Genomic DNA, 110,453 nt, shown 5'->3' with positions numbered 1-110,453 from the left:
CCTGGTGAAATTAGCGCTGTGGAACCACCCGATCCCATCCCGAACTCGGAAGTGAAACGCAGCTGCGCCGATGGTAGTGTGGCTCAAGCCATGCGAGAGTAGGTCATCGCCAGGGTTTACACCCAAAACCCCGCTGCTCACGCAGCGGGGTTTTTCTTTGTGCGCAGTAAATGCGGGTCGTGCCGGCCGCTGGCCGGCAACCCGATGGCATTACATGGCCCGGTAGATCCACGCCATGCGTGGAGGCCCACTGCGAGGAAGCATGGCGCCAACCAAGGTTGGCCGCTACCAATCGATTGCCGGCCAGCGGCCGGCACTACCGGCAGATCCACACCAATCGTGGATCTGCCGCCGACGGTACGCAAAAGAAAAGCGGCGCCCCGTGGGGCGCCGCTCTGCTCTCAACGATGTTCAGTCGAGCATGGCCCGTCTTTACTTTGCCGGTGCCTTGTCCTTCATCATCGCGTCGCGGGCTGCCTTGAACGGGTTGCCTTCGTACCAGTTCGGCCAACGATCGGCACCGGCCAGTTCCTTGCCGACGCCGTACATCAGCTGCAGGTCCTCGACAGTCCCGTCCAGCTTCCAGGTGGACGCGTCGAACTCGTCCTTCGGACCGTGGTAGCGGTTGGCGCCGTAGTCCGCTGCGGCCTTGCGGCCGGCGTCCACGCCACCCTCGCGCAGATCCTCGCCACCATCGGCGTACAGGGCCGGCACGCCGGCCTTGGCGAAGTTGAAGTGATCCGAGCGGAAGTAGAAGCCGCTCTGCACCGAGGTCTCACCATGCAGCGTGCGGTCCTGGGCTGCAGCCAGCGGCTTGAGGATGTCCTCCAGTTCCGAGCTGCCGAAGCCGGTGACGGTCACGTCCTTGGCACGGCCGGCCACCGACATCGCGTCGATGTTGATCACACCGGCGATCTTGTCCAGCGGGAAGGTCGGGTGGGAGACGTAGTACTTCGAACCCAGCAGGCCGGACTCTTCCAGGGTCACCGCCAGGAACACCACCGAGCGCTCCGGCTTCGGATCCTGGTGGGCCATGGCTTCGGCCACCTCAAGGATGCCGGCCACGCCGGTCGCGTTGTCGACCGCACCGTTGTAGATGTTGTCGCCGGTTTCACCCTCGTGCTTGCCCAGATGGTCCCAGTGCGCCATGTACAGCACGGCCTCGTCGGCACGCTTGCTGCCCGGCAGCACGCCCACCACGTTGCGCGACTGCTTCTGCGCGATCTGGCTCTTCAGGTCGACCGCGGCGGTGGCTTTCAGCGGCACCGGCTTGAAGCCGCGCTTGCTCGCATCCTTGTAAGCCTGCGCGAGGTCCAGGCCGGCACCGGCAAACAGCGCCTTGGCGGCGTCGGCGCTCAGCCAGCCCTGCACCGGAATGCGGGCTTCCGGGTCATCCTTGGCCGGCAGGTCGTACTGCGGGCCGGCCCAGGAGTTCTTCACTACGTCCCAGCCATAGGAGGCACCGGCGGTGTCGTGCACGATCAGCGCCGCGGCGGCGCCCTTGCGCGCGGCCTCTTCGAACTTGTAGGTCCAGCGGCCGTAGTAGGTCATGCGCTTGCCGTCGAACAGCTTCGCGTCGTCAACATGGAAGCCCGGATCGTTGACGAACATCACGACCGTCTTGCCCTTCCAGTCCTGGCCGGCATAGTCGTTCCACTTCTGCTCCGGCGCATCAACGCCGTAGCCGACGAACACCAGGTCGCTGGCATCGACTTTCACCTCAGCCTGGCCGGTACGGGTGCCGACCACCATGTCGGTACCGAACTTCAGCTCGGTGGTCTTGCCACCCTGGGTGATCTTCAGCACGGTCGATGCGTCGGCCGTGGTCTCGGTCATCGGCACGTCCTGGAACCAGCTGTCACCGTTGCCCGGCTGCAGGCCGATGCGCTGCATCTGGTCGCGGATGTAGTTGACCGTCAGTTCCTCGCCCTTGCTGCCCGGCGCGCGGCCTTCGAATTCATCCGAGGCCAGGGTCTTGACCATCTCGGCGAAGTCGCCGGCGTTGATCTCCGGGGAGAACTGATGAGCCGCCGGCTTCGCGGCAGCGGTGTCGGTGGCTGACGCCGGTGCGGTGGCCGGCGTGTCTTCGCCTTTGCAGGCACTGAGCGCGGCCGCGGCGGCCAGGCACAGGAGGAGTTTGCGGGGCATCGTCGATTCCTGGAAAACAAAGGGCGGCCGCACGTCGTGCACAGCCGGTATCAGCGAGTATCACCGAACCAAGCGGTCCGGTGCGCTCAGTCCGCCGGGGCGGTTTCGGTGTCGAACGGGATCGGTTCGGCGCCGGTGACCGGACCGATGCGCGCGGTGCGATGCACGTAAAGCACCACCTCGCGTTCGAACTGCAGGGGGCCGTTGACTACGGCATTCGGGCCGACGATCACGCGCGGCTTGCGGCTGGCGGTGAGCGAGACGCTGAAGTTCGGCTTGCGCACGTGCACACCGCCGTTGACCTGGGAACCGATGCCGACGGTGATATCGCCGTTGACGGTCTCCACGTCCTTGCCGACCCGGCTTTCGACCAGGCCGATGCCACCGTTCACGGTTTCGACGCCGCCTTCGATCTGGCTGCCGCGATCGGTGAAGATGCTGCCGTTGACGGTGCTGACGCTGCCGTGTGCAATCACCTCGCGGCCCAGGCGTACGCCGCCGTTGACCGTTTCAATATTGCCGGTACGTGCACGGTCGGCCACCTTGACCCCGCCGTTGACGGTGTCGATGCTGCCGGTCTCGACGCCTTCACCAACCCGGATACCGCCGTTGACGGTATCCAGCTTGCCGTAGCGCTGGCCAGGCTCGGCGCTGATGCTGCCGTTGACCTTGCTGATGTTGTCCTGGGCACCGGCGGGGCCGGCAACGAGCAGGACGCCCAACAACAGCGGAATGGAAAGAGTTTTCATGGGACCTCGATGGATGTGCGGCTGGCAGGCCGCGTGCGGAGATGTCACCATTCCCCGGTACCCCCTGCAACTGCCTGAAGTCACTGGAAAGCCCTTGCGCGACAACGCCTTCCCATCACGCCGACATCACATCGCCGCCATCCGCGGCGGGCGCTGCCTGCTGTTGGGGCTGGCCATCGCCTTGGCGCTGCCATTGCCGGGCGCCGCTCAGACCACCCGCGAGACCGAGCGCAAGCTGCAGAAGCTGCGTAGCGAGTTGAAGGGCGTGGCGCAGGAGCGCAGGCAGATCGAGGGCCAGCGGGGCCAGGCCTCGCAGCAGCTGCGTGAGGCGGACGAGAAGGTGGCCCGCACCGGCCGTGCGCTTGCGCAGACTGAAACTGCGCTGCGCGAGCAGGGAAGGGCCCTGGCCGAGGCCGAACAACGCCGCAGCACGCTGCAGGCCAACCTCGCCCAGCAGCATCGCGAGCTGGCCGGCCTGCTGCGTGCGGCCTACCAGCTGGGCAACCATGCACCTCTGAAGCTGCTGCTGTCGCAGGATACGGTGGCCGATGCCAATCGTGCCCTGGCCTACCACCGCTACCTGCAACGCGAGCGGGCACAGCGCATCACCACGCTGACAGCCGACCTGAAAGAGCTGGAAGTGCTGCAGGCGCAGATCGCCGAGCGCAAGCAGAAGCTGCAGGGTGCGCAGCAGGACCAGAAGCAGCAGGCTGCGGCGCTGGAAGCCGACCGTCGCGATCGCGCCAGGACCGTCGCCTCGCTGGATGAGCGTTTCAAGGACCAGCGCGAGAAGGAACAGGCGCTGGGCCAGGACGCCAAGGCACTGGAAACGCTGCTGGCCAACCTGCGTGCCGCTGCGGCACGGGCCGAAGCCGAGCGCCGCGCCGCGGCGCGGCGAGCAGCCGCTGAAAAGGCCGCCGCCGAGCGTGCCGCACGCCAGGCTGCCGCGCAGGGCCGCCCGCCACCGCCGCCCACCAAGGTCCCGCCTGCCGTGGCCTCTGCGCCGGCGCCGAAGGTGGGTGGCCTGGGCTGGCCGTTGTCGGGCAACCTGTTGGCCCGCTACGGCGGAAAGCTGCCCGACGGCCGCACCAGCAGTGGTGTGTTGATCGGCGCGCCCGCCGGCAGCACCGTCACCGCCGTGGCCGACGGCACCGTGGTGTTCTCCGACTGGATGACCGGCTACGGCATGATCCTGATCGTCGATCACGGCAACGGCTACATGAGCCTGTACGCGCACAACGACACCCTGCTGAAGGATGCCGGCGCACGGGTCAGCCGCGGCGATGCGGTGGCCAAGGTCGGCAATTCCGGTGGCCAGGGCGTGACCGCGCTGTACTTCGAACTGCGCCGGGGCGGGCAGCCGGTCAACCCGGACAGCTGGCTGCAGCGGCGCTGAATCCGGCGCTGTCGCGTGGCGGACGGATTCAACGGGAATTTAGCTGTGCTTCGCGCATAATCGACGCATGTGCCTTGGGCACGATGCCAACGTCGACAGGAGTGATCCATGCGCGCAGCCCGTACCGCCACCCTCTTGCTGGCCCTGTTGCCGGCGCTGTCCTGGGCGCAGCAGACCGCGCCCGCCCCGAGCAAGGAAACCAGCGGGCAGGCAGCGAACAGCGAGGAGGCGGTGACCTCGAAGGTGCCGCTGGAGGACATCCGCCGCTTCGTCGCCGTGTACAACGCGGTGCGCGCGGCCTATGTCGACCCGGTCGATGACAAGAAGCTGATGCAGTCGGCGGTGCGCGGCCTGCTGCTCGACCTCGACCCGCACAGCACGTACTTCAACAAGGAAGACGCGCAGGCCTTCGACGAGCAGGCCAACGGCGCCTATGAGGGCATCGGCGTGGAGTTGCAGCAGCAGCCCGACAACGCCAGCATGAAGGTCATCTCGCCGATCGACGACACGCCGGCGGCCAAGGCCGGCATCCTCGCCGGTGACCTGATCATCGCCATCGACGGCAAGCCGATCAGCGCCATTGATGCGAGCGAACCGTTGCGTGGCCCGGCCGGCAGCAAGGTGGTGCTGACCATCGTGCGCGCGGGCAAGCCGAAGCCGTTCGACGTCAGCCTCACCCGCCAGACCATCCGCGTGACCAGCGTGCGCAGCCGCCTGCTGGAGCCGGGCTATGGCTACATCCGCCTGAGCACCTTCCAGGCCGACACCGGGTCGGACTTCCAGAAGCACCTGCAGCAGCTGCAGAAGCAGTCCGGTGGCCAGCTCAAGGGCCTGGTGCTGGATCTGCGCAGCAACCCGGGTGGGCTGCTGACTGCCGCGGTGCAGGTGGCCGACGACCTGCTCGACAAGGGCAACATCGTCAGCACCCGCGGCCGCATCAGCATCAGCGATGCCCGGTTCGATGCGACGCCGGGCGACCTGCTGAAGGGCGCACCGGTGGTGGTGCTGGTCGATGCGGGTTCGGCCAGCGCCTCGGAAGTGCTGGCTGGGGCGCTGCGCGACAACAAGCGCGCGCGCGTGGTCGGCAGCCGCACCTTCGGCAAAGGCTCGGTGCAGACCGTGTTGCCGCTGGACAACGGTGACTCGGTGAAGCTGACCACCGCGCGTTATTACACGCCCAGCGGCAAGTCGATCCAGGCCACTGGCATCGTGCCGGAGGTCGAACTGAAGCCTGCGGCGCGCCCGGAAGACGAGGCACTGCCGGCCAGCCTGAGCGATTACAGCGAAGCGACCCTGCCGGGCCATCTGCGTGGCGACGACGAAGGCACCGAGGGCTACCACGCCGGTGCGGTGCTGCCGGGCGATGGCCCGATCAATGACGCGCTGGCCGAGCTGAAGAACCCGGGTTCGGTGGCTGCACGCTTGAAGGCCGAAGCGGCGAAGGCGGATGCGGCCAAGGCCGCGAAGGCCGCTGCGGCGAAGCCGGAAGCGAAGGTCGAACCTAAGCCGGAAGCAAAGCCGGAAGCAAAGCCCGCACCGGCCCCAGCGAAGCCGTGAGGTAGCGCCGGGCCATGCCCGGCGTCGGCTCAAGGGCGGAAGAAGAAACCAAATGCCGGCCAGCGGCCGGCACTACCAGGGGTCAGAAGCCGTGGCGCTTGCGCAGCCGGCGGGCGATCGCCGCGCGCACGTAGACCCCGTACACCAGGCCGAACACGAAGCCGCCGATGTGGGCCCACCAGGCCACCATGCCGAAGCTCGGGCCGATATGGGCGAACACCACCTGCAGCGCTGCCCATACGCCGATCAGCAGGTAGGCCGGGGCACGCACGAATTCCAGGAACAGGCCAAGCGGGATCACCACGCCCAGCCGCGCCCCCGGGAACAGGGCCAGGTAGGCACCGATCAGTGCCGAGACCGCGCCACTGGCACCGATGATGATCTGGTCCGGGCTGCCCATGGTGTAGATGGCCACCAGGTTGGACACCGCGCCGCCGACCAGGAACAGCAGCAGCAGGCGCCACGGGCCCAGCACCCGCTCGGCGGGCAGGCCGAAGATCAGCAGGAACACCAAGTTGCCCAGCAAGTGCGACCAATCGGCGTGCAGGAACAGGGCGGTGAACAGGCGCAGCACGCTGCCGTCCTGCAGCGTCGCCCACCAGTCCAGCGGGTGGGTCAGGCCGGTAGACAGGGCGCCCCAGTCCAGCCAGAGGCTGCCGCGGGCATCGTCCGGGCGCGAGATCGACCACAGGAACGCCAGCCATAGTGCCGCAAACAGCACGGGCGTGGCCCAGCGCAGGGCCGCCTTCTTGCGGGACGGGAGGGAGACGAACATGGCACTAGCCTAGCGTGCGGGCGCTTGCGACGGGGATTGTCCTGTTCAGCTTTTGAGACGGAAAAACCGCCTGCGTCGTTATTGTTTCATTAACGGCTCTGGGTAATACTCGCATACGGCGTCGTATGTCGGGAGGGGAATCCGGCGCGCTTCGACGGGCCTCTGGGCCTGCCGGGCGCAGGCGCACTCAGAGCACCATCACCGCTTACCGGAGAGAGAGAACTACGATGCAAACCGCTTCCACCATTGCCCGACTGACCCTGCTGGCCGTCGGCGTTGCCGGTGCGCTGGCCGCCGCCGATGCCAATGCTGCCGCCTTCCAGCTGAAGGAAAACAGCGCCAAGGGCCTGGGCCGCGCGTTCGCCGGCTCCACCTCGACCGAAGGTGACGCCTCGGTCATCGCCACCAACCCGGCCTCCATGCGCCTGCTCGACGGCACCCTGATCCAGGGCGACGTCAGCGCCATCAGCTTCGGCGCCAAGTTCCGTGGCCAGGGCCAGTACGGCAACGGCGCTCCGATTTCCGGTGGCAACGGCGGCGACGCCGGCATGATCGCCCCGGTTCCGGCCGCCTACTTCCATCTGCCGTTCGGCGAGAAGGAGAACATGCACTTCGGCGCCTCGCTGACCGTGCCGTTCGGCTTCAAGACCGAATACGACCGCGACTGGGTCGGCCGCTACAACGGCGTCAAGACCGAGCTGCAGGCGATCGACCTGGGCGTGGCGTTCTCCTACGACGTCAACCCGTACCTGTCGTTCGGTGCGTCGGTGTTCGCCGAGCGCCTGAACGTCGACCTGACCAGTGCCGTCGACACCGGCACCGCGATCAACGCCAGCGCCCAGCAGAAGGCTGCCGCTGCCGTGCTGGCCGCCGGTGGCACCCCGGCTCAGGCCCTTGCTGCCTCGAAACAGGCCGCTGCGGCCTTGGCCCAGCAGGGCTTCGCCCCGGGCACCGCCGATGGCTTCCTGCGCATCAAGGGTGACGAAGTGTCGATGGGTTACACCCTGGGCATGACCGTCAGCCCGGTGGAAGGCACCAACATCGCCTTCAGCTACCGCTCGCAGGTCAAGCACAAGATCAACGACGGCAAGGCCGACTTCACCATTCCGGGCAATGCTGAGACCTTCCTGCGCTCCGCCGCTCCGGGCACCTTCATCGACAGCAAGGGGCGCGCCTCGATCACCCTGCCGGCCAGCGCCACCGTGGGCTTCACCCACCGCGTGAACGACCAGTGGAAGGTCATGGCCGAAGTGACGCGCACCGCGTGGAGCAAGTTCGACCAGGTGGTCGTTGACTATGACTCCAACCAGCCGGACAGCGTGCTGCCGTTCCACTACCGCGACACCACCTTCGCGTCGATCGGTACCGAGTACCGCATGAACGAGAAGCTGACCCTGCGCGGCGGTCTCGCCTACGACCAGACCCCGACCACCGACGCCCACCGCGACGTGCGCGTGCCGGACACCACCCGCAAGTGGCTGTCGCTGGGCCTGACCTACGCGGCTTCGGACAAGATGGAATACAGCGTGGGCTACACCCACCTGTTCACCAAGGATCCGAACATCACCTCGACCTCGCCGACCGGCAACACCGTGACCGGCAAGTACAAGGTCAGCGGCGACGTGCTGGCGGCTTCGATGCAGTACAAGTTCTGATCCAGGCGATTGCCTGACGCAGGACGAAGGAGGCCCCGCGCAAGCGGGGCTTTCTTTTTGTGGGGCGGCTCGGGGCATCCACGCATGGCGTGGATCCACTGGATTGTCCACGCAGCGCACGGATCCACGACAATAACGCCATGAACCTGTCCGACCCGAACTTCCAGCTGGAGCTGGCCGCCAACATCGCCGTCGCCGGCTCGATCCTGCTGGCCGGCCGCAACAACGTGCACACCTGGTGGCTGGGCATCGTCGGCTGCGCATTGTTTGCTGCGGTGTTCGAACGATCGCACCTGTATGCGGACATGGTGCTGCAGTTCTTCTTCATCGCCATCAGCGTGCTGGGCTGGTGGCAGTGGCTGCGTGGTGACCATGGCGCGCCGTTGCCGATCACTTCATTGCGGCCGCGCGCCTGGGCCTGGCTGGCGCCGCTGGCAGTGGTGGCCACCTTCGGCTACGGCTGGATGCTGACCCGCCTGACCAATGCCTACGCGCCGTACATCGATTCGGCGGTGCTGGTATTGAGCGTGATCGCGCAGATCCTGATGATGCGCCGCAAGCTGGAATCGTGGTGGGTGTGGCTGCTGGTGAACACCGTGGCGGTGCCGCTGTACTACAGCCGTGGCCTGCACCTGACCTCGATCCTGTACGTGGGCTTCTGGATCAATGCGCTGGTGGCCTTGCGCCATTGGCGGCACCTGATGCGTGACGAGGCCAAGACGGCCGATGCTGCTGCCTGAGCGCGTTGCACGCGGCCTGGTGGTGGGCAAGTTCTGCCCGCTGCACCTCGGCCACGAACGCCTGATCGAGTTCGCCGCCACGCGCTGCCGGCAGCTGCTGGTGATTGGCTGGTCGCAGCCGGGTTTCCCAGGCTACAGCGCCGAGCGTCGCGAGCGCTGGCTGCGAGCGCGCTTCCCGCAGGCGACGGTGGCGGTGCTGGATGACGCGCGGCTGGCAGCATGGTGCGCCCAGCACGGTTTGCCCGTGCGCACGCTGCCGCAGGACAGCGACAACGAGCACGTGCAGCGCGAGTTCACCGCCTGGCTGTGCCTGAGCCTGTTCGGCGGGCCGGTGCAGGCGGTCTACACCGGCGAGGACTACGGCGACGGCTTCGCGCAGGCGCTGGCCACGCACTTCGGCGCGCCGGTACGCCATGAGCGGCTCGAACGCGCACTGGACGTCGGGCAGGCGTGTGGCACCCAGCTGCGCGCCGATCCGCATGCGCACCGTCATGGCCTCGCACCGCAGGTCTATGCCGGCTATGTGCAGCGCGTGGCGTTCATTGGTGGCGAGTCCAGCGGAAAGACCACGCTGGCGCGCGTGATGGCCGAGCGACTGCAGACCGCCTGGGTGCCGGAGTATGGCCGCACGCTATGGGAGCAGCAAGGCGGAGAGCTGACGCCAGATGATCTGCTTCGCATCGCAATGGCACAGCCGCAGCACGAAGACGAGACCGCACGGCATGCGCATCGCTGGCTGTTCTGCGATACCACGCCGCTGGTGACGCTGGGCTACAGCGGCTGGATGTCTGGTACGGCGCCGGAGGCACTGCGGCAGGCTGCATTGCGACCGTATGACCTGCTGTTCCTGTGTGCGCCGGATATCCCGTTCGACCAGGACGGCACGCGGGTGGGCGAAGCCTTCCGGGCGAAGCAGCATGCGTGGTACGTGCGCGAGCTGGAGGCGCGGGGAGTCGACTACGTGCTGCTGGAGGGGGGGCTGGAAGCGCGCATCGCGCGCGTGCACGGCGAGCTGGCGAAGCGGGCGGACAATCGGTTCAGTGTGGCCCAGCCTCTGTAGAGCGAGCCCACGCTCGGCTGTGCGAGGAAAACCGAGCGTGGGCCCGGCTCTACAGGAAGCAAGGCATAAAAAACCCCGCTTTCGCGGGGTTTTTCGTTCACTGCATCAACCGGGCGATCAGTCGCCCAGGGTCAGCAGCGAGGCGTTGCCGCCGGCGGCGGTGGTGTTCACCGTCACCGTCTTTTCGGTGGCGAAGCGCAGCAGGTAGTGCGGGCCGCCGGCCTTCGGGCCGGTGCCGGACAGGCCCTGGCCGCCGAACGGCTGCACGCCGACCACCGCACCGATCTGGTTGCGGTTGACGTAGACGTTGCCGACATGGACGCCGTTGCTGATGCGGTCGACAGTCTCGTCGATGCGCGAATGCACGCCCAGGGTCAGGCCGTAGCCGGTGGCGTTGATCTGGTCGATCACCGCGTCGAGCTGGTCGCCCTTCCAGCGGATCACGTGCAGCACCGGGCCGAACACTTCCTTCTGCAGCTGGCCCAGGTCCTTCAGTTCGTACGCGCGCGGTGCGAAGAAGGTGCCGTTGGCGGCTTCGGCGGACAGCTCGGCGGCGGCGATCAGGCGCGCTTCGCGGTCCATGCGCTCAGCGTGGTCCTGCAGGATCTTCAGCGCATCTGCGTCGATCACCGGGCCGACGTCGGTGGACAGCAGGCCGGGGTTGCCGACCTTCAGTTCCTTCATCGCACCGGCCAGCATGGTCATCACCTTGTCGGCGATGTCGTCCTGCACGAACAGCACGCGCGCAGCCGAGCAACGCTGGCCGGCGGAGGTGAAGGCCGAACCGATCGCGTCCTTGACCAGCTGTTCCGGCAGTGCCGAGGAGTCGGCGATGAAGGCGTTCTGGCCACCGGTCTCGGCGATCAGCACACCGATGGCGGCGTCACGCGCCGCCATCGCGCGGTTGATCGCACGGGCGGTGTCGGTGGAGCCGGTGAAGGCCACGCCGGCCACGCGCGGGTCGGCGGTCAGCGCGGCACCGACGGTAGCACCGTCGCCCGGCAGGAACTGCACCACCTCGGCCGGCACGCCGGCGTCGTGCAGCAGCTTCACCGCGTAGTAGCCGATCAGGTTGGTCTGCTCGGCCGGCTTGGCGATGACGCTGTTGCCGGCGGCCAGGGCGGCAGCGACCTGGCCCAGGAAGATCGCCAGCGGGAAGTTCCACGGGCTGATGCAGACGAACACGCCGCGGCCGTGCAACTGCAGCTCGTTGGACTCACCGGTCGGGCTCGGCAGCTTCTCGGCGTGGCTGAACTGCTCGCGCGCCTGCTTGGCGTAGTAGCGCAGGAAGTCCACCGCTTCGCGCACTTCGGCGATGCTGTCGGGCAGGCTCTTGCCGGCTTCCTTCACGCACAGCGCCATGAATTCCGGCATGCGTGCTTCCAGCTGGTCGGCGGCGTGCTCGAGGATGGCGGCGCGGCTGGCGGCCGGGGTGCGGTTCCAGGCCGGCTGCGCGGCTACGGCATTCGCCAGGGCCTTCTGCACGGTGGCGGCGTCTGCGGCCAGCCACTGGCCAACCACTTCACGGGTGTCGGCCGGGTTGGTTACCGGCAGCGCGGCGCCGGCCGGGTTGGCGCCCGGCACCAGCGGCGCAGCCTGCCAGGGCTTCACAGCCGCGTTGATCTGCTCGGCCAGGGCGCGCAGTTCGTTGTCGTTGGCGAGGTTGGCGCCCATGGAGTTCTTCCTGTCGTGGTTCTGGCTGCGCAGCAGGTCAACCGGCAGCGGGATCTTGGGATGCGGAATCGAAGCGAACGAGGCGACCATCTCGACCGGATCGCGGATCAGGTCGGCGATCGGCACGCGCTCGTCGGTGATGCGGTTGACGAAACTGGAGTTGGCGCCGTTTTCCAGCAGGCGACGCACCAGGTACGGCAGCAGGTCTTCATGCGAACCGACCGGTGCATACACGCGGCAGGGCAGGCCCAGGCGGTCAGCCGGCACCACCTCGGCGTACAGGTCGTCGCCCATGCCGTGCAGCTTCTGGTGCTCGTACACGCCGCCGTTGGCGATGCTGCGCACGGCCGCGATGGTGTGCGCGTTGTGCGTGGCGAACATCGGGTAGATCGCGTCGGCATGGGTGAACAGCCGCTTGGCGCAGGCCAGGTAGGACACGTCGGTGTTCTGCTTGCGGGTGAACACCGGGTAGCCCGGGTAGCCTTCGATCTGCGCGCGCTTGATCTCGGCGTCCCAGTACGCGCCCTTGACCAGGCGCACCTGCAGGCGGCGACCGGCGCGGCGCGCCATGTCGGCCAGGTGGTCGATCGTGTACGGGGTGCGCTTCTGGTAGGCCTGCACGACCACGCCGAAGCCATCCCAGCCAGCCAGCGAGGCGTCGGAGAACACCTGCTCGATGATGTCCAGCGACAGTTCCAGGCGGTCGGACTCTTCGGCGTCGACGGTGCAGCCGATGCCATAGCTCTTGGCCAGCTGCGCCAGTTCCAGCACGCCCGGCACCAGGTCCTTCAGCACGCGCTCGCGCTTGGCGTGCTCATAGCGCGGGTACAGCGCCGACAGCTTGATCGAGATGCCCGGGGCATTGTTGACGTCGCCATCCGGACGGCCGCCGCGTGCCTTGTGATCGCCGCCGATGGCGTGGATCGCACGACGGTAGTCTTCCAGATAGCGCAGCGCGTCCTTCATGGTCAGCGCACCTTCGCCGAGCATGTCGAAGGAGTAGCGGTAGCTGGCGTTGTCGCCCTTGTGCGAGCGCGCCAGCGCTTCGCTGATGGTGCGGCCCATGACGAATTGGTGGCCCATGATCTTCATCGCCTGGCGCACGGCCAGGCGCACCACCGGCTCACCGACGCGGCCGACCAGGCGCTTGAACGCGCTGGGCGCATCGGCGCGGGTGGCGTCGTTCATCTGCACCAGCTTGCCGGTCAGCATCAGGCCCCAGGTGGAGGCATTGACCAGCACCGAGTCGCTGCCGCCCAGGTGCTTTTCCCAGTCGGCATCGGCCAGCTTGTCGCGGATCAGCTTGTCGGCGGTGTCCTGGTCCGGAATACGCAGCAGTGCCTCGGCCACGCACATCAGCAGCACGCCTTCCTCGCTGCCCAGGTCGTACTGGCGCATGAAGGCTTCGATGGCGCCCTGGTCCTTGGCGCGCACGCGCACGCGGCCGACCAGGTCGGCGGCCAGTGCCTGCACCCGGGCCTGCTCGTCGGCGGGCAGGCGGGCCTGCGCCAGCAGCTCGCGCACGTGGGTGGCCTCGTCCTTCAACCAGGCGTCGGTGATGGCCTGGCGGAACGGGTTGGGGGGCGCCGGCAGTTCCGGCGACAGCAACGCGCCGGGACGCAGGGCGTCGGGGGCTGCAGGGGAGGAGGAAGGTGCGTTCATGCCGGTCCGGCCAGTGGAAAACTTGGCGATTTTAATCATTTTTGCGGGTTGCGGAAGTGCCCTGCAGCCGCCTTCGTGAAGCGCTGATAGCCAATAGCTGCGGTGGATTCAGCGTGTTCAGCAAGTGTGGATGAGTTTGTGCCGAATTCGTCATTCGTACCGCCGACCTCATGCTGTGTTGCAGCATCGGAAAATGTGTGAATGCACCCTTGCTACCGGCGAGAGGGCGGGGCTACCATCGAGGCGTTTCCCGCGGCAGGAACGCGGTTGCGACATGATCGAGGTGCTTCCAGCTCCGGATGGGTCAGGTACGCAGCTGCGGCTGCGTCCCCCACGGGCGCTCGATGCCCGGCAGTTCGTCCTGTTGTTCACCGTGTTGTCGGGTGCGATGTGGCTGGTGTCCGCCCTCGGGTGGTTGGCCGGCAATGCATTCGCCCCCCTGTTCGCGCTGCTGTACAGCCTGGTGCTGGCGGCCGCGCTGCGTGCCTTGTGGCGCAGCGGTGAACGGCAGGAGGAGATCCGGGTAGTGCCGGCGTACGTGGAGGTCATCCCCGTACCCGGTGGATCGCCGGTGTTCCGGGCCCATCCCCACTGGGTGCGCCTGCTCACCGACGATGAGAGGGTCCGGCTGGCATCCAGCGGCCGGCAGGTGGAGGTGGGGAGTTTCCTCGCACCGGCCGAACGTCAGACGCTCGCAGAGACACTTGAAAGCTTGCTCGCCGCCAGCGATGGCGGCAACCGACGACGCTAAGGGTCTAGGCAATGAAGCAAAGCAGCAGGTGGGGCACGAAGTGCGTGAACGCGGTCGCCGCGATGCTGGCGACCGGGGGACTGATGCCGGCGTTGGCCTGGGCCCAGGCGGCCGATCCGAAGCCGTGGCAGCTGAACATGGGCAAGGGGGTGACCCAGACCTCGCGCCTGGCCTGGGAATCGAACAACCTGTCGTTGATCATCTGCACGGTGATCGGCGTCATCGTGTTCGGGGCGATGGCCTACGCCATGTTCAAGTTCCGCAAATCCAAGGGCGCGGTCGCGGCCACCTTCAGCCACAACACCAAGGCCGAGATCATCTGGACAGTGATCCCGGTGATCATCCTGATCGTGATGGCATGGCCGGCCACGGCCAACCTGATCAAGATGTACGACACCCGCGATGCCGAGATGACGGTGAAGGTCACCGGCTACCAGTGGATGTGGAAGTACGAATACCTCGGCGAGAACGTCACCTTCACCAGCCGCCTGGACCGCGAGTCCGACCGGGTGCGGCAGAGCGGCATCGTGCCGACCCGCGAAAGCCATCCGCACTACCTGCTGGATGTCGACAACCGCCTGGTGCTGCCGGTCGATACCAAGGTGCGTTTCGTCATCACCTCCGACGACGTGATCCACGCCTGGTGGGTGCCGGCGCTGGGCTGGAAGCAGGACGCCATCCCTGGCTTCATCAACGAAGCCTGGACCCGCATCGAGCAGCCGGGTGTCTACCGCGGCCAGTGCGCCGAGCTGTGTGGCAAGGACCACGGCTTCATGCCGATCGTGGTCGAGGCGGTGTCCAAGGAAGAGTTCAAGCAGTGGCTGGCGCAGCGCAAGCCCGCGCCGCCGGCTGAGCCTGCGACGCCTGCGGCACCTGCCGAACCGACTGCACCGACGGGCGAGGCACCGGCTGCGCCTGCTGCTGCAGAAGCGGGCAGCGCGCCTGCCACCGCGGCCAGCGGAGCGTGATGTAAAGCCCGCAGCCGTTCGCGGCCGCGGTGACAACCGATTCTGAGAGGTGTTTTGCAATGGCGCACTCGGCAGTTGGGCACGACGATCATCATCACCACCAGAGCTTCTTCGAACGTTGGTTCTTCTCGACCAACCACAAGGACATCGGCACGCTGTACCTCGGTTTCAGCTTCATCATGTTCATCATCGGCGCGGCGATGAGCGTGGTGATCCGCGCCGAGCTGGCGCAGCCGGGCCTGCAGTTCGTCAAGCCCGAGTTCTTCAACCAGATGACCACCGTACATGCGCTGGTGATGATCTTCGGCGGGGTGATGCCGGCCTTCGTCGGACTGGCCAACTGGATGATCCCGCTGCAGATCGGCGCGCCGGACATGGCGCTGCCACGCATGAACAACTGGTCGTTCTGGTTGCTGCCGGTGGCTTTCAGCCTGCTGCTGCTGACCCTGTTCCTGCCCGGCGGTGCACCGGCCGGTGGCTGGACGCTGTACCCGCCGCTGTCGCTGCAGGGCGGCTACAACGTTGCCTTCAGCGTGTTCGCCATCCACGTGGCCGGCATCAGTTCGATCATGGGCGCGATCAACATCATCGCCACCGTGCTCAACATGCGTGCGCCGGGCATCGACCTGCTGAAAATGCCGATCTTCTGCTGGGCCTGGCTGATCACCGCCTTCCTGCTGATCGCGGTGATGCCGGTGCTGGCCGGCGCGGTGACCATGCTGCTGACCGACAAGTTCTTCGGCACCAGCTTCTTCAATGCCGCCGGTGGCGGTGACCCGGTGATGTACCAGCACATCTTCTGGTTCTTCGGCCATCCCGAGGTCTACATCATGATCCTGCCCGCCTTCGGCGTGGTCAGCGAGATCATCCCGACCTTCAGCCGCAAGCCGCTGTTCGGCTACCAGGCGATGGTGTACGCCACCGCCGCGATCGCGTTCCTGTCGTTCATCGTCTGGGCCCACCACATGTTCACCGTGGGCATGCCGCTGGGCGGCGAGATCTACTTCATGTTCGCCACCATGCTGATCTCGATCCCGACCGGGGTGAAGGTGTTCAACTGGGTCAGCACCATGTGGCGTGGCTCGCTGACGTTCGAGGCACCGATGCTGTGGTCGGTGGCCTTCGTCATCCTGTTCACCATCGGTGGCTTCTCCGGCCTGATGCTGGCGATCGTCGCCGCCGACTTCCAGTACCACGACACCTACTTCGTGGTCGCGCACTTCCACTACGTGCTGGTGACCGGTGCGGTGTTCGCGCTGATCGCCGCGGTGTACTACTGGTGGCCGAAGTGGACCGGGCGGATGTACAGCGAGAAGTGGGCCAAGGTGCACTTCTGGTGGTCGATCGTATTCGTCAACCTGTTGTTCTTCCCGCAGCATTTCCTCGGCCTGGCCGGCATGCCGCGTCGCATTCCCGACTACAGCGTGGCCTTCGCCGACTGGAACCTGATCAGCTCGATCGGTGCGTTCGGCATGTTCGTCACCCCGTTCATGATGGCCGCGATCCTGCTGTCGTCCCTGCGCAACGGCGAGAAGGCCGAGGCCCGTTCCTGGGAAGGCGCGCGCGGCCTGGAGTGGACGCTGCCGTCGCCAGCACCGGCACATACCTTCACCACGCCGCCGACCATCCGTCCGGGAGATCTGGCGCATGACGACATCACGCATTGAGGTGAGGCATGCATAACGAGAGCCCGCTGCCGATCGGTAGAGTCGACTGTCAGTCGACTCGCGAAGTGCAGCCGACTAACAGTCGGCTCTACCAAAGCCAAAGCCAAAGCCAAAGCCAGACCGAAGCCCAACGCCACGGCATCGAACAGCAACGCCAGCGCGCCAGGCGCACGGCGATGTGGGTCGGCGCCATCGCCGTGCTGGTCTACGTCGGCTTCATCCTCAGCGGGGTGATCGGCCGATGAGCGAGGCGCCAGCCAGCACACCGTCACGCAGTGCGGGGCTGCCGCGCCTGATCGGTGTGGCGGTGGCGGTGTTCCTGCTCACGTTCTCGCTGGTGCCGCTGTACCGCATCGCCTGCGAGAAGGTGTTCGGTGTACGCCTGGAACGCGGCCCGGGCAGCGAGGCCAGCACCGGCGCCGCCACCGGCAAGCGCACCGTGCGCGTGGAGTTCGATGGCGGCGTCAATTCGCGCCTGCCCTGGTCGTTCCATCCCGAGCAGTTGACCATGGACGTGGTGCCCGGCGAACTCAACGAAGCGCTGTACTTCGCGCGCAACGACAGCCAGCAGGCGGTGGTCGGCAGTGCGGTGCCTTCCGTGGCGCCGGCGCGTGCCTCGGGCTTCTTCAGCAAGACCGAATGTTTCTGTTTCACCGCGCAGACGCTGCAGGCTGGCGAGAAGCGCGACATGCCGGTGCGTTTCATCGTCGATCCGGACCTGCCGCCGGAGATCAAGACGATCACCTTGTCCTACACCTTCTATCGCAACGACGCGCTGTCCGATCGGCTGGCCCCGGCCGCCACTTCGGAAGGCGCGCACGCCGCACCCTGACCCGGATACCGACATGGCCCAGACACCGACCGACGCCAACGTGTACTTCGTCCCGGCCCAGAGCAAATGGCCGTTCGTGGGTTCCATCGCGATGATGGTGACCATGGTGGGCGTGGCCAGCTGGCTCAACGATGCCAGCTGGGGACGCTGGACCTTCTACATTGGCATCGCGATGCTGGTGCTGACGTTGTTCTGGTGGTTCAGCGACGTGGTGCGCGAGTCGCAGGCGGGCAACTACAACCACCAGGTCGATGGCTCGTTCCGGATGGGAATGATCTGGTTCATCTTCTCCGAAGTGATGTTCTTCGGCGCCTTCTTTGGCGCGCTGTTCTACACCCGCAACCTGGGCCTGTCGTGGCTGAGCGGCGAAGGCCGCGGGGTGATGACCAACGAGCTGCTCTGGCAGGGTTATTCCGCCGGCTGGCCGACCAACGGGCCGGCGGCGATCGGTGGCGCGTTCCAGACCATCCCGGCCTGGGGCCTGTCGCTGATCAATACGCTGATCCTGCTCACCTCCGGCGTGACCTTGACCATTGCCCACCACGCGCTGAAGGCCGGCAACCGTCGCCAGCTGCTGATCTGGCTGGGCCTGACCGTGGTGCTTGGCCTGGGCTTCCTGACCCTGCAGGCGGAGGAGTACATCCACGCCTACAAGGAACTGAACCTGACGCTCGGCTCGGGCATCTACGGTTCAACGTTCTTCATGCTGACCGGCTTCCACGGCGCGCACGTGCTGCTGGGCACGATCATGCTGATCGTGATGTGGCTGCGTTCGGCCAAGGGACACTTCACCCGCGACAACCATTTCGGTTTTGAAGCGGCCGCGTGGTACTGGCACTTCGTCGACGTGGTGTGGCTGATGCTCTTCATGTTCGTCTACGTGCTTTGACCGCGCACGCATCGGTGGCCTCAGCCGCCGATGCCGTGCGGTTTGATCCAGCCCATGTAGATGCTCACGATCACCAGCAGGATCAACGCAACCGACACCGCGATGCGGCGCGTCAGTGCGTTGACCGTGCGCTTGGTCTGGCCGCGGTCGACCAGCAGGTAATACAGGCCGGCGCCCAGATTCCAGACGATGACGATCAGAAACGCGATTACCAGCAGGGTCTTCAGCGAATCACTCATGCGCGGCTCGAGGGCAGGGTGGATGCGCCTATCTGACCGCGTTTGCGCGGACTTGTCATGATGCGCCAGCACACGCGCGTGATCGGATGGCTGCTGGCGGTGCTGGCAATGGTTGGTTTCACCGCATTGGGGCTGTGGCAGCTGCAGCGCATGCATGCCAAGCAGGCAATGTTGGATGCACAAGGTCCAGCTGTGGCACAGGCGCTGCCACTGGCGCAGGCTCTGGTTGCACCTGGCGCCTTGCACGGCGTGGCCGACCACGGTCGCTTCCTGCCCGGCGTGGTGCTGCTGGACAACCAGACCCGGCACGGCCGCGCGGGCGTGAAGATCTATCGCCCGTTCCGCAGTGACGAGGGCAGCGTGCTGCTGGTCGATCTGGGCTGGCGCGCGCTGCCGCCCGATCGCAGGCTGCCGGATGTGCCGTCGCCGCCTTCGCCGGTGGCGGTGCGTGGCCTGCTGGCGCCGCCGCCGTCGGCGGGGCTGGCCCTGGGCCCGGCGTTCTCCGCTACCGATGAGGCCGGGCGTTGGCTGGCCAGCCGCTTGCCCGCCGAGGGCCTGGCGGCGGCGCTTGGCCTGCCGGCATTGCCTGATCGCGTCCTGCGGCTGGACCCGGCGCTGCCCTTCGGCGACGAACGCGACCTGGACCTGCTGCCGAACACGCTGCCGCCGCAACGCCACCTGGGCTACGCCGTGCAGTGGTTCGGCCTGGCCCTGACCGTGCTGGTGGTCGCGCTGGTACTGGAGTGGCGCAGGCGACGTGCTGCCCGGTAGTGCCGGCCGCTGGCCGGCAACCCCCGCATTCCTGGATGCCGGCCGGCGGCCGGCGCTACCGCGGCGTCACACCCGCATCCCTCACCCAACCATGAGAAAATGCCCCGCATGAACACTGCTACGTCCCCGCAGGCGCGCGGCTCCGGCCGCCGGACCCTGGTGCTGCTGTTTGCCGTGTTCTTCGGGGCGATGGCGCTGGCCGCCGTGCTGCGCTTCTCTGGCTGGCAGCCCGCCGGGCACCGCAATGCCGGCCAGCTGCTGAAGCCGCCTGTGGACCTGCGCCAGCAGGCGCCGACCCTGGCCAACGGCCAGCCGTACCCGTGGAACCCCGAAGCCCGTACCTGGCGCCTGCTGGTGGCGCCTGCCGGTGCCTGCGACGTCCAGTGCGTCACTTTGTCGCAGGGACTGGGCAAGGTGTGGCAGCTGTTCGGCCATAACGCCGATAATGTCGAAATCCTGTGGCTGGGAACGCCACCGGCGTCGATCGCCTCGCTGCCCGCGCTGCGGCCGCTGGCTCCGTCGCCAGCACTGCGCGCGGCCCTGCCCGGCGTCGACGATCCGGCTGGCCTGCCGGTCTACGTGATCGATCCGAACGGCTTCGTGATCATGCGTCATGCCCCGGGCACCGACCTCGGTGGCCTGCGCAAGGACATGGCCACGTTGCTGAAACTGAAGTGAGTCCCGTTTGATGAGCCTTTCCGCGCGTCCGGCGCTGCACCGCAATTTCCACCGCCTGGCGTGGTTCGCCATGATCATGACCGCGAGCACGATCATGTTCGGCGCCTTCGTGCGCCTGTCCGATGCCGGCCTGAGCTGCCCGGACTGGCCGACCTGCTATGGCCAGGCCACCTGGCCGCAGCACGTGGAAGAGACCATCGGCCACCCGGCGGCGGAGATCCGCCCGCTGGAGACCCACAAGGCCTGGCGTGAACAGGTGCACCGCTTCCTGGCCGGCGCACTGGGCATCGAGATCCTGACCCTGGCGCTGCTGGCCACGCGCAAGCGGCGATTCGGAAGCACGGCGGTGGTGACCGCCTGCGTGCTGGTGGCCGCCGGCATACCGCTGTACATGATGGGCTGGCATGGCACCGCCAGTACCTTGGCTCTGATCGGCGAGGCGATCCTGCTGATCGCCGCGCTGCGCTGGAGCAACATCGACCTGGCGCGCGCTGCACTGCTGACCCTGGCCGTGGTGATCTTCCAGGCCCTGCTGGGCATGTGGACGGTGACCCTGCTGCTCAAGCCCATCGTGGTGATGGGGCACCTGCTGGGCGGCATGCTGATGTTCGCGCTGCTGGTCTGGATGGCCTGGCGCGCCACGCACATGCCGATCACCCTGGCCGAAGCACCGAAGCTGAAGTGGGTGCTGCGCATCGGCGTGGCGGTGCTGGTCACCCAGATCGCATTGGGCGGCTGGGTCAGTGCCAACTACGCGGCGCTGGCCTGCGGCGGCGGCAGCGCCTCGCTGGACAACTTCCCGCGCTGTGCCAACCAGTGGTGGCCGCAGCACAACTTCGTCGAAGGCTTCACCCTGTGGCGCGGCATCGGCGTGGATTACGAAGGCGGCGTGCTGGATGGCGCCTCGCGTATCGCCATCCAGATGGCGCACCGGCTGTTCGCGGTGGTGGTGGCCGTCTACCTGCTGTGGCTGGGCGTGCGCCTGTTCCGCCTGCCGAGCATGCGTGGCTGGGCCAGCGCGCTGATCGCGCTGCTGGTGCTGCAGGTCACCCTCGGCATCCTCAACGTGAAGCTGGCGCTGCCGCTGGAAGTGGCGGTGGCCCACAACGGCGTGGCCGTTGCCCTGTTGTTCGTGCTGGTCAGCCTGCTGGCCCGCCTGCGCGCCCCGGACTGATTCCATGTTTTCCAATTACCGCCAGTACTGGGACCTGACCAAGCCCAAGGTCGTTGCCCTGATCGTCTTCACCGCCCTGGTCGGCATGGTCCTGGCCATTCCGGGCGTGCCGAGCTGGGAGCAGGTGCGCGCCGGCGTGCTCGGTTTCCTCGGCATCTGGCTGGCGGCCTCGGCCGCGGCAGCCATCAACCAGCTGCTGGACGCACACATCGATGCGCAGATGGCGCGCACCTCGTGGCGTCCGCTGGTGGTGGGCAAGGTCAAGCCGTGGCAGGTGCTGGTGTTTGCCGGTGTGCTGATCGTGCTGTCGATGACCATCCTGGTGCTGTGGGTGAACCTGATCACCGCCGTGCTGACCTTCGCCTCGCTGATCGGCTACGCGGTGATCTACACCGTGTACCTCAAGCGTGCGACCTCGCAGAACATCGTCATCGGTGGCCTGGCCGGCGCGATGCCGCCGATGCTGGGCTGGGCGGCGGTGACCGGCATGCAGGGCTCGTCGGACTGGGCGTACTCGTCGCTGCTGGTGCTGATCATCTTCATCTGGACCCCGCCGCACTTCTGGGCGCTGGCGATCTTCCGCCGCGAGGATTACGCCAAGGCAGAGATCCCGATGCTGCCGGTGACCCACGGCGTGGTGCATACCCGCAAGCAGATCATGGTGTATTCGGTGGTGCTGGCGCTGGTCTGCCTGCTGCCGTACCTGGTGGGCATGAGCGGTGCGTTCTACCTGGGCGGCGCGATCGTGCTCAACGCGGTGTTCCTCTGGTATGCCTGGCGCATGCTCAACCCGCCGGACGAATTGTTCTCGATGAAGATGTTCTATTACTCCATCGTGTACCTGATGGCGCTGTTCGCCTTCCTGCTGGTGGACCACTGGATCCTGCCCTGGTTGTGAGGGGCTGCCCTTTTGTAGAGTCGAGCCACGCTCGACTCAGGCCCGGTCTGATGGCGGGAGCATCCACGCACGGCGTGGATCTACTTGAACCGCGGTTGCTGCGTCGCCATTGCTGTTCCTGACCGCAAAGGAAAGGAAGGCGCAGGGATGCATTCGATCTTCCGTTGGACCACCGCGCTGCTGCTGGCGCTGGGTGTGGCCCTCACCGCGCATGCCGATGACACCGCCGCGCAGATCCGCCAGCATGCCGGTGAGCACCGCCTGCTGGTACTGGGCGAATTCCATGGCACCCGCGAGACCCCGTTGCTGGTACGCCAGCTGGTGGACGACTACAGCCGCAACGGCCCGGTCCTGCTGGCGCTGGAACTGCCACGCGCCGAGAACCCTGTGCTGCGCGACTATCTGGAATCCGATGGCGGGGTCAGGGCGCGCCGGCACCTGCACGGCCGCGCGTTCTGGACCGTGCGCGATGACCAGCATGATGGTCGCCGCAGCCGCGACATGCTGGCGATGATCGAAGGCCTGCGTGTGCTGAAGACGCAGGGGCGCGTGATCGAAGTGGTTGGCTATGACGTCAATGCCAGCAGTGGCGGCAACCAGGCGCGCGATGACTTCATGGCAGCCGAATTGCGACGGCTCTATCGAGGGTTGCCAGACAATGCACGCATGCTGGTGCTGACTGGCAATGTCCACGCCATGCTGCGGCGGCCGGAAGGTATGCCGCCGGAAATGCAGAGGCAGCCGATGGCCTCCCAGCTGCGGGACCTGGATATCTACAGCGTGCGGTTGGGTGCGCTGCGTGGCCAGGCGTGGGCGTGCGCGGACCGTTGCATGGCGCGGCCACTTCCAGAGCAGGTGGCCCCGCGGCTGCGGGGCGATACCCATGCGGAACGGGCGTACGACCTGTGGGTGTGGATGCCGGAGCTGAGCGTCGGCACGCTCGTGGATCCGTAGCGTCAGGCAACCCATCCACGCATGGCGTGGATCTACTGGTGGTTCACGCCATCCGTGGTTTGGAGTAGACCCACGCCATGCGTGGATGGTCTACCCGGAACAACCCGCGCGCCCTGTCAGGGCGTGCGCCGCGCATAGCGCTGCGCGATCACGCCGCAGACGATCAATTGGATCTGGTGGTAGATCATCACCGGCAGCACGATCGCGCCCAGGCTGCCGCCGGCGAACAGCACCTTGGCGATCGGCACGCCGGTGGCCAGGCTCTTCTTCGAGCCGCAGAACACGATGGCGATCTCGTCCTCGCGGTTGAAGCGCAGCCGGCGGGCGATGAAGGTGATCAGCGGCATGGCGATGCCGAGCAGCACGGCAGCCACCACGGCCACGGCCAGCAACGAGAGCAGCGGTGTCTTGCTCCACAACCCTTCGGTCACCGCTTCGCCGAACGCCGAATACACCACCAGCAGGATCGTGCCCTGGTCGGTGTAGCGCAGCAGCGCGCGCTGCTTCTCCACCCAGCCGGCAATCCACGGCCGCAGCAGGTGGCCGGCCACGAACGGCACCAGCAGCTGCAGCATGATGCCGCCGATCGCGTGCAGTGGGTCATGCACGCCGCCGGAGGTGCCGGCCAGCGCGGTCAGCAGCAGTGGGGTCAGGAACACGCCGAGGATGCTCGACAGCGAGGCGCTGCACACCGCTGCCGGCACGTTGCCGCGGGCCATCGAGGTGAACGCGATGGACGACTGCACGGTGGACGGCAGGGTGCACAGGAACAGCACGCCCAGGTACAGCTCCGGAGTCAGCAGCCAGCCCGACAGTGGCTTGAACATCAGCCCCAGCAGCGGGAACAGGAGGAAGGTGCAGGCCAGGATGGTCAGGTGCAGCCGCCAGTGCAGCATGCCGCCGATGATCGACTCGCGCGGCAGGCGCGCGCCATGCAGGAAGAACAGCGCGGCGATGGCGACGGTGGTGACATCGTCGAGCACGATGGCGGCGGCGCCCTTCATCGGCAGCAGCGAGGCCAGGCCGACGGTGCACAGCAGGGCGAGGGTGAAGTTGTCCGGTCGCAGGCGCGACCACCAGCGGGTCATGGTGGGCAGAGTCCTTGGTGCGGAGGGTGGTTCAGGGCGAGGTGACCGGTGTGGCCAGGCGCTGGCGGGTGGCGGCTTCCAGCGACTTCAGGCCGGCGCGCTGGCCGAGCTGAAGCGCCTGCTCCGGGCTGGCATGCTCATAGCGGGCATTGACCAGGCCGAGCACGGCACCGGCGCGGTTGCCGGAGGCGCAGTGCAGCAGCACCGGCCCCTGGCTCTGCTGCAGGGCCTGGTGCACGGCGCGCACATTGGCCGCGTCCAGGCCCTCGGCGCCGGCCACCGGAATGCGCACATAGCGCAGGCCCAGCGATTCGGCCGCGTGGATTTCATCGAAGCCCCGGTCCTCGCCAGGCTGGCGCAGGTCGATCACCGTGCGCACGCCCTGCGCGGCCAGGGCCTGCAGCTGTGCGGCGCTGGGCTGGCCGCCGGCATACAGGCCAGAGCGGACTTCGTTGAGGGGCGTGTCTTCGGCCAGGGCCGTCAGTGACAGGCAGAGTGACAACAACAGCAGGCAGGTCAGGCGCAGCAGCATGGTCCTCTCTCCGTGAAACGTTCTGCTGCTACAGGCGCAGCCCGGCGCGGGCCTTCAGCAGCTCGCGCAGTTCGTATTTGTCAGTATCGTCCAGACCCTGCTGGCGCTGCTTTGCCAACAACTCCTCCAGACGTTGCACCAGCAGCTGTTTCTCCAGCTGGGCCACTGCGTCGTGCAGTTCCTGGGTCCAGCTGGCTTCGGTGCCGGGCAGCGTCTGTGCGGCCAATGTATGCAGCGAGGCCTGTTCCTCGCGGCCGTCGAAGTGTTCCAGCAGGGCGCCGGTGCTGATGTCCGGGCGCTGTTCGACCAGCCCCAGCAGCTCCAGAAGCAGTTCCACACCGGGCAGGCGCAGGCCCTGGAAGTGATGCTTGCCGCCCAGGGTCAGCGCCAGCGAGGGTTGCTGCAGCAGCACGGCGATCGCGCCGCGCACCAGGCTGCGCCTGGCCACCGGCTGGATCGTGCGCGAAGGCTGGCGTTGCGGCATCGGCGTGCGTGCAGCCTGGGCGTTGCCGCCGAGCCCGGTCAGCTGCGCCAGCTGCTGCTTCATCAGGTCGCCGAAGGCACCGTCGGGAATCTGCGCCAGCATCGGCTTTGCGCGCTCGGCCAGGCGTGCCTTGCCATCGAGCGTGCCCAGGTTGATCTCGCGGGTCAGTTCGTCGAAGAAGAACTGCGACAGCGGCGTGGCCTGCTTCAGGCGCTCGTTGAAGGCCTCGGCGCCTTCCTTGCGCACGATGGTGTCCGGGTCCTCGCCATCGGGCAGGAACAGGAAGAAGGCCTGGCGGCCATCCTTCATGCGCGGCAGCACCGACTCCAGCGCCTTCCAGCCGGCGCGGCGGCCGGCGGCGTCGCCGTCGAAGCAGAAGAACACGTCCGGCGCGTTGCGGAACAGCAGCTCGGCATGGTCCGGCGTGGTTGCGGTACCCAGTGTTGCCACCGCCTGGGTGACACCGAACTGGAACAGCGAGACCACGTCCATGTAGCCCTCGACCACGATCAACCGCTCGATCTTCTGGTTGGCCTGGCGCACCTGCCACAGGCCGTACAGTTCGCGGCCCTTGTGGAACAGCGCGGTTTCGGGCGAGTTGAGGTACTTGGGGCCGTCGTCCTTCTCGAACACGCGGCCGCCGAAGGCGATCACCCGGCCGCGACGATCGAAGATCGGGAACATCACCCGGTCGCGGAACTTGTCGTAGACATGGCCGCGATCGTTCTTGGAGAACAGGCCGGCGCGGTCGAGCAGCTTCATGCGCCGCTCGTCCTTGCCCAGTGCATCGCGCAGGCCGCTGTACCCATCCGGCGCATAGCCGATCTGGAAGCGCGCGCGGTTCTCTTCGTCCACGCCACGCCCATCAAGGTAACTGCGTGCCTTGTCGCTGCCTTCCAGGTTCTTCTGGAAGAACCGGGCAGCGGCATCCAGTGCCGAATACAGCTCGCGGCTGTCGTCCTGCTGCTGGGGGCTGCGCGGGTTCTCGTTGCGCGGTACTTCCATGCCCGCGCGCTTGGCCAGCTCATCCACCGCGTCGAGGAACTCGAGGCGGTCGTAGTTCATCAGGAAGCTGATCGCGGTGCCGTGCGCGCCGCAGCCGAAGCAGTGATAGAACTGCTTGGTGGGCGAGACCGTGAACGACGCCGAGCGCTCGTCATGGAACGGGCAGCGGGCGGCGTACTCCTTGCCCTGGCGCTTCAACGGCACGCGGCTGCCCACCACCTCGACGATGTCGGTGCGGGCGAGCAGGTCGTCGATGAAAGCGTCGGGGATACGGGCCATGGGCAACAGGGCAGGGCGCGGTGCAGGACCACGCGACGGAACCGGGGGCGGTCGGCCTAGTTTACCCCCTGTCGGGCACCTGGCTGGCGGTTGCCGGATCAATGCCGGCTGCGGCCAGGTGATGACGCGCGCGCAGGCGCTCATCGATCACCGCCGTCATCAGGGCACCAACGAAGAACACGACGGTGGCGTAGTAGATCCAGACCAGCGAGATCACCAGCGCGCCCATCGAACCGTAGGCACTGCCGGGGGCCACGGTGGCGATGTAGACGCCGATGCCGTACCGGCCCAGTGCGAACAGTGCCGAGGTGATGACGCCGCCGATGAAGGCCTGGCGCCACGCCACGCGACGGTCGGGCAGGTAGTGGTACATGAAGGCGAAGCCGACTGCGTACAGCAGCAGGCTCGTGACGTACCCCAGCGCGGGCAGGATCGAGGGCAGTTGCGCGAAGGCCACCTGCAGCACCGTGGTGGCGGTCATCGACAGGATCAGCAGGAAGCCCAGCGCCAGCACCACGCCGAACGAGAACACGCGCTTGCGCAGCCAGGCCTTGAGGCCTTCCAGGCGCTCGCCGCTGGTGCGGAAGATCAGGTTCAGTGCGTTCTGCAGCTGGGCGAACACGGCGGTGGCGCCGACGAACAGCAGCAGCGTGCTCCACACACCCGCCAGCGAGCCGACATCCGGCTGGTTGTCGGCGTTCTTCAGAACGGTTTCGGCCACGGTGGCCGCGCTGCTGCCGGCCACCGAGCTGATCTGGTCGATCAGTGCCTGCTGGGCCGGTGGGTACAGCGAGGCGGTCAGCCACAGCAGCAGCACCAGCAACGGTGCCATCGACAGCAGGGCGTAGAAGGAGACGGAAGCTGCCTGGGTCAGCACGTCGACGTCGACGAAGCGCTTGGCCACCGCCATCGGGAAGCTGTCCTGCAGGCGCTTGATGTACTTGCGCAGTGACACGGGAACGTTGGGCTCGGGTTCAACCATGTGTGCGGTTGTAGCAGGCGACCGACGAAGGTGCGGTGAAGCGGGTGCATCAATGGGGTCAGAGCCCTTCCGTGTCGCGGAAGGGATCCGACCGCAAGTGCTGGATTACGCCAGCAGCTGCTTGACCAGCTTGGAGACCAGGCCCATGTCGGCCTGGCCGGCGAGCTTGGGCTTCAGTGCGCCCATCAGCTTGCCCATGTCGGCCGGGCCGGAGGCGCCGGTTTCGGCGATGGCGGCCTGGATGGCGGCCACGATCTCGGCTTCGCCCATCTTGGCCGGCAGGTAGGCTTCGATGACCACGATCTCGGCGCGCTCGATCTCGGCCAGGTCTTCGCGGTTGGCGGCTTCGTACTGGCTGACCGAGTCCTTGCGCTGCTTGACCATCTTGTCGAGCACGGCGATCACGGCGGTGTCGTCCAGTTCGATGCGCTCGTCCACTTCGCGCTGCTTGATGGCGGCATTGATCAGGCGGATCACGCCCAGCTTGTGCTTCTCGCCCGCCTTCATGGCGGCCTTCATGTCTTCGGTGAGCTGCTGCTTCATGCTCATGAGGAACCTCGTGGTGGTAGGTGGGGCGGGGGCGGATGCCCGAACCCGGAAACGCAAAAAGCCGGCGACGCTCGCGCGTGCCGGCTTCGGCTCCATCGCGACAGGCAGGCCCGCCGCAATGAAGATGCGTCCGATCAGTACAGGCGCTGACGCTTGGTGACGTCGCGCGACGAGCGGCGCAGCTGACGCTTCACAGCAGCGGCGGCCTTGCGCTTGCGCTCCTGGGTCGGCTTTTCGTAGAACTCGCGCTTGCGGGTTTCGGCCAGCACACCGGCCTTTTCGCAAGTGCGCTTGAAGCGGCGAAGAGCAAACTCGAAGGGCTCGTTCTCGCGGACTTTGACGCTGGGCATGGAATCTCCGGGACACAGTAGAACCGGGTCACGCCCGGCGAGCCGCACATTATAGCGGCGAATAGACAAACTGCAAGCGGCCAACCCTGAATACGGGCCGGAAGTTCGAAAGCAGTGAGATCTGCACATCCCCCGAGGGGGCGGCAGGGGCGTCATAATAGCAGGCATGCGAGTCCTTGGCATCGAATCTTCCTGTGATGAGACCGGCGTGGCGGTGTATGACACCGGCCTGTCCGGCAGCGCGGCCCTGCGCGCCCATGCGGTCTACAGCCAGATCGCCCTGCACGCCGAATACGGGGGTGTGGTGCCAGAGCTGGCCAGCCGCGACCACGTCCGCAAGCTGCTGCCGCTGGTGCGCCAGACCCTGGCCGAAGCCGGTCTGGGGGTAGGCGATATCGATGGCGTGGCTTATACGGCCGGTCCCGGCCTGGTCGGCGCGCTGCTGGTGGGCGCGGGCGTGGCGCGTTCGCTGGCCTGGGCGCTGGAGGTACCAGCCGTGGGCGTACACCATATGGAAGGCCACCTGCTGGCCCCGCTGATGGAAGACGACCCGCCGGAAGCGCCGTTCGTGGCACTGCTGGTGTCCGGTGGCCATACCCAGCTGGTGGCGGTGGATGCGATTGGCCAGTACCGCCTGCTGGGCGAAACCCTGGATGATGCGGCCGGCGAGGCCTTCGACAAGACCGCCAAGCTGATGGGGCTGCCGTACCCGGGCGGCCCGCAGCTGGCCAGGCTGGCCGAGCAGGGCACGCCGGGCGCGTACCGCTTCGCGCGGCCGATGACCGACCGCCCGGGGCTGGATTTCAGCTTCTCCGGCCTGAAGACCCAGGTCCTGATGGCCTGGCGCGACAGCGACCAGAGCGAGCAGACCCGTGCCGACATCGCCCGGGGCTTTGAAGATGCGGTGGTCGAGACCCTGTCGATCAAGTGCGAGCGCGCGCTGGAAGCGGCGGGGACCAACGTGATCGTGGTGGCCGGCGGCGTCGGCGCCAACAAGCGCCTGCGCGCCCGCCTGCAGCAGATGGCCGAGCGCCTCGGCGGCCGCGCCTGCTTCCCGCGGCCGGCACTGTGCACCGACAACGGGGCGATGATTGCCTTCGCCGGCGCGCTGCGCCTGCAGGCCGGCCAGTACAGCCCGCCGAAAGTGGATGTGACCCCGCGCTGGGACATGGCGACCCTGCCGGCGGTGTGAACCGGTAGCGTCGGGCGACGGCCGGCGGACGCATTACCGATGCACTGCCAACGGCGACGCCGCCAGCACGGTTGTCGCCCGCTCATGGCGCTGCAGCCAGCCCAGTGTGTGTGGGCAGCGGGCATGGATCAGCCGCCCGATCGCGGCCAGGTCGGCGCCGATGTCGCGCTCGAGGATGGGCTCGTGATGGGCGATGCGGTTGCGCAGGTGGCGGATGCGTCCGATATCCGCATGGATGGCTTTCCTGACGGCACTGGGATGAGCAGAGGGAGCATGCTGCAGAACCCTGCTGAGTGCGGGTATCCAAAGCGTGGAGTCGAAGCGACAGGTAAAGAGTTGCTGCCAGAACACCATCGGCAGGTTGGCGACGATCCCAGGTGTATCGGTTACGCGGCTGGCAAGTTGTTCCAGTACCGTGCGCGGAGAAGTACTGGATGAGGTTGGCAGCCTCCGTCGGAAGGCATTATTCCAGGGCCAACGCGGGCCATGCTGCCTGGCGAGCACAGCTGCAGCGGCGTTGCGGGTGACCACTTCGCACAGATGGACCGGCATCATCAGTGCACTGCACATCCGCATGTTCCACAGGTACAGGGATTCGGCTGTGACGTCGGGGCTGCAGCTCGATGCGATTCTCTCGTAAGTAGACAGACGCTCCGCTGACAACGCGCGCCGCAGTACATCGTATGGAGCCATCGTCATGTGCGGTGGTGAAGGAGGAATCGATGTTCGCGAGAGTGGGCGGCGGCGACCATCAGGGAACGTCCTTGTCCGCGCGGCTGATTTTCTGCGTTTTGCCTCGGACGAATACCTGACCTGTCCTGTCGGATTTGGCCTTGACCGGCGATCTGGTCCTTGCCTAATCTGCGTGCCTGCGCCACCGGGACTCGCGGCTGGATTTCAGCTCCCCCCGGGGACAAACGGTAGTACCAAAGGGCCCCGCTAGCAGGGCCCTTTGTTTTTTCCGGGCCGCCCCACGCCGGTGGCCCGCCGCCCGTTCCGGGCAGGCTCACCGCCGTGCCGGTACCATGGCCGCCTGTATTCGGGCTGGTAACCGCAATGGACAAGGTTTTCATCGAGGGGCTGACGATCGACGCCCTGATCGGCATCTACGATTGGGAGCGGCGGATCCGCCAGGACCTGGTGTTCGACCTGGAAATGGGCTTCGACAACCGTCGCCCCGCAGCCACCGATGACATCGCCCACACCCTGAACTACAAGGCGGTGAGCAAGCGCCTGGAACAGTTCGTGCGCGAGTCGGAGTTCGGCCTGGTCGAGACCCTGGCCGAGCGTTGCGCGCAGATCGTGCTGGACGAATTCGACGTGAAGTGGCTGCGCCTGAAGCTGAGCAAGCCGGGCGCGGTGCGCGGCGCGCGTGCGGTGGGCGTGATCATCGAACGCACGCGGGACTGACCCGGTCGCGCCGGCCATTGGCCGGCAACCCCGGTAGTGCCGGCCGCTGGCCGGCAACCTTGGCAACAACGAAACAGACAGGAGACAACCGATGGTGGACGCGGTGGTGGCGGTACAGTGGCTGGAACGGCTGCAGAACACACTGGAACCCTATCCTGGCGCCTACCTGGCGTTGATGATCTCGGCGCTGCTGATCGCCGCTGGCCTGGCCAACTGGGTGACCAAGCGCATCCTGCTGCGCGGGCTGCGACGCCTGCTCAGCCGCCTGCCGGGCGCTGATACCGGCCGCGGCAGCCACCTGATGCGGGTGATCTCGCGTCTGTCCAATGTGGTGCCCAGCCAGGTGATCGCCTCGGGCATCCGCATCGTGCCGGACCTGCCGCCGGGGCTGGTGAGCTTCATCATCGGCGCCTGCCAGGCGTGGGCGATCCTGACCGTGGTGCTGGCCATCTCGCATGCGCTGGATGCGGCCAATGATCTCTACGAGCGCCGCCCCGAGGCACGCAACAAGCCGATCAAGGGGTACCTGCAGGTCGCCAAGATCGTCATCTTCGTGATCGCCGGCCTGTCGATCGTTGCCACCCTGGCCGGCGTCGACCTCCGCTATCTGGTCACCGGTCTCGGCGCCGCCACCGCAGTGCTGATGCTGATCTTCCAGGACACCATCCTGTCGCTGGTGGCCAGCGTACAGATCAGTGGCGATGGTCGCGTGCGCATCGGTGACTGGATCGAGATGCCCAGCCAGAACGCCGACGGTGATGTGATCGACATCGCCCTGCACACCATCACCGTGCAGAACTTCGACAAGACCATCACCACCATCCCGACCAAGAAGCTGGTGACCGAGTCGTTCAAGAACTGGCGCGGCATGCAGGAGGCCGGTGGCCGCCGGATCAAGCGCGCGCTGTACCTGGACCAGCACAGCGTCGGCTTCCTGGATGAGGGCGACCTGGCCTTCCTCGGTGAATTCGCGCTGCTGCGCGACTACCTGCAGGCCAAGGAGCAGGAGCTGGGGCAGTGGAACGGGCGCCTGCGCGAGCAGGGCGTGGCCGAGGTCAACAGCCGCCGGGTGACCAACCTGGGTACCTTCCGGGCCTATGTGGAGCGCTACCTGCGCAGCCACCCGGGCATCCATACCGACATGACCCTGCTGGTACGCCAGCTGCAGCCGACCACCGAAGGCCTGCCGCTGGAGCTGTACTGCTTCACCCGCAGCACCGCCTGGGGCGAGTACGAGGCGGTGCAGTCGGACATTTTCGACCACCTGCTGGCGATCCTGCCGGCCTTCGGCCTGCGGGTGTTCCAGGCCTCCAGCGACGCCATGTTGATGGCCGGGCAGCGCCAGTTGGCCGGCTCGGAGTAAGCTGCGGTGCCCCCGGCGGGGCCATACGGACCCCGCTGGTGGCTGAAACTGAATGAACAAACCCCTCGCCAAATCGTCCGGGATCGCTAGAATGCCGGGCTTGTAAACGTTTTCATCAAGGACTGCCGGTGGCCTCCGATCGCATCGAATCCCTCATTGCCCAGATGACCGTCGAGGAAAAGGTCGGCCAGCTGGGTGTCTTCGCGGACATGGTCCGCCCGTTCGCCCCGGACGTGAACCCGGAAGCCAACGTGCGCAATGCCGACCAGGTGCTGCAGCAGGTGCGCGAGGGCAAGGTCGGCTCGCTGTTCAATGGTGTGGGCGCCGAACTGGGCCGCCGGATCCAGCAGGTCGCCACCGAAGAGAGCCGCCTGGGCATCCCGGTGATCCTGGCGGCCGACGTCATCCACGGCATGCGCACCGTGTTCCCGATTCCGCTGGGCGAGGCCGCCAGCTTCGAGCCGGCGCTGGCCGAGCGCACCGCGCGCGCCACCGCCATCGAGGCCACGGCCGCTGGCCTGCACTGGACCTATGCCCCGGCCGTGGACATCGCCCGCGACCAGCGCTGGGGCCGTGGCGCCGAAGGTGCCGGTGAGGACGTGGTGCTGGGCTGTGCCTTTGCCGCCGCCCGCGTGCGCGGCTTCCAGGGCAGCGACCTGCGCGCCGCCGATTCGCTGCTGGCCACGCCGAAGCACTTCGCCGCCTATGGCGCGGTGATGGCCGGCATGGAATACAACATGGTGGACATCTCGCCGCAGACCCTGCGCGATGTGCACCTGCCGCCGTTCAAGGCCGCCTTCGACGCCGGCGCGATCACCGTGATGTCCTCGTTCAACGACATCAACGGCGTGCCGGCCAGTGCCAACGCCGAACTGCTCACTGACATCCTGCGCGGTGAATGGAAGTTCCCGGGCGTGGTGATCTCCGACTACACCGCCGATATGGAACTGGTCGCGCACGGCTATGCCGCCGACGACCGCGATGCCACCGCCAAGGCGTTCACCGCCGGCCTGGACCTGAGCATGCAGAGCGGCTTCTACGCCGAGCACCTGCCGGGCCTGGTCGAGAGCGGCGAGGTGCCGATGGCGGTGCTGGATGAGGGCGTGCGCCGCATCCTGTGGCTGAAGGAAACCATCGGCCTGTTCGACGACCCGTACCGTTCGCTGGACCCGGCGCGCGAAGCCGATACCTCGTACCTCGCCGCGCATGACGAACTGTCGCGCGATGCCGCGCGCCGTTCGATCGTGCTGCTGAACAACCGTGACAACGTGCTGCCGCTGCAGAAGACCGGGCAGAAGATCGCGCTGATCGGCCCGTTCGTGCAGGACCGCGAGAACATTGAAGGCTGCTGGACCCTGTTCGGCGACAAGCAGCGTTACGTGGACCTGGAAACCGGCATGCGCGCCGCCATCGGCGATGAAGCGCTGCTGGAGATCGTGCCGGGCTGCGAACTGGAAACTGCCATTCCGGGCGGCACCGAAGCAGCGGTGGCTGCCGCGCTGCGCGCCGACGTGGTGGTGCTGGCGCTGGGCGAACCGCAGCGCTACAGCGGTGAAGCGCAGTCGCGCGTGGAGATCACCCTGCCGCCGGCACAGCAGGTACTGGCCGAGGCGGTGGCGATGACCGGCAAGCCGCTGGTGGTGCTGCTGCGCAACGGCCGCGCGCTGGCATTGCAGGGTGCGGTGCGCAATGCGCAGGCCGTGGCGGTGACCTGGTACCTGGGCACGCAGACCGGTCATGCCGTGGCTGATGTGCTGTTCGGCGACTACAGCCCGTCCGGCCGCCTGCCGGTCAGCTTCCCACAGGTGTCCGGCCAGCAGCCGTACTTCTACAACCACCCGCGCACCGGTCGCCCGGAACTGCCGACCATGTCGGAGTTCAAGGCTCGCTGGCGCGAGATTCCGAACGAGCCGCTGTACCCGTTCGGCCACGGCATCGGTTACACCACCTTCGCCTACGGCGTGCCGCAGCTGAGTGCGGCGCAGCTCGGCTGGGACGACACCCTGACCATCACCACCACGCTGACCAATACCGGCGACGTGGCCGGCGAGGAAGTGGTGCAGCTGTACATCCACGACCGCGTGGCCAGCCGCGTGCGTCCGGTGCGTGAACTGAAGGACTTCCGCAAGGTGGCACTGCAGCCAGGCGAGTCGACCGACGTGGTGTTCACCCTCACCCGCGAGCAACTGGCCTTCACCGGCCGTGACGGCGTGCTGCGTGCCGAACCGGGCCACTTCGACCTGTGGGTCTGCGCGTCCTCGGCGGCCGGCGAAGCCGTGCAGTTCGAGCTGCTGAAGGCCTGATCGAAGAAAAAGGGGACGGAGGGGATTAAGTCGTTTGTGCCACTAACGACTTAATCCCCTCCGTCCCCTTTTTGTTGTCCTCACCGCGGCGGCGCTACCATCGGGCTCCCTGTTTCGATGGAGTGCGCGCATGCGCCGGATGGCTTGTCTGATTCCCGCCCTGATGCTGGCCGCCTGTTCGCAGCCGGCGGCACCGCCGGCCGAGCCTGCGGCGGATGCACCGCCGCCGATGGAGGCCAGCGCCCCGGCAACGCCTGCGGCGTCTGCCACTGAACCCGCTGCTTCGGCACCGGCCGCGCCCGCAGCGGAAGCGCCCGCCGAAGACGCACGCGCGCGCATCGAAACGCTGCTTGGCGATGCGGCGCAGTTCGAGAAGGTCTTCAATGCGTTCAAGGCCGCCGTGGTTGGCGGCGATCGCGCTGCGGTGGTCGAGGAAGTGCGCTTTCCATTGAACGTCGGTAGCGGAAAGAAGATCACCGGCCCCGGTGAGTTCCAGCGCAACTACGAGAAGATCATCACCCCGGCGGTGGTCAAGGCGGTGTCCGAGCAGGATTTCGGCAAGGTGTTCGTCAACCAGCAGGGCGTGATGATCGGCAGCGGCCAGGTGTGGTTGAACGGGCAGTGCCTGGATCAGGCCTGCACGAAGACCGAGGTGAAGGTCATCACCATCCAATGAACGCAGACGGCCCCGCGTGCGGGGCCGTTGCGGACAAACGTGCCGGCCAGCGGCCGGCACTACCTCAGGTGCTCGGGGTGAGCTTCAGCAGGCGCGCCTTGCTGCCGTCTTCCAGCAGCCACAGGGCGCCATCCGGGCCCTGTTCCACTTCGCGGATGCGCTCGCCCATGTTGAAGCGTTCGGCTTCGCGCGCGCTGTCGCCGTCGAAGGCCACGCGCACCAGCGAGGTGGAGGACAGGCCGCCGATGAAGCCGCTGCCCTTCCACTGCGGGAACAGGTTGCCGCTGTAGATCACGAAGCCGGCCGGCGAGATCACTGGCGTCCAGGTCACCTTCGGCGCGGCGAATTCCGGGCGCGTGTCGTGGTCGGGAATCGGCCGGCCGTCGTAATGGTCACCATTGGAAACGATCGGGTAGCCGTAGTTGGCGCCGCGCACGATCAGGTTCAGTTCGTCACCGCCGGCCGGGCCCATCTCGTGTGCCCACAGCTTGCCGTTGGCATCGAAGGCCATGCCGAGGATGTTGCGGTGGCCCAGTGACCACACCTGCGCGGCCACGCCGCCCTGCGAGGCGAATGGGTTGTCGGCGGGCAGGCTGCCATCATCGTTGAGGCGGATGATCTTGCCGAGGTTGCCGCCCATGTCCTGCGCCGGATCGAACTTCTGGCGCTCGCTGGAGCTGATCCACAGCTTGCCGTCCGGGCCGAAAGCAAGGCGATGGCCGTAGTGGCCTTCACCACTCACCTTCGGGCTCTGTCGCCAGATCACCTTCAGGTCCTTCAGCTGGCCGGCACCGTTGGCATCCAGCGCCAGCGTGGCACGGGCCACGGCAGCGCCGCGGGTGTCCAGCGTGCCTTCCTCGGCATAGCTGAGGTAGATCACGTGGTTGCTCGCGAATTGCGGGTGCAGGATCACGTCACCGAAGCCGCCCTGGCCGCCGTAAGCGACCTTCGGAACGCCGGTGATCTCATGCTTCTGGCCGCTGGCCAGGTCCAGGTGCTGCAGCTTGCCGCGCTTTTCAGTGACCAGCAGGCTGCCGTCCGGCAGGAAGGTCATCGCCCACGGCTGGTCGAACCGGCTGATTTCGGTGGCGGTGAACGGGCGCTGGTCGGCAGTGGTGGAGGCTGCGGGCGCTGCGGTCTGGGCGCCGTTGGCGGCCGGGTCGGCGGCATTGCAGGCGGAGGTGGCAAGGATCGGCACCAGGCCGAGGGCGAGCAGCAGGGGCGTGCGGGTCATGGGTATCTCCAGTGCGGGGATGCGGATGGCCGGGCTGTCCCTTGTATACCACCGGCGCCGTGAGCGTCGTGGCCCGAAGGTCCTGCGACCCCTGTGCGAGCGCGGCGGGATCGTCTAGGGTGGGCACGCCCGGGCAAAGCGTGCCCGTCTGCCTGCCAAGGATCTGCAATGAACACTGCCATGCCCCACAAGCCCTCCACCGCCTTCATCGCCGCCTCATGGGTGGCCCTGCTGCTGGGTGCGGCGGCCTACCTGATCGGTCTGTTCAACGCCACGATGGCGCTCAACGAAAAGGGCTACTACCTGACCCTGCTGCTGTTCGGCCTGTTCGCGGCGGTGTCGCTGCAGAAGAGCGTGCGTGACCGCGTCGAGGGCATTCCGGTGAGTGGCCTGTACTACGCGCTGTGCTGGTTCGCACTGCTGTCGGCGTTGATGCTGCTGCTGGTTGGCCTGTGGAATGCCACGCTGGCACCGAGCGAGAAGGGCTTCTACGGCATGGCGTATGCACTGTCGCTGTTCGGCGCGGTGGCGGTGCAGAAGAACACCCGCGACCTGATCGCCGCCGGTGGCGGTGAGAGCAAGCGCAGCGCGGTCGTGCCGCCGCTGCCGGAACAGGAGTGAATGTGTAGAGCCGGGCCCATGCTCGGCTGTCCTGCGGCGTTTGTTGAGTCGAGCCGAGCGTAGGCTCGGCCCGACAAAAGCGTGGCGCTATCGCTTCAACAGCGGATCCGCCTGCTGCGCGTCCTCCCAGCCACGGCGCACGGCATTGCGTGCCTGCGCCCATTCCAGCCGGCTGCGGCCACGCTCGCTGGCCCAGCGCGACTCCAGTTCAGCTTCGACCTGTTCGTAGGCGCGGATCATGTCCTGCGCACGCGCGGCATGGCCGATGCGGTAGGCCGGTTCATAGTCCTCGAAGAACAGCTGGTCGTCGTAGTACGGTTCGGCGGTGTAGCGTTCGCGCCAGTAGTTGCTGACCGCATCGCGCGGCGTGCTGTCGTCCGGTACGCGGCCGGGGATCTGGTACTCGGTCATGGAAGGCTCCGTTGTGGACGAAGCCTGATCCTGCCTGCGTGGCGGTTAACGGCCCGGTCCGGCTGCGTGATCACCAGATCAATCCGCCGGGCATGGCCCGGCGCTATCGATCATCCGGCGTCGGCATCTTTTCGCGGCAGCTTGTAGATCACCGCGCCGATGGCGAACGCCACCAGCGCAGCAGCGATGTTCTGCCAGCTGGCACTGGCGAACAGCGCCAGGCACAGCAGCAGCGCCAGTACCGGAATCAGCGGACCACCCGGCAGTTTCAGTGCGCCCGGCCGGTCCGCATAGCGCTTGGCCAGCACCAGTACCGCAGCGGCCGTTCCGATGTAGGCGAACAGGCGCGTGGTCATCGACAGCAGGGCCAGCTGCACGAACGAACCGGACAGGGCCAGGCCCAGCGCGATCAGGCCTTGGCACAGGATCGACGCGGCTGGCGTGTGGAAGCGCGGATGCACCTGCGCCAGGATCTTCGGCCCATAGCCATCGCGGGCCAGTGCGAACAGGAAGCGCGGGCCCATCATCATCGTGTTGCTGTTGGTGCCGAGGATGGAGATGGTCGCGCCTACGGTGAGGATCAGCGCCAGTGCTTCGCCGCCGAAGCCGGCAGCGGCATCGGCCAGCGGCGTGGCCGAGCTGGCCAGGCCGGCCAGCGTTCCCTGTGCCACCACCTGCACCGCGCCGTAGATGACGGTGACGGTGATGATCATGGTGATCAGCGCGAACGGAATATCGCGACGCGGATTACGGTACTCGCCGGCGGCGGCCGGGATGTTCTCGAAGCCGGCATAGGCGTACAGCAGCAGCAACGCGGCCTCGCCCATGCGCTGCAGGTCGTGCGGGTCGGGGCGCTGGCCGGAGAACGCCAGCTGCGGGTCGATGTAGAACGCACCGATGGCCACGAACAGCAGCAGCGGCAACATCTTGCCGATCACCAGCACCACGCCGGTGCGCGCGGCCGAGCGCACGCCGATGATGTTGACGCCGGTCAGGAAGCCCAGCGACACCACGATCACCGCGATGCGCCCCATGCCGGCACCGGCCCACGGCCAGAAACGCGCGACGGCATCGGCCAGCGCGTTGCTGAGTGCGGCCGCCGAGCTGATGCGGGTCAGCCAGATCATCCAGCCGATCTCGAACCCGGCGAAGCGCCCGAACGCCTCGCGTGCATACAGGTAGCTACCACCGGGCTCATCGAAGTAGCTGGCGGCCTGCGCGTAGCACAGCACCAGCAGGGCGACCACGATGCCGGCAGCGACCACGCCCCACAGGCTGAAGGGGCCGAGCAGGGCGACGGTGGCGGCCGGCAGCAGGTAGATGCCGCTGCCGATCACATCGTTGATCGACAAGCCGACGATCTGCCAGCGGCTGACCGCGCGCTGCAGCTGCGGTTCGTCCTGCGCGCTCAACGGGCGTCTCCACGCAGTGCGGGCAGTTGCCACTGGGCCTGCAGGCGCGTGTACTCGGCGCGCGGCAGCAGCACGAAGCGCGGCGCATCCTGCGGCCGCAACCAGTCCAGCAGGGCCTGCATGCGGGCCTGCGGCATGGCGGTGCAGCCGGCCGTGGCCTCGCCGGGTTGGCGCCACAGATGGGCGAAGATGCAGCTGCCCTTGCCGGGCTGGTTGTCCGGGTTGTGGGCGATCACGAAGCCCTCCTGGTAACGCACGTCGCCCTTGTTGTGCAGATCCAGCCGCATCGGCTCGGTGGAGCCTTCCACAGCTGCCTTGCCGACCTTCTTCGCGTCGACGATGCGGTTATAGAACGGCGACGCCGGCACATCCATGCAGTAGCTGCTGTCGAGCATCGGCTGGTAGGGCATGGCGGTGCCGGGGCGGGTGACGGCATAGCCGAACGCGCTGCCGAGCGCGAACACGCCTGCCGGGCTGCGGCCATCGCCTTCCTGCTTCTGCGGGCCATCGGCCTGCGCCGGGTGCAGGCCCAGGCCCCAGGCGCTGCCGGTGCGGCCCAGTGCCACCGGGAACGCCTCTCCATGTGCATGCCAGCCCTTGCCATCACGCACATAGGCCTGCAGCTGGCCCTGTGTGCTGTCCCAGCTTTCGCTGGTGACCACGATCAGCTGGCGCGCACCCTGCAGCGGCGCAGCGTGGACGGATACCGCCGCGGCAAGCAGCAGTGCAGCGGTAGCGAGACGGACCAGCGATTTCATCAACAGGTGCTCCGGTCAGGAATCCAGCAGGTGGTCGATCCGCTCCAGGTTCACCGCCAGCTGCTGCTGGCGGTCCGGATTGGTGTGGCAGAGCAGCACGAACAGGAAATCGAGAAGGGCGTGCATGGCGCTACGGTACAGCAGCTGCGCGACCTGCGGCGTGCGCTCGTGCGCGCACACCACCAGCGCTGCGTCAGCATGCGCGCGCAGCGGGTTGGCGGTATGGCGGGTGATGGAAATCACCTTGCCACCCATGTCCTGGAACTGGCGCGACAGCTGCGAAAGCTGCGGCAGGTTGCCGAATTCGGAGAACACCAGCAGCGCATCGCCGGGGCGCGCGGCCGACAGGTTGGCCAGCATCAGGATCGGGTCGGTATGCGGCACCACCAGCAGGCCGAGCAGCGACAGCCGCATGGCGAACTCGCGGGCATACAGGCCGTCGTCACCCAGGCCGTACACGAACAGCTTGGGCGCGCCGTCGAGCAGCTGCACGATGCGCTCGATTTCCTCGCGTGGGTTGGCCTGGCGGGTTTCCTCCTCGGCCTGCGCCTTGCTGCGGCGCAGGGTGTCGCCCAGGCGCAGGTAGTCGTCGCCGCTGTCGGGTTCGCTGGGGGCCTGCTGCGGATCGGCGCCAGCACGGGCGACATCCTGGCCGATGGAGTACTTAAGGTCCGGGTAGCCCTTGAAGCCAAGCTTCTGGCTGAACTTCACCACGCTGGACTGGCTGATGCCCAGCGCGCTGGCCAGTTGCTGGGACGAGTAGTCGCGCAGCAGGTGGGCGTTGTCGAGGATGAAGTCGGCGATGCGGCGCTCGATGGCCGACATCTGCCCGCGCTCGGAACGGATCTTCAGCAGGGGCGGCATGCGGGGCGTCCGGACATGGATAGGCGCGTTGCGGTTGGCAGCGTAGAGCAGATTATGTGGTGGCTCGGGCGGGCGGGGTTTGCGGGGGACGCCGCAAGTACGTCCGTGTAGGCTTGGCCGCCGCATCCATGCGGCGGACACCCCCGCAAGCCCCGCCCGCCCGACCCCGGACAGATCGCGCGCGTGCCAGCCGCGAAGAGGATACGAGGTAGAGCAGAAGCAGGAGCATCCACGCGTGGCGTGGATCTACCCGGAGCTGTCGTTGAGTCCGCCTTCAAGCGAGCCGAGCACCGCAGGTCCGGCGAGGGCGAAGAGGCGCGGGTGTTTGAGCGCAGCGAGTTCCGCGCCGTCCCTCGACGGACCGAGGAGCGCAGGGTACCGGCGTGCGCAGCACGTCGGCTCGCGGCCGGCGGAGCGTTTCTTTTGGTTACTTTTCTTTCCGCGGAAAGAAAAGTAACGCGCGACCCAGGATCAGTTGAGGACCAAGCCAGCCGCAAGGCGCAAATCACCCCAGCATCTCCAGCCCACGCACCTCAGTAATGCCCAGCCCCGGCACGTCGCTGATGCTGATCTCCGATTCGTTGAAATGCACGCCGCCGCTGACCGGGTCGAACTGGCCCAGCGAGGGACCGTCGAGGTCAACCTTGGTGATCACATCACTCTTGGCCACGGCCAGGTGCACGGCGGCAGCCACGCTGATGCTCGACTCGATCATGCAGCCGATCATGCACGGCACGCCGTAGATGCCGGCGATGTCGGCGATGCGGATCGCGTTGGACAGGCCGCCGGTCTTCATCAGCTTGATGTTGATGATGTCGGCCGCGCGCTGCTGGATCAGGTCCATCACCTGGCTGGGACTGAACACGCTCTCGTCGGCCATCACCGGCGTGTTGACGCGATCGGTGACGTACTTCAGGCCGCTGATGTCAGCCGCCTTCACCGGTTGTTCCAGCAGCTCCAGTACCACGCCGGCCTCTTCCAGCGTACGCATCGCATGCACCGCCTGCTTGGCGGTCCAGCCCTGGTTGGCATCCAGTCGCAGCAGGGCGCGGCCTTCCACGGCGGCATGGATCGCCTTGACCCGTTCGATGTCCAGGCCGATGTCCTTGCCGACCTTGATCTTCAGCGACTCGAAGCCGCGCTCGATGGCCGACAGCGAATCGGCCACCATCTTGTCGATGTAGTCCACGCTGATGGTGATGTCGGTGGTGATCACCGGGTCGCCACCACCGAGCATCTGGTACAGCGGCGCACCGTGCAGCTGCGCCCACAGGTCGTACAGCGCGATCTCCACCGCTGCCTTGGCGCTGGTGTTGCGCTCCATCGCGGTCTGCACCAGCGTGCACAGATGGTTGAGGTTGACCACGTCCTGGCCGATCAGGCGCGGGGCGATGAAGTGGCGGATCGCTTCGATGATCGAGCCGTGCGTATCGCCGGTGATCACCGCGGTGGCCGGGGCTTCACCGTAACCGGTGTTGCCGGTGTCGGTGCGGATCAGCACCACCACGTCTTCCACGGTTTCCACCGTGCGCAGGGCAGTCTTGAACGGCGTCTTCAGCGGCACGCGCAGCATGCCCAGTTCGATGGCAGTGATCTTCATTCAGGGGGTCTTGGCCCGCAGGCGCTGGATGTTGGTGATGCGGTCGATGTAGCGGACGGTATCGCTGGCCATCATCGGCTCCAGCGGCGTGACCGAAACACCATTGAGATGGGCCTGCACGCGCGTGCCGTCGGCACCGAACCAGCTGCCGCCCGCCGTATCGTGGATCACCCAGGTGCGGCCGTCGACGTGGCCAATGGCCATCATCACGTGGCCGGGGATGTAGACCAGGTCGCCGACCTGTAGTTCGGTGACCGCACGGTCGCGCGCGGCCTTGCCGACCTTGTCGGTGAACGGCAGGCGATCCAGTGCCGGGCTGACCGCCTGTGCACTGGTATTGCGCGGCAGCAGCACGCCGAAGCTGCGGTAGATCTCGGAGACGAACCCGCTGCAGTCGCGGGTGTCGTAGTCGTGGCCCCAGCCGTAGCGTTCGCCAAGGAACTTGAAGGCCTGCTGCAGCAGCAGGCGCGGGGTCAGCGGCAGGTAGTCGGCGACGGTGTCCTGCGAGCGCGGCAGCAGCGCCGGTACGAGCTTCAGACGCCCGTCGGCCTCGCGCACCGGCAGCTGCACCACCCACGAGGCATGCGCCTGCTGGCCGTTCACGGGTTCTGAAGCGGGCCAGTCGGCCAGCACCGGCAGGCGTACGCCCATGTCCAGCTGCAGGCGCGATACGCGCGGTTCCTCCGGGGTGTAGGCGGTCTGCGCGGTGGCGCCGGTGACAATGCGGTACGGGCCCTTCGCGCCATAGCCGAGCACCGTGGCCTTGTCGCCGCTGGCGATGGCGTCGGCTTCGATCCACGCGCTGTAGCGCTCGCTGTGCACGAACAGCCAGCGGCCGTCGGCACTGCGGTGAACCACCGCGACCTTGTCGCCGGGGAACAGCGCCGATTCCTGGAAGCGGTCGATGTCGGTGTCACCGGCGGTGCTGAAGACGCGCTCGCGGGTGGGGAAGGTACGCAGTGCCGCGCGCTTCACCACCAGCCCATAGGCCGGTGCCACCTGGGCAGGAATCGCATCGAGGCCGAGGTTGGCTTCGATGCCGCTGCGCAGCGCGGGAGCGATGGCCTGGCCCGTCTCGTTGAACAGTGCACGCGTGGGCCAGCTGGACAGCGCGCTGATGCTGGCACGCACCGTCGCCGCATCAAGCTGGGCGGGCAGTGTGGCGATGTCCTGGATATGGTTGTCCTGCGCCCGCATCCGCGCGTTCTGCGCCTCGATCTGCGCGCGATCCAGAATCGGCGCATCAGCGTTGTCCAGGCGCGCGGCCCAGTACTGCGGGGTGAGGTAGGCCTCGTGCAGGCCGATCACATAGGGCAGCGGCGCACCCGGGTCGGGCGGTGGTGCCGCCTGTGCAAAGGCCGGTGCGGCCAGCAGGCACAGGGCCAGGGTCAACCGGCGCGGCCAACGCCGGTGCGGTTCGCGGGAAGCCAGGCTCATGCGGTGCACACCCTCCTCGAATGCCTGTTGGAATATTTATTCCTTTTGGCATCGAAAGCAAGAATAAATTATTGACCGGCATCCCGGCCCGTGTTACACAGCCGTTACCACCCGCGCTGGGGAAGTGTCGCTGTGGATCCTGCCGTTCGCAAACCGCGTCTGCCTGCTGCTGCCGGCCTGTGTGCCGCGCTGCTGCTGTGGGTGTGGTCGGCGGGAGCGGAACCGCCGCCCTCGGCCGTCCAGTTTGCGCGCGTCGTGCAGATGATCGACGCGGGACGGTTCTTTGAAGCTCACAGCGAACTGAACACCTGGTCGGCCGCCGACGCGGCGGAGCCTGGCGTCAGTTTCGACGACATCGCGTTCCAGGAAGAACGCATGCGCCGCATCCGCCTGGATTTTTCCCTCGACGAAACCGCCGCCAAGGCGGCCGTGCGCCGCTGGATTCCGGACCTGACCGACGAGGAGTTCGCGCGCTGGGATCAACTCGGCCTGATCGAGCATCTGGATATCGATGGCACGCGTTGGTATTTCAAGCGCGCACCGTCGAACCTGTTCCTGCTCAGTGACGAAGCACGCGCACGCCGCCGCGCGGATGCACCGATGTCACCGCCGGGCCCGAACGAAGTGCTCAACGCGCACCACGCGCGCGTGCTTGCCGCAGCCGAACAGAGTGGCCAGGCGTCCGTATTGCCGCAGCGCATTGAGTTCACCCAGTCGCTCACGGTGAAAGCCGATGCCGTCCCGGCGGGTGAAACCGTACGCGCCTGGATTCCATACCCGCGCGAGATCCCGGGCCAGCAGGAACAGGTGCAGTGGCTGGGCAGCGCCCCGGGCAAGGCACGGGTGGCACCGGCCAGTACCCTGCAGCGCACCGCCTATCTGGAAGCCAAAGCCGTAGCCGGCAAGCCGACCCGGTTCGAGATCCGCTATGCGGTAACGGTCTTCGCGCGACACACCGCGATCGATCCTGCGAAGGTGCAGGCCACCCCGAATGATCCCGCATTGAAGCCCTATCTGGCCGAGCAGCTGCCGCATGTGCGTTTCACCCCGGCGCTGAAGCTGTTCTCCGAGCAGGTGCTGCAGGGCGAGACGCGCCCCTATGAAGTGGTGCGCAAGCTGTTTGCCGCCGTGGACCGCATTCCATGGGCCGGTGCGCGTGAATACTCGACGCTCAGCAACATCAGTGATCATGCGCTGCGCGCCGGCCATGCGGATTGCGGGCAGCAGACCCTGCTGCTGATCGCGCTGCTGCGCATGAACGGCATTCCTGCACGCTGGCAGTCGGGCATGGTGTTCTCCAGCGACGGCAGCGGCTACAACAACCTGCATGACTGGGGACAGGTCTACCTGGCGCCATACGGCTGGCTGCCGATGGACGTGACCACCGGCGCGCTTGCCAGCGATGTGCCGGCACTGCGCGATTTCTATCTGGGTGGCCTCGACGGCTACCGCATTGCTTTCAACGACGATTTCGGCCAGCCCTTCGTGCCGGCCAAGCAGCACTTCCGCTCGGAAACGGTCGACTCGCAGCGCGGCGAGGCCGAGTGGGCAGGCGGCAACCTGTACTTCGACCAATGGAGCTACGACTTCCAGTGGCGGGTACTGCCAGCCAGGCAACGCTAGCGCGACACATCGCATTCCACACCATTCAATTCTTGCAGGAGAGAGCAGGGGATGAAGGCTTACAGCATCAAGCGGGCGGCGTTGTGCGTCGCCCTCGGGGCGTGTCTGGGCGTAGTGCTGCCCGGCATCGCGATGGCACAGAACGTGAGCGGTGCAGTCGCCGGCCGTGCAACCGCCGGTGACCAGGTGACCGTGGTCAGCAGCAGCACCGGCCTGACCCGTACCGTCACCGTGGGCGCCGATGGCAGCTACCGCCTCGGCCAGCTGCCGGTGGGCGACTACCAGTTGCAGCTCAGCCGCGATGGCCAGAAGCTGGGCGACCAGGTATCGGTGAGCGTTGCCGTCGGCGGTACCACCACGGTCAATCTGGGCAGCGGCGGCGGTGTCACCAACCTGGATGCACTGCAGGTGGTTGGCACCCGCGTGGTCAACCGCGTGGATGTGTACTCCACCGAAACCTCGTTCAACATCAACCGCCAGGAGATCTCGCGGCTGCCGGTAGCGCAGGACCTGTCCGCGGTCGCGCTGATGGCGCCGGGCGTGGTCGGCGGCAACTCGTCATTCGGAGGCCTGTCGTTCGCCGGTTCATCGGTGGCCGAGAATGCGGTCTTCATCAACGGCCTGAATGTCACCGACATGTATACCCGTCGTGGCTTCAGCACCGCGCCGTTCGCCTTCTTCAAGGAATTCCAGGTCAAGACCGGTGGCTACTCGGTCGAGTTCGGCCGCTCCACCGGTGGCGTGATCAATGCAGTGACCCGTTCGGGCAGCAACGAGTTCGAAGGCGGCATTGAAGTCACCGCCGAGCCCAGTGCGTGGCGCGCCAGTGGCGGCGATCATTTCCACCGCGACGGCACCCCGCATTCCTACGGAAGCCGCGACAACAACTCCTTCCTGAAGACCAACGTCTGGGGTTCGGGGCCGATCGTCAAGGACAAGCTGTTCCTGTTCGCGATGTACGAGGACCGCAGCGACAAGGGCCACAACACCTCGTCCGATGGCAGTATCTGGTTCAAGAACGACTCCGGCAACGGCTTCTGGGGCACCAAGCTGGACTGGAACATCAACGACAACCACAGCCTGGCGCTGCTGGCGTTCTCCGACGAGGGCGATGTCACCAATGCGTCGTACGGCTACAACTGGAATGCGGACCGGATCGGTTCCTGGGGCGGCGACTCGGTCACCGAGACCGGCGGCCGCAACTGGTCGGCCACCTACACCGGCCACTTCGGCCAGAATTTCACCGCGCGCGCCATGGTCGGCCAGAACAAGCAGCGTGCCTTCACCAATTCGTCGCTGGACCAGGCCTGCAGCCCGGTGTTCACCGACAGCACCTACGGCCCGCGGCTGGGCAAGCTGCAGGGGCTGCGCGCGGGCTGCCACCCGACCGGCGCGGCGGTGGCCGAGCGCGATGACACCCGCGATGTCGCGCGCCTGGATTTCGAATGGCAGCTCGGTGATCACCTGCTGCGCTTCGGTGTCGACCGCGAACTGATGACCACCAAGCAGTCCACCCGTTACCCAGGGCCGACCGAGCTGAGCTACACCGCCTACGTGGCGCGCCCCGGCGATGAAGTGTGGGATGGCGCCAACGCCTACGTACCGGCTGGCGTCACCGAGATGCTGCGCGCTCGCAACCGCCGCTCCGGCGGCACCTTCGAGACCGAGGCCAATGCCTTCTACCTGGAAGACATCTGGAACATCACCCCGAACCTGATGCTGAACCTCGGCGTGCGCTGGGACCGCTTCGAGAACCGCACCGCCGCCGGCAAGGCGTTCATCAAGATGGACGACCTGATCGCGCCACGCGTCGGCTTCTCGTGGGACATGCGCGGCGATGGCAGCACCAAGCTGTTCGGCAACGCCGGCCGCTATTACCTGCCGGTCACCAACAACATCAACGTGAACTTCGCCGGTGGCCTGACCGACGAATACAGCTATTACGTGCTGAACGGCTGGGAGCAGAAAACCTCGCCGACCGGTTCGCCGTACATGGCACCGATCGTCGGCCAGCAGATCGGGCCGACCGACACCCGCATGAACACCGGCGGTGCCGACCTGCGCCAGAGCGTGGACCGCGACCTGAAGGCGGTCTACCAGGACGAATACATCCTGGGCTTCCAGAACATGATCAACCAGGCCTGGTCGTGGGGCGTCAATGCCACCTACCGGCGCATGACCCGCGCGCTGGATGACATCCGCATCAACTACACCCCGTGCGGCCCGACCCCCAGCACGCTGTGGCCGATCGCCAACCCGGGCGAGAGCCTGACGATCTGGGGCGACAAGAGCATCGGTTGCGCCAACGAAGGCTGGATCACCATCGACACCGCCAACAGCGGCTATCGAAAGGGCGGCAGCGGCGAGGTGATCGGTTACTCCAAGCCCAAGCGCACCTACAAGGCGCTGGAGTTCCAGATCGACCGCGCCTGGGACGAGAAGTGGATGTTCAACGCGTCCTACCTTTGGTCGAAGAGCGAGGGCAACTTCGAAGGCCCGGTAAACTCCGATACCAACTACGGCGACACCGGCATGGTGCAGTTCTGGGACCACCCGGCCACCAATGAACGCTATGGGGTTCTGTTCAACGATTTCCGCCATCAGTTCAAGCTGCGTGCCGCGTATGCGCTGAACAAGCAGTGGTCGTTCGGCACCACGCTGCAGGTGCAGTCCGGTGGCCCGATCACCGCCTACGGCGTGATGTGGCCGAACGACTCCATCGCCGGTGGCAGCACGTCCAGTGAAGGCAGTGGTGGTGGCACCGGTTGGCTGTGCGTGGCCAACTGTTCGGGCCCGTACAACCAGCGCCAGTTCGAGTACAGCCCGCGCGGCGCGTTTGGTCGCCTGCCGTGGACCTGGACCATGGGCGCCAACGTGACCTGGCGCCTGCCGGTGGAGGGCATCGACCTAAGTGCCCGGTTGTCGGTGTACAACCTGTTCAACAACCAGAAGACCATCAACGTGCACCAGCGCTACGAGGCGCAGCCCGGCCAGTATCGCGAGGCGACGTTCGCTACCGGTACGCGCTGGCAGGCACCGCGCTACACCCAGCTGGTGGTGACCTGGAACTTCTGAGGCCACGATCCGCGCCGTCCACCGTGACGGCGCGGGCAATGGAGGAGCTGCCCGCATGCACCACCTGCTGATCCTCGCGGCGGCACTGGCCGCACCGTCCGCTTCGTCGGCCGACAGTGCAGCCATCCAGGCCGACATCGCGACCGTGGTCCGGGCCGAGCATCTGCCCGGGCTGGCGTTGGCGGTGGTCGAGAACGGACAGGTGGTCCATCGCCATGCAGAGGGGGCGCGCGGCGATGGCGGCCGCATCAACGAGGACACGCTGTTCAAGATCGCCTCCAACAGCAAGGCGATGACCGCTGCGTTGCTGGCGCGGTTGGTGCAGCAGGGCACGCTGCGCTGGGATGATCCGGTGCAGCGGCATCTGCCGGGCTTCCGCATGCACGATGCGTGGGTGGGCGAGCAGATGCAGGTGCGCGACCTGCTGATCCACAACAGTGGCCTTGGCCTGGGCGCCGGGGACCTGATGCTGTGGCCGGAGCCGAACGCGTTCACCCGCGCCGACATCATCGCCGGCTTGGCGCATCTCAAGCCGGTCAGCAGCTTCCGCAGTCACTACGCCTACGACAACCTGATGTATGTGGTGGCCGGCGAAGTGGCGGCGGCAGCGGGTGGCAAGCCGTATGACCAGCTGATGCGCGAGCAGGTGTTCAAACCACTGGGCATGACGCGCTGCCAGGTGGGTGCGTGGTCGGTGAAACACGTGGGCAACGTGGCACAGCCGCATGCCTGGCGTGGTGAACGCAACGAAGTGGTGAACGCCGATGCTGCGATCAGCCCGGACCTGCCCTCGATGGCGGCGGGAGGCATCCGTTGTTCGCTGCGCGACATGACACGCTGGATGCAGGTGCTGCTCGATCCCGCGCTGGTGCCGGACTGGCTGGGCAGCGAGCAGCGGCGCACGCTGTGGACCCTGCACATGCCGATGCCGTTGGGTGAACGCCAGCGGCGCTGGGACAACGCGCATTTCTACGGCTATGGATATGGCTGGCGGGTGTCGGACATGGACGGGCAGTGGAAGGTGGCGCATACCGGCACGTTGTCGGGCATGTACTCGTCGGTGGCATTGCTTCCTGACCGCAGGGTCGGCGTGGTGATGCTGATCAACGGCGAAGGCGAGGATGCACGCACGGCGCTGATGCAGGCCACGCTGAAGCGCTTCACCGCACCAGACGATGCGCGCCCTGCGATGGAGTACCTGGCCGAACTGAAGGCTGACCGGGCAGCGCAGGCAGCATCTGGTCATCAACGGCCAGCGACCACCGCCGCACCGCCGGCACGCGGCAATGACCTGCCGCATTGGCAGGGCCGCTACTCCGACCCCTGGCTGGGCCCGGCTTCGCTGTGCCCGGGCAAGGATGGCCTGCGCTTCAGCGTGGACAAGTCGCCCCGACTGCAGGCCACGGTGCTGCAACTGCAGGGGCACTGGCTGCTGCGCTGGGATACGCTGGGTGACGAGACGCAGGCGTGGCTGCAGCCGGGCGAGGGCCCGGCGCCGACACTGGACCTGCGTGCCATCGATCCGGACATCGACTTCAGCTATGACTTCCAGGACCTGCATTTCACTCGTACTGGCGACTGCCCTGGCGGCGACCGCCGACGCCGCTGAGCCACCGCGCGTTTCGCCGGCCACCGATGCGGCCAGCGCCGGATTGGTGGAAATCCGCACGTTGTCGCCAAGCATCGACATGGACATCCGATACGCCAATGCCAACAACTTCACCGGCGCGCGCGTGCCCGGCTATGAGGCGCCATCCTGCTACCTGCTGGCGCCCGTGGCGAAAGCGCTGGCGCAGGTAGAACAGGATCTGCGCGCGCAGGGCTTTGGCCTGCGCCTCTACGACTGCTACCGGCCGGTGCGCTCGGTGCAGGCCTTCATGGCCTGGGTGAACGATCCGCGCGAACTCTCGCGCAAGGCACAGCAGTACCCGGACCTGGACAAGCCACGGCTGCTGGCCGACGGCTACATCGCCGAGCGCTCTGGCCATAGTCGTGGCGCCACGGTTGATCTTGGCCTGCTGGATTGCCGCACTGGCGCCTGCACGCCGCTGGACATGGGCACCGACTTCGATTTCTTTGGCCCGCGCGCGCATACCCGGACGAGCGGGCTGAGCACTGTGCAGCAGGCGAACCGCCAGCAGCTGGTGCAGGCGATGGCACGCCACGGCTTCGTCAACTATCCGCAGGAGTGGTGGCACTACACCCTGCAGCCCGAACCGGATCCCGGCACCGCGTACGACGTCCCGGTGCGGTAGGGGTATCGGCAGGGCTGCGCCCTGCACCCGCGGTAGTGCCGGCCGCTGGCCGGCAACATCAGACGCAACAGCAACAGCGTGCGTTCCGTGGGTTGGCTGGGCGGTGCCGGAGTGCGGGGACGCCGTAAATCCGTCCATGGAGGCTTGGCAGCCGCATCCATGCGGCTGACACCCCGCACTCCGGCACCGCCCAGCCTCTGACAGTTTCCCGCGCGGTCCGTTGTAGAGCCGAGCCCATACTCGGCTGCTCTTTGTTCATCGGCTGCTTTTTGTTCAGCTGCTTTTTGTTCAATCGTCGAGATACTCGATTTCGATGGAGATTCATCCACGCATGGCGTGGATCTACTGGGGCTACCGGATTGGGTCCGGGGCAGATCCCTTACACTGGCCGCCTCTTCATCCCTGCCCACCCGATGAACCTTCCCCTGCACTTCGGCCTGCTCGGTACCCTGGAAGCCGGCGCCATCGCCCTGCTGGTCGGGCTGCTGGTGTACGTCCTGTGGTCGCAGCTGTGCCGGCTCCTGCACTGGACCGCGGGTCACGCGATCGGGTGGTCCAGTGTCATCGCCGTGATCATCTCCGCCGGCATCGATGCATGGAAGCTGTTCTACATGGGCATCGTGCGGCTGGAGTCGCCGCTGTACGCGCGCCTGTTCCTGGCAACCATCCACGATCCGAACGAACTCGGCAGCCGCGTGGTGCTGGAAATCGCCGGTGCGCTCGCCGGTGTTGCGCTCGGCTGGGTGTTGTTCAGTTCGCGGTCATCGGAAAAAACCGTCGACTGACGCAGGTTTTTCGTTGGTTGCCGGTTAAATCCGGCAGCGCTGAATGCGCATCTTATGAGCTGCTCACTTGCTGCTAACCACCGCGCTAATGCATGCGCGGGGGCGAGTGGTTAATGGTGCGTGTTGACGCCGGTCGCGGGGCAAAATCGATTCAGAAACGGAGTGGCAGGGTAGGTGCCGTGCGGAGACAACACGCCGCGCAACACCACCCAATTGGCAGGAGACACCCCTGATGACTATTCGCAACCGCAAGCCCCTGATCGCCCTGATCGTCGCCGCTGGCAGCGTGCTGGCCATTCCGGCGATGGCCCAGTCGGCCAAGCAGCAGGCGGCGCATGCGCAGAACGAGGCCGCACAGGCCCAGCAGGCGGCTGCACAGGCCGGCCAGGCCGCCGACCAGGCGACCAACGCTGCCGCAGCCGCATCGGCGCAGGCCAACGGCGGTGGCCAGACCTGGGCCAGCATCGATACCGATGGCAACGGCACCATCAGCAAGACCGAGGCGCAGGTGAACGCGGGCCTGGCCCAGGTGTTCGACCAGGCTGATACCAACAAGGACGGCGAGCTGAGCGCCGATGAGTACAAGGCCTATGTGGCCGCCCAGCAGGCCGGCGCCGGCGGCGCAGCGCAGGGTGCGCAGGGCAGGTAAGACCTGTATCGGGGCGTATGGGAACCCGGGCGGCTTCGGCCGCCCGGGTTTTTTTCGTCACCACGGCCCCTGTATCCTTGCGCGATGAACACCTCCACGCCTGCGCCGTCGCGCGCCATCGGCCTGGTCGGTTTTGACGGTGACGATACGCTGTGGAAGAGCGAGGACTACTACCGCAAGGCCGAGCAGGACTACCTTGACCTGCTGTCGCGCTACGTCGACGTGCACGACACCCAGACTGCGCGCCACCTGCTGGAAGTGCAGCAGCGCCACCTGGGCACCTTCGGCTACGGCGTGAAGAGCATGACGCTGTCGATGATCGAAGCGGCCATCGACATCACCGGGCAGCGCATCGAAGCGAAGGACATCCAGCGCATCCTGGATATCGGCCACGACACCCTGCGCCACCCGGTCGAACTGATCGACGGTGTGCGCGAAGCGGTGGCGGCCATCGCCGAGCACTACCCGGTGGTGCTGATCACCAAGGGCGACCTGTTCCACCAGGAAGCGAAGATCAAGGTCGCCAACCTGGGCGAGCTGTTCCCGCGCATCGAGATCGTCTCGGAGAAGGACCCGGAAACCTACGCCCGCGTGCTGGCCGAATTCGACCTGCCCATGCAGCGCTTCGTGATGGTCGGCAACTCGCTGCGTTCGGACATCGAGCCGGTGGTTACCCTGGGAGGCTGGGGCGTGCATACCCCGTACGCAGTGACCTGGGCCCACGAGACCCAGCACGGCGTCGCCGATGATGAACCGCGCATGGTCACCGCCGACACCGCCCACGACTGGCCGGCCGCACTGGCGGCGATCGAAGCCAAGGCCGCTGCGGCGGCCTGACAGCTGACAGGGCCCGGCGGCTGCGGCAGAATCGGGGCATGAATTACCGACTGCGCGTGTTGCTGTTGTCCCTGCTGCTGGCGCCGGCCACCGTGCTGGCCCAGCAGACCGCCGAGCGTTCGGCTGCGTATGAGGTGGCAACCGGCGACAGCTGGGTTGATGCCCAGCTGCAGGACATCAACCATTACGCCGAACGCTACCCGGATGCCTTTCTCGATGAGGTATCGCGCTATGCCGACGTGCCCCGTGGCTACATCAGCGCGCTGTTCACCACCCATGGCTGGCAGGCCGGGGACATCTATTTCGCCTGCTTCTGGGCCAAGGCCAGCGGCCAGACCTGCCGCGACAGCGTGCGCGCCTTCAGCCAGGACCCGGACGGCGGCTGGGAAGCGGTGGTGAAGCGGATGCCCACCAGGCCGGACAACCTGCATTACCGTGCCGTGCGCCACGCCATCGTGGCCAGCTACCAGCATTGGGACCGGCCGATCGCCCTGGATGCCACCCTGAAGCGCCAGCTCAAGCGGTAGTGCCGGCCGCTGGCCGGCAATCGCACCCTTCCAGGCATCCGGAGATTGCCGGCCAGCGGCCGGCACTGCCGGTTTGTTTCATGTTGCTCTGCATATCGCCGCCACCGCGCGCTCCGGCGACAATACGGGTCCGAGCTGTTCCCCCGTTCCCGTAATCGAGTGACTGATGAGCGCCTCTTTGGTTTCGCCTGATGTGATCCGCCGCCTGTTCGCACAGGCCATGTCCCGCATGTACCGCACCGAAGTGCCGCTGTACGGCACGCTGGTGGAACTGGTGGAGCGGATCAACGCGCAGGTGCTGGAGCAGGACCCGGCGCTGGCCGCGCAGCTGCAGCGCAACGACGAGCGCGCACGCCTGGATGAAGAGCGCCACGGCGCGATCCGCGTCGGCACCGTTCAGGAACTGGCGACGCTGCGCCGCCTGTTCGCGGTGATGGGCATGTACCCGGTCGGCTACTACGACCTGTCGGTCGCGGGCGTGCCGGTGCATTCCACCGCGTTCCGCCCGCTCACCGGCGCGGCGCTGGCGCAGAATCCGTTCCGCGTGTTCACCTCGCTGCTGCGCCTGGAGCTGATCGAAGACGAAGCGCTGCGTGCCGAATCGGCGAAGATCCTTGCGCGCCGCCGCATCTTCACCGACGGCGCGCTGGCACTGATCGACCAGGCCGAGCGTGACGGCGGCCTGTCGCAGGCCGATGCCGAACGCTTCGTCGACGAAGCGCTGGAAACCTTCCGCTGGCACGGCGATGCCACCGTCGACCTGCCGACCTACCACGCGCTGCACAACGCGCACCGCCTGGTGGCCGACGTGGTCAGTTTCCGTGGCCCGCACATCAATCACCTGACACCGCGCACGCTGGACATCGACGCTGCGCAGGCGGCGATGATCGAACACGGCATGGCGGCCAAGGCGGTGATCGAGGGCCCGCCGCGCCGCGCCTGCCCGATCCTGCTGCGCCAGACCAGCTTCAAGGCATTGGAAGAGGCCGTGCATTTCCCGGGCGGCGAAGGCGGCGATGCCGGCACCCACACCGCGCGCTTCGGCGAGATCGAACAGCGCGGCCTTGCGCTCACCCCGAAGGGCCGCGCGCTGTACGACCAGCTGCTGTCGCAGGCACGCGATGCCGGTGGCGAAGGCAGCACTGGCGGCGACTACGGCCAGCGCCTGCAGGCGGTGTTCGCCAGCTTCCCGGATGACCATGACACGCTGCGCCAGGAAGGACTGGGCTATTACCGCTACCAGCTGACCGACGCCGGCCGTGCCGCGCCCGAGCGCGTGGCGGATCTGCCGGCCGAAGTGCTGGTGGCCGCCGGCCTGGCCACGGCCGACCCGATCGTCTATGAGGATTTCCTGCCGGTCAGTGCCGCGGGCATCTTCCAGTCGAACCTGGGTGGTGAAGAACAGCGCGCCTATGCCGCACATGCCAACCGCGAGGCCTTCGAGCAGGCGCTGGGCGTGGCGGTGCATGACGAGTTCGAGATCTATGAGCGGCTGCAGGCCGAATCGCTGGCGAGCCTGCGCATCGCGTGAAGGTAGAGCCGGCCGCTGGCCGGCTGTTGGGGAAGCCGGCCAGCGCCCGGCTCTACCCGATTCCGTAGCTGGGGTCAGAGCCCTTTCCTGTGGAAAGGGATCCGACCCCGACGTTGCGCATGATCGGGGTCAGATCCCCTTTTGGTAGAAAAGGGCTCTGACCCCCAACGCAATCAGCCCTTCATCGTTCCGGTATCCAGCCAACGCTGGTGCCACGACAGCGCTTCCGGCAGCAGGTGCGGGGTGTGCTTGCCGTAGCTCTCGCGGCTGGCGCGGTCGAAGTAATCCTGCAGCTGCGGACGGAAATCCGGATGCGCGCAGTTGTCGATCAGCACCTGCGCGCGCTTGCGCGGGGTCAGGCCACGCAGGTCGGCCAGGCCCTGTTCGGTCACGATCACCGACACGTCGTGCTCGGTGTGGTCGACATGGCTGGCCATCGGCACGATCGCCGAAATGGTGCCGTTCTTCGCGGTGGACGGGCTCAGGAACGCCGACAGGAAACCGTTGCGGGCGAAGTCACCCGAACCGCCGATCCCGTTCATGATGCGCGTGCCCATCACGTGCGTCGAATTGACGTTGCCGTAGATGTCCACCTCGATCATGCCGTTCATGCCGATGCAGCCCAGGCGGCGCACCAGTTCCGGATGGTTGGAGATCTCCTGCGTGCGCATGATGATGCGCTCGCGGTAGAAATCGATGTTCTCCTTGAACGTCTCGTTGGCCTGCGGGCTCAGCGCGAAGCCGGTGCACGAGGCGTAGCTCAGCACGCCGTCGCGCAGCAGGTCGAGCATGCCGTCCTGGATCACTTCGGTGAACGCGGCCAGGTCGCGGAAACCGCTCTTGGCCAGGCCGGCCAGCACCGCGTTGGGAATGTTGCCCACGCCCGACTGCAGCGGCAGCAGGTTCGGCGGCAGGCGGCCCTTCTTCACTTCGTGCTTGAGGAACTCGATCAGGTGCGAAGCGATCTGCTCGCTGGTCGCATCGATCGGGCTGAACGGGCTGTTGCGGTCCGGGCCGTTGGTGCGTACCACGGCCACGATCTTGTCCGGGTCGCAGCGCAGCGCGGTGTCGCCGATGCGGTCGTTGGCGTTCACCAGCGGAATCGGTTTGCGGTGCGGCGGCAGCGCGGTGCCGTAGTAGATGTCATGCATGCCGTCGACGCCGGCCGGCTGCCATTCGTTGACCTCGACGATCACCTTCTTCGCCAGGTCCAGCCAGGTCTTGTTGTTGCCGACCGAGGTGGAAGGCACCAGCGAGCCGTCCTCGCGGATGGCCGAGACTTCGATCACGGCGGTATCGATCTCGCCGTAGAAGCCGAACCACACGTGCTGGGCAACGTGGCTGAGGTGGATGTCGATGTAGTCCAGCTTGCCCTCGTTGATGCGGTTGCGCGCATCCGGGTCGCTCTGGAACGGCATGCGCATGGCGATGCCATCGGCCTTGGCCAGCGCGCCATCGAGTTCCGGCGCGGTGGAGGCGCCGGTCATCAGCTTGATCTGGAAAGGGTTGCCCTGGGCATGCACCGCTTCAATGCGGCGGGCCAGTTCGACGGGAACGGCCTTGGGATACCCGGAGCCGGTAAAGCCGCTCATGGCCACGGTTTCACCGGGCTGGATCAGCGCGGCTGCGGCCTCTGCGGAGACCACGCGGTCACGGAGACGCGCGTTGGCGATGCGATCAACAGACATGACGACACGTGTTGCTGGGGGGAATTCCGATTATCGGCCATCCTCATCCGTACGGGGGGTTCTACCTTCGTGGAATGGCTTTTCCCCAGGGGCTCACCCAAACCCGTCGGTTTTGTTTTGCAGTGCAGCGTGCAAAGTGCTTTCGCAGCCCGCACGATGGCCCTGCATCCCGACGTGGGGGAGGGAGCAGAGCCCGCTGGCAGTTCGCTGCAAGCGGGCTTTTTTATTGCCTGTCGCCCAGTATGAATGCGCGGCCTCCATTGTTGGTAATGCCGGCCACTGGCCGGCAGATCCGTTGACTTGGTAGTGCCGGCCGCTGGCCGGCAGATCCGATGATGCTGCCGAAGGCTACCGGGGTTGCCGGCCAGCGGCCGGCGCTACCGGGTCCGTTGCGCCCCGGCCGGGTCGATACAATCAGCCCATGACCCTCGCCCCCGCTGATCTGCCCGCCTCCCTGCAGCCTCTTGTCGACCGCGCCCTGGCGCGCCTGGCCCAGGTCCTGCCCGAGCCCATCCCGGCCGACCTGCTGCCGTTGCTGACCCGGCTGGCGGTGGCCAGCGACTTCGCGCTGGACACCCTGGTGCGTCAACCCGCGCTGCTGGCGCAGCTGGCCACGCCCGGCTGCCCGCCGATCCCGGCCCCGGTGCTCGACCCGCTGCAGCCCAGCGACTGGCCGGCACAGCTGCGGCGCTGGCGTGCGGCGATGTCCACACGGCTGATCTGGCGCGACCTTGCCGGGCTGGACGACGTGGCGCAGACCCTGGCCGGCGCCACCACCCTGGCCGAAGACTGCCTGCGGCTTGCGCTGGAGGCCCTGCAGCAGGAATTCGCCCAGCCCCATGGGGTCATCGCCGATGACCAAGGCACGCCGCAGCAGCTGGTCGTGTTCGGCCTCGGCAAGCTGGGCGGCGGCGAGCTCAACTTCAGTTCCGATATCGATCTGGTCTACGCCTATCCGCACGGCGGCGAATCCGATGGCCCGCGCGCGCTGGCCGCCGAAGAGTATTTCGCCCGCCTCGGCCAGCGCCTGGCCAAGCTGCTGGACGAAACCACCGTCGATGGCTTCAGCCACCGTGTCGACCTGCGCCTGCGCCCGTTCGGCAGCGCCGGCCGCGTCGCGCTGTCGTTCGCGGCGATGGACCAGTATTTCCAGCGCGAGGGCCGCGACTGGGAACGCTACGCGTGGCTGAAGGCGCGCGCGGTGGCCGGCGATATCGCCGCCGGTGAAGCGTGGCTGCAGACCCTGCGCCCGTTCGTGTACCGCCGCTACCTCGATTTCACCGCGCTCGATGGCCTGCGCGAAATGAAGGCGGCGATCACCGCCGAGGTCGCGCGCCGCGAGTTGCACGAGGACATCAAGCGTGGCGCCGGTGGCATCCGCGAAATCGAATTCCTGTGCCAGGCGTTGCAGCTGATCCGCGGTGGCCGTGAACCGGCACTGCGCGAGCGTCGCCTGCTGGTGGCGCTGGATGCACTGGTCGCCGCCGGACAGATCGCGCCCGAGGATGGCGCCGCACTGCGCGAGGCTTACCTGTTCCTGCGCCGGCTGGAGAACCGCCTGCAGATGCTGCGCGACGCGCAGACCCACGTACTGCCCAGCGACGCGCTGGACCGCGAACGCATTGCCGTCGGCCTCGGCTATGCGGACTGGAACGTGCTGCGCGCGGCGTTGGCCGAACAGCAGCAGCGGGTCAGTACTGAATTCGCCGCGCTGCTGGCGCCGCGCAAGGGCCAGGCCGCGCCCGACGCGCTGGCCAACTACTGGCGCAGCCTGCCCGAAGGCAGCAACGCACCACTGCTGGTTGAAGCCGGGTTCCTCAATGCCAACGGCGCTGACCAGTCGCTGCGCGATTTCGCCCAGGGCACCGGCGTGAAGTCCTTGTCCGATGCGGCGCGTGCGCGGCTGGATCGCGTGCTGCCGGCACTGCTGCATGCGGCCACGCGCTCGCCACAACCCGACGCCGCGCTCAAGCGTGTGCTTGGCCTGCTGCAGGCGGTGCTGCGCCGGACCAGCTATCTCGCGCTGCTGGACGAGCAGCCCAGTGCGCTGGCGCGGCTGGTGGATGTGCTGGCGCGCAGCGCGCTGCTGGCCGAGCGCCTGGCGGCGTATCCGCTGCTATTGGACGAACTGCTGGACGTACGCGTGTCCGGGCCGATGCCGGATGCCGCCGGCATGCTGGCCGAGTGCCAGCAGGTGCTGGCGGTGGAGGATCCCGAATCCGCGCTGCGCTGGCTCAACGAGACGCGGCTGGCGCTCAGCTTCCGCATGGCGATGGCTACGCTGGATGGCCGCCAGGGCGCGGTGGACAGCACCCGGCAACTGGCCGAACTGGCGCAGGCGGTGGTGGTCACCGTGCTGGCGATGGCCGAAGCGGACATGCACGCCGCACACGGCGGGATTCCCGGCGGACGTTTCGCGATCATCGGCTACGGCAGCCTCGGTGGGCTTGAACTGGGCTTCGGTTCCGATCTGGACCTGGTGTTCCTGCACGACAACCCCGCCGGGGTGGACGCCAGCGATGGTGCGCGTCCGCTGGAGCCGGGCCGCTGGTATGCGCGCCTGGCGCAGAAAGTGATGGCCCTGCTCGGCGCGGTTACCGCCGCCGGCCGCCTGTACGACATCGATGTGCGCCTGCGCCCGGACGGTGGCAAGGGTTCGCTGGTGTCTTCGCTGGCCAGCTACACCGAATACCAGCGCGAACGCGCATGGACCTGGGAACACCAGGCCCTGGTGCGCGCACGCGGCGTGGCCGGTGATGCCAGCCTGCTGGCCGACTTCGAGCAGGTGCGTGCACAGACGCTGGGGCGTGAGCGCGACACGGGTGTGCTGTATGCGGACGTGCTGAAGATGCGCGGCCGCATGCGCACCGAACTGGACCGCAGCGATGCCGCACGACTGGACCTGAAGCAGGGTGCCGGCGGCGTAGTGGACCTGGAGTTCCTGCTGCAGACCGGCGTGCTGGCACGCAGTGCGCAGCATGCGGCGCTGCTGCAGCCTCGCGATACGCCGTCGTTGATCGATGCGCTGGCGGTTGCCGGTTTCCTGCCGGATGCCACCGCGCAAGCACTGCATGGCGCGCACGCCACGCTGCTGGACGTGGGCCTGGCCTGCACGCTGGATCGGCGCCCGCGGTTGGCACCGACCACGCCTGCGATTGAAGAGGCGTGTGCCGCGATTACGGCAGCGTGCAGAGCCGCGGAGCTGCCGTTCGCCTGAGCGGGGGCAAATGCTGCAACCACTTTGGGTGGGTGCGGACCGTTGGTCGGCACTCACCGGATCAATGGCCCTGCGATGGCCCGCTTCTGGTAGGTGCCGACCGTTGGTCGACACAATCTGTCGGCAGCGATGAGTTCTGCAGGGCGTGCCGACCAACGGTCGGCACCCACCGGATCCATGGCCCTGCGATGCCCGCTCCTGGTAGGTGCCGACCGCTGGTCGGCACAATCTGTCGGCAGCGATGAGTTCTGCAGGGCGTGCCGACCAACGGTCGGCACCCACCGGATCAATGGCCCTGCGATGCCTGCTTCTGGTAGGTGCCGACCGTTGGTCGGCACAATCTGTCGGCAGCGATGAGTTCTGCAGGGGGTGCCGACCAACGGTCGGCACCCACCGGATCAATGGCCCTGCGATGCCCGCTCTGGTAGGTGCCGACCGTTGGTCGGCACAATCTGTCGGCAGCAATGAGTTCTGCAGGGGGTGCCGACCAACGGTCGGCACCCACCGGATCAATGGCCCTGCGATGCCCGCTCCTGGTAGGTGCCGACCGTTGGTCGGCACAATCTGTCGGCAGCAATGAGTTCTGCAGGGCGTGCCGACCAACGGTCGGCACCCACCGAATCAATGGCCCTGCGATGCCTGCTCCTGGTAGGTGCCGACCGTTGGTCGGCACAATCCGCCAGCGGTAATGAACTCCGATGGAGCGTGCCAACCAACGGTCGGCACGCACCAGAGCATGTGCGGTCAGCTGGTGGCCCGCAGCGGCGCCATCTTCCACAACAACGCGCGGAACGGGGCCAGCAGGCACACGCCGATCGCCAGCTTCACCGCCAGGTCGCCCGCTGCCCAGCTCACCCACGGCAGGGCGGAACCGGCAAACGCGATCGACCAGAAAATGGTGGTATCCACCGTCGCGCTGCAGGTGGTGGCCACCATCGGTGCGCGCCACCAGCTGCCACGACGCAGGCGGTCGAACACGGTGATGTCCAGCAGCTGCGCCACGATGAAGGCCGAGCACGAGGCAATGGCGATGCGCGGCGTGGCCACCCACACCGACAACACCACCGCCACCAGGAAGCCGATCCACGCCACGCGGCGCGCCGGGCCCGGGCCGAAGCGGCGGTTGATCAGGTTGCTGACCAGGAACGCGACCGGATAGCTGAAGGCACCCCAGGTCAGCCAATCGTTGATCGGGTACTGCACCAGTACGTTGGACAGCAGCACCACCGCGCCCATCGCCAGTACCGCCAGCACCAGGGCGCGGGCGGTCAGCGGGGCAAACACAGGGGCAGGACGCACGGACATGGCGAGCCAGGGGGACAAAGGGGGATCGCCCATTATCCGCCCGGCCCGCGGCAAAGCCAAAACCGGTCGTTCAGCTTTACAGCGCTTCGCTCATCACATCGCCAGCGGCGTAGGCGGTGGGCACGTAAGCCAGTGCCTGGCCCTGCGCGCTTTTCACGGTCCAGCCGGCACCGGCTTCGGTGGGGTCGAAGTGCACCTGCTGGCCGACCACGAAGCCTGCCGCCTGGTCTTGATGCACGCGCGCCGGCCAGCGCAGGGTGGCGGTCTGGTCGGCCTTGTCCGGCACCTGCAGCTGTACCTGGCGCTCGCCCTCCGGCGTGGTCTCCACCTTCTTCACCTCCATCGGCGGCAGCGGCACTGCCTTGGTGCGCGTGGCCCGGCCGTTGCGTTCGCTGGCCTTGAACGGCGCCTTGGACAGTTCGGACAAGCCCATCGAGGCCGCCAGTGGCAACGACAGCACCACGAACGACGTCACGATCACGCTGGCCTCGCTGCTGTTCAACTGCGGCGCGGCGCCAGCATGGACAGTGGGCGCCAGCAGCGCCGAGAGCAGCAGGGCGGACGCGGGAATGCGCAGGCAACGGAACATGGAGACCTCCTGGTCAACGTGGGGGCGGCGGCTCAGCGCCGGGTATCGAAGATGTCGCGCGGGCCGGTGGCCTCGGGCAGATATTCCAGCGGGCGGCCCTGGTTGTCCTTCACCTGCCAGCCCTGGTCGGTGCCGGTCGGCTCGAAGTTCACGGTCTGGCCCACGGTGAACTGCACGGCGGGATCGCCGGGGCGCTTCGGCCACTGCATCGATGCGGTGTTCTGCGGGTTGCTGGCATCGCGCAGCAGCACTTCGCGGCGGCCGTCGACGGTGGTCGCGATGGCGCTCACCTGCATCTGCGGCAGCTTCACCGATGCGCCGTGGCCGGGCGGCAGCCCGGCATCCCGGGCTTCCTTGGCAGCGGCGGCGCGCGCCGAAGCCACCAGAGGCGCGGACATTTCCAGGCTCGGCCCCTGCGGACCCGGGTCCTGCAGGATGATGATGCGGCGTTCGGCATGGGCGGTGTTCGCGCCGAGCAGGCCGGCAATGATCACCATCGACATCAGGGAAACAAGCAGCGAACGCATATCGTTCTCCTCGCGGGATTCAGGGTGTAGCGGCAGCAGCACCGGCCACCGGCACATGGGGGATCACCAGTTCCTGCTGCAGCTGGCTGCGCTGGTGCAGGAAGTCGAATACCGATTCCACCGTCACCACCGAATAGTTGCCGGAAATGCGTTCGCCGGCGGGGTGGTCGGTGGTGGTGGCGTTTGCAATGAACAGGCGTGCACCCACGCGCTTGCCCAGGCCGATATGCAGCACGCTGGGCTGGTACTTCTGCTGGCGCAGCCATTGCTGGGCCTGTTCGCGCTTGACGATGGCCGGTGCGCCATCGGCCTGCGCCATCGCCGCGCCCAGCACCTCCAGTACCCACTGGTTGGAGTTCTGGTAGTCGGTGGCGAACGGGTAGGCGACCACGTTGTACCTGGTCTCGTGCAGCGCCTTGGGCTGGATCGACGGCGACACCAGCATCGCCTTCAATACAGCACGCAGCGGCGCCGACGGCACGCCGATGCGCAGGTCGGTATGCCCGCCGCTCTCGCCGACGAAGTTGCCCAGGCCCTCGTGGTACAGCTGCGAGCTGTCGGTCTTGCAGCGGTTGAGCAGGTGCATCGCGCGCCAGCGGCCGTCGTCCTCGCGCAGCAGGAAGGCCAGGTGGCTGTGACGCAAGCCGTAGCGGCTCAGGTCCTGGCCACCGCGCGCGGCGATCACCACGTCCACATCGGGCAGCGCATCGAGACGCTCGGCGGTGGTCCAGGCCACGTCCAGCATCGCCGCCTGCGCGGCCACGCTCGGGTAGCGCTCGCGGCATTCGGTGCTGTTGGCCCAGGCCGGTGCAGTCGCCAGCAGGCTGGCGATCAGCAGCGCGGCGCGGGGCAGGCGGGAAAAACGATCCATGTCGATACCTTCAACGGCGGGCAGGCCCGCGCGCCGATCATACGCCGGTCAGCGCAGCGGGCGATCCAGGCCCTTGCGCTGGAGTTCCTTGTCGCAGGCGTCGCTGATCGGGGCCACCGGCAGCGGCGGGCGCTGACCAGTCTTCGGATCGCGCAGCGCCGGCTGTTCGCGGTACGCGTCCAGCTGCTGCTGGCATTGATACGAGATCGGATCCAGCTCGGTGGGCGTGGTGGAGCAGGCGGCGAGCAGGGCCAGGGGCAGCAGGAGCAGGGTGCGCATGAAGACGTTCAGCGTGATGGGGGACGCTGGACTCTAACCGCACAGTCGGATCGAAATGTTCAGAAAACGCTGCGCACCCGGTAGTGCCGGCCGCTGGCCGGCAACGTCAGGATCTTCGGTAGCGCGTAGAGCATTGCCGGCCAGCGGCCGGCACTACCCCAATGCCAGACGCTGTTTCACTTCCGCGGCCACCCGCGCGGTCTCGCGCAGTGGTTCGATGCGGTCGTACTGCCAGTCCAGCCAATGCGCCTGCAGCCGCCCGCGCTCGCGCAGCTGCTGCTGGAAGCGCGCCAGCCGGCCTTGCGCGGTATCGGCCAGCGCCACCATCACCGGCATGCGCGTGGCGCAGGCTTCAGACAGCAGGTTCACCGAATCGGGCGAGACCACCACGCGGTTGGCCCAGCCGAGCAGGCCGCCATAAGGATTCGTACCGTCGCCGCCGTCGCCCCAGATCACATGCGGCAGGTCGGCGAACGTCGCGCGCAGGATCTCGGCCAACGCCGGCGGCGTGCGTCGCGAGGTGGTCGCCAGCAGGCTGCCGCCTTCGCTGCGGATCTGCCCGGCCAGCGCCTGGAACACGCCCACCATCGCCGTTTCATCCCACGGCGCCAGCGGCGTCGGTCCACCGACAAGCAACGCGGTGCGCGGGCCGGGCAAGGTACTGAAGCCGGCGAACGCGGCGCGGCCCCAGGCCAGCCAGTCGTCGTCCACCGGGTTGAGGCTGCCGAGCAGGGTCAGCACGTTGCTGCCACGCAGGGCATCGTGTTCGGGCACCACCACCACATCCCAGTGGCGTGCGCCGATGCGCGGGTCGAGGATCTGCACCACCTGGCTGCCACGTGCGCGCAGCACGCGCAGTGCGCCGGCGGCCTGGCGGCCACAGCCGATCGCCAGCGCCGGGGCCTCGGCAGCCAATGACGCGAAAGCCTCGCCATAGCCGTTCACATCACCCGGCAGGCGCCGCGGCGACAGCCAGCGCCAGGGTGCGCGGGGCTGCAGGACCAGCGGTCGGTGGGTGCCCTGGCGCAGCGCCGAGGCCAGCGCGACCGCTTGGCGGACATTGCCCGCACGGCCGTCAGTGACCGTCCATGGCGCGCTCGATCGTTTCACCATTGGCATTAATTCGTTTCAGCCCTGCTGGGTGTTGCAACAGTCGCGACACTCTACACTGCGGCTCGTCGTTTCGCCCCGCGCCGCCCGCGGGCACTGACTTCCCTTAGCCGCCCTGGAGATCCACCGATGTCCCACGCGCTCGACGCTGCTGCCCTCGACCAGCTGTTCCGTACTGCCCGCACCCAGAACGCCTTCCTCGACAAGCCGGTCCCGGCCAGCCTGCTGCAGGAACTGTATGACCTGGTGAAGTGGGGCCCGACCGCCGCCAACACCACGCCCGCCCGCTTCGTCTTCGTCACCTCGAAGGAAGCCAAGGCCAAGCTGGCCCCGGCCCTGTCCGAAGGCAACCACGACAAGACCATGGCCGCTCCGGTCACCGCCATCATCGGCTTCGACCTGGACTTCCACGAGAAGCTGCCGTACCTGTTCCCGCACACCGATGCCAAGGCCTGGTTCGACGGCCCGCAGGAAGGCCGCCACGAAGCCGCCCTCCGCAACGGCAGCCTGCAGGGCGCCTACCTGATCCTGGCCGCACGCGCGCTGGGCCTGGATGCCGGCCCGATGTCGGGCTTCGACCCGGCCAAGGTGGACGAAGCGTTCTTCGCCGGCACTTCGATCAAGTCGAATTTCCTGGTCAACCTGGGTTACGGTGACCCGGCGGGCCTGTTCCCGCGTCTGCCGCGCCTGTCGTTCGACGAAGCGGCGCGCATCGCGTAAGTCGTTGTATCGGTTTCGGGCCTGCTGTCCCGTGGCAGGCTCTTGCTGCACCGTGTACCCACCCTACGATCCGGAGAGTTCCTCAGATGAGCGCCACCCGTAAACTGCTGCTGCCGCTGGCCCTGACCCTGGCCATCGCCGCCTGCTCCAAGCCGGCCGACACCGCTGCCCCGGCTGCCGATGCCGCCGCCCCGGCCACCACCGAGCAGGCCGCCACCCCGGCCGCCGATGCCGCCGCTGCCGCGCCGGCCGCCGAAGCGATCAAGATCGCCTCGGGCACCTACAAGCTGGACCCGACCCACACCGACGTGCTGGCCCAGTGGAGCCACTTCGGCTTCTCCAACCCGAGCGCGCACTTCGGCAACGTCGAAGGCACCCTGGTGTACAACGCCGAAGACGTGACCAAGTCCACCGTGGAAGTGAAGCTGCCGCTGAGCGGCCTGAACAGCTTCACCGCCAAGTTCGACGAGCACCTGAAGAGCGCCGACTTCTTCGACGCCGCCAAGTTCGCCGATGCCACCTTCAAGAGCACCAAGGTGGAAGCCGCTGGCACCAACAAGCTGACCGTCACCGGTGACCTGACCATCAAGGGCATCACCAAGCCGGTCACCCTGGACGTGACCGTCAACGGCGGCGGCGAGCACCCGATGGCCAAGGTTCCGGCCGCCGGCTTCGATGCCACCACCACCCTGAAGCGCAGCGATTTCGGCGTCGGCGCGTATGCCCCGAACGTCAGCGATGAAGTGAAGATCCGCATCACCACCGAAGCCACCGGCGAAAAGCCGGCGGCTTGATGCACCCCGCTCACTCGTCGTGAGAAGGCAGAAGGCCCGCTGAAAAGCGGGCCTTCTTTTTGGGTGCCGGTAGAGCCGGCCGCTGGCCGGCTGCATGCGGGGTGCCCGATGCTGATGGGGTTGCCGGCCAGCGGCCGGCACTACCCGGTAGACGCCAACCTGCATCTGGTGGGTGCGGACCGTTGGTCCGCACGATCCCTCAGCGCAACGCGCCCAACCATGCCACGCACGCTTCGCTCGGGCTCTGCTTGGCTTTCGCCGCCAGCCCACTCACGCGCACGAAGGTCTGCGCGGCCTGCGCCACCACCTGGCGTGCGATCAGCGCCGCCTGCTTGGTCGCGGCCTGCTGCTTGCGCAGTTGCACGATGTGCACCGACGGCCGGCCCACCGGCGCGTACTTCTGGTCGCGGCGCAATACATCGGCCACCTGCGTCACTTCGAATTCGGCCTGCAGGTAGCGGTGCTGTGCCTCCACCAGCTCACGCAGCGGCGTGCGCAGTGCGGCGGTGTCGGCGAAGGCGGCCAGCGCCGCGTCGCAGGCGGCGTCATCGGCAAAGCGGGTACGCAGCGCATCCACGCTGGCCAGGGTCAGTTTGGCCATGTGGGCCTCGTCGCTGCAGGAAAGGAGCGCGATTGTCGCATTGCTTGGCGTGTTCCGGAGCGGCGGTCTTCCGTTTGGTAGAGTCGACTGTTAGTCGACTGCTCTTGGCGCGATGCCGGAAACCCCCGCGCTGCGCGCGATAGTCGACTAACAGTCGACTCTACCTGGCTGGCGTTTCAGGCGCAGCCGCAACCACGGAAGGAAGATCCATGCAGGACGCGCAGTACTGGTTGAACGAATTCTGGTCGGGCCTGAGCGTGCTCGATCTGCTGGGCGGCAGCGTGCTCGGCACGTTGCTTGGCCTGGTGCTGGGCATCTTCGCCTGGCGCGGGCTGCACCGCCGGGGGTGGTTGCAGCGGCGCAAGCGCTGGCATCACTGGCTGCTGGCCAGCTACGTGGTGCTGCTGCCGCTGGCCACTGCCTTCTTCGGCCTGCAGCTGGGCTTCACTGCCGGTGCACACCGCGCGCTGTTCAAGCAGCTCGATCATTTCCAGCCGCACCTGCAGACCCTGGTGGAAGGCTGGAGCGAAGGCTTCACCGACTCGCTGGACGACCCGCGCATGCGCGAGGCATTGCGCAGCCAGGGCACGGTGGGCGACGTGGCCGATACCATCGCTTCGGCCTACCTCAGCGAACATCCGTTGCCCGGTCTTGATCGTCTTGGCAACGGCCCGTTGGCGCGCGGCACCGGCTGGGTGATCGGCAAGGTGCGCGAAGGCCTGCTGCGCGGCATGGTGGAAGACACGCTGGTGGACAAGGCCGGCACGGTCGGGCTGGAGCCCAAGGTGGTGCGCGAGGCGCTGACGATGCATGTGGATGAGCTGCTGCACACCCGTGGTGTGCTGCGGCTGGTGAAGGCGCAGATCAACGGCATGATGCCCGGCGTGTACTTCGGGCTGCTGTTGCCGCTGCTGGTCATCGCGCTGCTGGTGGCGCTGGAGATCTGGGCCGCGCAGCGGTTCGGGTGGGCGCAGCAAGTGGTAGTGCCGGCCGCTGGCCGGCAATTTCAGGTTCCTGCCGAAGGTTCATGAGGTTGCCGGCCAGCGGCCGGCACTACCTGTTGCAGGGCGTGCGGATGCTGGCGCTGGAGATCTGGGCCGCGCAGCTGTTTGGGTGGATGCGGCAGGCGGTGCCCCGCGTGGTAGTGCCGGCCGCTGGCCGGCAATTGCGGGTTCCTGCCGAAGGTTCATGAGGTTGCCGGCCAGCGGCCGGCACTACCTGTTGCAGGGCGTGCGGACCAACGGTCCGCACCTACCAAGGAGGGGCCGCACCCACCGTCTTTGGATCAATCGCCGTCGGTTTCGTCCGGGTGGGCCTTCCAGTAGCCGGTCGAGCGGATCCAGTCGCGTGGCACGCCCAGGTGGCCTTCGATGAATTTGCGCATCATCCGTGCGCGGCGCGATTCGGTGGCGATCCAGTAGAAGACATCGCCGTCCGGGGCCTCGAAGTCGGTCAGCATGTCTTCCAGCAGCGTGCTGCTGGCCGCCGGGAAGCCGTTGCGCTCCAGCCAGTGGATCCGCACGTTCTCGTACTGCGGCAGGTCCTGGCGTTCGGCCTCGTCGCTCACTTCGATGAAGGCCTGCACCTCGGCACCGTCCGGCAGCACGTCCAGCCAGCGGGCGATGGCCGGCAGCGCGGTTTCATCGCCAATCAGCACATAGGCATCAAAGCTGTCGGCCACCACGAACGAACCGCGCGGCCCGCCGATCACCAGCGTGTCGCCGGCCTTGGCCTGCTCGGCCCACGGCCCGGCAATGCCCTGGTCGTGCAGCACGAAGTCGATGGCCAGCTCGCCGGTTTCGTGGTCCCACCAGCGCGGCGTGTAGTCGCGGGCCGGCGACGGCTCCTTGCCGGCCGGATAGCTGCGGCCTTCGGCGGTGACCACCGGCAGCACCATCTCGCCCGCAGCGTTGGGGAAGAACAGCTTGATGTGGTCGTCGGCGCCGGGCGAATCGAAGCCTGCCAGCTCGTCGCCGCCCAGCACCACGCGGCGCATGTGCGGGGTGACTTCTTCGGTGCGCAGCACGGTCAGTTCACGGAAGCGCACATCCAGGCGCAGGCGCGTGTTGTTGTGTTCGGTCATGGGGTTACCTGCAAAGGTGTCGCGCGGGGCGCGCGGCGTAGGGGAGACCTGGCTGGATTCAGTCTGGCTGGGTCGTTGAAATGGGTGGGCTCTCGCTACCGGCCGTACCGTTGAGCAGGGCAGACGCCCGCGTCAGCAGCGTCGCCACTTCTTCCGCTTCGCCCTCGGCCCAGCGGCCGTGGTGGTGCACCAGCGCCCGCTTGAACTCGCGCAAGGCACCGGCCAGCGGCGGCGGCAGCGAAGCCTTGGTGATCTCGCGGGCACGGTCGAAGGCACGCCGCTGCGCCAGGCGCACCTGGGTGCGCTGCACCTTCAGCTCGAACTCGCCGGCGGCGGTGATGCGGAAGATCCGCTTGCCGTCCACTTCCTCGGCCTCGATCCAGCCGGCCTGCTCGAAGCTGGCCAGCAGCGGGTACATGGTGCCGGCGCTGGGCGTGTAGGCCTGCATGAACTGGTTGCTGATCAGCTGCATCAGCTCATAGCCATGGCGGGGTTGTTCGCCGATCAGGGCCAGCACCAGCAGGCGCAGGTCGCCGCGGCTGAGCACCCGCGGCTGGCCGTTGCGGCGCGGCACTTCCGGATTGGTGGAACGGGCTCTGGGAGAAGCGGTGCGGCTCATTTCGATATATCGGTAAACGAGTGTGCAAACGATATATCGATATATCGAAGACGACAATCACCGATCCGGCCACAAGCGGATCAGTTTTGGGCCACGGCCAGCCCCGCGCACGGCAAAAGGGGCGCCCCTTGCGAGGCGCCCCGGGCAACACTGTGGAAGGGAGCGAGGCAGGGCCAGACGGCGGACCGAAGCGGGCGAGGCCAACACTCGAGGCCTACCCTGAGGGCAGGGTGGGGGCCAATCCAGAGGCAGGTGCGACACGTTGTCGCCGGTTCAGCGCCAGCACGCGCAGCCGATACCGGTGGGCGTGGCGCTGCCCTACAACCGTCATCGGCAGCAGTAACACTGCGTCCTGCACATGGGCGCAGCGGCCCGCAAGCGACAGCCCGCGCAGCCGCCAAGGCCCGCCGCAGGGTCGTCAGCGGGCCCGGCAAGCCCCTTGCGGACACTGGCCGGTTGCATCCATACGCCTGCGTAGCCAAGTGACGAAAGCCCTTGGTGCGCTACACTTTGCGGTCTAGAAATCTATACAACAGTCGCGCGCGTGCGTGCGGTTATGGGAGCGCTAATGAACTGGTTGAACGAGGTGCTGAACAACGACCCGAATCCTGTGGAAACCCAGGAGTGGATCGAGTCGTTGAAGGCCGTTATTGATGTCGAGGGCTCCGAGCGCGCGCATCAGCTGCTGGAAGGCATGGTGGAACTGACCCGTCGTTCGGGCGCCTACCTGCCGTTCTCTCCCACCACCGAATACGTCAACACCATCGAACCGCAGTTCGAGGCCAAGAGCCCGGGCAATGCCGAGCTGGAATGGCGCATCCGTTCGATCATCCGCTGGAACGCGATGGCCACCGTGGTCCGCGCCAACCGCAAGCCGGGTGACCTGGGCGGCCACATCGCCTCGTTCGCCTCCGGCGCCACCCTGTACGACGTGGGCTTCAACCACTTCTGGCGCGCCCCGAGCGAAAACCACCCGGGCGACCTGCTGTTCATCCAGGGCCACAGCGCCCCGGGCATCTACGCGCGTTCCTTCCTGGAAGGCCGCATCAGCGAAGAGCAGCTGGACAAGTTCCGCATGGAAGTGGACGGCGGTGGCCTGTCCTCGTACCCGCACCCGTGGCTGATGCCGGACTACTGGCAGACCCCGACCGTGTCGATGGGCCTGGGCCCGCTGGCCGCCATCTACCAGGCGCAGTTCATGCGTTACCTGGAAAACCGTGGCCTGATCGAGAAGTCCGACCGCAAGGTGTGGTGCTTCATCGGCGACGGCGAGAGCGACGAGCCGGAAACCCTGGGTGCCATCGCGCTGGCCGGCCGTGAAGGCCTGGACAACCTGATCTTCGTGGTGAACTGCAACCTGCAGCGCCTGGACGGTCCGGTGCGCGGCAACGGCAAGATCATCCAGGAACTGGAAGGCGTGTTCCGTGGCGGCGGCTGGAACGTGATCAAGCTGCTGTGGGGCGGTTACTGGGATGCCCTGCTGGCCAAGGACACCAACGGCGTCCTGAAGAAGCTGATGATGGAAACCGTCGACGGCGAATACCAGAACTGCAAGGCCTTCGGCGGCGCGTACACCCGCGAGCATTTCTTCGGCAAGTACCCGGAAACCGCAGCGATGGTCGCCGGCCTGAGCGACGACGACATCTGGCGCCTGAACCGTGGTGGCCACGACCCGCACAAGGTGTACGCCGCCTACCACCAGGCCGTGAACACCAAGGGCATGCCGACCGTCATCCTGGCCAAGACCGTGAAGGGCTACGGCATGGGCAGCGCCGGTGAAGCACTGAACCCGACCCACCAGACCAAGAAGCTGGACGACGAAGCGGTGCGCCACTTCCGCGACCGCTTCAACATTCCGGTGACCGACGCGCAGCTGGCCGACGGCCAGGTGCCGTACTACCACCCCGGCCCGGATTCGCCGGAAGTGCAGTACCTGCAGGAACGCCGTGCCGCGCTGGGTGGTTACCTGCCGCAGCGCCGCCGCAAGGCCGACAAGACCTTCGTGGCGCCGAAGCTGGAAGCCTACGAACGCCTGCTGAAGAGCAGCGGCGAGCGCAGCTACTCCACCACCATGGCCTTCGTGCAGAGCCTGAACATCACCCTGCGCGACAAGGAACTGGGCCCGCACATCGTGCCGATCGTGGCCGACGAAGCGCGTACCTTCGGCATGGAAGGCCTGTTCCGCCAGATCGGCATCTACGCGCCGTTCGGCCAGAAGTACAAGCCGGTCGACGCCGACCAGCTGATGTTCTACCGCGAAGACCAGAGCGGCCAGGTGCTGCAGCAGGGCATCAGCGAGCCGGGTGCGATCAGCTCGTGGATGGCCGCCGGTACCAGCTACTCGGTCAGCAACGTGCCGATGCTGCCGTTCTACATCTACTACTCGATGTTCGGCTTCCAGCGCGTGGGCGACATCGCCTGGCAGGCCGCCGACATGCGTACCCGCGGCTTCCTGCTGGGTGGTACCGCCGGCCGCACCACGCTGAACGGTGAAGGCCTGCAGCACGAAGATGGCTTCAGCCATCTGGTGGCCGGTGGCATCCCGAACGTGCGCAGCTACGACCCGACCTTCGGCTTCGAAGTGACGGTGATCCTGCAGCACGGCACCAAGCGCATGATGGAAGACCAGGTGGACGAGTATTACTACGTCACCCTGATGAACGAGAACTACACCCACCCGGAAATGCCGGAAGGTGCGGCCGAAGGCATCGTCAAGGGCATGTACCTGCTGACCGACGCCGGCAAGCCGAAGAAGGGCGAGCTGCGCGTGCAGCTGCTGGGTTCGGGCACCATCCTGCGCGAAGCCATTGCCGCGGCCGAGCTGCTGGACAAGGACTTCGGCGTGACCGCCGACATCTGGAGCTGCCCGAGCTTCAACGAACTGCGTCGCGATGGTTTCGACGTGGAGCGTGCCAACCGCCTGCATCCGGAAGGTGAGCAGCGCAAGGCCTACGTGACCGAGCTGCTGGAAGGCCGCCAGGGCCCGGCGATTGCCGCCACCGACTACGTGCGTGCGTATGCGGACCAGATCCGCGCGTTCGTGCCGATGAGCTACACGGTGCTGGGTACGGATGGGTTTGGTCGTTCGGATACGCGTGCGAACCTGCGCCGGTTCTTTGAGGTGGATCGCTACTACATCGCCCATGCCGCGATTGCGGCGCTGGCGAAGGAAGGGAAGATGACCGCGAAGGATGTGGCCCGGGCGATCAAGCAGTACAAGATTGATCCGGAAAAGGCTAACCCTGTTGGGGTTTGATTAAGATTAAGAGCGTTACCTAGAGGAAATGCGACTCCGGCAGCATTGCTGCCGGAGTCGCGGCCGCGAGAGTCCAACGGAAAAGGACCACAGGGGAGCGGGATGTCGGCGAAAGAGATAGAAATCAATTCTCTGTCTGAGCTAATGAACTCAGTGGAAGAATGGTTGGCGCAAAGCACCGGACCGCGATGGTTCCGAGGATCAGGGAATCACCCCGTCTACGAGCTGGTTCCAAGCCTTATGAGACACCCGGACGTGGTTGCAGATCCGTCGAATGCCTTGACGTTCGAATTGCGACTCAAGTCCAGGTTTCTGCAGACAAGTGCGCCATTTTTGAAGTCAACGCCGGCGACTGACTTCGATTGGTTGTTTCTTCAACAGCACTATGGTGTACCTACCCGGCTGCTGGATTGGACTGAAAACCCATACATCGCACTGTACTTTGCTCTTTCCAGTAGTCGTCCAGAAGCAGACGCTTGCGTTTGGATGCTTGATCCTGTTGCATGGAATAAAAGGGCCTTAAATAATGAGCGGTTGGACCGTGTCCCAGATCCGACTATGCCTCAGGCTGCGGAGTTTCTTAAGGATCCCGGAGGCGATTTTGCTCCATCTGACCCAATCGCGATTCTCGGAAATCACACGAATAGTCGAATCACCGCCCAGCGAGGAAACTTCGTCATGTTCTGCAGATCGACAGAGAGTATGGAAAAGAAGGCCTATGCAGAAGACTCGTTGGTTTGTTTGAAGGTTCCCGCTGCAAGGAAGCAATTCCTGCACGGAAACTTGTTGCGAATAGGGTACACGCATTCTGTGGTCTATCCGGATCTCTCGGGACTTGGTACCGAAATTAAAACTACATTTGGATTTCAGTGATGGAAAACGTCTTTGTTGTCCGCCCATTCTCATCCAGTAGCATATCGTGGTGGTATGCAGAGCGGGACCAGATTGATTTTTCTCCTGCGTACCAAAGGAAATCAGGAGTATGGGGTGTTGCGGATCGAGCCTATCTGATTGATTCAATAATCAACGGATACGACGTTCCCAAGTTCTACATCGCTGATTTCAGTTACTCCGGGAGCAAGCTCAACAAGTCTGGTAAACCGTACGCAGTGATTGATGGTAGGCAGCGGCTGGAAGCAATCTTCGGCTTCTTGGATGGGAAATTTCGGCTGGGAAAGGACTCTGTGTATTTTGCTGATCCTTCTGTAAGGCTTGCCGGCCTTGATGTCGTGGAGCTGAGAGAAAAGCATCCAAGGATACTAGCGAGAATTGAAGCCTTTCCTCTCTCAGTTATGTCGGTGATCACTGATCAAGAAAGCAGGATTAATGATCTGTTTGTGAGGCTAAACAGAAGCAAGCCACTTACGGGCGCTGAAGTCCGTAGCGCGATGCTCGGTGCGGTCCCTGGTTATATCAAGAGCCTAGCCGATCACAAATTTTTCTCTCGATGCGTATCATTTAGCAATTCTCGCAAGCAACATGAGAACGTTGCCGCGAAGATACTCCTCCTGGAGCATCGGGAGGACTTCGTAGATACAAAGAAGGCCACGCTCGATAGGTTCGCGGCTGAAGCTATCCTTACCGAGCAGAGTTTTGAGCGGGCATTTAAACGCGCGCGTTCTGTTCTGCGGCAAATGTCGATCGAGTTTTATGCAAGCGACAGCCTCTTGCGATCGTCTGGCAATCTGCCGGTCTATTACTGGATTTATCGAAGTGGTGTAGAAAATGCGAGCGGCTTTAGTGCCCGAGATTGCATTGATCACTTCGAGAAATTTCGGCGAGCTAATCCGAATAGAAAAGACGTTGCGGCCTACAATCTGGCTTCACGAAGCGCAAATGATGAGCATACCTATCGAACTAGGTTCAATATTCTTCAGAAATTCGTTTCGGAATTTTCAGGTTGAGTCGAGCTGATTCGAATCTAAGGTGCCATATATTAGTATGGGAGAAGGTTTTCTCTAGCGCCTTAGATGATTATTTTATTCAGGGGGAGGGATGGTAGAGTCATTTAATCCGTTGGACGTCAATAATATTGGCGTAACTCTGGCGGTTGAGCTTCTGGAGCAGGACATCTGTCCGCTTCCCCCTGCTAAATTTCCTGGAGCTGGGGTCTACGCCATTTATTACTCAGGTCCGCATCCGGCGTATGCAGGCATAGTATGTCGAGATGGTGGTGAAGGTGGGCTCCGATACCCCATTTACATCGGAAGCGCGGCCAGGGAGAACGCGAAGCAGGGGTTTAATCCCAGTCCAACTACTGAGGCCAGGATATGGAATCGCCTCAAAAATCACGCGGAATCGATTAGGTCGGTTGTTGGCTGTGGCGAGTTCGATCTCAGAGAGAAGGACTTTCACTGCCGATACTTGGTGTTGGACGATGCGTATATTAACTTGGCGGAGTCTGTGCTGATTGCAGCGTTTAGGCCGGCATGGAATGGGATCGGCTTTGGAAGTAAAGTCGTAGGTAAACGACGACAGGAGCAAGTGGCCTCCCTTTGGGATTCGCTTCATCCAGGTCGCAAAGGACGTCCAGCCGGCGATTTGGAGAGGAGAGCGCTTGCGCTCAAGCAGATGGCTGAAAGCGTCGAAAAGGTGAATTCGAGTCGAGAGGATCCCCGGGTCGCGCGCATGGTTGAGAAGATAAGGAAATTTATCTAGCGGCCCGGTCTCTGGTCCAAGAGTGGAGATTGCAATTATTCAATATTTTTCCTGGTTGCGCGATTTCTGTGATCACAGTTATTGCACGATGAGTTGACTCTACGATTGAGAAAAAATTAATCTCCTTTAGCCTCAATAAATTTGTCTGATAGACAGGTTGGGAGAACCTTTAAATAAGTTGCAGCATCTTCCGCTACTCTTGACTGGCTCTCTGGCCGATCTGAAAGACGCTGAGCCCATTCGCGTCCGGGATGGAGGACGTCCCACCTAGGCCGCATTCCGGCGTGGCGGCCCTTCCCAGGGTTATGGTTTCCAAATCCATCAATCAGTGAATTCCACACAGGTGTGAAACGGGAGATGATGAGGGACTCGCCGAGCGGGATCCAAATGTCATCGACAACCAGGAATCGGCAAAAAAAGTCCTCGATGTTTAGGTTCGTCGCAGCCCTGATGCTTTCCCCGTGCTCCTTAAGCCTCTTAAAGAGGACCTTGCCAGGCGGAACGTCGGTACTTGCGCCCATACGAGCGCCGGCTGGAACAGCCTTCCCCACGTAGATGGGTAGCATGAACTTTCCATCGTTGTTGAGCCGGGCGATTTGCTCGTAAGCTTCGAAGTCGCCTGTGTAATAGATGGCATAAATGCCTGCACCATCAAACTGGGGAAGCTGGCCAAGTGGATGCACTTCCTTCGTAAGCAGAGCCTCGGCAACGCTCGCGCCGAGGTTCTTCTTATCCAGTGGATTGAATTGAATTACTTTGGCCGTCATGCGCGCTTTCTTTTGGTGTTTGCTTCATTCTTGGCGATTTGCGACAGTCCCGCAATCGCGAGTTGCTCCGCAACACTTGCCGCGACCCGCTGCCCCAGCAACACGGGGACTGCATTCCCAAGCTGACGCATGGTTTCCGACCAACTCCCGTGGAACTGGAATCCATCGGGGAACGTCTGGATTCGAGCGCTCTCCCGAATCGTGAAGTAGCGCACTGAGCCGTCATCTTTCACCAGCATGTTCTCCCCGCCTGGCACTCCATGACCGCCGGCCTTGAGCGTCTTTGCGGGCAGATCGAGAGGGCTACCGGTATGTCCAGGGTAGGAGCGTGCACCTGCCTGGTGGATGTGGTTCGCAAACTTCTTTGCCTCACGACCTTCCGGATCTGGAAGCCCTTGCAGTGCGTCTCGAACCGTCCGCCATGCTTGCGTAGGCAGCATCGTACGGAACTGCTGCAACTTAGCAACGCGTGCTGCGAGCTTCGCGGGCATCTTGGGTTGACGTATGCCGTGACGTTTCCAGTAGATCCCGGTCACCCATTGATCATGCAGAAGAGCGTCATAGCTATGGGTCTCATGCGGGAACGACCATTCCACGCCAAGATCGTCTCTGAAGCCCACCAAGAACACACGCTCACGCTTCTGCGGTACACCGAAGTTCGCAGCATTTACCAGCGTAGGGATGACATTGTAAGTGTGGCCCTTCCCCTTCCGCTTGCCTGATGTCTTCTCGACCTGAAGGCGCGTCAGGTGATCTGACCAGTCCTCGTCCTTGCGGGGAGGGACATCCGGGAACTCCAACTGCAGTTGAATGTAATGGAAGTAGTTCGCGAACTTGGCGCGAGTCAGCCCCTTCACGTTCTCAACAATGAAGGCCTTCGGTCGCAGTTGCCTGATGATCTCGACAGTCGCCGGGAACATATCCCGTCCGTCTTCATGCGCCTTGTGTTTGCCGCCAATGGAGAATGGCTGGCAGGGTGGTCCTCCAGCCAGAAGCTCAATGTCCTGCGGGATGGAAGACCAGTCGAACGAGCGGACATCACCTTCGTGCAGGGTCCATCCACGAACAAGGGGGTAGTCGCGCCGTTGATTCTCGCGGACCGTGTCACATGCCCACTTGTCCCATTCGACCACGGCCAAGTGCTCGAAACCGGCAATTTCGCATCCCATGGCCAAACCGCCGGCTCCTGCGAAAAGCTCAACCGATCTCATTCCAATACTCCAGTGAATTTTTCTTGATTGGACCAGTGGTCCACATAGACTTGGACGCGATCATCCTTCTTCCGAAATGAAGGATGGCGTCGTGCTGAGTGAGATTTCCATGCCCAAAGCCGACAACACTGCAATCAGCTTTCTGCTGCCGAGCTCAGAAAGGCGACCCCTTTCGAATCGTGAAAGCAGTTCAGCAGTTACGCCGCTGGTCTTCGCTACGTCGATCTGCTTCAAGCCCAGCTGCTTACGCCTAGCCGCTACCTGACAGCCTAGTTCTTGGAGGGTCTTCACGCCCGTCTTCCGTACTCGATACGGCTCAATTATTGATCTATACGTCAAGTGAGGCAAGTGAAATCCGGACGGGAAGGATCTCCCTCTGCTGTCTCAGGAGCTGAGACAACCAGGCGGGGGCCCTACGCCCAGGCACATTGTGACCGGTGCCAGGCTAGCGAGTCAGGGCTGACCGAAAGTGTCGCTGATACTGGAGACGCCAGTTCCTTGCCGACAAGGTCGCTATAGCTTGATTGGTGCAATGCGGGGGCCAGGGACATCTGCAGGGACGTCGGGTCCACGGCGATAAGGTAGAGGTCAAAAAGGGTATGAACGTCTGCGCGCAACAGAAGACCGTTGCTGACCACGCTACTCGACTGGCCGGAATAGGGGCGGATGTGGGCCGCCTCAAGCGCATCGACCACATCGCACCCAGTCATCGCACACCGACCGCCGTATGCGTCCAGCAGTGCCTTGCGGAAGGCAGGCTGCCCGCGGCGCCGAACGATAGCTGCCAGCACACGCCGCCTCTCGTCCACCTCGTCTGTTGGGGAGAAACTGCCAGATGCCTCTGCCGCTTTGGCCTCCTGCTGCAACAGCCCTCTTGTAGGACCAGAGACCGACGTGAGCGTCTCACCGGAAAGCCCGAGGAGCTTGGCAAGTTTCGGCTCAACCTTTGCACCCACGTTCGATGCTGGAAGAAGCCCGGGTAGCCAGGGCTTGCCTGCCTGATCCAGAACGTGGGAGATGTTCTGCATGCGGTACTCCCAGGCCTTGGACGTACGCCCGTGGCGGGCGGCCAGTTCCCGATAGACCCTTGCCTTCTCAAGGGCTGATCCATTGGCAAGACGGGCCTCCATTTGGCGATACGCCTCAACGGCAGCAGCCAATTCGTCTTCAGTCCACCTACTCACAGCCTTCCCCTATCCGCGACCGCACGTGGCGTTCTGGGGAAAGTATGCCGTAAACGACACAATGAGCCGCTAATGGCTTGAGGCGGAGGAGCGTAGTGTGTCAGCGCAAACCGCAGACTGTTCAGGCCCCTCCATGCGTCTTGTATGTGGAGCTCAGTTGCAAAGCCCTAATCGCCCGGAAGTAGTCGGCTACTCCAGCGCTGGAGTAGAGGTTGAACGCAAGGCGTCTCACTGGCTTGGCCTGTGAAGCCTAGGATGAGCAACTGTGATGATGAGTTGTCCACCAGCAGAGCGGGCTCGCCTCGGCAAGTGAGCTCGAAGTACCTTGCTTCGAAGCGCCCGGTGCCGAGCGTTGCATCTTCAGCCGCTAGGCTTAGGGCCTCCTCGCGCATGACAGCAAATTCGGTAGCCGAGACCTTGGGGTAGATCTTCAGCTCCAAATCGTCTTTGGGCAGGTGGCAATGGGCGAGCGCTGAACCAATCAGCGCTGCCAAGCACAGTACTGCGTACGTCAGAGACTTCATTGGAAGTCCTGCAGATCAGAGGCGAACGGACAACGGGGCCGCGACGACAGCCCACAGCCTATTGCTTGAGGTGAAAGCCTTGGGCGCTACTCCCGCACGTGCAACCGCTCAGCCACTTGCGCGGTCAACGCCACACACGCCATCTTCAACCCTTCCATCACCCGATCCCCGAGGTACTCCTCGGGCGCGCCGTTCTGCCGAGTCCGCTCCGCAGCCAACATCAGCTCCGCCACCACGCGCAGCCCGGCCAGCGCGCAATCCGCATCCGCCAGCTGAAGACAACGCCCAGGCAGTTGATGCCGCTCCGGCCAAGGCTGGCCGTCCGCAGCCGCACCAGTGCCGATGCGATGCAACGTGGCGACGAAGGCGTTGGGATCGATGGATCGTTCGCGGTCGGGTTCGGTGTTGTCCGGATCGTACTGCGCGTGCAGGGAACGGAAGTCCGATGTGTTCATGGCAATGCTCCGTACAGGACAGACAGCAGCGCCACCGATAAAAGTGGCGGACGATGCGAGGCTCGAAAACCGGTCAACAACCAATCCGGCGGGTCCGAAGACCCCCACGCACCGCCCGCCATGGACCGCGAACGGATTGCCAGCCGGCGTCACACGAACGTGACGCCGGCTGGCAAGCGCAAACACATGGTTGTTGACCGGGTTTTCGACGCCCGTGCCACCCTGTGTGAGGTGGCATGCCAAGGTGTACTCGCATGGCTGCGAGATGCCAAGAAACCGTAGGCCGCAGAGGCCGCAAATGCTGACGCTTACGGCATTGTTGCATGGCGCACGCGCGACAGAACCCTTGCGGTGCAGCGGTTGGGGCCGTTGTTAAGCTACCGCCCGAATGCGCTTCAAAAAGTACGGTTTGCAGCCGTGTAGGATCCCAAAAGCGACACCTAGCCCGCCGAGCTGATACGTGCAGCGGGCCGATTGCGACACAGCTTAACTTTGCAGCGCCACGCCCGGCCGTGGCCACAGTGCATCGTCGCGCTCCAGGTCGTAGTCGCTGCCGAACGCCAGGGCAGCCTCACGCGGCGGAAGGTCTGTGTAGCAGCCCAGCAGGTATTCATCCATGCCGGCATCGCGATGGTCGATGGCGAACAGGCGGAGGAGCTCCTTGTCGAAGGCTTCCAGCCATGCGGGGTCGATCTTGGTCATGGGCATCCTCCAGTGGGGGAGGGAGAATGGTCTGCCTCCATCTCAGAGGATGCGATGGAGGGCACAATCTGCCTCTCAGTCATCACTGGGCGGCATCAGCGAAAACCGTGAGCCTGTCGCTGCCTCGAAACGACCATGCCAAGAGGGGTAAGCTCCATCTGCGGTGTCATTGAAGCGAATCCAGGGACGCAGGAGATGAAGCAAAGCCCCATCCAAGGCCCTCAAGCGGGCCAGTTCTACTTGTTCTCACCAGATCTGGAAAGCAGCCGTCCTTTCCGGGGCGCCGAGGTTGAGAACCTGTCGGTGTTGCTCGATCCACCGCGCATCATTCTGCGCCCGGACAATGGGGGTTTCCCGGCGCTTCGCGAGAAGCCACGCATCGTCTTCGACGCTTCCAAGGGCCCTGAGCCACGTGACCTGGAGGGCGGCTTCAGCGGGTACTGGCTCGTCTCGGAACGGCTGTGGCAGGTGATGAAATCCGTGGATCCGCATGCGTTCGACTTTGTTGAGTGTGATGTCCGCCTGGCCGATGGCACACCTATGCCACGGCGTTTCCTGTGCGACGTGGTGCGTGAACTGGACGCGATAGACGAGGAGCATTCAAGGCTTGATATCGAGATCGATGAGGACTTCGTCAACGGAAAGTTCTATTCGATTGCAGGCGGGGCGAGTCTGGCCATTCGCTCTGAGGTGGTGCGAGATGGGCATGTCTTCCTGACTCCATTCAGCACCTTCGTGATCGCGAGCCGCGAATTTGTTGATGCAGTTCACGCGGCGGGGCTTCCCGCGAATCCTCGGGATAGCGGCATCTCCTTCGTGGACGCTGCGGCAATCTGACCTTAGGGAGCAGACAACTGATGGCAAACCAGTTGCGACGTATTGAACAGCCGCACGGTTCAGTCAGGCACGCCCGGCTGTAGCCGCTGCCCATCGTCCGGCTCCACGTCGTAGTTGCTGCCGAACACCAGGACTGCCTCGTGCGGTGGAAGGTCCGCGTAGCAGCCCAGCGGGTGGTCGTCCAAGCCGACCTGGCTATTGTCGATGACGACCGAGTGAAGGGCTCCTATTGGACGGGTGATCTACCTGTAATGGATTTCGTTGTAATCCGATTACCGGCTGCTGCCGACCGGGTTACAAGGCAGCATGCCCATTCAGCACGCTTCTTTGGAGTGTGAGTGTTTGATCCGTAACCGGTGACCGGTAAGCTGTGCCCAGTGCAGGACTCAGAATGAGATGGAGATAGCGCATGGATTCGACCTCAGCTAATCACCCTCGGAAGGGGAAGTTCTTTCTCCTTGAGGCCGGTGCAATCAGTGGCCCTGCATGCGGGGTCGTCTTCGAGAATCTGGATCGACTGCTGTCTCCTCCCCGCATGATCCTGCTACCAGAGGAGGGAGGCATTCCACCACTCCGCGAGGTTCCGCGATTGGCTTTCAATCCGAGCGTAGGCGCACCGCCACGGGATCTGGAGCCGGGATTCAGCGGATACTGGCTCGTCTCGAAGCGACTGCATGAGGTGATGATTTCCGTTGATCCTCAAGCCTTCGCCTTTGCGGAAGTTGACTATCGGCTGGAAGATGGTAGCCAAGGCGACCGCCGCTACTTGTGCACTGTGATCCGGGTAATTGATGCGTTGGACGAAGGTGCTTCCAAGCTCTTTATTGATACCTCCGAAGATTTCATCAACGGAAAGTTCTACGATCTTGGTGGTGGTGCAAGTGTGACGTTTGATCGTGGCGCGCTTGGCCAGGCGCACGTCTTCAAGACACCTTATACAGCCTCTGTATTTTGCGATCACGTGTTCAAAGACGCAGTGGAAAGCGCTGGCGTGGCTACTGACAATGATGCCGATGGCATGTGGTTCATTGACGCTGCAGATATCTAGCCGCTTTGCAGCTGCTGAGCAGGAAGGAGCCTGATCGATGCCTCGCAACGGACCTGACTTTCAAGACCATCACGCGATCGAGCAGCGTACGCTAGCGCGTAGCCCACTGCTCAGGATGCTCGCCGACTCCGGTCATTTTGATATCCACGCCCCGGAGAATCGGATCTTTCTCCCGGCTGATCCGGCGTTTGCTCAAACGCTGGGAATCACTCCGCACAGTGGTGGCCCTATCGCCGACTATCAGATCGGCCTCCTACAACGTTTGCGTCGCTTGGAGCAGACGTCCGACGGAGTGGCCGCGTTCAACGGAGACGCTGCGGCACAGGCGCGGATTTCCGGGCGGGTAGAGGCACTGCGCGACACGGTACGGGTCGGCCTGATCAATGGTGATCTCTACACCAACGCTCCCTATGGTCTAAAGCCTGACGATATTCGGCCACAGGTTCAGAGCTTCTTCTTCAACGAAGCCCGTTATGGCCAGTTGAACGCTCCCCAGCTTCAACAGCTTAGGAGCTTCACGCCGATCGATAGCGGCTGGGCGGGTGTTACTCATTCGGAGCATCGTGTAGTGGCCACGCTCCGGCACATTCAGTCATCTCCCAATCCGTTAACACGTGGAGGTGGAGCGGAGTTGCAGCGTCAAGGCCTTTCGGAGGCAATCTCCAGCGCCTACCACGGTGGCAGGCTGAGCATATCCTCAGAGGGAGTCCTGATAGTTGAGAATGCTCTGGGTAAGGAAGCGGCAGACCCATTGCGCGTTCCGCAAGGTCAGCGAGGATTTGCAACTACCAGCATCCTCCTCGGCGAAGCCTCCACCAGCCAACTGATCCGCTCCGGCGGCCTGCTCGCATCCGGCGCCGACGCTGTCATTACCGCCCGTCGCACCTCACAGCTGCTGGAAGCGGGCAACGGCACCGCCGCCCAATCCGAGCTCACCCACGCTCTGGCACGCAACGGCGGTGGCTGGATCGGTGGCATGGCCACGGCATCGGTGATCGGCACGTCCAGCTTCGTCCCTGCGGCCATCGTCGCGGGCGATGCGCTGCTGATGAGCAAGGCGTTCGACAAGGGCGCCGATCTGCTCGACAACCGCGCCGTCTACAGGCAGACCGACAAGGCCGATGTCACATGGCAGTTCGATGGCCGCAACTGGCAGCGCCAGGCGGTTATGGACAGCACAGGCGACGGCCTGGGCAATCCGGCTGAGCGCAGTGTGGGTGCCAGTTACGAGAAGGCCCGCGAGCTGGGCGCATACGCCCACGTAAAAGCGGTAGAGCTGGCGCTGGGCAAGGCGCCGCCGCCGCAGGATCCTTTCAGCATCCCGGCGCGGGACGGCGAGGGGCGTCTGGACAATCCCAACTGGCACCGCGATGCGCAGACCGAGCAGTGGACGCGGCAGGTCAAGATTGGCGTGTCCGGCGTTAACGACCGGGGGGTGTACGAGACGCAGACCGCCACCCCCGAGCGCGCCGAAGAGTTGAATCGCGAGGCGGTGCAGCGCATCGAGAACAACATCGCCAACGGCAAGGCCGCCATTGCCGCCAGCTATCTGGAGACCTACGCCGCTACCCGTGCCAGCGACTTCGTGCCGCTGGTGCCGGAGGCGGTGGAGCAGGCCCGTGCCAGGCCCGACGCCGTTCAGGGCTCCGACAGCCATCTTTACCAGCGCGACGAAGCAGGGCAATGGCACCACGCTGGCCAGATCGCGCAGGGCAACATGGCGCTGGAGTTGGAGCTGACCCGCACCATCCAGCAGCCATCGCTCGATCAGTTCAACCAGACCATTGCCGCATTGGACGCGCGACCGCTGCCGTCTGCGGTAGAAGTGAACCAGAACGAGCTGCGCCACAGTTACTACGCTGCGGGCGTTGCGCTGTCACCAGCGTGGGAGCAGGCCATTGCGCTGGCCACGTCGCGCACGCGCGAGCAGCACGGCATAACCGGGGCCACGCTGCAGGAGCTGGGGCCTGTAGCCGAGGGCAACGCCGGCGCCTCCCGACCCATCACCCATTACCAGGTAGGCGAGGATGGCGTGGCGCGCGCCGTCGCGACCACCAGTACGCTGGAGCTGCAGGCTGCATGGAATGAGGTGCGGGCGCGTGCCAATGAGCAAGCGCCGGTGCCGGACTCGCCCGAGCTGCGCATTGCCGCGCTGTCGGCGGGTGAGCAGGAGGCTTACCGGCAGGCACTGCAGGAGGCCAATCGGCAGGGGGCTGCGCAGGTGGATGCTGGGCAGGCTGCACGAGCGGCCGCGCAGGTGGCACATGGCGACAAGCCATCTGAGCAGAAGGTGAGCGTGGAAGTGCGGCCGGAAGAGCCGGCCACTGCGCAGCCCATCGCGCCTGCAGCGGTTGCGGCGGCGCTGCCAGCGGAAGCGGTCACGCCACCGCCACCGCCCGCCCCAGAGGATAAGCCCGCGCCTCAGCGGCACGCCGAGCAGCGCGATCTGCCGCGGCGTGAGGCTGAGCCCCAACCTCAGCCCCATCCAAACAACGAGGCGCCCACCGAAAACCGTACCGCCTCACAGACACCGGAGCCCACAGGGACTATGCAGGCGCACCCGGCCGTACCTGAGCGCGTGACGCCACATACCGCCGCGCCGCTGGATGCGGCAACGCAGATGATGCCCACGCAGCGCACAGAGCAGGCATCGGAGCCGGAGCGGATGGCTGCGCCCGAGGTTGCTCCCAGTCCAAAGTTGGACGTGGCAGTACAGGAGGTTGAGGCGGTGCCCTTCAAGGAGCCGCTGCCTGCTGAGCCTGCGCGCGATCCATGGCCTTTTGAGCAGGAAGCGGCACAACACGTGCCAGAGCCCGAACCGGCTCCGTTGGGTGACCACGAGCCAGTCACTGCGGCTGTCACTGTTCCTGCCGAGCCCACGATAGCGCCAAGCCCTGAGCCGGCCGCTCCCGTACCCGCTCCGGATGAGGCATCGGGCCCGAACCGGGCGCTGCAGGACCCCACGCAGCCCGGTCACCCCGATCACGCGCTGTATCAGCAGATCCGCGAGGGCGTGGAAGCGCTGGACGCCAAACACGGCCGCAGCTTCGATGAAGTCAGCGAACGCATGACCGCCAGCCTTCTCGTACTGGCCAAGGACAACGACCTGGATCGGGTGGACCATGTGCTGGTGAGCAACGCTACGCGCGAACACCCAGCTGGGCACATGCTGTTCGTGGTACAGGGTGAGCCAAGCAATCCGGCACATCAGCGCGCTGCGATGCCGACCGAGATGGCGGCGCAGACATCAGTGGAAGAGTCACTGCAGCAGTTCGACTCTGTCAGCCGTGAAGCGCATCAGCGTGCGCTTGCGAATCAGATGGATCAGCAGCTGGAAGACCAGCGGGTGCAGCACGACATCCAGATTCGTGCGGCCAGCGCGGGATGATCAACGTGTGAGCTGCACTGGGCGACCTGCGAAAAGGACCGAAGATGAAGCCACAAGGAAAGCGCCGGATCTGCATGCTCGCTGGACTGCTCGTTCTTCTGGCTACGGGGTGCCGACCCGAGGCGGCTCGCGACGCAGGCTCGATAGCAGAGGCCCATCGTCCGGATCTGGTGCCGCTTGTGCGCGCCATGCCCACCTCGTCAATGGATGAACCATTGGCAGTGGAATTCGATGTGGATGTTCCCAGCAGGAATTCCTCTCCAACGCTCATGATCGGCATTCGGGTCAATCGTACGGACGACGTCGCGGCACTGGAGGCACTGGTCGATGTTCAGGCATCCGGGCTCCAGGCCAACGTCTCCATGGCGCGCCTGGAATCGGGTGGATGGAAGGACGTGCCGTTGCTCCGGCTGGAGTCGATCATCGGGGAACCTGCCCGGACGATTCCCATCCCCGCCGATGGTCGAGTAACCCGCGCGTGGCTGGACGATGCTGACGTACTGGCGCTGCAGAATGCTGGGCTGGAACGACCCGGTGATACCTACGCACAGCTGGCCTTCGCATGGGCACGCAATCCCTCGCCGGGCCGATACCGGGTTGAAGTGCAACTGCATTCGCCTCTGACGCAGCTTGATCCGTATCACCCCGAACTGCTGATTGCCTACCTGCGCAGGCCCAAGTAGCGAAGCAGTCAGCTTCTTGGATTGCTGGCTGGTTCACACATTCAGCATGCCAGTCGTGGTCCCAACTTTGTCCTCCACCTACCCCCCATCCCACCTATGCCATCATCCGGCCAGGACCGCAGCACCCATCAAGGCTGAACAGGCATGGAGCAGGCAACACGCTACACCGCAACGCTGTACCTGGCCGCGCCCGGCACTCCACTGAAGAGTGGAGGTATCTCGCCGCGCGGCCATATGTACCTGCAGGTAGCCGCGGGCGACGAGGCCCACAGCTACGGCTTCGCACCACCGCGCCACGCGCCGGGCGAAGCCGCCACCGGCGCGCAGTACGCGCAGGTGCGCCACGATGATGCCGACGAACATCTGGACCCGTACTACAGCCGCACCGTGGAAATCACCGAGGAGCACTACGGCTGCCTGCGTGATTTCGCCGAGGAGCCGGCCGAGTTCGAATTCGACGTGGATCGCCCGGCCACCATCAACCGCTGCAGCGATTTCGTCTGGGCGGCGCTGCACTACGCCGGCCTGCATCCGCTGCCGGCGCCGCTGGATGGCGGCAGCAACCTGGGCGAGTTCGCGGTGCTGTTCAACCTGCCGGAAATCCAGTGCATTGCTGCGCCGTTCCCGGGCAGCGATCTGAATGCCGAAACCCACCATGCGATGCCCGAGCGCGAGGCCGAACATCATTGCCAGGGCGACCGTGCCAGTGATGAGCCGCCGCCGACGCCGATTGAAGTGGCTGGCACGCTGCTGGACCCCTCACATCCGGACCATCGCCTGTTCTCGCAGCTGATCCAGAAAGTGGCCGAGCTGGACGCTGCGCATGGCCGCCCGTTCGATGCGGCCAGCCAGCGCATCAGCGCCAGTCTGCTGGTGCTGGCCAAGCAGAACAATCTCTCCCGCGTGGACCACGTGCTGCTCAGCCGGCCGACAAAAAGCAGTCATGCCGCCGAGAGCATCTTCATCGTGCAGGGCGACCGCAACGACCCAGGGCACCGCCGCGCCAGCATCGCCACCGAGGTGGCGGCCAAGACCGATGTGGCCGATTCGCTGCGGTTGAAGGAGCAATGACGCGGTCACTGCGGCGGAGGCTGGTGTTACTGGCGGTGCTGGGCGCGCTGGCGGCATGCCGTGCGTCACCAGCGCCGGAGGTTGCGCCGCCCCTGCTGACGCGCGCACAGGCCGAGGCGCGCACGGTTGTGCCGTTCACGCGGGCCGTGCAGTTGCAGAAGGCCGGTCGGATTGCCGAGGTCACGTTTGATTTGCCGGCACCCCAGAAGCCGGCCATTCCGATCCTGAACATCGGGCTGCGGCTGCAGGATACCGACGCCCGACGGCTGCTGGATGCGTCGGAGAAGATCACGCTGGGACGGCTGCCAACGCGGCTGCGCCTGGAGCGTATTGATGGCGGTGCACCTGGTCCTGTGCAGCTCTGGCAGCGTACTCGCGATGGACGCGATTCTCAGAAAATCGGGGAGGATGGCGTGGTAACAGACCTGACGACGGGGAGCGTGGACATCAACAGCTTGGCCGAGGCCGGGTTGTACTCTGAAGAGGTGCTCTATCGCACGTTGCAGTTGGCGCAGGTCGGAGGCATTGCACCCGGGCGCTACGTTCTGCGGGTGGACCTTGTGGAGGATCGGCCCCGGCTGGAAGGCCTGAAAGCAGAACTGATCGTTGGCTACCAATCACTAGGAAAGTAGACATGCACAAGGACGATGCCGAACGCTACAGCGTAACCATTCATCTGGCGGCCCCCGGCACGCCGCGCTACGGCCGTGATGCTGAGGGAAACAGGTTTCTGCTGGAGCCATCGTTCGCGGGGCACATGTTCCTGTCGCTGCGCCGTTCGGGTGAACCCTTCCCGGAGAGCATGGGTTTCACCCACGCAGGCACCAAGGACGAGCCGAACAGGGGCAAAGTCGATGACATGGATGTGTTGGTCTACGACAAACCCCGCTTCGAGCGCACGATCGAGATCAGCAAGGAGCAGTACGACCGCATCCTCGAGTTCTCCGCAGACCCGAAGAAGCACGGCTTCGACATGGAATACGACTTCTTCTCCAACGCGTGCACCGATTTCGCTTGGGGTGCCCTGAACCACGCTGGGCTGCGCCCGGTCGGGCTGGCCGGCGAGATCAGCAACTACGAGGGCGCTACCAGGGTCCTGGACAACATCCGCGCGGTCAACGCCATTCCGCAGCAGGTGAAGGGCAGCGAACTGGACAAGGTGCAGTGGAACCCGATGCCGAAGCAGACCTTCCGCGAGTGGATGTTCACCGAGAACGGCGAGCAGTGGCGCGGCAACAGCACCCTCGCGGCAAGCGGCACGCCCGCAGACCCGGCGCACGACGATCATGCCCGCCTCAACCAGATCCACCAGCAGGTGGCCGACCTCGGCGCTTTCGGGGCGCGCAACGGCAATGTCAGTGCCAGCCTGCTCGCGCTGTCGAAGGAGCAGCAGTTCTCGCGCGTGGACGAGATGGTGCTGGGCGAGCAGCGCGGTGATACCGCACCGAAGCTGTTCATCGTGCAGGGGGACCGCAGTGACCCGGCACACCAGCGCGCCAGCATGCCGGCGGAGGTGGCTGCGCAGGCACCGGTGGAGGCCTCGTTCGATCGGGTCGCGCAGTTGCAGCAGAATGAGCCGCAGCGAGACGCGCAGCGCCTGCAGGAGGAGCAGCAGCTTCAGCAGAGCCACGGCCCACGGATGGCATAGCGGCGGGCGCAGCATCGAGGTCGAGCGTTAGCCATGCCCGCGCCGGCGCACGCCACGCCCCCCACCTGCTACCATTCCCCCGCAACCCCAGCCAGCCCACCCCGCGCAGACAGATGCGGGGCGGGCCGTCGCAGTACGGCCCAGCGAGCCAGGACACCTTCCCGTGCCCATTCAAGGACGCTCGCATGTTCCGTAATCCTCTCTTCCGCTCGGCCGCGCTGGCCGTTGCCGTTTCGCTCAGCCTCGGCGTGCCCTCGGCGTTCGCCGACAACGCACCCGCCGCCAGTGCTACCGCCGCCGTGCAGCGCCAGGCCGTGGCCAAGGGCCTGTACGAGCTGGCCTACAGCCCGAAGCAGAACGCCGTGTTCGTGGCCTCCTCCGGCGGTTTCGGCGATGACGCCGGCCCGGCCCAGGTTCTGCGCCTGAACCCGGCCACGCTGGCCGTGGAAACCCGCATTCCGCTGGAGCGCAAAGCCTTCGGCGTGGTGCTGGATGACGCCCACAACCGCCTGTACGTGGGCAACACCGTGGACCTCTCGGTGACCGTGGTCGACACCGCGCAGAACAAGGCGGTCGGCACCATCCAGCTGATGGAAAAGAAGACCGGCAAGGACGGCAAGGCCGCTTACACCCACGACCTGCGCGAGCTGGTGGTCGACAGCGCCGCCAACCGCCTGTACGTGACCGGCCACAGCAGCCAGCCGGACGTGAGCAGCGTGCTGTTCGTGATCGATACCACCACGCTGAAGGTGATCAACACCATTGATGGCCTGGGCAATGCCAAGGCGCCGGGCCTCGCACTGGATGCGCCCAACAAGCGCGTCTACACCAGCAACCTGCTGGCCGACCTGGTGGTGGTGGGCACCGATTCGAACAAGGTGGTGGCGCAGCATAGGATCGCCGCCGAGCAGCCGATGAACATCGCGCTGGACCCGGCCGGCAAGCGCCTGTTCGTGACCGACCAGGGCTCGGAATTCCTGCGTGGCTACCAGGCCAAGAGCAGCGGCCTGGTCAGCAAGCACCCGGGCCAGCGCGTGCTGGTGCTCGACCGCGGCACCGGCAAGGAACTGGCCAGCATCCCGACCGATGCCGGGCCGCTGGGCATCCTGCTGGATGCACCGCGCAAGCGCCTGTACGTGACCAACCGCGAAGCCGGTACCGTGACCGCATACAACAGCGACAGCTACCAGAAGGTGGCCACCTACGCCGTGCCGACCCACCCGAACAGCCTGGCGCTGGATGCGAAGAACAACGTGTTGTTCGTGAGCATCAAGAACGGCGAGAAGGATGACAAGGGCGCTGACGAGAGCGTGGCGCGCATCCAGCTGTAAGCATTCGCGCTGGATTGACGAGGCCCGTGTCCTCGGCCGTCGGCCGTGGAGCGGGCCTCATCCATTTATGCGGCTCGCATGACGCTGGACTAGGAAGTGTTGCAAAAGCAGGGGCAGCGCTTGTTGCAGTGGGGCGGTACATGTAGCGTCTTCAGCCTTCCAGGGGAGGCTATCCAATGAGTACGTATACCGCGTTCGTCGAGCTCGCATTTGAAAGGTTGAACAAAGAGCTGGCGATACCGAAGGGATTCGCCGTAGCGCTCTACAAAGAAGAAGACTCGTGGAGCTTCATCTCGAAGCTGGCGCAGCTCGTCGAGGCCGTTTTCACGCGGGCCGTCGTCGATGCCCTGCGCGAGCCGCTGATATTCGATGTGATCAGCAATCTCCCGCAGGAAGTGAGGATCAATTTTCTGCGCAAGATGAACATCATCGACAGTGAACAGAAATCGATGTTCAAGGCCGTTGCGGAGATCAGGAACCAGTACATCCATGATCTCTCGAACATCGACGTTCCGCTGGATGCCTACATCAAGAACCTGGAGGACGGTGCAAGGAAGGGGCTCTTCAAACGGTTCAAGCCGTACTTCGTCGACCCGAAGATGTCCATTGAGGAGTTCATCTCACAATGCAGGCCACAGGTCTTCCATGTGTGCGTGCTGGAGCTGCTGAAGGTCCATGGAAAGGTGTCATCCATCAACATCCAGAAGGACCACGAGGCATTCCGTCTTCAGCAGGCGGGAAGGTTGCTGCCGGCGAAGAAGCACGGCGAGATGCTTCCGTTGGATCGACTGACGGTGAGCAGCTATGTCACCCAGGCCAGAGACGTCCTGAAGCGGGAAGGCCTGCTCGTTTCAGAGTTCAAATAGCGGGAGAGAAACCGCTTCCGCGCCTGCTTACCCCAGCCGCGGCGCAGGATTCTGCATTTCCTGCGCCTGCACCTCGACCTGCGGCTGCACACCCAGCCCCAGCTTCTGCATCGATTGCTCCACCGGCGTCTGCGCCGCCACAGCCGTCGGCATCATCGCGCGCAGGTGCGCCGGATTGGCCGGGTCGCCCTGCACGACGAAGACGTTGTGCCCGGCCGGATGATTGGCCGTGGCGTTGCTGACCAGCACGTGGTCGACCTGCTGCAGGCCCTGCTCGCGGGCCAGCACGGTCAGGCTGGCGGTCAGGCGTTCGCTGGTCTGGTCGAACGCACGGCCGTGCTGGGCATCCAGTGCGGCCACGCCCTGGCGGATCTGCTGGTTGAGGCCATAGTCGGGGTGGTTGGGGGTGATCTCGGCCATGGCCATCGAACGGTAGCGGTGGGTCGTGGGTGAACCCCCCAAGTATAGATCCGGCCCGCGAAGTCAGTCTGCCGGCCGATGGTCATAGCTGATCACCCGCTCGGCCAACCAGCGCCCGTCCACGCGACGCCAGACCTGGATGAAGCGGGCCTGGCCCACCCAGCGCTCCACGCCGTACTTGCCGCGTTCATGGAAGCGGTGGTCGCCGATTTCCAGCGCCCGCTCGTCGTGTAGCGGGAACACCTGCAACGAAGACTCCACCCGCTCGCGGCGCAGGCTCCAGCCGCCCTTGCGCCCATTGCTGCACATGTTGGCCACGCTGCGACGGAAGTCCTCGCGATTGCTGGCCGACTTGCCATCCTTGTCATGGAAGAACTCCATGTCCTGGGTGGTCATCGCGGCGGCCTTGTCGGCATCGCAGGCCTCGAAGGCGGCGGCGAACAGCTGGGTGTCGGCCTGGCGGATCTGCTCGCGCAGGTCATCGGAGGGCGCGGGTGCGGCGGCGAGGCCGGCGGCCAGCAGGGGCAGGGTGAGCAGCAGCATGGCGAAGCTCCAAGGACGGTTCACGCAGGCTCGCATGGCGTTCGGGGCGCTGCAGCCGGCGTCCGACGAAACGGCCGTTCCATGGAGTGAATGCCCGCATTGGCGGCTCGGCTCCAGCGTCGGGGCCGTGGTCTGTGCAGGGGATGTCATGGCGGCCGGCGATTCCATCACGGTCGCGATAGGGGCCGGCCCGTAGCCTGAAATCCTCCCCTTCCACAGGAGGTTCCATGCCTGCTTCCCGCGTCCGCCTGCACGTTGAAGACACTGGTGGCGACGGCCGCCCGGTCATTCTGATTCACGGTTGGCCGCTGTCCGCCGACGCATGGAAGACGCAGGTGTCGATCCTCCGCGACGCCCAACACCGGGTGATCAGCTACGACCGGCGTGGCTTCGGCCGTTCCGACAAGCCCGCCGAGGGCTACGACTACGACACGCTGGCGGCGGACCTGGCCGGGGTGATCGAGGAGCGTGACCTGCGCGACGTCACCCTGGTCGGCTTCTCGATGGGCGGCGGCGAGGTGGCGCGGTATGTGGCCAATCACGGGCAGGCGCGCCTGCACAGCGTGGTGTTTGCTGCGGCGGTGCCGCCGTTCCTGCTGCGTAGTGACGACAATCCGGAAGGTCCGCTCACCCAGGAGAAGGCCGATGAAATGCGCAGCGGTCTGGAGAAGGACCGCGAAGCCTTCTTCGATGGCTTCACCCGCGATTTCTTCAGTGCCAATGGCAAGCTGATGGTGACCGAGGATGAGCGCCAGGCCGCAATCGCGCTTTGCCATCAATCCGACCAGACGGCGGCGCTGGGTTGCATGCAGGCGTTTGCCACTACCGACTTCCGCGACGATCTGAAGAAGATCACGGTGCCAACCCTGATCCTGCACGGTGACAGCGATGCCATCGTGCCGTTTGAAGGTTCTGGCCAGCGCACGCACCGGGCCATTCCGGGCAGCGAAGTGGTGATCCTGGAAGGCGCACCACATGGGTGCAATACCAGCCATGCGGACCACTTCAATCTGGCGCTGCTGAACTTCCTGAAGCGGTAAGCTGCGGCAATGCGCCAGACCAAGACACCCCCGTGGAAGAAGCCCAATCCCAAGGGCCAGACCTCGCAGCCGCTGTCGCCTGCGCAGAAGGATGCGGCGCGGCAGCGGGCGGAAGAGAATGGGCGGCGTTATCCGAATCTGGTGGACAACATGTGGGCCGCGAAGCTGCCGCGCGGGGCCTGATCTGTAGAGTCGAGCCGTGCTCGACCCCGCACGGTGCCCATCCACGCATGGCGTGGATCTACTGCAACAGCAGCCTGGCCTGGCCCGGCATCTACATGCCATCCAGCGGCATCCAGCCGGCTTCCAGCCATGGTGAGATCTCGCTCTGGCGGACGGTGATTGCCTCCGTCGGCAGCCCCGCCAAGCGCGCAAGCTCTGCACGTAGTAGCTCGGAATCCACCGGCGCGGCCGTAGCTACCTGCAGCCGATCACTCTGATGCCTCACCTGTACCGGTAGCGTGGCGCGCGCGTCATGCTGGCCGCCCGTGCGCCCGATCGGGTAGCGCATTGTTACCGGCCGTGACAGCTGCGCCAGTGCGGGCTGCCACGCCTGCAGCACGAGGGGCTGCCCGGCAGCGGGAACATGTACTTCGGCAATCGTGGCCGGGTAGCCCGTAAGGCTCTCGACCAGCACCTGGAAGCGCGCGCCATCCGGCATGACCAGCACGGCGGCAATCAACGCAGAGAACGAAACGAACACCGCCGCGAGGTTCCAGCTGCGGGGCGCGGTGGCCGGGCGCGTTGCGGTGCGCAGGCCCGGTTTGCGCCGCAGCTTGCGCGCGTAGATGCGCCGGTCCTTCCTGCGCGGGCTGCTGCTGTGCTCGGGCAGATTCAAGGGCACCCGTGGAAGGCGCGCCACGCGGGCCTTGATCAGGCGCGACAGCAGCATCCACGCGATCACGAACGCCAGCAGCGGAAGCAGCGTTCGCACCCACAGATACAGCGTGACCATCCACAACACCTCTACATGCGACCATCCATGCTCATCCACATCCTACCGGGACCACGCGGCGGTTGTCGTATCCGCCAGCCGACAAGCACAGGGCGCTTGGTTAGGATGGTCCTTTGTTGTCACGGATGAACCGATGGTCTCTGCTGCTGCCCGCTTCTGTCGTATCTGTGGTCCTGGCCCGATTCTGCTGGCACTGCAGGTGGTGGCGCTGCTGGCGGTAGCCCTTGCAGCCGGCTTCTTCCATTACCGCGTGGGGCTGCTGCTTGAGCCGGTGGATGACGCATGCGGTGGGCCTGATCCTGTCGCGCGCATGCAGGTTGCAGAACAGCTGCTGGCGCGGTCCGCTGCGCTTGCACCATGGCAACCGTTGCAGTGGATTCCGATGGCGGGCGTGGTACTGGCGTTGCTGGGCGCGATGTCGATCAGCGTCTACCGCCTGGGGCGTCTGTCCGAACGCCTGCGACGCGCCAACTGGGGGGTGATGGCCCTGCACGCCGCGATCCTGGCGCTGGCCCTCAGGGCATTGCATCTGTACGACATGGCATGGACCAGCGTGGCCAAGCTGTCTCCGGCGGCGTGCCTGGTGGAACTGGGCGAGCAGGGCCGGCTGCCGCTGGCACAGTCGCAGCAGGTGGTGTTCGAGATCCTCACCCATGAGCATGCGCCGCTGCTGCGCAATCCCGATGACCTTGCCCTGGTGCTGGTCGCGTTGATGCTGGTGGCAATGGCTGCAGGATTCATGCTGTGGCGGGCGATCGTGCGCGAACGTCAGGTGCAGTCGCCCAGCCCCTGAGGGGTGTGTGACCGACCACGCGCCCGCAATCGCGCTACAGTCTGCGCTTCGCTCCTGCAAGGATGTGCTGATGCGTTGGTTGCTGCCTGCTGTACCGCTACTGCTCTGCTCGTTGGCGGTACACGCCGCTGAAGTGGATCGCCGGATCGCGGTGACTATCGACGACCTGCCCTGGGCGCGGGTGGACGAGATCGTTCCGCCGGATCTTCAGGCGCGGCACGAAGCGCTGATGACGCAGCTGCACCAGGCGGGTGTGCCGGTAGTTGGCTTCGTCAACGAGAACAAGCTTGAGATCGATGGGCAGGTGCAGCCGGCGCGGGTGCAGATGCTGCGCGACTGGCTGGACGCCGGTTATGTGCTGGGCAACCACACCTACTCGCACATGGACCTGAACGCCAAGGGCGTGCCTGCGTTCCAGCAGGATTTCCTGCGTGGCGAGGCGGTGCTGCGGCCGTTGCTGGCCGAGCGCGGGCTGAAGCCGCAATGGATGCGTCACCCCTATCTTCGTGCCGGGCGCACGCCGGAAGAACGCGCGGAGATGGACGTGTTCTTCAAGCAGCATGGCTACCGCGTGGCACCGGTGACGGTCGACAACGGCGAGTGGGTGTGGGCGTTCGCCTATGCCAACGTGATGAACGAGCAGCCGGATTCCCCGGCGCGCGAGGCGACGCTGGCGCAGCTGCGCAAGGGCTATGTGCCGTACATGCTGAACAAGCTGGACTACTACGAGAAGCAATCCCAGGCGCTGCTGGGCTACGCGCTGCCGCAGGTCTGGCTGATGCATGCGAACGAACTCAATGCAGCCACGTTCGCCGAACTGGTGGCGGCGACGAAGCGGCGCGGCTATCGCTTCATTTCGCTGGACGAAGCGATGCGTGACCCGGCCTATGCGCGGGGCGCCGAGGGCTACAGCGGTCGCTACGGCCCGAGCTGGCTGCACCGCTGGGCGATGGCGGAGAAGAAACCGAAGGACTTCTACGCCGGTGAACCTGAGGTGCCGTCGTGGGTGATGAAGCTGGCGAAGGTGGACTCGGAATGAGGCTCAGCGCTTGACGGCCAGCACGCCGTCAAGCGCCAGTTCGGCCTTGAACCCCGCCTTTTCCAGGCGCTTGGCCACTTCACGCGGCACGTCGCGGCCGCTGGTCAGCTTGTTCGGCGCGCCGGTGTAGTGGAACAGGCGACCGCCCTTGCGGATGACGCGGGCGAGGTGGTCGTAGAACACCTGCGAGTACAGTTCGCCGGCGATGCCGAAGCGCGGCGGGTCGTGCAGGATCGCGTCGACGCTGCTGCTGGCCACCTGTTCGATCTGCTGCGAGACATCGCCGTGGCTGAACTGCAGCCGGCCACCGGCCGCAGCCGATTCCGGATCCGGTGACCACGGGTTGAGCGTGCGCAGCCACATCACGTCGGCATTCTTCTCGAACGAACGGATCTGGCCGACACCGGCCTCCAACGCGCAGGCGGCGAAATAGCCCAGGCCACCGCAGGTATCGAGGATCACCTTGCCGGCCGGGGCGACCAGCTCGACCTTGCGGCGCGCATCCTCGAAGGGTGACAGCTTGGAGGTCGGCAGCATCTTGATGCCGTCGATCTCGAAGGTCGGTGCGCCCCATTCGGTCGGCACCAGCTTGATCAGCGAGCCGCTGTAGCGCGAGATCGGTGCGAAGTCCTCGCCGTCCCAGTAGTACAGCGTGCGGTCCTTCAGCTTGCCCGGCCACGGGTAGGGCTGGCCACGGAAGCGGAAGCCGTCGGCATCCAGCGCCACGCTGTCCTCGCTGCGGCCGAGGTCGAGCGAGCCCTGCCAGTCGGCAGCGCCCTTGTCATGGGCACGGCGCAGGGTGTCGGCGCTGTCGCGGGTCAGCAGGGGGCCGGTGTAGTGGGGCACGGCGGGTACCGGGGCGGTTCGGGGGAGGGCATGGTACCGCAGCTGTTGCCGGGGCCACGTGTGGCTGCTGCAGTAGATCCACGCCATGCGTGGATGTAGACGGGTGGAGCCGAGCGAGGGCTCGGCGCTACCGCTGGCTGGTGCAGCTGAAGCCGTGCGTGGCTCCTTCTCCTGAAATCATGTTGACGCCACGCGAGGGCTGCATGCCCTGCAGCGCGCACGACCGACGATGGACGTCCTGGGTTTCCGGTGGCTGCCGATCAAAGTCGTAGCGCAGGCTGCCGTCTTCCTGCAGCAGCCAATGCACGGTAACGCGCTCGTGGCGACCATCACCGAGATCCCAGTCCAGGGTGCGCATGATCAGGGTCTGCCCATCGGGCAGCTGCCGGACTTCGTCATAGGCCCCCTGGGTCTTCGGCGCGCTTACCGCAAGCAGCAGAAACAGCAGCATTGGCATCGCTCCTCAAAGAAGACAGGATGCGCCCATAGTGCCCTGAGCCGCCATCAGAATCATTGCGTCTTACGGGCACTTCACCGCATACACCGGCCCAGCACCGATCAGCATCAACGCCATGTAGTCACTATCGCTGGCCTTGCCCTTCAACGTCGCGTCCCTGTTGAAGTGGAAGATGCCGAAGCCGCCCGCCATGCGGATCAACGCGCTGTCGATCTGCTCGGCGTCATCGCGGAAGTAGCGGCTGATCTCGCTGCGCGTGGCCTTGTGCAGGGCATTCGGCTCGCGTTGCCACTGGTCGCCGCGGCTGAAGGAAACGAAGTACTGGCCGCCTTCCCTGTCGATGCGGAAGTCGGCCGGTTTGCGCGCGCCGGTGGCGAAGCAGCCCTGCAACGGATCGGCGCTGAAAGGAAGCCCGGCATCGCCACTGCAGGCGGTGAGCAGCAGGACGGCACCGGGCAGCAGCAGGCGAAGCATGCGCATGGGATGTCCCTACAGGGCAGGTGCGGCTAGTGTAGGCGGCACTCGGGCGTCGCCCGTACAGAAATTCGGCAAGAACAAAGGGGTTTTCGGATGGCGCAGGGCAAGGCACCGTGGTGCGGCATGGCCAGTTGGCTGGGGATCGCTGTGGGTTGGGGAGCCGGCACATTGGCGGCGCAGGCGGCGGTGGCCGCAGGCGGCAATGGCATGGTTGCGGGATTGGGCGTGGGCGTGCTGGGCGCGGCACTGGTGGGCTGCGGTCTGGCGGTGGCCTCGCGCGTGCGCGGCGAGCGCTGGCCGTGGATCGGCATCGGTGGTGCGGTGCTGAGTGCGCTGCCGCTGCTGATGTACCTGCTGCGGATGATGTTGAAGCTCTAGGGTAGTGCCGGCCGCTGGCCGGCAACTGCAGTTTGGGTCCGAAGCTCATGAGGTTGCCGGCCAGCGGCCGGCACTACCCGGTATGGATCACACGATGCGGTGAATCTCCACCGTCACGTGCACCAGCTCCTCATGGATCGCCAGTGCGTTGCGCACGGTATCCGCATCCAGGCGGGCGTCGCTGGTAACCACGCTGGCGCTGACCGCGTACTTGCCGCGACCGACCTGCCAGACGTGCAGGTCGGCCAGGCGCGCCGGCCAGGGGCCCTGTTCGATCACTTCGCGAACTTCGGCCACCACTGGTGCGTCCATCTGCGCGTCGAGCAGGATGCGGCCGCTGTCGCGTAGCAGGCCTACAGCCCACACCGTGACCAGCACGGCGCCGACCAGGCCCATCACCGGGTCCAGCCAGGTCAGGCCCAGCAGCTTGCCGCCGAGCAGGGCGACGATGGCCAGCACCGAGGTGGCGGCGTCGGCCAGCACGTGCACGTAGGCCGAGCGCAGATTGAGGTCGTGACCGTGCGCATGGCCGTGATCGTGGTGTTGGTGGTCACGCCCGTGATGATGGCCATGGTCATGCCCGTGGTGGTGATGCGCGTGGCCCGGGCTGTCGTGCAGCCACCATGCGCAGAGCAGGTTCACGCCCAGGCCTACCGCAGCGATGGCGATGGCTTCGTTGTAGTGGATCGGCGCCGGTACCCACAGCCGCTGCAGTGACTGCACGGCCATCAGCGCGGCGACGCCGAGCAGGGCGATGGCGCTGGTGTAGCCGGCCAGGATCTCGATCTTCCAGGTGCCGAAGGCGAAGCGCGGGTCGTGCGCGTAGCGGCGCGCGCAGCGGTAGGCGAACACCGCCAGGCCCAGCGCCAGCGCGTGCGAACTCATGTGCCAGCCGTCGGCGAGCACGGCCATGGAGTTGAACCACCAGCCGCCGACGATCTCCACCAGCATCATGCCGACGGTCAGCCACAGGGCGCGGCGGGTATTGCGTTCGGCCAGCGGATTGCCGTCGTCGAAGCGGTGTTCGTGGCGACGGGCGGCGGCGAGGGCGTCCAAGTGCATGGCGGCGGGAGCTGGAGTGGATACCCCCATAGGGTATACGATCCCGCCATGGCCCATGTACACAAGAATCGAAAGCAGCTGCTGACCCGGGTACGCCGTATCGGCGGCCAGGTGGCGGCGTTGGAGCAGGCGCTGGACCAGCCCGAGGGTAAAGCCGGCGACTGCGCGGACGTGCTGGTGCAGGTCGCCGCCGTGCGCGGTGCCGCCCACAGCCTGCTGATGGAGCTGCTGCACGAGCACCTGCAGGAACACGTGGTGGGTGCCGACGACCCGCAGCAGCGGGCAGACGAGGCCGCGGTGCTGGTGGAGCTGCTGCGCCGCTACGGCAAATAGGCCGGGGGGCGGTAGAGTCGACTGTTAGTCGACTATCGCGCGAAGCGCGGGGTTCTATGCAGCCCGAGCGAAGAGCAGTCGACTAACAGTCGACTCTACCCCCGTGCCGGTGCCGTGCGTTCCAGATATGCGTGGCGGCCAGCAGCAGGCTGCCGGTGACGGTCATCGGCGTTTCCCAGTCATGTGAGGGCAGCGCAAGCGCGCCGGCCAGCAACAGGCCCAGACCGACGCCAGCGGCGGCCCAGGCCAGCACCGGCAGCGGGTGACGGCGCTCGGCGCGCCATAGCGCGTAGCCGGTCAGTGGCAGGGCGATGGTCACGAACAGCAGGTGCACCCATTCCGCCTCGGCCCAGGTGCCGAACAGGGGAAGCGCGGCGGCCAGCAGGGGCAGCGCCAGGCAGTGCAGCAGGCACAGGCTGGACAGGGCGACCGCGCCGGCATCAAGCAGGGCGGCAGAAGGCGACTTCATCGGGGGAGGTTCCTTGCGCAGTAAGTGTTATACAGTAACATTCCTGTTCCGCAGCCAACCCGCTCCGACATGAACACTGTTTCCCGTGCCGACCGTCGTCTTCCGGTCACCGTGCTGTCCGGCTTCCTCGGGGCCGGCAAGACCACCCTGCTCAACCAGATCCTGCGCAACCGCGAGGGCCTGCGCGTGGCGGTCATCGTCAACGACATGAGCGAGGTCAACATCGATGCGCAGCTGGTGCGCGAAGGTGGCGCCGAGCTGCGCCGCACTGAAGAGACGCTGGTGGAATTCAGCAACGGCTGCATCTGCTGCACGCTGCGCGACGACCTGCTGCAGGAAGTGCGGCGCCTGGCCGATGCGGGCCGCTATGACTATCTGCTGATCGAATCGACGGGCATCGGCGAGCCGATGCCGGTGGCGGCCACCTTCGCGGTGCGCGACGAACATGGCTTCAGCCTGAGTGATATCGCGCGGCTGGACACGATGGTGACGGTGGTCGACGGCAGCGCGTTCCTTGCCGACTTCGGCTCGACGTCGCGACTGGCCGAGCGCGGCCAACAGGCCGGCCCGGAGGATGATCGAGGCGTGGTTGACCTGCTATGCGAGCAGGTCGAGTTCGCCGACGTGATAGTGGTCAGCAAGGTGGACCAGGTGGATGACGAAGCGTTGCAGGACACGCTGGCCGTGTTGCGTGGCCTGAACCGCGACGCGAAGCTGCTGCTGTCCAGCTTCGGCGATGTGCCGCTGGCCGAGCTGCTGGATACCGGTCGCTTCGACATGGAGCGTGCGCAACGCGCGCCGGGCTGGGTGAAGGAACTGCGGGGCGAGCACACACCGGAAACCGAGGAGTACGGCATCGGCAGCTTCGTCTACCGCTCGCGACGTCCGTTCCACCCGGCGCGCTTCGCCCGCGCGCTGCAGTCCGGCATGCCCGGCGTGATCCGCAGCAAAGGCTGGTTCTGGCTGGCCAACCGCATGGACTGGGTGGGTGAGCTGAACACCGTGGGCGCTGCGACGCGCACGCAGGCGGCGGGCTTCTGGTACGCCGCACGTGACCGCGTGCGGGCCGGGCTGGAAGACACCGCGCCGTTGTTGCCGCCCACGCCGCTGCCTTACAGCGACTTGGGATAGGCGCGGCAGCAGGCCGACTGCTGGAGCGCGCCGCTGCCGGGGCCGGAAGAATTCCCGGATGCGGCAGCGCACACGGCGATGCAGCGGCTGTGGCATCCCTTGTGGGGGGATCGCCGCCAGGAACTGGTGGTGATTGGCGTGCACATGGATGAGCGCGCGGTGCGCTCGAAGCTGGATGCGTGTCTGCTCAACGACCAGGAGCTGCGTGCGGGGCCATTGCTGTGGCAGCAGTTGCCGCAGGCGTTCCCGGTGTGGAAGCGTTGACGGTGCATTGAGGATCCATGGGTTGCCGGCCAGCGGCCGGCACTACCCCCTGGTCGATACGTCATGCGTGGATGGATGCATGGCGGAGTCGAGCATGGCTTGACTCTACAGACTGTCGCGCCACTGCCAGCCCCCGGTGCTCACCTGCAGCACGTGGGTCGGTCGCAATGCCTGCAGCAGGTGCCGGTCGTGGCTCACCATCACCAGCGCGCCCGGCCACGCCGCAAGCAGTTCCTCCAATGCCTGCAATGCGCTCAGGTCCAGCGCATTGCCGGGTTCGTCCAACAGCAACAGCTGGGGCGCGGGATCGGCGTACAGCACGCTGGCCAGCGCACCTTTCACGCGTTCGCCATCGCTGAGGCTGTGGGCTGCCCGCTGGATGCGCTGTGCATCCAGCCCGAGCAGGGCCAGCCGCGTGCGCAGCTCGCCTGGGTCCGCGTCCGGGTTGGCGGCCTGCACGGTGTCGAGGATGCTGCGCTCGCCGGACAGCCCCAGCAGCTGCTGGTCGAGCAGGGCCAGTGGCGCATGCCGTTGCACGGCGCCACTGCGTGCAGGCAGCTGGCCGGCCAGCACACGCAGCAGGGTCGATTTGCCGCTGCCGTTGTCACCGACCACGGCGATGCGCTGGCCGCGGCGGATCTCCAGCTGCAACGGTGCACTGCAGCCATGTGGCAGCACCAGCGCCTCGGCCTGTAGCAGGCGCATGCTGCCACGGTCACCCGCACCGGCGAACAGTGCCAGTTCCGGCGCCGCGTGCACCGCCGATGCCGCTGCGCGCAGATGCTCTGCGCTGGCCTGCAGGCGTTCGGCCTGCACCTGTTGTGCGCGGCCGTGGCTGGCCTCGGCGCGCTGCTTCTGCCGGCCGAGCAGGATCGGGGCCTGGTTGGCCTGCTTCGCATCGCGGTTGCCACGCGCCTGGCGTTGTTGTTGCCGTTCGTGCTGTTCGCGCGCGCTGCGTTGCTGCTGGCGGTGCTGGGCGCGCGCATGATCGAGCTGGGCGGCGGCAGCTTCGCGCTCGGCGGCGCGAGCATCGGCATAGTGCTGCCACGGTCCGCCGTAACGATGCAGCCCGCGCCCATCGAGTTCGACGATCTGCTGCATGTGCGCCAGCAGCTCGCGATCATGACTGATCACCAGCAGGCCACCGCGCCACTGCTGCAACCGTTCGTACAGCTGTTGGCGATGGCGTGCATCGAGGTGGTTGCTGGGTTCGTCCAGGATCAGCCAATCGGCACCGCTGGCCCAGGCACCGGACAGCGCGACCTGCATGGCCTGGCCACCACTGAGGCGCGCGGCCGGCTGGGCGGGATCGAGATCGTCGGGCAGCCGAAGCGCCTGCCATTGCTGCTGCAGGCGTTCGCGCAGATCCCAGCGGTCGCCGACGCAGGCGAAGTCGGCCTCGTCCACGCTGCCGGCTTCGATGCGTTGCAGTGCAGCCAGTTCCGCGCCGACGCCGGCCAGTTCACCGACCGTGCCGGCGGGCGGATAGCCGGGCGTCGGCAACAGGAACACGCGGCCACTGCCGCGCACCTGGCCAGTGTCGGGCAGCAACCGTCCGGCCAGCAGGCGTGCGAGCACGCTCTTGCCGGCGCCATTGGCACCGACCAGGCCGGTGGCGACCGGCTCGAAGGAAAACGTCAGATCGGAAAACAGCGGGCGGCCGTCGGCCAATCGATACGACACGCGATCGAGCGTGAGGGAATGCGGGGTCATGCGACCTCCATGGATGCCGGGTTCTCCCCTGCGCGCAGGGGCGGGAAGAGTCAGGCCGTCTGGTGGGAAGACGGCGGCATCAATGGCGCATTGGTCGCGAGCCTCTGGGAGGAATGAGCGGCCAGTATAGCGGGGCTGGCTGAATGGTTTGATGGCGCGACTCTACAAAGGCATCCACGCATGGCGTGGATCTACTGTGGGCCGGGCATGGGGTGGATCGATCGCCTACGGCACGGTTTCCAGGCGCGCGCTGACGAAGTCGATGAACACCCGCAGCTTCGGAAGCACGTGGCGGCCGGAGGGCCACAGCAGGTGGAAGATGCCGCAGGAGTGCACGTGCTCGTCCAGAACGGTGACCAGGCGGCCGTCGGCCAGTGCATCGCGCACCGAGTGCACGGGCACGAACGCCAGGCCGATATCGCGCAGTGCCAGCGCTACCCGCGCTTCGATGGTGTTAGCCACCATGTGCACCGGCAGCTCCTGCGGTGTTTCCTGGTCGGGCCAGTGGATCGGCCACAGTTCCAGCTTGCCGGTACTGGGGAAGCGATAGTGCAGCAGCGTGTGCTGCATCAGATCGGCCGGTGTGCGCGGCGTGCCGCGCCGCTGCAGGTAGGCGGGTGAGGCGACGATGCGGCGTGGAAACACACCCAGGCGTCGTGCGTTCATGCGTGAGTCGCTGGGCTCGCCGACGCGCAGTACGGCATCGAAACCTTCCTCGATGACGTCGACCAGCCGATCGCTGAAATCGAGGTCGAGGCGGATATCGGGATAGGCCGCCATGAACTCGGCCATCAGCGGCAGGGTCAGGTCGCCCACCAGTGGCAGGCCGATGCGCAGCGTGCCGCGAGGCGTGGCGTGCGGTTGTGCCAGCTCGGTGCGTGCGGCATCGCGCTCGTCGAGGATGCGCCGGCAACGCGCCAGGAACAGCTGGCCTTCGGCGGTGAGGGTGATGCTGCGCGTGCTGCGGTGGAACAGGCGCACGCCCAATGCCTGTTCCAGCCGGGCAACGCATTTGCCGGCGGCCGAGGCCGAGATGCCCTGCAGGCGCCCGGTCTCGACGAAGCTGCGGGTATCGGCCGCGTGCACGAAGGTCTGCAGGTTGGCGAGGTTGTCCAGGACTGACATGGGCGTGTGGGCGATGAAAGCGGCAGGGTAGGTCGGCGCGGCCGTAGTGGACGGCTCCGCCATCGCAACACTGTGGTGCGGGGTGGCGTTGGGACCGTTGCGGCCTTGCAGTTCCGGCCATCATGCCGATTGCGGACTGCACGGTCCATGATGCCCGGAGCGGCAACCGGCTTTTTGCGCTGCGCCGTGCTGCCTAACGTGGCGGGCCTCTCCCCACGGATTCCCGCGATGAATGCCGCTCCTTCCCTTGAACCCACGCCGACACTGCCATCGGTGCAGCGGCTGCTGCAGCAGGTGCACCCGCAGCGCCTGGTCGGTGCGGTGGTGCTGGTGCGCGAGCACGGTGTGCTGCGCCACTCCAGCGCGACCGGGCTGGCCGATCGCGAGACGGCAACGCCGATGCAGCGCGACCAGTTGTTCCGGCTGGCATCGGTCAGCAAGCCGCTGCTGACCACGGTGATCCTGCGCCTGGTAGCAGAGGGCGTGCTCGACCTCGATATGCCGGTGCAGCGCTGGCTGCCGGACTTCCGCCCGGCACTGGCCGACGGCAGCACGCCGCCGATCAGCCTGCGCCAACTGCTCAGCCACAGTAGCGGGTTGGGCTATCGCTTCCTCGAAGCCGATGCCGACGGCCCGTATGCGCGCGCTGGGGTCAGCGATGGCCTGGACGCGAACCCGCTCTCCCTGGCCGACAACGTGCGCCGCATCGCGCAGGCGCCACTGCTGTTCGCGCCGGGCAGCCAATGGCTCTACTCGCTGGGCGTGGACGTTGCCGGTGCCGTTGCCGAAGCAGCGACGGGTGAAACGCTGCAGGCACTGTACGAGCGCTTGCTGGCCGCACCGCTGGGCCTGCGCGACACCGCCTTTGCTGCGCGCAACGCGGCACGCTTGGCCACGCCCTATGTAAGCGACGCGCCGCAGCCGCATCGCCTGCAGGAAGGCGAGGTGGTCGCTCCGTTCGAGGGTACGGTCGGCATCGAATACAGCCTCGCGCGCGCCACCGATGCCAGCCGTTTCCCCTCGGCCGGGGCCGGCCTGGTCGGTACCGCCGATGACGTGATGGCGGTGCTGGAAGCCTTGCGTGATGTGCAGCGTTCAGGCCTCCTGCCGTCCGCACTGGCAGCGGAGATGGCCAGCCCGCAGGTCGGCGAGCAGGGACCGCCGGAACCGGCCGGCTGGGGCTTCGGCCTGGGCTTTGCGGTGCTGCGCGATGCGGCCGCAACCGGTACGCCGCAGAACGCAGGTACATGGCGCTGGGGCGGTGCCTACGGGCACAGCTGGTTTGTCGATCCTGTGCGCGGGCTGAGCGTGGTGGCACTGACCAATACCCTGTACGAAGGCATGGATGGTGCCTTCGTCGACGAACTGCGTGATGCGGTGTATGCCGATATGGGGACCGTGCGATGAGCGGCCATGCCATCGATGCAGCCAGCCCCGCCGGTGAAGCCACGCGCCTGCCATGGGCCGGCCTGCTGGCGTTGGCCGGTGGCGGCTTCATCACGCTGCTGACCGAGACCCTGCCGGCCGGTGTACTGCGGCCGATGGGCGACAGCCTCGGCGTGAGTGATGCGGCGGTCGGCCAGCTGGTCAGCGTGTACGCACTGGGCTCGGTGATGGCCGCCTTGCCGATGACCGCACTGACCCAGCGCCTGCCACGACGCCCCTTGCTGCTCGCCGCGATTGCCGGCTTCGTGCTGGTCAACACGCTGACCGCACTGAGCAGCAGCTATCCGCTGATCCTGGCCGCGCGTTTCCTGGCCGGCGTGAGTGGTGGCCTGCTGTGGTCGCTGGTGGCCGGTTACGCCGCGCGCATGGTGGTGCCGTCGCTGCAGGGCAGGGCAATCGCGGTGGCGATGGTCGGATCGCCGTTGGCGCTGTCACTGGGCGTACCGGCGGGCACCTTGCTGGGCCAGCAGATCGGCTGGCGTTGGGCGTTCGCGCTGATGAGCGTGCTGGGCGTGGGGCTGCTGGCGTATGCGCGTTGGGCACTGCCGGCCTTGACCGCCGCCGGTGCTGGCCGGCGCATACCGCTGGGCACGGTGTGGCGCATGCCGGGCGTGCGCAGTGCACTGCTGGTGATGGTGCTGTACGTACTGGCGCACAACGTGCTCTACACCTACATCGAACCGCTGGCGGTGGAGGCCGGCGCCGGCCCGTGGCTGGACCGCCTGCTGTTGGCCTTTGGCGTGGCCGCCATCGCCGGCATCGGCATTGCCGGCTGGGGCGTGGACCGTCATCTGCGCACGCTGGTGTGGGCGGCGGTGATCGGCTTCATCGTGCCGGTGCTGGCGCTGCTGCTGTGGCCGGGCGACGCGACCGCGCTGCTGCTGGCGACGATCCTGTGGGGCGTGGCCTTCGGTGCGGTGCCTACGTTGTTCCAGACCGCATTGGCACGGCGTGCGGGTGCCGCCGCGGATCTGGCGCAGTCGATGCTGGTGACCGGCTGGAACCTCGCCATCGCCGCCGGAGGCGTTGCAGGGGGTGTGCTGCTGCAGGCGGGCGGCCCGAACCAGTTGGGATGGCTGCCGTTGCTGCTGCTGGCGGTGAGCGTGGCGTGGCTGCTGGCACGGCCGAAGGCCTGGGCGTAGGCCCAGAGCAAACGTTACGGAGGTGCCGGCCAGCGGCCGGCACTACCGTGGTCCCCGCCATCCACGCATGGCGGGGATCCACCGAGCGCAGCGACCCGCGTTTGCCTTTGCCTTCTTCTGTTGATTCCGTGGCGGGACGCCGCCGGAACCTGTCAGAGGCCGGGGCGGTCGGGTTCGCGGGGGTGTCCGCGGGATGGATGCCGCGGCCAAGCCCCCATGGACGGGTTTACGGCGTCCCCCGCGAACCCGACCGTCCCGGCCAACCCTGGGATAGCAATACGCGACCCGCCACGAGGGGCTCCGCCGTTCGCCGTCCTACTCCACCCCCTCACGCTCGATCGGCACGCTGCGCGGATTCTGCATGTGCTCCCGCGCCGCGCCATAGCGCTGCTGCCGCTTGTGGTGGAACGCCACGAACTCATCCCGTGGCAGCGGCCGCGAGAACAGCCAGCCCTGCGCGAACTCGACCTTCCGGGTATGCAGGTACGCCAGCTGTGCCTCGGTTTCCACGCCCTCGGCCACCACCCACAGGCCCAGCTCCTTGGCCATGTCGATGATGTGCGGCGTCACCGGGCTGGTCGCGCTCTCGGTGCCGATCGCATCGATGAACGACTTGTCGATCTTCAGCGCATCCAGTGGCAGCTGCTCCAGGTACTGCAGGCTGGAGAAGCCGACGCCGAAATCATCAATGGCCACGCTGTGCCCGGCCCGACGTGCCTGTGCCAGCATCGTGCGGGCGCGGTCCAGATCGAGGAAGCCGCGCTCGGTGGCTTCCATCCAGATCTGCTGCGGCAGGATGCCGCTGCCGGCCATGTGCTTGGAGATCATCTTCAGCGCACGGCCGCTGCTGATGTCTTCGGCGGCCAGGTTGATCGCAATGTGCGCGCTGCGGTCGGCCACCAGCAGTTCGCGCATGTCGCGTACCACGTTCTCGATCACCAGATCGGTGACTGCGGCGATCATGCCGGCCTCTTCGGCCAGCGGAATGAACAGGTCCGGCCGCACCTGGGTGCCATCCGGGCGCTGCCAGCGTACCAGCGCCTCGGCGCCGACGCAGATGCCGGTATCCAGTTCGATGATGGGTTGATAGTGCAGGTACAGCTCGCGGCGGCGGATCGCCGTGGCCAACTCGCCGCGCAGGGACAGGCGGCGACGCGACAGCCAGATCACCAGGCCGGCACCGATGGCGGCCAGCAGAACGCCGATCGGCACGAACAGCCAGGCCTGCTGGCGGAAGGTCGCGGCAAGCGCGGTACGCGGCGTGGTTGCGATCGCCAGCCACTCTTCGTTGCGCGCGGTGGCGTACAGGGTGTTGTGGTCCAGGCCCTCACCGGGCGCGCGCAGCAGGGTTTCCAGCAATGCCGGATCCATGCCGTCCTGCCTGGCCAGGAGGCGGCCGTCCGGGCTGGCCAGGGCAAGGCGCACGTTCGGGTCGGCGATGACATCGACGAAGCGGCGCGGATCGACCAGCACGTCGTAGTTGCCATACAGGATCGACAGGACCTGACGCCGTCCGCTGGCCTCGGGGCGCACATCCACGGCGATGCCGGCGCCATCACTGGTGACGTGGTCGGACCTGGGCTGGTTGACGTCGGACAGGAACGGGCCCCACGACGTGCAGCGCAGCTTGCCACCCTCGAAGTAGCCCATCTGGTCGACCGACGGCGAGGTCATCACCAGCGTCTGCATGCGCCGGATGTGGTCCGGCCCGCACGGATCGTAGGCGCCGGCCTCGGCGGACTTCAACGCGGCCAGCGCTTCCAGGTAGGACTGGTCGGCGCGGCGCAGGGTGCGGCCGGCGATGTCGCGCAGGCGCTGCTGCTCGACACTGACCGCACGGTCCCAGGTGGCGTAGGCCATCACCGCGATCGGCACGGCTGCGGCCAGCAGCGCCAGTGCGGTGCCGCCGATGATCACGCGCAGCCGGCTCATGGCCGGGGCTCCAGCGGGGCGGGCAGGGCAGGGCGCATGGTCGGGCCGATCCTTGGGCAGGTGCGGCTATCTGAGCATGGCGCCGGGCCGGGCGGAATGGGATGAATCCGGTATTCGGTCACATTGTGATGAAAGCGGCCAAGTTTGACGGGATTGGCCCATCCGACGCTGGCGCTCCGGCCTGTGGAGGACTACCGTCGAACGCTTCGCCCGCCCTTTTGCCCGCGCCCATGACCGAGCCCGCAACGCCCCCCGAGCACCTGCGCCGCAGCCTGTCCAACCGCCACCTGCAACTGATCGCCATCGGCGGTGCCATCGGTACCGGCCTGTTCATGGGCTCAGGCAAGACCATCAGCCTGGCTGGCCCGTCCATCGTCTTCGTCTACCTGATCATCGGCGCGATGCTGTTCTTCGTGATGCGCGCGATGGGCGAGCTGCTGCTGTCCAACCTGCAGTACAAATCCTTCATCGATTTCTCCACCGATCTGCTCGGCCCTTGGGCCGGCTTCTTCTGTGGATGGACGTACTGGTTCTGCTGGATCGTCACCGCCATTGCCGATGTGATCGCCATTGCCGCCTACGCGCAGTTCTGGTTCCCCGGGCTTGACGCCTGGAAGCCGGCGCTGGCGTGCGTGATGCTGCTGCTGTCGCTGAACCTGGTGACGGTGAAGCTGTTCGGCGAAATGGAATTCTGGTTCGCGCTGATCAAGATCGTGGCGATCTGCGCGCTGATCATTACCGGCGCCGGGCTGGTGGCGTGGGGCTTCACTTCACCCAGCGGCCACACCGCGTCGCTGTCGAACCTGTGGAACGACGGCGGCATGTTCCCGATGGGCCTGGTCGGTTTCTTCGCCGGCTTCCAGATTGCGGTGTTCGCCTTTGTCGGCATCGAGCTGGTCGGCACCACCGCCGCCGAAACCGCCGACCCCGAGCGCAACCTGCCCAAGGCGATCAACTCGATCCCGGTGCGCATCATCATCTTCTACGTGCTGGCGCTGATCGCGATCATGGCCGTCACCCCGTGGCGCCAGGTGGTGCCGGACAAGAGCCCGTTCGTGCAGCTGTTCGTGCTCGCCGGCATCCCTGCCGCCGCCAGCCTGATCAATTTCGTGGTGCTGACCTCGGCCACGTCCTCGGCCAACAGCGGCATCTTCTCCACCAGCCGCATGCTGTACGGCCTGGCCGAAGAGGGCCACGCCCCGCGCGGGTTGTCGAAGTTGTCACGCGCCGCCGTGCCCGCCCGTGGTCTGCTGTTCTCGTGCCTGTGCCTGCTCGGTGGCACGCTGCTGATCTACCTGATTCCGAACCTGGTAACCGCCTTCACCCTGGTGACGACGCTGGCGACGGTGCTGTTCATCTTCGTCTGGTCGCTGATCCTGGTGGCCTACATGGCCTATCGCCGTCGCTACCCGGAGCGCCATGCCGCATCGATCTTCAAGATGCCCGGCGGTGTTGCCATGTGCTGGGCCTGCCTGGTGTTCTTCGCCGCCGTGCTGGTGCTGCTGAGCCTGCAGGCCGACACCCGCCAGGCGTTGATCGCCAGCCCGGTGTGGTTCGTGCTGCTGGGCGTGGGGTATTGGGTGCGTCGGAGGGCGGCAAAATGACCGGGGATGCGGGGGGCGGCAATGCCGGAAATCGGGAACGTCGGTAGAGTCGACTGTTAGTTGTGTAAACCCACCACGTTGTTCAGCAGGACTCTGGAAATAGGTGGCTGGCCACCGATCCCCATGTGAGGGCGGTGCCAGTTGTAGTGGTGCAGCCATTGGGTCAGCACGGAATTGCGCTGG

Annotated in this window: 104 protein-coding genes, 1 rRNA gene and 1 pseudogene; 59 read left to right on the top strand and 47 right to left on the bottom strand. The window is 65.9% G+C overall.

Annotated elements, in window-relative coordinates:
• Positions 1–115: ribosomal RNA gene (rrf, locus tag AC5P6S_RS18600) — 5S ribosomal RNA — on the top strand.
• Positions 116–432: 317 nt separating this feature from the next.
• Here the strand turns inward: rrf and AC5P6S_RS18595 are convergent.
• Both AC5P6S_RS18595 and AC5P6S_RS18590 read right to left on the bottom strand, forming a co-directional pair.
• The gene (locus AC5P6S_RS18595; RefSeq protein WP_049417756.1) at positions 433–2,148 is read right to left on the bottom strand and encodes a M28 family metallopeptidase; all 1,716 of its coding nucleotides are present in this window, start codon (positions 2,146–2,148) and stop codon (positions 433–435) included.
• Between the two features lie 86 nt (positions 2,149–2,234).
• Complete coding sequence (locus AC5P6S_RS18590) at positions 2,235–2,897, bottom strand: DUF4097 family beta strand repeat-containing protein (RefSeq protein ID WP_495204716.1); 663 nt, start codon at positions 2,895–2,897, stop codon at positions 2,235–2,237.
• Between the two features lie 94 nt (positions 2,898–2,991).
• Here AC5P6S_RS18590 and AC5P6S_RS18585 point away from each other — a divergent pair, with 94 nt between their 5' ends.
• Together AC5P6S_RS18585 and AC5P6S_RS18580 are read left to right on the top strand one after the other, a co-directional pair.
• A complete protein-coding gene (locus AC5P6S_RS18585) occupies positions 2,992–4,293 on the top strand; it encodes a murein hydrolase activator EnvC family protein (protein ID WP_032965528.1) in 1,302 nt (433 codons plus the stop codon).
• A 108-nt stretch (positions 4,294–4,401) separates the two neighbouring features.
• Positions 4,402–5,850, top strand: coding sequence for a S41 family peptidase (locus AC5P6S_RS18580; RefSeq protein ID WP_005412014.1), 1,449 nt, complete (start codon positions 4,402–4,404; stop codon positions 5,848–5,850).
• 82 nt (positions 5,851–5,932) lie between these two features.
• Here AC5P6S_RS18580 and AC5P6S_RS18575 read toward each other — a convergent pair whose 3' ends face one another.
• Entirely contained in the window at positions 5,933–6,625 is a 693-nt protein-coding gene (locus AC5P6S_RS18575) for a rhomboid family intramembrane serine protease (RefSeq protein WP_005407784.1), read from the bottom strand.
• Between the two features lie 227 nt (positions 6,626–6,852).
• Here AC5P6S_RS18575 and AC5P6S_RS18570 point away from each other — a divergent pair, with 227 nt between their 5' ends.
• From AC5P6S_RS18570 to AC5P6S_RS18560, 3 genes are all read left to right on the top strand, one after another.
• On the top strand, positions 6,853–8,280 hold the full coding sequence (locus tag AC5P6S_RS18570; protein ID WP_241876820.1) for an outer membrane protein transport protein: 1,428 nt from the start codon (positions 6,853–6,855) through the stop codon (positions 8,278–8,280).
• Positions 8,281–8,420: 140 nt separating this feature from the next.
• Positions 8,421–9,020, top strand: coding sequence for a nicotinamide riboside transporter PnuC (pnuC, locus tag AC5P6S_RS18565; protein ID WP_049417763.1), 600 nt, complete (start codon positions 8,421–8,423; stop codon positions 9,018–9,020).
• On the top strand, positions 9,007–10,080 hold the full coding sequence (locus AC5P6S_RS18560; protein WP_495204715.1) for an AAA family ATPase: 1,074 nt from the start codon (positions 9,007–9,009) through the stop codon (positions 10,078–10,080). Before pnuC ends, AC5P6S_RS18560 begins: the two co-directional genes overlap by 14 nt.
• Before the next feature lie 117 nt (positions 10,081–10,197).
• Here the strand turns inward: AC5P6S_RS18560 and putA are convergent, their stop codons facing one another.
• Entirely contained in the window at positions 10,198–13,416 is a 3,219-nt protein-coding gene (putA, locus tag AC5P6S_RS18555) for a bifunctional proline dehydrogenase/L-glutamate gamma-semialdehyde dehydrogenase PutA (protein ID WP_005407788.1), read from the bottom strand.
• Between the two features lie 274 nt (positions 13,417–13,690).
• Here putA and AC5P6S_RS18550 point away from each other — a divergent pair, with 274 nt between their 5' ends.
• From AC5P6S_RS18550 to AC5P6S_RS18525, 6 genes are read left to right on the top strand one after another with little or no spacing between them, the layout of a single operon-like run.
• The gene (locus tag AC5P6S_RS18550) at positions 13,691–14,167 is read left to right on the top strand and encodes a DUF2244 domain-containing protein (protein ID WP_004153894.1); all 477 of its coding nucleotides are present in this window, start codon (positions 13,691–13,693) and stop codon (positions 14,165–14,167) included.
• A gap of 11 nt (positions 14,168–14,178) precedes the next feature.
• A complete protein-coding gene (gene coxB, locus AC5P6S_RS18545) occupies positions 14,179–15,135 on the top strand; it encodes a cytochrome c oxidase subunit II (protein ID WP_099561735.1) in 957 nt (318 codons plus the stop codon).
• Positions 15,136–15,194: 59 nt separating this feature from the next.
• A complete protein-coding gene (gene ctaD, locus AC5P6S_RS18540; protein WP_005407790.1) occupies positions 15,195–16,802 on the top strand; it encodes a cytochrome c oxidase subunit I in 1,608 nt (535 codons plus the stop codon).
• Positions 16,803–16,810: 8 nt separating this feature from the next.
• A complete protein-coding gene (locus AC5P6S_RS18535; RefSeq protein ID WP_033835837.1) occupies positions 16,811–17,047 on the top strand; it encodes a hypothetical protein in 237 nt (78 codons plus the stop codon).
• A complete protein-coding gene (locus tag AC5P6S_RS18530) occupies positions 17,044–17,634 on the top strand; it encodes a cytochrome c oxidase assembly protein (RefSeq protein WP_005407792.1) in 591 nt (196 codons plus the stop codon). Before AC5P6S_RS18535 ends, AC5P6S_RS18530 begins: the two co-directional genes overlap by 4 nt.
• A 13-nt stretch (positions 17,635–17,647) precedes the next feature.
• Complete coding sequence (locus AC5P6S_RS18525) at positions 17,648–18,523, top strand: cytochrome c oxidase subunit 3 (RefSeq protein ID WP_495204714.1); 876 nt, start codon at positions 17,648–17,650, stop codon at positions 18,521–18,523.
• 20 nt (positions 18,524–18,543) lie between these two features.
• Here AC5P6S_RS18525 and AC5P6S_RS18520 read toward each other — a convergent pair whose 3' ends face one another.
• Complete coding sequence (locus AC5P6S_RS18520; protein ID WP_005412025.1) at positions 18,544–18,762, bottom strand: twin transmembrane helix small protein; 219 nt, start codon at positions 18,760–18,762, stop codon at positions 18,544–18,546.
• Positions 18,763–18,819: 57 nt separating this feature from the next.
• Between AC5P6S_RS18520 and AC5P6S_RS18515 the strand changes: the two genes are divergently transcribed.
• The 5 genes from AC5P6S_RS18515 to AC5P6S_RS18495 all read left to right on the top strand — a co-directional run bounded on the left by AC5P6S_RS18515 (position 18,820) and on the right by AC5P6S_RS18495 (position 23,237).
• A complete protein-coding gene (locus tag AC5P6S_RS18515) occupies positions 18,820–19,533 on the top strand; it encodes an SURF1 family protein (protein WP_099562852.1) in 714 nt (237 codons plus the stop codon).
• Between the two features lie 108 nt (positions 19,534–19,641).
• Entirely contained in the window at positions 19,642–20,211 is a 570-nt protein-coding gene (locus tag AC5P6S_RS18510; protein ID WP_049407110.1) for a redox-active disulfide-containing membrane protein, read from the top strand.
• A 10-nt stretch (positions 20,212–20,221) separates the two neighbouring features.
• Positions 20,222–21,385, top strand: coding sequence for a COX15/CtaA family protein (locus AC5P6S_RS18505; RefSeq protein WP_005407797.1), 1,164 nt, complete (start codon positions 20,222–20,224; stop codon positions 21,383–21,385).
• Between the two features lie 4 nt (positions 21,386–21,389).
• Complete coding sequence (cyoE, locus tag AC5P6S_RS18500) at positions 21,390–22,283, top strand: heme o synthase (RefSeq protein ID WP_005407798.1); 894 nt, start codon at positions 21,390–21,392, stop codon at positions 22,281–22,283.
• Between the two features lie 147 nt (positions 22,284–22,430).
• Entirely contained in the window at positions 22,431–23,237 is an 807-nt protein-coding gene (locus AC5P6S_RS18495; RefSeq protein ID WP_065183831.1) for a calcium-binding protein, read from the top strand.
• Between the two features lie 116 nt (positions 23,238–23,353).
• Here the strand turns inward: AC5P6S_RS18495 and AC5P6S_RS18490 are convergent, their stop codons facing one another.
• The 6 genes from AC5P6S_RS18490 to rpsU all read right to left on the bottom strand — a co-directional run bounded on the left by AC5P6S_RS18490 (position 23,354) and on the right by rpsU (position 28,506).
• A complete protein-coding gene (locus tag AC5P6S_RS18490) occupies positions 23,354–24,325 on the bottom strand; it encodes a bile acid:sodium symporter family protein (RefSeq protein ID WP_043035496.1) in 972 nt (323 codons plus the stop codon).
• Positions 24,326–24,356: 31 nt separating this feature from the next.
• Positions 24,357–24,857: a protein tyrosine phosphatase family protein gene (locus AC5P6S_RS18485; protein ID WP_076739838.1), complete on the bottom strand. Its 501-nt coding sequence runs from the start codon at positions 24,855–24,857 to the stop codon at positions 24,357–24,359.
• Positions 24,858–24,885: 28 nt separating this feature from the next.
• Positions 24,886–26,625, bottom strand: a complete 1,740-nt coding sequence (dnaG, locus tag AC5P6S_RS18480; RefSeq protein ID WP_033833640.1) for a DNA primase — start codon at positions 26,623–26,625, stop codon at positions 24,886–24,888.
• A gap of 61 nt (positions 26,626–26,686) precedes the next feature.
• Positions 26,687–27,607 (bottom strand): YihY/virulence factor BrkB family protein, encoded by a 921-nt coding sequence (locus AC5P6S_RS18475; protein ID WP_012478940.1) that lies wholly within the window; start codon positions 27,605–27,607, stop codon positions 26,687–26,689.
• A gap of 105 nt (positions 27,608–27,712) precedes the next feature.
• Entirely contained in the window at positions 27,713–28,156 is a 444-nt protein-coding gene (locus AC5P6S_RS18470) for a GatB/YqeY domain-containing protein (protein ID WP_005412032.1), read from the bottom strand.
• Positions 28,157–28,290: 134 nt separating this feature from the next.
• Complete coding sequence (rpsU, locus tag AC5P6S_RS18465) at positions 28,291–28,506, bottom strand: 30S ribosomal protein S21 (RefSeq protein WP_002808376.1); 216 nt, start codon at positions 28,504–28,506, stop codon at positions 28,291–28,293.
• A 166-nt stretch (positions 28,507–28,672) separates the two neighbouring features.
• Between rpsU and tsaD the strand changes: the two genes are divergently transcribed.
• Positions 28,673–29,698 carry a tRNA (adenosine(37)-N6)-threonylcarbamoyltransferase complex transferase subunit TsaD gene (gene tsaD / locus AC5P6S_RS18460; protein WP_012478942.1) on the top strand — a complete coding sequence of 342 codons (1,026 nt, stop codon included), beginning with the start codon at positions 28,673–28,675 and terminating at the stop codon, positions 29,696–29,698.
• Positions 29,699–29,731: 33 nt separating this feature from the next.
• Here the strand turns inward: tsaD and AC5P6S_RS18455 are convergent, their stop codons facing one another.
• Positions 29,732–30,397: a hypothetical protein gene (locus AC5P6S_RS18455; protein WP_032965532.1), complete on the bottom strand. Its 666-nt coding sequence runs from the start codon at positions 30,395–30,397 to the stop codon at positions 29,732–29,734.
• Positions 30,398–30,754: 357 nt separating this feature from the next.
• On the opposite strand from AC5P6S_RS18455, the gene folB reads away from it, so the two are divergent.
• The 4 genes from folB (at position 30,755) to AC5P6S_RS18435 (ending at position 35,450) form a co-directional block, all read left to right on the top strand.
• Positions 30,755–31,108 (top strand): dihydroneopterin aldolase, encoded by a 354-nt coding sequence (folB, locus tag AC5P6S_RS18450; RefSeq protein ID WP_005407807.1) that lies wholly within the window; start codon positions 30,755–30,757, stop codon positions 31,106–31,108.
• Between the two features lie 91 nt (positions 31,109–31,199).
• Positions 31,200–32,471, top strand: coding sequence for a mechanosensitive ion channel family protein (locus AC5P6S_RS18445; protein WP_005407808.1), 1,272 nt, complete (start codon positions 31,200–31,202; stop codon positions 32,469–32,471).
• 128 nt (positions 32,472–32,599) lie between these two features.
• Complete coding sequence (locus tag AC5P6S_RS18440; RefSeq protein ID WP_495204713.1) at positions 32,600–34,774, top strand: glycoside hydrolase family 3 N-terminal domain-containing protein; 2,175 nt, start codon at positions 32,600–32,602, stop codon at positions 34,772–34,774.
• A 130-nt stretch (positions 34,775–34,904) separates the two neighbouring features.
• A complete protein-coding gene (locus tag AC5P6S_RS18435; RefSeq protein WP_180874409.1) occupies positions 34,905–35,450 on the top strand; it encodes a hypothetical protein in 546 nt (181 codons plus the stop codon).
• A 64-nt stretch (positions 35,451–35,514) separates the two neighbouring features.
• Here AC5P6S_RS18435 and AC5P6S_RS18430 read toward each other — a convergent pair whose 3' ends face one another.
• Positions 35,515–36,684 carry a PQQ-dependent sugar dehydrogenase gene (locus AC5P6S_RS18430; protein ID WP_049433370.1) on the bottom strand — a complete coding sequence of 390 codons (1,170 nt, stop codon included), beginning with the start codon at positions 36,682–36,684 and terminating at the stop codon, positions 35,515–35,517.
• 168 nt (positions 36,685–36,852) lie between these two features.
• On the opposite strand from AC5P6S_RS18430, the gene yiaA reads away from it, so the two are divergent.
• Positions 36,853–37,305, top strand: coding sequence for an inner membrane protein YiaA (yiaA, locus tag AC5P6S_RS18425; protein ID WP_005407812.1), 453 nt, complete (start codon positions 36,853–36,855; stop codon positions 37,303–37,305).
• An 87-nt stretch (positions 37,306–37,392) separates the two neighbouring features.
• Here the strand turns inward: yiaA and AC5P6S_RS18420 are convergent, their stop codons facing one another.
• The 6 genes from AC5P6S_RS18420 to AC5P6S_RS18395 form a co-directional block, all read right to left on the bottom strand.
• Complete coding sequence (locus tag AC5P6S_RS18420; protein ID WP_005412038.1) at positions 37,393–37,716, bottom strand: hypothetical protein; 324 nt, start codon at positions 37,714–37,716, stop codon at positions 37,393–37,395.
• A 110-nt stretch (positions 37,717–37,826) separates the two neighbouring features.
• Positions 37,827–39,128, bottom strand: a complete 1,302-nt coding sequence (locus tag AC5P6S_RS18415) for an APC family permease (RefSeq protein WP_005407814.1) — start codon at positions 39,126–39,128, stop codon at positions 37,827–37,829.
• A complete protein-coding gene (locus AC5P6S_RS18410) occupies positions 39,125–39,886 on the bottom strand; it encodes a L,D-transpeptidase family protein (RefSeq protein WP_043035505.1) in 762 nt (253 codons plus the stop codon). The genes AC5P6S_RS18415 and AC5P6S_RS18410 overlap by 4 nt, the downstream gene beginning before the upstream one ends.
• A gap of 15 nt (positions 39,887–39,901) precedes the next feature.
• Entirely contained in the window at positions 39,902–40,750 is an 849-nt protein-coding gene (locus AC5P6S_RS18405; protein ID WP_005407816.1) for a MurR/RpiR family transcriptional regulator, read from the bottom strand.
• 505 nt (positions 40,751–41,255) lie between these two features.
• Entirely contained in the window at positions 41,256–42,350 is a 1,095-nt protein-coding gene (locus AC5P6S_RS18400) for a dipeptide epimerase (protein WP_005412042.1), read from the bottom strand.
• On the bottom strand, positions 42,351–43,787 hold the full coding sequence (locus tag AC5P6S_RS18395) for a C40 family peptidase (RefSeq protein WP_495204712.1): 1,437 nt from the start codon (positions 43,785–43,787) through the stop codon (positions 42,351–42,353).
• Positions 43,788–43,919: 132 nt separating this feature from the next.
• Between AC5P6S_RS18395 and AC5P6S_RS18390 the strand changes: the two genes are divergently transcribed.
• The 9 genes from AC5P6S_RS18390 (at position 43,920) to hglS (ending at position 55,069) form a co-directional block, all read left to right on the top strand.
• On the top strand, positions 43,920–45,410 hold the full coding sequence (locus AC5P6S_RS18390; RefSeq protein WP_044569427.1) for a transglutaminase-like domain-containing protein: 1,491 nt from the start codon (positions 43,920–43,922) through the stop codon (positions 45,408–45,410).
• Between the two features lie 51 nt (positions 45,411–45,461).
• Positions 45,462–48,485, top strand: coding sequence for a TonB-dependent receptor (locus AC5P6S_RS18385; RefSeq protein WP_495204711.1), 3,024 nt, complete (start codon positions 45,462–45,464; stop codon positions 48,483–48,485).
• Positions 48,486–48,540: 55 nt separating this feature from the next.
• Positions 48,541–50,094: a serine hydrolase domain-containing protein gene (locus AC5P6S_RS18380; RefSeq protein WP_049397775.1), complete on the top strand. Its 1,554-nt coding sequence runs from the start codon at positions 48,541–48,543 to the stop codon at positions 50,092–50,094.
• Positions 50,027–50,740 (top strand): M15 family metallopeptidase, encoded by a 714-nt coding sequence (locus AC5P6S_RS18375; RefSeq protein WP_049397776.1) that lies wholly within the window; start codon positions 50,027–50,029, stop codon positions 50,738–50,740. The genes AC5P6S_RS18380 and AC5P6S_RS18375 overlap by 68 nt, the downstream gene beginning before the upstream one ends.
• A 413-nt stretch (positions 50,741–51,153) precedes the next feature.
• Complete coding sequence (locus AC5P6S_RS18370) at positions 51,154–51,525, top strand: hypothetical protein (RefSeq protein WP_099490645.1); 372 nt, start codon at positions 51,154–51,156, stop codon at positions 51,523–51,525.
• 232 nt (positions 51,526–51,757) lie between these two features.
• Positions 51,758–52,174, top strand: a complete 417-nt coding sequence (locus tag AC5P6S_RS18365) for an EF-hand domain-containing protein (protein ID WP_005407824.1) — start codon at positions 51,758–51,760, stop codon at positions 52,172–52,174.
• 84 nt (positions 52,175–52,258) lie between these two features.
• The gene (locus AC5P6S_RS18360; protein WP_012478958.1) at positions 52,259–53,011 is read left to right on the top strand and encodes an HAD family hydrolase; all 753 of its coding nucleotides are present in this window, start codon (positions 52,259–52,261) and stop codon (positions 53,009–53,011) included.
• Positions 53,012–53,049: 38 nt separating this feature from the next.
• Positions 53,050–53,538 (top strand): hypothetical protein, encoded by a 489-nt coding sequence (locus tag AC5P6S_RS18355; protein WP_495204710.1) that lies wholly within the window; start codon positions 53,050–53,052, stop codon positions 53,536–53,538.
• Between the two features lie 166 nt (positions 53,539–53,704).
• Positions 53,705–55,069 carry a 2-oxoadipate dioxygenase/decarboxylase HglS gene (gene hglS / locus AC5P6S_RS18350; RefSeq protein ID WP_049418543.1) on the top strand — a complete coding sequence of 455 codons (1,365 nt, stop codon included), beginning with the start codon at positions 53,705–53,707 and terminating at the stop codon, positions 55,067–55,069.
• Positions 55,070–55,242: 173 nt separating this feature from the next.
• Here the strand turns inward: hglS and scpC are convergent, their stop codons facing one another.
• Positions 55,243–56,757, bottom strand: coding sequence for a succinyl-CoA:acetate CoA-transferase ScpC (gene scpC, locus AC5P6S_RS18345; RefSeq protein ID WP_005407828.1), 1,515 nt, complete (start codon positions 56,755–56,757; stop codon positions 55,243–55,245).
• A gap of 421 nt (positions 56,758–57,178) precedes the next feature.
• Between scpC and glnE the strand changes: the two genes are divergently transcribed.
• Positions 57,179–59,974 carry a bifunctional [glutamate--ammonia ligase]-adenylyl-L-tyrosine phosphorylase/[glutamate--ammonia-ligase] adenylyltransferase gene (gene glnE / locus AC5P6S_RS18340; RefSeq protein ID WP_065183821.1) on the top strand — a complete coding sequence of 932 codons (2,796 nt, stop codon included), beginning with the start codon at positions 57,179–57,181 and terminating at the stop codon, positions 59,972–59,974.
• A gap of 744 nt (positions 59,975–60,718) precedes the next feature.
• Here glnE and AC5P6S_RS18335 read toward each other — a convergent pair.
• The 6 genes from AC5P6S_RS18335 to AC5P6S_RS18310 all read right to left on the bottom strand — a co-directional run bounded on the left by AC5P6S_RS18335 (position 60,719) and on the right by AC5P6S_RS18310 (position 64,658).
• Entirely contained in the window at positions 60,719–61,279 is a 561-nt protein-coding gene (locus AC5P6S_RS18335; protein WP_049403715.1) for a queuosine precursor transporter, read from the bottom strand.
• A 76-nt stretch (positions 61,280–61,355) separates the two neighbouring features.
• Positions 61,356–61,868 carry a hypothetical protein gene (locus tag AC5P6S_RS18330; protein ID WP_005407831.1) on the bottom strand — a complete coding sequence of 171 codons (513 nt, stop codon included), beginning with the start codon at positions 61,866–61,868 and terminating at the stop codon, positions 61,356–61,358.
• Between the two features lie 32 nt (positions 61,869–61,900).
• Positions 61,901–62,395: a hypothetical protein gene (locus AC5P6S_RS18325; protein ID WP_065183838.1), complete on the bottom strand. Its 495-nt coding sequence runs from the start codon at positions 62,393–62,395 to the stop codon at positions 61,901–61,903.
• Between the two features lie 19 nt (positions 62,396–62,414).
• Positions 62,415–63,266: a DUF2145 domain-containing protein gene (locus AC5P6S_RS18320; RefSeq protein WP_005412057.1), complete on the bottom strand. Its 852-nt coding sequence runs from the start codon at positions 63,264–63,266 to the stop codon at positions 62,415–62,417.
• 48 nt (positions 63,267–63,314) lie between these two features.
• A complete protein-coding gene (locus tag AC5P6S_RS18315; protein WP_005407834.1) occupies positions 63,315–63,545 on the bottom strand; it encodes a hypothetical protein in 231 nt (76 codons plus the stop codon).
• A gap of 153 nt (positions 63,546–63,698) precedes the next feature.
• Positions 63,699–64,658: a mitochondrial fission ELM1 family protein gene (locus AC5P6S_RS18310; RefSeq protein WP_005407835.1), complete on the bottom strand. Its 960-nt coding sequence runs from the start codon at positions 64,656–64,658 to the stop codon at positions 63,699–63,701.
• Between the two features lie 126 nt (positions 64,659–64,784).
• Here AC5P6S_RS18310 and AC5P6S_RS18305 point away from each other — a divergent pair, with 126 nt between their 5' ends.
• A complete protein-coding gene (locus tag AC5P6S_RS18305; RefSeq protein WP_005407836.1) occupies positions 64,785–65,375 on the top strand; it encodes a malonic semialdehyde reductase in 591 nt (196 codons plus the stop codon).
• An 86-nt stretch (positions 65,376–65,461) separates the two neighbouring features.
• Positions 65,462–66,169: a YceI family protein gene (locus AC5P6S_RS18300; protein ID WP_005407837.1), complete on the top strand. Its 708-nt coding sequence runs from the start codon at positions 65,462–65,464 to the stop codon at positions 66,167–66,169.
• 199 nt (positions 66,170–66,368) lie between these two features.
• On the opposite strand, the gene AC5P6S_RS18295 is transcribed toward AC5P6S_RS18300, so the two are convergent.
• A complete protein-coding gene (locus tag AC5P6S_RS18295; RefSeq protein WP_065183820.1) occupies positions 66,369–66,770 on the bottom strand; it encodes a hypothetical protein in 402 nt (133 codons plus the stop codon).
• A 209-nt stretch (positions 66,771–66,979) separates the two neighbouring features.
• Between AC5P6S_RS18295 and AC5P6S_RS18290 the strand changes: the two genes are divergently transcribed.
• The gene (locus AC5P6S_RS18290; protein ID WP_495204709.1) at positions 66,980–67,801 is read left to right on the top strand and encodes a hypothetical protein; all 822 of its coding nucleotides are present in this window, start codon (positions 66,980–66,982) and stop codon (positions 67,799–67,801) included.
• A 254-nt stretch (positions 67,802–68,055) separates the two neighbouring features.
• Here the strand turns inward: AC5P6S_RS18290 and AC5P6S_RS18285 are convergent, their stop codons facing one another.
• Positions 68,056–68,853, bottom strand: coding sequence for a siderophore-interacting protein (locus tag AC5P6S_RS18285; RefSeq protein ID WP_495204708.1), 798 nt, complete (start codon positions 68,851–68,853; stop codon positions 68,056–68,058).
• Positions 68,854–68,911: 58 nt separating this feature from the next.
• Entirely contained in the window at positions 68,912–69,472 is a 561-nt protein-coding gene (locus AC5P6S_RS18280; protein WP_495204707.1) for a PadR family transcriptional regulator, read from the bottom strand.
• Positions 69,473–70,040: 568 nt separating this feature from the next.
• Between AC5P6S_RS18280 and aceE the strand changes: the two genes are divergently transcribed.
• From aceE to AC5P6S_RS18260, 4 genes are all read left to right on the top strand, one after another.
• Complete coding sequence (aceE, locus tag AC5P6S_RS18275) at positions 70,041–72,728, top strand: pyruvate dehydrogenase (acetyl-transferring), homodimeric type (RefSeq protein WP_495204706.1); 2,688 nt, start codon at positions 70,041–70,043, stop codon at positions 72,726–72,728.
• Positions 72,729–72,830: 102 nt separating this feature from the next.
• Positions 72,831–73,601 (top strand): FRG domain-containing protein, encoded by a 771-nt coding sequence (locus AC5P6S_RS18270; RefSeq protein WP_274850021.1) that lies wholly within the window; start codon positions 72,831–72,833, stop codon positions 73,599–73,601.
• Positions 73,601–74,632, top strand: coding sequence for a DUF262 domain-containing protein (locus tag AC5P6S_RS18265; RefSeq protein WP_080392848.1), 1,032 nt, complete (start codon positions 73,601–73,603; stop codon positions 74,630–74,632). Before AC5P6S_RS18270 ends, AC5P6S_RS18265 begins: the two co-directional genes overlap by 1 nt.
• A gap of 91 nt (positions 74,633–74,723) precedes the next feature.
• Positions 74,724–75,386, top strand: coding sequence for an Eco29kI family restriction endonuclease (locus AC5P6S_RS18260; RefSeq protein ID WP_080392849.1), 663 nt, complete (start codon positions 74,724–74,726; stop codon positions 75,384–75,386).
• Between the two features lie 116 nt (positions 75,387–75,502).
• Here AC5P6S_RS18260 and AC5P6S_RS18255 read toward each other — a convergent pair whose 3' ends face one another.
• From AC5P6S_RS18255 to AC5P6S_RS18230, 6 genes are all read right to left on the bottom strand, one after another.
• Positions 75,503–76,153, bottom strand: coding sequence for an Eco29kI family restriction endonuclease (locus AC5P6S_RS18255; RefSeq protein WP_057499934.1), 651 nt, complete (start codon positions 76,151–76,153; stop codon positions 75,503–75,505).
• Positions 76,150–77,364, bottom strand: a complete 1,215-nt coding sequence (locus AC5P6S_RS18250; protein ID WP_274850022.1) for a DNA cytosine methyltransferase — start codon at positions 77,362–77,364, stop codon at positions 76,150–76,152. The genes AC5P6S_RS18255 and AC5P6S_RS18250 overlap by 4 nt, the downstream gene beginning before the upstream one ends.
• A gap of 60 nt (positions 77,365–77,424) precedes the next feature.
• Positions 77,425–77,655, bottom strand: a complete 231-nt coding sequence (locus AC5P6S_RS18245; RefSeq protein WP_160320751.1) for a helix-turn-helix domain-containing protein — start codon at positions 77,653–77,655, stop codon at positions 77,425–77,427.
• Between the two features lie 122 nt (positions 77,656–77,777).
• On the bottom strand, positions 77,778–78,392 hold the full coding sequence (locus tag AC5P6S_RS18240; RefSeq protein ID WP_232015482.1) for an HNH endonuclease: 615 nt from the start codon (positions 78,390–78,392) through the stop codon (positions 77,778–77,780).
• A 766-nt stretch (positions 78,393–79,158) separates the two neighbouring features.
• The gene (locus tag AC5P6S_RS18235) at positions 79,159–79,527 is read right to left on the bottom strand and encodes a hypothetical protein (protein ID WP_057499938.1); all 369 of its coding nucleotides are present in this window, start codon (positions 79,525–79,527) and stop codon (positions 79,159–79,161) included.
• A 486-nt stretch (positions 79,528–80,013) separates the two neighbouring features.
• Entirely contained in the window at positions 80,014–80,229 is a 216-nt protein-coding gene (locus tag AC5P6S_RS18230) for a hypothetical protein (protein ID WP_170272467.1), read from the bottom strand.
• A gap of 195 nt (positions 80,230–80,424) precedes the next feature.
• Between AC5P6S_RS18230 and AC5P6S_RS18225 the strand changes: the two genes are divergently transcribed.
• From AC5P6S_RS18225 to AC5P6S_RS18185, 9 genes are all read left to right on the top strand, one after another.
• Positions 80,425–81,066 carry a DUF1629 domain-containing protein gene (locus AC5P6S_RS18225; RefSeq protein ID WP_274850023.1) on the top strand — a complete coding sequence of 214 codons (642 nt, stop codon included), beginning with the start codon at positions 80,425–80,427 and terminating at the stop codon, positions 81,064–81,066.
• Between the two features lie 409 nt (positions 81,067–81,475).
• Positions 81,476–82,114, top strand: coding sequence for a DUF1629 domain-containing protein (locus AC5P6S_RS18220; protein WP_274850024.1), 639 nt, complete (start codon positions 81,476–81,478; stop codon positions 82,112–82,114).
• A 37-nt stretch (positions 82,115–82,151) separates the two neighbouring features.
• Positions 82,152–85,502 (top strand): XVIPCD domain-containing protein, encoded by a 3,351-nt coding sequence (locus tag AC5P6S_RS18215; protein WP_495204705.1) that lies wholly within the window; start codon positions 82,152–82,154, stop codon positions 85,500–85,502.
• 44 nt (positions 85,503–85,546) lie between these two features.
• Complete coding sequence (locus tag AC5P6S_RS18210; RefSeq protein WP_241876335.1) at positions 85,547–86,185, top strand: hypothetical protein; 639 nt, start codon at positions 85,547–85,549, stop codon at positions 86,183–86,185.
• Positions 86,186–86,329: 144 nt separating this feature from the next.
• A complete protein-coding gene (locus AC5P6S_RS18205; RefSeq protein WP_495204704.1) occupies positions 86,330–87,256 on the top strand; it encodes an XVIPCD domain-containing protein in 927 nt (308 codons plus the stop codon).
• Positions 87,253–87,888, top strand: coding sequence for a hypothetical protein (locus tag AC5P6S_RS18200; protein WP_495204703.1), 636 nt, complete (start codon positions 87,253–87,255; stop codon positions 87,886–87,888). The genes AC5P6S_RS18205 and AC5P6S_RS18200 overlap by 4 nt, the downstream gene beginning before the upstream one ends.
• 2 nt (positions 87,889–87,890) lie before the next feature.
• Positions 87,891–88,904 carry an XVIPCD domain-containing protein gene (locus tag AC5P6S_RS18195; protein WP_323157401.1) on the top strand — a complete coding sequence of 338 codons (1,014 nt, stop codon included), beginning with the start codon at positions 87,891–87,893 and terminating at the stop codon, positions 88,902–88,904.
• Between the two features lie 185 nt (positions 88,905–89,089).
• Entirely contained in the window at positions 89,090–90,235 is a 1,146-nt protein-coding gene (locus AC5P6S_RS18190; RefSeq protein WP_483723810.1) for a YncE family protein, read from the top strand.
• 176 nt (positions 90,236–90,411) lie between these two features.
• On the top strand, positions 90,412–91,101 hold the full coding sequence (locus AC5P6S_RS18185) for a hypothetical protein (protein ID WP_012478981.1): 690 nt from the start codon (positions 90,412–90,414) through the stop codon (positions 91,099–91,101).
• 27 nt (positions 91,102–91,128) lie between these two features.
• Here AC5P6S_RS18185 and AC5P6S_RS18180 read toward each other — a convergent pair whose 3' ends face one another.
• Both AC5P6S_RS18180 and AC5P6S_RS18175 read right to left on the bottom strand, forming a co-directional pair.
• The gene (locus AC5P6S_RS18180; protein ID WP_495204702.1) at positions 91,129–91,521 is read right to left on the bottom strand and encodes an XVIPCD domain-containing protein; all 393 of its coding nucleotides are present in this window, start codon (positions 91,519–91,521) and stop codon (positions 91,129–91,131) included.
• Positions 91,522–91,584: 63 nt separating this feature from the next.
• On the bottom strand, positions 91,585–92,064 hold the full coding sequence (locus tag AC5P6S_RS18175) for a DUF4440 domain-containing protein (RefSeq protein WP_049459192.1): 480 nt from the start codon (positions 92,062–92,064) through the stop codon (positions 91,585–91,587).
• A gap of 227 nt (positions 92,065–92,291) precedes the next feature.
• On the opposite strand from AC5P6S_RS18175, the gene AC5P6S_RS18170 reads away from it, so the two are divergent.
• On the top strand, positions 92,292–93,104 hold the full coding sequence (locus AC5P6S_RS18170) for an alpha/beta fold hydrolase (protein WP_495204701.1): 813 nt from the start codon (positions 92,292–92,294) through the stop codon (positions 93,102–93,104).
• A 9-nt stretch (positions 93,105–93,113) separates the two neighbouring features.
• Positions 93,114–93,287 (top strand): hypothetical protein, encoded by a 174-nt coding sequence (locus AC5P6S_RS18165; RefSeq protein WP_005407864.1) that lies wholly within the window; start codon positions 93,114–93,116, stop codon positions 93,285–93,287.
• A gap of 91 nt (positions 93,288–93,378) precedes the next feature.
• Here the strand turns inward: AC5P6S_RS18165 and AC5P6S_RS18160 are convergent, their stop codons facing one another.
• Positions 93,379–94,059 (bottom strand): hypothetical protein, encoded by a 681-nt coding sequence (locus AC5P6S_RS18160; RefSeq protein ID WP_049417855.1) that lies wholly within the window; start codon positions 94,057–94,059, stop codon positions 93,379–93,381.
• A 133-nt stretch (positions 94,060–94,192) separates the two neighbouring features.
• Between AC5P6S_RS18160 and AC5P6S_RS18155 the strand changes: the two genes are divergently transcribed.
• Both AC5P6S_RS18155 and AC5P6S_RS18150 read left to right on the top strand, forming a co-directional pair.
• Positions 94,193–94,852, top strand: coding sequence for a hypothetical protein (locus tag AC5P6S_RS18155; RefSeq protein ID WP_060380823.1), 660 nt, complete (start codon positions 94,193–94,195; stop codon positions 94,850–94,852).
• A gap of 70 nt (positions 94,853–94,922) precedes the next feature.
• The gene (locus tag AC5P6S_RS18150; protein ID WP_099561777.1) at positions 94,923–95,891 is read left to right on the top strand and encodes a polysaccharide deacetylase family protein; all 969 of its coding nucleotides are present in this window, start codon (positions 94,923–94,925) and stop codon (positions 95,889–95,891) included.
• 3 nt (positions 95,892–95,894) lie between these two features.
• Here the strand turns inward: AC5P6S_RS18150 and AC5P6S_RS18145 are convergent, their stop codons facing one another.
• The 3 genes from AC5P6S_RS18145 to AC5P6S_RS18135 form a co-directional block, all read right to left on the bottom strand.
• Positions 95,895–96,737, bottom strand: a complete 843-nt coding sequence (locus tag AC5P6S_RS18145; protein ID WP_262238531.1) for a class I SAM-dependent methyltransferase — start codon at positions 96,735–96,737, stop codon at positions 95,895–95,897.
• A 127-nt stretch (positions 96,738–96,864) separates the two neighbouring features.
• Complete coding sequence (locus AC5P6S_RS18140) at positions 96,865–97,188, bottom strand: hypothetical protein (protein WP_059036103.1); 324 nt, start codon at positions 97,186–97,188, stop codon at positions 96,865–96,867.
• A gap of 69 nt (positions 97,189–97,257) precedes the next feature.
• Positions 97,258–97,674: a hypothetical protein gene (locus tag AC5P6S_RS18135; protein ID WP_065184161.1), complete on the bottom strand. Its 417-nt coding sequence runs from the start codon at positions 97,672–97,674 to the stop codon at positions 97,258–97,260.
• 90 nt (positions 97,675–97,764) lie between these two features.
• Between AC5P6S_RS18135 and AC5P6S_RS18130 the strand changes: the two genes are divergently transcribed.
• Complete coding sequence (locus tag AC5P6S_RS18130; protein WP_059036107.1) at positions 97,765–98,049, top strand: hypothetical protein; 285 nt, start codon at positions 97,765–97,767, stop codon at positions 98,047–98,049.
• A gap of 87 nt (positions 98,050–98,136) precedes the next feature.
• On the opposite strand, the gene dmeF is transcribed toward AC5P6S_RS18130, so the two are convergent.
• Positions 98,137–99,111: a CDF family Co(II)/Ni(II) efflux transporter DmeF gene (dmeF, locus tag AC5P6S_RS18125; protein WP_262211718.1), complete on the bottom strand. Its 975-nt coding sequence runs from the start codon at positions 99,109–99,111 to the stop codon at positions 98,137–98,139.
• Between the two features lie 48 nt (positions 99,112–99,159).
• Here dmeF and AC5P6S_RS18120 point away from each other — a divergent pair, with 48 nt between their 5' ends.
• The gene (locus tag AC5P6S_RS18120; RefSeq protein ID WP_049417847.1) at positions 99,160–99,444 is read left to right on the top strand and encodes a metal-sensing transcriptional repressor; all 285 of its coding nucleotides are present in this window, start codon (positions 99,160–99,162) and stop codon (positions 99,442–99,444) included.
• 82 nt (positions 99,445–99,526) lie between these two features.
• Here AC5P6S_RS18120 and AC5P6S_RS18115 read toward each other — a convergent pair whose 3' ends face one another.
• Positions 99,527–99,913: a MerC domain-containing protein gene (locus tag AC5P6S_RS18115; protein WP_043033951.1), complete on the bottom strand. Its 387-nt coding sequence runs from the start codon at positions 99,911–99,913 to the stop codon at positions 99,527–99,529.
• A gap of 69 nt (positions 99,914–99,982) precedes the next feature.
• On the opposite strand from AC5P6S_RS18115, the pseudogene AC5P6S_RS18110 reads away from it, so the two are divergent.
• Positions 99,983–101,308: pseudogene (locus AC5P6S_RS18110) on the top strand (GTP-binding protein).
• A gap of 105 nt (positions 101,309–101,413) precedes the next feature.
• Here AC5P6S_RS18110 and AC5P6S_RS18105 read toward each other — a convergent pair.
• Both AC5P6S_RS18105 and AC5P6S_RS18100 read right to left on the bottom strand, forming a co-directional pair.
• Positions 101,414–103,021 carry an ATP-binding cassette domain-containing protein gene (locus AC5P6S_RS18105; RefSeq protein WP_012478998.1) on the bottom strand — a complete coding sequence of 536 codons (1,608 nt, stop codon included), beginning with the start codon at positions 103,019–103,021 and terminating at the stop codon, positions 101,414–101,416.
• A 225-nt stretch (positions 103,022–103,246) separates the two neighbouring features.
• Positions 103,247–104,146, bottom strand: coding sequence for a LysR family transcriptional regulator (locus AC5P6S_RS18100; protein WP_049459182.1), 900 nt, complete (start codon positions 104,144–104,146; stop codon positions 103,247–103,249).
• Between the two features lie 228 nt (positions 104,147–104,374).
• Here AC5P6S_RS18100 and AC5P6S_RS18095 point away from each other — a divergent pair, with 228 nt between their 5' ends.
• Together AC5P6S_RS18095 and AC5P6S_RS18090 are read left to right on the top strand one after the other, a co-directional pair.
• Entirely contained in the window at positions 104,375–105,553 is a 1,179-nt protein-coding gene (locus tag AC5P6S_RS18095; RefSeq protein WP_495204700.1) for a serine hydrolase domain-containing protein, read from the top strand.
• The gene (locus AC5P6S_RS18090; protein WP_495204699.1) at positions 105,550–106,734 is read left to right on the top strand and encodes an MFS transporter; all 1,185 of its coding nucleotides are present in this window, start codon (positions 105,550–105,552) and stop codon (positions 106,732–106,734) included. Before AC5P6S_RS18095 ends, AC5P6S_RS18090 begins: the two co-directional genes overlap by 4 nt.
• Before the next feature lie 315 nt (positions 106,735–107,049).
• On the opposite strand, the gene AC5P6S_RS18085 is transcribed toward AC5P6S_RS18090, so the two are convergent.
• Positions 107,050–108,666 carry an EAL domain-containing protein gene (locus tag AC5P6S_RS18085; protein WP_005412097.1) on the bottom strand — a complete coding sequence of 539 codons (1,617 nt, stop codon included), beginning with the start codon at positions 108,664–108,666 and terminating at the stop codon, positions 107,050–107,052.
• Positions 108,667–108,896: 230 nt separating this feature from the next.
• Between AC5P6S_RS18085 and cycA the strand changes: the two genes are divergently transcribed.
• The gene (cycA, locus tag AC5P6S_RS18080; RefSeq protein ID WP_005407881.1) at positions 108,897–110,270 is read left to right on the top strand and encodes a D-serine/D-alanine/glycine transporter; all 1,374 of its coding nucleotides are present in this window, start codon (positions 108,897–108,899) and stop codon (positions 110,268–110,270) included.
• A 56-nt stretch (positions 110,271–110,326) separates the two neighbouring features.
• On the opposite strand, the gene AC5P6S_RS18075 is transcribed toward cycA, so the two are convergent.
• Positions 110,327–110,453 (bottom strand): integrase core domain-containing protein (locus tag AC5P6S_RS18075; RefSeq protein ID WP_146257439.1); only part of this gene is annotated, 127 nt, incomplete at its 5' end.

It is taken from the genome of Stenotrophomonas sp. YJH_SMC_119 (assembly GCF_059368315.1).
Note: the sequence above shows the minus strand (reverse complement) of the source record. Positions and strands in the feature narration are given on the sequence as shown.

What these genes read in the sequence shown, in the direction of transcription:
- AC5P6S_RS18595 (WP_049417756.1), bottom strand. Translation starts at nt 2,148, where the DNA reads ATGCCCCGCAAACTCCTCCTGTGCCTGGCCGCCGCGGCCGCGCTCAGT.
- AC5P6S_RS18590 (WP_495204716.1), bottom strand. Translation starts at nt 2,897, where the DNA reads ATGAAAACTCTTTCCATTCCGCTGTTGTTGGGCGTCCTGCTCGTTGCC.
- AC5P6S_RS18580 (WP_005412014.1), top strand. Translation starts at nt 4,402, where the DNA reads ATGCGCGCAGCCCGTACCGCCACCCTCTTGCTGGCCCTGTTGCCGGCG.
- AC5P6S_RS18575 (WP_005407784.1), bottom strand. Translation starts at nt 6,625, where the DNA reads ATGTTCGTCTCCCTCCCGTCCCGCAAGAAGGCGGCCCTGCGCTGGGCC.
- AC5P6S_RS18570 (WP_241876820.1), top strand. Translation starts at nt 6,853, where the DNA reads ATGCAAACCGCTTCCACCATTGCCCGACTGACCCTGCTGGCCGTCGGC.
- pnuC (WP_049417763.1), top strand. Translation starts at nt 8,421, where the DNA reads ATGAACCTGTCCGACCCGAACTTCCAGCTGGAGCTGGCCGCCAACATC.
- AC5P6S_RS18560 (WP_495204715.1), top strand. Translation starts at nt 9,007, where the DNA reads ATGCTGCTGCCTGAGCGCGTTGCACGCGGCCTGGTGGTGGGCAAGTTC.
- putA (WP_005407788.1), bottom strand. Translation starts at nt 13,416, where the DNA reads ATGAACGCACCTTCCTCCTCCCCTGCAGCCCCCGACGCCCTGCGTCCC.
- AC5P6S_RS18550 (WP_004153894.1), top strand. Translation starts at nt 13,691, where the DNA reads ATGATCGAGGTGCTTCCAGCTCCGGATGGGTCAGGTACGCAGCTGCGG.
- coxB (WP_099561735.1), top strand. Translation starts at nt 14,179, where the DNA reads ATGAAGCAAAGCAGCAGGTGGGGCACGAAGTGCGTGAACGCGGTCGCC.
- ctaD (WP_005407790.1), top strand. Translation starts at nt 15,195, where the DNA reads ATGGCGCACTCGGCAGTTGGGCACGACGATCATCATCACCACCAGAGC.
- AC5P6S_RS18535 (WP_033835837.1), top strand. Translation starts at nt 16,811, where the DNA reads ATGCATAACGAGAGCCCGCTGCCGATCGGTAGAGTCGACTGTCAGTCG.
- AC5P6S_RS18530 (WP_005407792.1), top strand. Translation starts at nt 17,044, where the DNA reads ATGAGCGAGGCGCCAGCCAGCACACCGTCACGCAGTGCGGGGCTGCCG.
- AC5P6S_RS18525 (WP_495204714.1), top strand. Translation starts at nt 17,648, where the DNA reads ATGGCCCAGACACCGACCGACGCCAACGTGTACTTCGTCCCGGCCCAG.
- AC5P6S_RS18520 (WP_005412025.1), bottom strand. Translation starts at nt 18,762, where the DNA reads ATGAGTGATTCGCTGAAGACCCTGCTGGTAATCGCGTTTCTGATCGTC.
- AC5P6S_RS18515 (WP_099562852.1), top strand. Translation starts at nt 18,820, where the DNA reads ATGATGCGCCAGCACACGCGCGTGATCGGATGGCTGCTGGCGGTGCTG.
- AC5P6S_RS18510 (WP_049407110.1), top strand. Translation starts at nt 19,642, where the DNA reads ATGAACACTGCTACGTCCCCGCAGGCGCGCGGCTCCGGCCGCCGGACC.
- AC5P6S_RS18505 (WP_005407797.1), top strand. Translation starts at nt 20,222, where the DNA reads ATGAGCCTTTCCGCGCGTCCGGCGCTGCACCGCAATTTCCACCGCCTG.
- cyoE (WP_005407798.1), top strand. Translation starts at nt 21,390, where the DNA reads ATGTTTTCCAATTACCGCCAGTACTGGGACCTGACCAAGCCCAAGGTC.
- AC5P6S_RS18495 (WP_065183831.1), top strand. Translation starts at nt 22,431, where the DNA reads ATGCATTCGATCTTCCGTTGGACCACCGCGCTGCTGCTGGCGCTGGGT.
- AC5P6S_RS18490 (WP_043035496.1), bottom strand. Translation starts at nt 24,325, where the DNA reads ATGACCCGCTGGTGGTCGCGCCTGCGACCGGACAACTTCACCCTCGCC.
- AC5P6S_RS18485 (WP_076739838.1), bottom strand. Translation starts at nt 24,857, where the DNA reads ATGCTGCTGCGCCTGACCTGCCTGCTGTTGTTGTCACTCTGCCTGTCA.
- dnaG (WP_033833640.1), bottom strand. Translation starts at nt 26,625, where the DNA reads ATGGCCCGTATCCCCGACGCTTTCATCGACGACCTGCTCGCCCGCACC.
- AC5P6S_RS18475 (WP_012478940.1), bottom strand. Translation starts at nt 27,607, where the DNA reads ATGGTTGAACCCGAGCCCAACGTTCCCGTGTCACTGCGCAAGTACATC.
- AC5P6S_RS18470 (WP_005412032.1), bottom strand. Translation starts at nt 28,156, where the DNA reads ATGAGCATGAAGCAGCAGCTCACCGAAGACATGAAGGCCGCCATGAAG.
- rpsU (WP_002808376.1), bottom strand. Translation starts at nt 28,506, where the DNA reads ATGCCCAGCGTCAAAGTCCGCGAGAACGAGCCCTTCGAGTTTGCTCTT.
- tsaD (WP_012478942.1), top strand. Translation starts at nt 28,673, where the DNA reads ATGCGAGTCCTTGGCATCGAATCTTCCTGTGATGAGACCGGCGTGGCG.
- AC5P6S_RS18455 (WP_032965532.1), bottom strand. Translation starts at nt 30,397, where the DNA reads ATGACGATGGCTCCATACGATGTACTGCGGCGCGCGTTGTCAGCGGAG.
- folB (WP_005407807.1), top strand. Translation starts at nt 30,755, where the DNA reads ATGGACAAGGTTTTCATCGAGGGGCTGACGATCGACGCCCTGATCGGC.
- AC5P6S_RS18445 (WP_005407808.1), top strand. Translation starts at nt 31,200, where the DNA reads ATGGTGGACGCGGTGGTGGCGGTACAGTGGCTGGAACGGCTGCAGAAC.
- AC5P6S_RS18435 (WP_180874409.1), top strand. Translation starts at nt 34,905, where the DNA reads ATGCGCCGGATGGCTTGTCTGATTCCCGCCCTGATGCTGGCCGCCTGT.
- AC5P6S_RS18430 (WP_049433370.1), bottom strand. Translation starts at nt 36,684, where the DNA reads ATGACCCGCACGCCCCTGCTGCTCGCCCTCGGCCTGGTGCCGATCCTT.
- yiaA (WP_005407812.1), top strand. Translation starts at nt 36,853, where the DNA reads ATGAACACTGCCATGCCCCACAAGCCCTCCACCGCCTTCATCGCCGCC.
- AC5P6S_RS18420 (WP_005412038.1), bottom strand. Translation starts at nt 37,716, where the DNA reads ATGACCGAGTACCAGATCCCCGGCCGCGTACCGGACGACAGCACGCCG.
- AC5P6S_RS18410 (WP_043035505.1), bottom strand. Translation starts at nt 39,886, where the DNA reads ATGAAATCGCTGGTCCGTCTCGCTACCGCTGCACTGCTGCTTGCCGCG.
- AC5P6S_RS18405 (WP_005407816.1), bottom strand. Translation starts at nt 40,750, where the DNA reads ATGCCGCCCCTGCTGAAGATCCGTTCCGAGCGCGGGCAGATGTCGGCC.
- AC5P6S_RS18400 (WP_005412042.1), bottom strand. Translation starts at nt 42,350, where the DNA reads ATGAAGATCACTGCCATCGAACTGGGCATGCTGCGCGTGCCGCTGAAG.
- AC5P6S_RS18395 (WP_495204712.1), bottom strand. Translation starts at nt 43,787, where the DNA reads ATGAGCCTGGCTTCCCGCGAACCGCACCGGCGTTGGCCGCGCCGGTTG.
- AC5P6S_RS18385 (WP_495204711.1), top strand. Translation starts at nt 45,462, where the DNA reads ATGAAGGCTTACAGCATCAAGCGGGCGGCGTTGTGCGTCGCCCTCGGG.
- AC5P6S_RS18380 (WP_049397775.1), top strand. Translation starts at nt 48,541, where the DNA reads ATGCACCACCTGCTGATCCTCGCGGCGGCACTGGCCGCACCGTCCGCT.
- AC5P6S_RS18375 (WP_049397776.1), top strand. Translation starts at nt 50,027, where the DNA reads ATGACTTCCAGGACCTGCATTTCACTCGTACTGGCGACTGCCCTGGCG.
- AC5P6S_RS18370 (WP_099490645.1), top strand. Translation starts at nt 51,154, where the DNA reads ATGAACCTTCCCCTGCACTTCGGCCTGCTCGGTACCCTGGAAGCCGGC.
- AC5P6S_RS18365 (WP_005407824.1), top strand. Translation starts at nt 51,758, where the DNA reads ATGACTATTCGCAACCGCAAGCCCCTGATCGCCCTGATCGTCGCCGCT.
- AC5P6S_RS18360 (WP_012478958.1), top strand. Translation starts at nt 52,259, where the DNA reads ATGAACACCTCCACGCCTGCGCCGTCGCGCGCCATCGGCCTGGTCGGT.
- AC5P6S_RS18355 (WP_495204710.1), top strand. Translation starts at nt 53,050, where the DNA reads ATGAATTACCGACTGCGCGTGTTGCTGTTGTCCCTGCTGCTGGCGCCG.
- hglS (WP_049418543.1), top strand. Translation starts at nt 53,705, where the DNA reads ATGAGCGCCTCTTTGGTTTCGCCTGATGTGATCCGCCGCCTGTTCGCA.
- scpC (WP_005407828.1), bottom strand. Translation starts at nt 56,757, where the DNA reads ATGTCTGTTGATCGCATCGCCAACGCGCGTCTCCGTGACCGCGTGGTC.
- glnE (WP_065183821.1), top strand. Translation starts at nt 57,179, where the DNA reads ATGACCCTCGCCCCCGCTGATCTGCCCGCCTCCCTGCAGCCTCTTGTC.
- AC5P6S_RS18335 (WP_049403715.1), bottom strand. Translation starts at nt 61,279, where the DNA reads ATGTCCGTGCGTCCTGCCCCTGTGTTTGCCCCGCTGACCGCCCGCGCC.
- AC5P6S_RS18330 (WP_005407831.1), bottom strand. Translation starts at nt 61,868, where the DNA reads ATGTTCCGTTGCCTGCGCATTCCCGCGTCCGCCCTGCTGCTCTCGGCG.
- AC5P6S_RS18325 (WP_065183838.1), bottom strand. Translation starts at nt 62,395, where the DNA reads ATGCGTTCGCTGCTTGTTTCCCTGATGTCGATGGTGATCATTGCCGGC.
- AC5P6S_RS18320 (WP_005412057.1), bottom strand. Translation starts at nt 63,266, where the DNA reads ATGGATCGTTTTTCCCGCCTGCCCCGCGCCGCGCTGCTGATCGCCAGC.
- AC5P6S_RS18315 (WP_005407834.1), bottom strand. Translation starts at nt 63,545, where the DNA reads ATGCGCACCCTGCTCCTGCTGCCCCTGGCCCTGCTCGCCGCCTGCTCC.
- AC5P6S_RS18310 (WP_005407835.1), bottom strand. Translation starts at nt 64,658, where the DNA reads ATGGTGAAACGATCGAGCGCGCCATGGACGGTCACTGACGGCCGTGCG.
- AC5P6S_RS18305 (WP_005407836.1), top strand. Translation starts at nt 64,785, where the DNA reads ATGTCCCACGCGCTCGACGCTGCTGCCCTCGACCAGCTGTTCCGTACT.
- AC5P6S_RS18300 (WP_005407837.1), top strand. Translation starts at nt 65,462, where the DNA reads ATGAGCGCCACCCGTAAACTGCTGCTGCCGCTGGCCCTGACCCTGGCC.
- AC5P6S_RS18295 (WP_065183820.1), bottom strand. Translation starts at nt 66,770, where the DNA reads ATGGCCAAACTGACCCTGGCCAGCGTGGATGCGCTGCGTACCCGCTTT.
- AC5P6S_RS18290 (WP_495204709.1), top strand. Translation starts at nt 66,980, where the DNA reads ATGCAGGACGCGCAGTACTGGTTGAACGAATTCTGGTCGGGCCTGAGC.
- AC5P6S_RS18285 (WP_495204708.1), bottom strand. Translation starts at nt 68,853, where the DNA reads ATGACCGAACACAACAACACGCGCCTGCGCCTGGATGTGCGCTTCCGT.
- AC5P6S_RS18280 (WP_495204707.1), bottom strand. Translation starts at nt 69,472, where the DNA reads ATGAGCCGCACCGCTTCTCCCAGAGCCCGTTCCACCAATCCGGAAGTG.
- aceE (WP_495204706.1), top strand. Translation starts at nt 70,041, where the DNA reads ATGAACTGGTTGAACGAGGTGCTGAACAACGACCCGAATCCTGTGGAA.
- AC5P6S_RS18270 (WP_274850021.1), top strand. Translation starts at nt 72,831, where the DNA reads ATGTCGGCGAAAGAGATAGAAATCAATTCTCTGTCTGAGCTAATGAAC.
- AC5P6S_RS18265 (WP_080392848.1), top strand. Translation starts at nt 73,601, where the DNA reads ATGGAAAACGTCTTTGTTGTCCGCCCATTCTCATCCAGTAGCATATCG.
- AC5P6S_RS18260 (WP_080392849.1), top strand. Translation starts at nt 74,724, where the DNA reads ATGGTAGAGTCATTTAATCCGTTGGACGTCAATAATATTGGCGTAACT.
- AC5P6S_RS18255 (WP_057499934.1), bottom strand. Translation starts at nt 76,153, where the DNA reads ATGACGGCCAAAGTAATTCAATTCAATCCACTGGATAAGAAGAACCTC.
- AC5P6S_RS18250 (WP_274850022.1), bottom strand. Translation starts at nt 77,364, where the DNA reads ATGAGATCGGTTGAGCTTTTCGCAGGAGCCGGCGGTTTGGCCATGGGA.
- AC5P6S_RS18240 (WP_232015482.1), bottom strand. Translation starts at nt 78,392, where the DNA reads ATGCAGAACATCTCCCACGTTCTGGATCAGGCAGGCAAGCCCTGGCTA.
- AC5P6S_RS18235 (WP_057499938.1), bottom strand. Translation starts at nt 79,527, where the DNA reads ATGAACACATCGGACTTCCGTTCCCTGCACGCGCAGTACGATCCGGAC.
- AC5P6S_RS18230 (WP_170272467.1), bottom strand. Translation starts at nt 80,229, where the DNA reads ATGACCAAGATCGACCCCGCATGGCTGGAAGCCTTCGACAAGGAGCTC.
- AC5P6S_RS18225 (WP_274850023.1), top strand. Translation starts at nt 80,425, where the DNA reads ATGAAGCAAAGCCCCATCCAAGGCCCTCAAGCGGGCCAGTTCTACTTG.
- AC5P6S_RS18220 (WP_274850024.1), top strand. Translation starts at nt 81,476, where the DNA reads ATGGATTCGACCTCAGCTAATCACCCTCGGAAGGGGAAGTTCTTTCTC.
- AC5P6S_RS18215 (WP_495204705.1), top strand. Translation starts at nt 82,152, where the DNA reads ATGCCTCGCAACGGACCTGACTTTCAAGACCATCACGCGATCGAGCAG.
- AC5P6S_RS18210 (WP_241876335.1), top strand. Translation starts at nt 85,547, where the DNA reads ATGAAGCCACAAGGAAAGCGCCGGATCTGCATGCTCGCTGGACTGCTC.
- AC5P6S_RS18205 (WP_495204704.1), top strand. Translation starts at nt 86,330, where the DNA reads ATGGAGCAGGCAACACGCTACACCGCAACGCTGTACCTGGCCGCGCCC.
- AC5P6S_RS18200 (WP_495204703.1), top strand. Translation starts at nt 87,253, where the DNA reads ATGACGCGGTCACTGCGGCGGAGGCTGGTGTTACTGGCGGTGCTGGGC.
- AC5P6S_RS18195 (WP_323157401.1), top strand. Translation starts at nt 87,891, where the DNA reads ATGCACAAGGACGATGCCGAACGCTACAGCGTAACCATTCATCTGGCG.
- AC5P6S_RS18190 (WP_483723810.1), top strand. Translation starts at nt 89,090, where the DNA reads ATGTTCCGTAATCCTCTCTTCCGCTCGGCCGCGCTGGCCGTTGCCGTT.
- AC5P6S_RS18185 (WP_012478981.1), top strand. Translation starts at nt 90,412, where the DNA reads ATGAGTACGTATACCGCGTTCGTCGAGCTCGCATTTGAAAGGTTGAAC.
- AC5P6S_RS18180 (WP_495204702.1), bottom strand. Translation starts at nt 91,521, where the DNA reads ATGGCCGAGATCACCCCCAACCACCCCGACTATGGCCTCAACCAGCAG.
- AC5P6S_RS18175 (WP_049459192.1), bottom strand. Translation starts at nt 92,064, where the DNA reads ATGCTGCTGCTCACCCTGCCCCTGCTGGCCGCCGGCCTCGCCGCCGCA.
- AC5P6S_RS18170 (WP_495204701.1), top strand. Translation starts at nt 92,292, where the DNA reads ATGCCTGCTTCCCGCGTCCGCCTGCACGTTGAAGACACTGGTGGCGAC.
- AC5P6S_RS18165 (WP_005407864.1), top strand. Translation starts at nt 93,114, where the DNA reads ATGCGCCAGACCAAGACACCCCCGTGGAAGAAGCCCAATCCCAAGGGC.
- AC5P6S_RS18160 (WP_049417855.1), bottom strand. Translation starts at nt 94,059, where the DNA reads ATGGTCACGCTGTATCTGTGGGTGCGAACGCTGCTTCCGCTGCTGGCG.
- AC5P6S_RS18155 (WP_060380823.1), top strand. Translation starts at nt 94,193, where the DNA reads ATGGTCTCTGCTGCTGCCCGCTTCTGTCGTATCTGTGGTCCTGGCCCG.
- AC5P6S_RS18150 (WP_099561777.1), top strand. Translation starts at nt 94,923, where the DNA reads ATGCGTTGGTTGCTGCCTGCTGTACCGCTACTGCTCTGCTCGTTGGCG.
- AC5P6S_RS18140 (WP_059036103.1), bottom strand. Translation starts at nt 97,188, where the DNA reads ATGCTGCTGTTTCTGCTGCTTGCGGTAAGCGCGCCGAAGACCCAGGGG.
- AC5P6S_RS18135 (WP_065184161.1), bottom strand. Translation starts at nt 97,674, where the DNA reads ATGCGCATGCTTCGCCTGCTGCTGCCCGGTGCCGTCCTGCTGCTCACC.
- AC5P6S_RS18130 (WP_059036107.1), top strand. Translation starts at nt 97,765, where the DNA reads ATGGCGCAGGGCAAGGCACCGTGGTGCGGCATGGCCAGTTGGCTGGGG.
- dmeF (WP_262211718.1), bottom strand. Translation starts at nt 99,111, where the DNA reads ATGCACTTGGACGCCCTCGCCGCCGCCCGTCGCCACGAACACCGCTTC.
- AC5P6S_RS18120 (WP_049417847.1), top strand. Translation starts at nt 99,160, where the DNA reads ATGGCCCATGTACACAAGAATCGAAAGCAGCTGCTGACCCGGGTACGC.
- AC5P6S_RS18115 (WP_043033951.1), bottom strand. Translation starts at nt 99,913, where the DNA reads ATGAAGTCGCCTTCTGCCGCCCTGCTTGATGCCGGCGCGGTCGCCCTG.
- AC5P6S_RS18105 (WP_012478998.1), bottom strand. Translation starts at nt 103,021, where the DNA reads ATGACCCCGCATTCCCTCACGCTCGATCGCGTGTCGTATCGATTGGCC.
- AC5P6S_RS18100 (WP_049459182.1), bottom strand. Translation starts at nt 104,146, where the DNA reads ATGTCAGTCCTGGACAACCTCGCCAACCTGCAGACCTTCGTGCACGCG.
- AC5P6S_RS18095 (WP_495204700.1), top strand. Translation starts at nt 104,375, where the DNA reads ATGAATGCCGCTCCTTCCCTTGAACCCACGCCGACACTGCCATCGGTG.
- AC5P6S_RS18090 (WP_495204699.1), top strand. Translation starts at nt 105,550, where the DNA reads ATGAGCGGCCATGCCATCGATGCAGCCAGCCCCGCCGGTGAAGCCACG.
- AC5P6S_RS18085 (WP_005412097.1), bottom strand. Translation starts at nt 108,666, where the DNA reads ATGAGCCGGCTGCGCGTGATCATCGGCGGCACCGCACTGGCGCTGCTG.
- cycA (WP_005407881.1), top strand. Translation starts at nt 108,897, where the DNA reads ATGACCGAGCCCGCAACGCCCCCCGAGCACCTGCGCCGCAGCCTGTCC.